Origin of the sequence: Paenibacillus sp. MER 99-2, assembly GCF_023714095.1 — a bacterium.
Lineage (GTDB): Bacteria > Bacillota > Bacilli > Paenibacillales > Paenibacillaceae > Paenibacillus.
On record NZ_JAMAUZ010000005.1, the window covers coordinates 57672 to 173014 of the forward strand.

Below are 115343 nucleotides of genomic sequence, written 5' to 3' on the forward strand. Positions count from 1 at the left end.
CGACACAGCTGAGCCAGGATGGCGAATATGTAAGTTTTAACTTTCCCGAGAAGCTACTCGCGTTCCACGCAGACAGCACCATGGAAGAGAAGTATGTGCTCCCCTACACTCGTTCTTCTTTCGTTTCGATCGTGATTGCTGATAATGCCGAGTGGGAAAAGCAAGCTCTGGACATGCTTTGGAACATGAGACGAGTATTCATTAGAAACAAAAATTGGGGTTGGGAGTATGAGATTTCGATCATGACCGTACAGCTCTGGTTCAGCCTGATATCCAACCTTTCGCTATCGCAAGAGGATGTGCCAAAACATGCCAAACGGCAGCAGGAAAGGCTGCAGCTTATGCTGAGTTTTATCCATCAGAACTACTCGAGTCCGATTACGCTACGGGAAATTGCCGATACAGCGCATTTGAGCATTTCGGAGTGTACACGAAGTTTCAAAAAGACAGTTCACATGACGCCATATGAGTACCTTATCAAATATAGGATTAAGAAAAGCTGCGAACTACTCGTGACCTCAGATGATACGATTACCGAAATCGCTGGCAAAGTAGGCTTCAATCATGTGAATCACTTCATCCAATCCTTCAAAAAGGATCAAGGAAGAACCCCTAAAGGTTTCAGGGAATTCAGAAGTGAACTGGAGAAAACGAAATAATAGACGCAACTCCATTAGAGCAGCGCCTATCCCTTCATTCATCTCTTATTTCTTGCTACCAGCCATCCAGAGACCTACAGCTGCGATAATAGCTCCAGCCCCCATCATCGCCCCTTGAACGGCATCCTTCACTACAGAACCTTCTCCACCTATGACTGATGCTGAGAGTAGAACAACTTAGCGACTCATGTTTGATGCCTTCCTGCTTTTATTGAGCTATTGCTTCCCGTTAACTAAATCATTTCATTGATCTTGCCAACGCGATCATTTCCTCCTTAGTTAATTCTCCGCTATCCATTTGAATGAAAGTATCATTATGTACCCATCGTAAGTATCCACCTGGTACATGGTTAACCCATGCTTCAAAATGCCCTTTAATTCCATTGATGTTAATTTTATCTCCACGTTCACTAAATTTAAAGTCTTCGACTACAGTTCTTGTTGTACTTGTTTGGTTACGAACATCGATCTAATTTTATTAAATCCCAGTTACTTGCTACAATTTGCGGTTATGTACAACTCGAGAATTAAGCATTAGCCACTTCATTTTTTTAGGTTTAAATCTATCACAATGCTTCATGTGGCCCCCTTAGTAAGAAAATAACTGACTACTATCACTAAATCATTAATTTAACACATTTATAATTAACCTGACTTATAAAAATTGTTTGATAGTAATAAACTATAAATGCATCAGCCCCTTACTAAATTTCCTGTTCCCTTCTTGGACATGGGTGCGATTTTTATCCTTCGCAAGATTAAAAATCGGAGCTTTAATTAGCACATTGAATACAGACTCCTTGAGCCAATCTATTTCCAGTTCTCTGTTCTTTTTGTATTTTTTTGATGTTAGAACAGCCGTCACTGAAAACTGAAAATCAATTATATTTGTAAGCTACTTCTTCGCAGAATACTAATTGAACGAATGGTTTTCAAAGTACCCTTTCACTTTCAGTGACTTTTATAGAACATGTATGTCCTACTAGAGCATAGTACATAAAATTTTCTAATCCGTGATTAAGTGTAAAAAATAGAAAATATGGAACTAATTACATTGAATGCAATATTAGTAGTGTTAAAATATAAGAACACTTGTTCTTTTAATTGGAAATGGGTTGTAAACAACCAACCTTATTTCTCTTTATTAGGTAGGAGTAATTCCTTCATAAAGGAGGGGGTTTATATTGAAAACAAATGACCAATTGAATCGACGTTTCATCACGTATATGGCCAATCTTATCTACTACAACTCTATAAACTATGACAAGAAAAGAAGAATGAAAAATAACCGATTCCCACTGACGATAGACAACGATGAAAACCTAGAATCCAGCTTACTTATTACTTACGATTCAGAATCTGTCCCACTAAATTTAAAAGACCATATTTCCAATCATTCACTTTATCGAGCTTATGAATCCCTTCCAAAGCAACAACAAAAAATATTATCGCTTGCTTATGTCCAAGGACTTAATGACAAAGAAATTTCTAAACTATTGGGTGGTTCACAACAAAACATCTCAAAACACCGTTTAAAAGCTCTAGCAAAGTTAAGAAAGTTATTGGAGGAATGAGGAAAGATGTCGGAAATTGATTTTGCTACCCTAATTGCAAACCTCGGTTTTCCCATTTCAATTACGCTGTATCTTCTTATCCGTTTTGAAAAAAAATTATCCGATCTAAGCGAAGCTATTAATGGTCTAAAGAACGAATTACAAAAAAACGAAAAGAAGTGATTTGATGATGATCGCAGATTGGCTACTACAAGCCCAGCAATACCAAGATTCAGACGCAATGTTACATATCTTGGAATCTTTCACACCAAAGATAAAATCATCCTTGTTACAAGTGCCCGTCGAACATCGAGAAGACCTGCAGCAAGAACTCTATGTCAAAATGATTGAGGTTATTAAAACTTTTCATACTAGTGAATGAATAAAATTAGAGAAGTGGTTGTAGAATTTAACTTTCATCTCTCTTTATATAAGGAGACGCCGGTGATCTACTAAAAAACTTAACTTATTGGAGGTAATATTTATGGCAATCGGTGATGCACTAACTTCAAAATCACAACTTAACGGACGGGACAGTGTAGATTTGTTGGCACGTACTCTTTATGGGGAAGCTCGAGGGGATTCAGAATCCCGTGTAGGGGTTGCTTATGTGATTATTAACCGTAAAAATGATACCACTCAGAACCCATTTAAAAGCCTCAAGACCATTGAAGATGTTGTACTTTATCCTAATGCGTTTAGCTGCTTTCTTACCAGCGATCCTAACTTTAAGCACGTATTGGCACCAGATACAAGCAGTGCAGCTTGGAAAAACTGTGTATCTCTTGCTTCCAATGTGACCGCCCACAAAAATCCCATTGGAGACAAGTTATACTACACCGCCACATCACTATTCAACAATTTATCCTACACTGAAAATGGTAAGCTGTACTACAAAATGCCGGGAACAGGCACTTTCCAGGTCTCTTCTAAAATCGCTATCGGTGGTCACATGTTCTTTAACATCATTCCTTAAAAATTAAGCAAGATGTTATGTCGCCTAAGACAAAAGATAGCTGAACCTTTTATGGTTCAGCTATCTTTTTTATTCATTTATTGGAGAAAATTCAATCATATCCGCAGTAAACATTTTGGTAGCACTGTCATATTTATAATTCACCGTTAAGGAACAAACATATTCACCTATCCCAACACTTCCATCCACTTTAGCAACAATTTTGTTATTGACTACGTTATAGTCAACAACACCACCAAAATTCAGTTCTTTCTTGTACTCAAAATCTGAGTCGCCTTCGTGAACTAACTCATGTTGCTTGTCACCAATCTTAACTGTCACATTTAATGAACCCTCATTGTTCTGAACACTGGTCTCAACAGATTTTGTTATAATCTCTAAGGGGTTTTCAATATTAATTTCAGACAAATCATCCGACTTTACAACATGGATCTCTTCGAGGTAAACTCCTGGACTTCTATTTTTGAAAACTGTTATAACTGCTTCCTCTGTTCCATCATCTGTAACATCAGCAAAGTAGACTTGAGGTTTATATTCTTCTGCAGCTGGAAAAGTCCAATTAAAGTCTTTCGTTTTGCCATTGAGTTCTAATGTAGTGCCTTGAACTTCATTATCTTTTTCATTAATTGCAAACAATTTAACTTTATTATCATCCGAACTCTGAATTAGTTTTTTATTTAAGTCAGATCCTTGTTCCGGTTGTGTCGTTACTTGTGTACTCGAAGAATCCCCAGCACCCTGCGTATCTGTTTCGGGCTTATCTGACCCACAACCTGAAAGCAAAACAGCACTCAACAGCATTACTACACCAAGCTCTTTTTTCAACACTATATTCCCCTTTCATCTAGTACCTAGGAGAAATTATATCAGTGCTACTGAGCTTATGAGTTACACAAAATTAACATCATTTACGAATTAAGTTAAAATTATGTTATATAGTATCTTTAAAAATCATCTTATTCCATAACTGTACTACCTCTGATAGAGTCAATGATACACACACCAGCATGCTTTGCTCTTGAACTTGGCTCCCACAAGTAGAGCGCCGTGCCAAGGGCTTTGATCCCAGCTTAGGCGCTATAGTAATGGATCTGAGCAGCACTGCAGCTGAACGTAGCGACCCAACCCAATAAGTAGCCGATCTTGTCGCTTTAGAGCCACTAGCATCAGCCCTAACGTTTAGTTTTTCCTTATTCTTCTTAATAGGTGTGAGCACCTTAGGTGCAAAACCTTCGATCCTACTTCAGAAGCAGAAGCTCTTCTCATATCAATACTGCTATATTATGGTCTCTCCTACCTTTCTCAACACTAAAGATATACAAGAATAGAAGGATTGAATATAATTAAACAAATTTACGACTATGGCATCTTCCACTCATCCAAATGGTACCCCATAGATCCCTCATCTGTTTTTCCTCAGCCATTTAATATACTGATATTTTAATGTTAAAAGAAAAATAAATTAAAATAAGTGCAGTATCACTACTATGTGATACGGCACTTTTTTTGTCTCGACCCGCCTTTCTTAAAAGCAAGAGAGTTAAACAATGATAAAGATGTAAAAATCATATTCTCAAGACTTTAATGAGAAAATGTAATTATTATTTTCGTTCTATGTAAGAAGGCGCCCCCCATTTAAGAGTACCTTCATTAATTCTTGCTACCAGCCATCCAGAGACCAACAGCTGCGAAAACAGCTCCAGCTCCCATCATTACCCCTTGAACGGCATCCTTCACTACAGAGCCTTCTCCACTGATGACTGATGCTAATAATAGAACAACTACTCCTGCACTCATTAACTTATAGGCCTTTGTATTTAATTGATTAATCATATTAATTACCTCCATAGTGTATTGGAATTGTTTTTAATTTTATGTTGTAGTGGGTGTTTAACTCACCCACTACAACATTATTTAGCTCAGAGTTATATTACGCTGTTTCGGGTGAATAACTATGCATAAACATACATTTCTCATTTATTCTGAAAAAGCTTTGTCATAAATTATGAAAACATTATCACTAATTATGACAGCGCACACTTGTTTTTTTTTGCAATTTATTTAGATCTTATATGCTTTCATTGCTTTAAAGAGCTCTTTAAAGGTTGGGCGTTTACCGTACATCAGTACACCCGTGCGATAGATTTTAGCTGCGAGCCAGCCAAAGACCAGAATAGATACAGCGAGAATTACAAGTGACGTCAGAATCTCCCACGTTGGGGCAACGCCAGCACCGATCCGTACAAGGATTGCAGTTGGCGACGTGAACGGAATGAAGCTAGCCACTTTCAACAACAAAATGTTTGGTGTAGCGATACTGAAGATGGCGATGTAGAACGAGACGAGCGACAGCATCGTAATTGGCAGAACTGCCTGACCAAGTTCCTCTGTACGGCTTACCATTGAGCCAATCGCAGCAAACATTACTGCATACAAGAAGTAACCTAAGATGTAGAAGATAAGTCCATACACAATGACAGCCGTATTGATGTCACTCAGATTCATATTGAAATCACCTAGTACATCAACGTTATGAGGAAGCAACATATTAGCAGCAACCACCGCTCCGAAGATTCCAATCTGCAGGATACCTACTAAGAAAATACCAATGATTTTACCGAACATCTGACTCAGCGGAGACACACTCGTGATTAGAATCTCCATGATGCGGGAACTCTTCTCTGCTGTAATTTCAGAAGCGATCATATTGCCTGTCATCATCGTTGACGTGAACAGCAGGATGATCAGGAGATACACAACAATGTAGTTAATAGGGCTCATGCCATTATCCGATTCCGCACCAGCTGCCCCTTCTTCTGTGCTCAGACTTTCCTGGGTAAGTTTCACAGGTGTTGTGATCAGTTCTTTTTGTTCAGCTGTGAGCACGTCTTTTACAACTACATCAAGCTTCACACTTTGCAGAGCAGCTTCAATGGAAGCAATGATCTGCGGTGATACCTCGTCGGATGAGTACAGGATCGGCTGCGGGAACTCCTGTCCAGCTACAGCCTCAAACTTCAAGTAACCATCCGTAAGCCCTGCTTCTGTATCGGCTTTTAGAGCCGCTTCATCCTTGTCACCACCCGCGATGAAACGGTATGCTTGATCCCCTTGTGCCGAAGAGAAGCTCTCCAATTTCTCCGAAACTTCCGGCTGTCCTGATGTGAGAAGCCCGATGTTTACCGGGTTATTACCTGAAGCTCCGCCACCAATTGGGCCACCATTGAATAAAGTAATGAAATATGGCACATTGAGTCCAATCGTAATCAGAATTGCAAGTACAATCGTCGTTACCATGAATGATTTGGTTTTAACTTTGTTTTTAAACGTAAATCCCGTAATCGTTCCCATTTTATTCATTCGACTCACCTACCTCACGAATAAAGATTTGGTTAAGCGTTGGTTCCTTAATCTCAAAATGCTCGACAGTTGTCTGTGACATCGCATGTTTCAGAATCTCTTGAGCTGCATCCACATGGCTGATATGGATCGTGTAACCACGCTCATTTTGATCTACCTTCGTTACACCTGTTAACAATTCCAGACCATCCACTTGACCTACAGTGCTTAGAGCAACCTGCTCACGTGGATAGCGACTCTTAATCTCCTTGATCTCACCTTGCACTACAGTGTTAGAGCGATGAAGGATGGTGATCTGACGACATAACTCTTCAACATGTTCCATACGGTGTGTGGAGAAAAGAATAGCTGTACCTTCATCCCGTAATTCCTTAACGGTTGATTTGAGCAACTCCACGTTCACCGGATCCAGTCCACTGAAGGCTTCATCTAGAATAAGAATTTGAGGGCGATGCACGACAGCTGCGATAAAGCCCATCTTCTGCTGGTTACCTTTGGACAGCTCCTCAATCTTTTTGTCATAATATTCAGGAACCTCGAAACGCTCAAGCCAGTACTTCAGGCTCTTATCTGCATCCTTGGCACTCATGCCACGAAGCCTAGCCAGATAATTAATCTGCTCACTAACCTTCACCTTCGGATAAAGTCCGCGTTCTTCCGGAAGATAACCCATAATTTGTTGCAGCTCCGTATTGTACGGCTTGCCGTTGTATAGAATGTTTCCACCATCCGGGTGGATCAAGCCAAGTACCATTCGCATCGTTGTTGTTTTACCTGCACCATTGGCTCCGAGCAGTCCGTAAATCTCCCCTTCTTTTACATTGAGCGTGACTCCATTAACAGCTGTTTTGTCTGCATATTGCTTAACGACTTGCGTCAATTCCAATCGGTTCATCATTTATCGTCTCCCTTCGGTTATTTCCATTGTATGGGTGCATATCCGGCAATCCAGAATGCTAGTACTTCATCAAGCTCCAAGTTGCGAATTTTCAGCACCCGGTTACTGGACAGCTCCAGTCTTTCCTGTGCTTCACTGATCCGGGTTGTCACAATACGCACCAGACCATTCTCATCTGTAGAAGATTCCACCACGCCAGGAATACTCTCTGGACGAAGATCTCCTTCATACCAGACCTCTCTCCACTGATCGAGCACGCTGTCTTTCTCCGCCATGCCCAGGGATTGACCACGGTGCATCAGTACGATGTAATCCGCAAGCCGCTTGACCTCATCTGCGATATGCGTAGCAATCAGTATCGTGGTATCTCCCCCTGCCATGAAGTTTCGGAACTGCTCAACCATCACTTTCCAGGCAAAAGGGTCAAGTCCAGAGGACGGTTCATCCAGCAGAAGAAGTCTGGGACGCGCTGCGAGTGCAGCTGCAATCTCGTACTTCCGCCGTTCTCCCTTGGACATCTTGATCAGCTTCACGTCCCGCGGCACGTCCATCTCTTTCATCAGCTGGTCAAACAGCTTCATATCCCAGCGCGGATACCAGTAAGCGCGAAATCGGACTGCTTCCTCCGCCGTAAGCTGGTTCTCTTCAAGCCCGCTGTTATCTGCCACAAAACCAATCTGTTGTCTCAGCTCTATCGGTAGCGGTCCATTGTGCTCTTCTCCAAACCATATGATCTGTCCACTATCTGGCAGTACAATTTGTTGCAGCATATTCAATAGTGTGCTTTTGCCAGAACCGTTATGACCGAGGATTGCAATGACATACCCTTCCGGGATGGTCAGATCAATCGGGCCAATCACTCTGCGTTTTCGCATTTTGGATACGCCGTTCAGTTGAATAGCCACAGGCTCCATCATGGTAATCCCTCCCCTACTTCGGATAAATAACTCTTAGGGCTTCTCGGAACAAACTTTCCATCTCTTCTTCTGTACATCCGACCGATTTGCCAGACTGCACCGCAGCTTGCATCGCTTCCTGCGCAGCCTTCAATCTATAATTTTCTCTATCATCCGCTTCAACTTGGGCTACAAATGTACCTGTCCCCTGCTTCGTACGAAGCAGACCTTCATTCTCCAGATCCTGATAGACCCGTCTGACCGTAATCACGCTACAGTTCAGTGCTCCGGCGAATTCACGAATGGACGGCAAATGCGTTCCCTCCCCTAATTGACCCGTAATGATTAATGATCTTAATTGATTTTCAATCTGGTGGTATAGAGGTTCAGCGCTATTTTCATTGATTTGAATCGGTATCTTCACATTTTGCACCTCGCCCTCCGGTACATCTCGCCCAGTTACAAGCTGGTACCGCCGGTTCCTTCTTTATTCTCAAGTGACATCTTTCTCTCATACGATTAACTTAAATCCCGACATGCCAGCTTCTTCAATGTCAGACGACTGAATAGCCATAGTGTGGTTAAACCACCCACCAGAGCAATCCACATGATCGGGGATAACAAGCTCCATTTTTTACTGTGATCCATGACAATCCATAATCCGTAGCTGCCTGACAATCGAATTAATAACGATAAACCGATGGTAAGTGGCAAGAGCAGCGCACTGAGAAGTAAGTATTTTTTGCCACTGAAGAGAAACTCTCCGTAGATGTACAAGCCTGTCATAAAAAGTCCATATCCTGTACATGTCATGGCAAACGCCAGATATTGATCCCATCGGAAGGCTTCCTCATGTAATCTGACCACATACAACGATCCGTAGAAGAAGATACCATTATAAGCAAACGTCAGAATCGACTGCTGAAGTCTTGACCACATCACCGTTTCATTCGGAATTGGGAGTCTGCGGTAAAAGGCCAGCATCTGTGTATAGGAATCCTCCTGTATGTAACGGAATGAACGTCTGCTGAACAGGAATCCCTGAAAGGGCACCATGATTAGAAAAAAGGTATCTACAACAGGGTTAATGAAGCTAACCTCATGTTGCTGAATCAACATCACACCGCTCATGCTGCCCGTGTAAATCATAAAAATTGCACTCCATAACCACTGGAATCGATCCTTACTCATCTCACTGCGGGTCAACCACAACGCTTGCTTCCATGCGTTCATATGCACGCCTGCCTTTCAACTTTCATTCATTTACTGTGTTCTGTGTGCTCACTGTGCTCACTGTGTTTACTGTATATATCAATATACACAGTATACAGACCTAACACTTTTCCCGTCAACACTTTTTTTCCTGAATCAGGAAGCCGTGGAGGTTGAACACATGACTTAAACTGCAATAAACAGCGTCACTACGGGAAAAACGGCATATTTTGGACTTGAATAACTTTATGTTTGATGGGGTTGTATTCCAGAATTTTGGGCACAAAAAAAGGCCGTATCCATAGTGTGTATATACACAGCACAGATACAGCTTGTTCAATTTACCCGTCGCCTGATTGCAGAAGAGGTCAAACCATTTACACGAGGTCGTAGCCGCTAGGCAAACTACGGTTACTGCGAATTGCACGAATCTCAGCTAGTGTTAAGCGTTCATTCGTAGAGATTAAGGACTCCACATCGTTGCCACGGATCAAGTCATCCAAGTCTCTCAAGCTGGTGTTCCCGCGGTAAACACGGAATCCACCCTGGAAGTTAGGTCTTGTGAACACAACGAGTGTTGCATTGGAGCTTGTCGAGAAGAAACGCAGACTCTCAACGCCTCCAAGGATGTTCTCCAAGTTACGCAGACCCGTGTTGCCACGGTAAATCCGGCTTCTTCCTGTGAAGTTCTCATCCGAGTACACGGTGAGACGTGGATACGTTTGACTGACATGGACTGTTTTTTTCATTTATTGTATCCCCCTCTCAAACTCATTCTATGAATGTGTTCAAGAGAGAGCTTGGACGAATCTTCCACTAGATTCGTCCAATTTCATAGATTTGCAGTTTACACCGTACGTTTAGACCCCAAGAATAACTTCCCACACAGGTCGCGTGTGCCCACCTGGATACAGGATATACAGTAGAACATACACGATCACACCCGTCATGGCACTACTGAACCAGATCATAGATGTGAACCGCCCCCAACGACGGTGTGTTTTGAACTTCTTTTTGAACCCAAGTACAAGTGTTGAGATACCGAAAACCGCAGCCACAGTTGCGAGAATAATATGAAAGATCAGAAAGATTCGGTAGAAGATCTCCATATCCGGTTCTCCGCCCCATGCCGTGTTACCCACAAAGATCGTTCGAGACATATAAATAACAAAAAATATTAATGCTGCTACCGCACCTGCCACCATCATGGACTGATGCGCTTCCCGTTTACCGCGAATAATAAGTATCCAGCCAATTCCCACCAGCACGGCACTAATCACAATGAAAGACGTGCTGATCGTAGGCAGAAGAAAATACATATCCATCATGTATCCCCCTTTATTCATATCGTGTGAGTTCGAATAAGTTACTCCTCTTAGGAGACTCTTGAACAATACTGTATAGCACTATTTATTATTTTGTAGCAGGGTTAAATGGCATCACTGGTGGCTCCTTTGGGTGGGAATCATCCTCGTCATCTTCCTGCTTCTCCTTGCGATACCACTGGAAGAAAACAAGTGCCAGCATGGACACGAAGATGCCCTCCTGAATGAATTTCATAATGATGCCGCCAACCTGCTGATCCTCTTTGGCAGATGACAGAAAGTTGAAGAACGCAGGCCCTCCGAAGGATCGCAGCAATGCCGATGTATCTCCTGATACACAATATCGCATGGCCTCAGCCCATACAGCAGGATTACTGTAGGTTGCATATAGAGGCTCTGAGGCGAAAATAATCAAACCACAGGCAGGCGTAAGCAACACCATATTGAGAAAAATAAACCCAACTTTGGATAGTCCCGACGCCTGTCTGCCTTCCGGTAACGGATTAAGGAGCGTCCACCACATCAGCATCGAAGTGATGAACAGCGCAATGTAATACAGACGATGAACCGTGAAATTGAGCATGACATAATCATGCACTACCGGCAGATGATAGATGGAGAACAACCCATTAAACAATAGGGCTGCCACGATCGGATGAGCTAGAAAAGATAACTGCTTTGTTGGCAGATAACTTACGATTTTACGCCATACCCAGTTAGGTAGCCCTTTCATAAGCAGTGGTGGTGCTACCAAGTAAGATAGAGCCATGCTGACCATATGAAAGCTAAACATGACGTGTCCCAACAGGTTGAAAGGCCCCGCTTGAGCTAAATAAAAAACGAGAAGTCCGGTAATAAACAAAACTCGCTGTCCTGCAGTTGCTGGTTCTGCTCCACTGACTTTCTCACTGACGGGTCCTACCAGCACGAGGTAACCTGCTCCGATAAGTAGAAATAATGCCAGAATGGCAGGGCTCCACAGATCATTAAAACTAAAATATTGCAACCCGAGCATACGGGAAACCTCCCCGTGAACTAATTTGGTTGGTACTTGTAACGCCTATTCCGATGGTTCGCCAAAAAGGGGAAAAGACGGCGACAATAAGCCGCCGCCATCTTCTCTTACCACCAAACCCAATAGAGTGACATAATAATGCACGTAAATGCTACGAAGAATCCAAATGCCATGAACAGAATTGGCATTAAATGACCTTTGTCTTTCAAGTGCATCCAATAACCAAGCTGTACAAACACCTGTAAAATCGCCATGACGACCAGCAAGATGATCGTAAACGTTGCATTAACACCACCGGCCTTAACAGCTGCGAATGCGATCAGTGTCAGTATGATGGAGAAGATAAACACCACGACGTGTTTCTGTGGCCCTTCTGTCCGGTGACGGTGTTTCACTGGTTCCTGATCTACTTTATCCTGTACCGACATGTGTTACCCCACCTTTCCGAGCAAGTACACGACCGTGAAGATAAACACCCAGACAACGTCGATAAAGTGCCAGTACATTGCAGAGACGTACACTTTAGGTGCAGTTACGACCGTCAGTCCTTTTTTGAACAATTGTCCAATAATGAGACCGATCCAGAGAATACCGAAGGCTACGTGAGCTCCGTGGAATCCGACTAGTGTATAAAATGCCGAGCTGAATGCACTCGTTGTCATACCGAACTCTTTGTGCTTCACGTATTCATAAAACTCATAGATTTCGAGCCCTAAGAACCCGAGCCCTAGCAAAACGGTAATACCGAGCCATAACCTGAGTGCCTTCACCTTACCTTTATGCATCGCCTGAATGGCGAACACACTCGTCAAACTGCTGACTAGGAGGATAAAGGTTGCTGCCGCCACCAGCGGTAGATGGAATAACTCATTCGCCGTCGGCCCTTCATTCGTCTGGTTCCTGAGCGCTAGGAAAGTAGCGAAAAGGGTACCGAACAACACGGTCTCGCCGCCGAGGAACAACCAGAAGCCAATGAGCTTATTACGTCCCTCCAGCGTTGCCTTCTCCGGTTCATGCGGTAAATTACCGTTCACAGGTTCAGCATGTGATGTTGTCATGTTCTCGCCCCCTTCTCGTCCTGATCCTCTGGCTCAATATGCCAGCCATGATCATCATAGAGTGAACGGAGCATCATGGCTCCAAATGTAATGACAAGTCCTATAATAAGCACAATGTAATTGTTAAACAGTCCATTCATGAACGCATTGCCGAAGTCATCCTTACTGAACATCAGCCCAAGCCCAGCAATGAATATACCAACAGACATGACAAACGGTAACGGTGTTGCAGATGGCATATGAATTGACCCTACCGGCTCGGCCGGTGTCATTTCTGTGTTCCCAGCCATCTTTTCTTTCCAATATGCATCAATACCGCGTACAAGCGGCGTTTGCTTGAAATTGTACTCTGGCGGTGGAGATGGAATCGTCCATTCTAACGTACGCCCATCTTCCCACGGATCATTCGGTGCATCCACCGGTTTCTTCGTCGTAATGACGATGTTGACGAGGAAAATGATAACACCAACGCCCATCAGGAACGCCCCGATTGTACTCACCAGGTTAAGCAGGTCAAAATCCTGATTCGGCAAGTAGGACACGATCCGGCGCTGCATCCCCATCAGTCCAAGGAAATGCTGCACGAAGAATGTGAGCTGGAAACCAATCATAAATGTCCAGAACGTCCATTTTCCTAACGTTTCACTAAGAATACGTCCAAACATTTTGGGCCACCAATAGTGAAGACCTGAGAATATACCAAGCACCAAGCCACCTACGATGACATAGTGAAAGTGAGCTACAACAAAATATGTATCATGGAATTGGAAGTCAGCCGGAGCAGACGCCAACATGACACCCGTTACGCCCCCCATAACAAAGGTCGGAATAAATCCGACTGCGAACAGGTTCGCCGCTGTAAATCGGATTCGCCCTCCCCACATGGTGAAGAGCCAGTTGAAGATTTTGATCCCTGTTGGTACAGCAATCAGCATGGTGGAGATAGAGAACAATGCGTTCGCAATCGTTCCGAGACCTGTCGTAAACATATGATGCGCCCAGACCATGAAGCCCAGGAACGCAATCAGGATCGTTGCAAACACCATGGAGCTGTAACCAAACAATCTTTTGCGTGCAAACGTTGGGATAACCTCTGAGATAATCCCGAATGCTGGCAAAATGAGAATGTATACTTCGGGATGACCAAAGATCCAGAAGATATGCTGCCATAACACGGGATTTCCTCCGCCTGCGACATCGAAGAAGTTGGCATCCAATATCCGGTCAAAGGTCAACAACACCAAACCAACTGTAATTGCAGGAAATGCAAATAGGATAATAGCAGAAGTAATAAATGTGGTCCATGTAAACATCGGCATCCGCATGTATGACATGCCTGGTGCACGCATCGTTATAATCGTGGCGAGAAAGTTAATGCCCCCGATGAGTGTTCCTAGACCTGCGATCTGGAGCCCGATCGTATAGAAATCGACACCGTGGGTTCCGCTGTATTCACTGCCTGATAGTGGTGTATACGATGTCCATCCGGCATCAGGCGCTCCGCCCATGATCCAGCTCAGATTAAGCAACAGACCACCGAACAGAAATGTCCAGAAGCCCAGCGCGTTAACGAACGGGAAAGCTACATCCCGTGCTCCAATCTGCAATGGTACAACCGCATTCATAATCGCAAATATAATTGGCATTACACCTAGAAAGATCATTGTGGTTCCATGCATCGTAATCAATTCATTGAAGACCTGTGCCGAGACAAAATCATTCATCGGCTTCATCAGCTGAATCCGAATCAAAATGGCTTCAATCCCACCGATGCCGAAAAACAATCCGCCCGCAGCTAAGTAAAGAACGGCGATTTTTTTGTGATCGACGGTAGTGATCCAATCCATCAAGCCACGGTAACGCTTGACGCTATGAGCTTGAGCCAAGGTTGTGTACCCCCTTTATCGTCCTTGCTGTTCTATTCATAGTCCAATTTATAATTGGCCAAATATTCGGCAATTCCGTCGATCTCTTCATCTGTAAGTCCGAGGTCTTTGGGACTCGGCATCGTATTGCCTGGCTTCACGGATTGTGGATCATGCAGCCATTCTTTCATGTTATCCAAGACAGGGTTACCCTCTTCTTGTCCTTCACGCTGATTAAGCAGGATACCTGCGACGGATTCCTTGCCACCGATTCCCGTGAGATTTGGCGCGACTGGGCCACCTTGATCACCTACAGCATGACAAGAAAGGCAATTTGTTTTGAATTTTTCAGCCAATTGCGTATCTTCCGGAAGAACAGCAGGTGCTTTCATTTCAGCAACCCATCTGTCAAAAGCTTCAGGGCTGACTGCTTTTACTTTAAACTCCATGTAAGCATGAGACCTGCCGCATAATTCGGCACACTTCCCGCGGTAAACGCCTTCATTCGGTGCTGAGAAGCTAAACTTATTCAGTGTTCCATCTGGGTTGGTGTCCATTTTACCCGCAAGTGACGGCACCCAGAAGGAATGAATCACGTCAGCGGTTTTCAATTCGAATGCGATCTTCTTGTCGGTAGGAATAATGAGGTCTTGAGCGGTGGTTACGTCATATTGAGGATAAGTAAATTCCCACCAGTACTGATGCGAGGTGACTTTGACCTGTACTGCATTAGGATCATTGGACAGATCTGCGCCTTGAGCAAAGATCTCCTTAACCGTTGGTACAGCTAGTACAATAACAAGCAGTAACGGAATGGCTGTCCATATGACTTCGAGCTTGAAACTTCCTTCGACCTGTTCGGGTATGTCATTCTGTCCAGACCGTCTGCGAAAACGGATCAATACATAGGCCGCAATGGCAAATACAATGATGAGTACCACGATCATAATCGCGATGGACAGCTTCATCAGATCATATTGACCTTGCGCCACAGGACCCTGAGGTTTCATTACAGACAAGTCTTCCCGCCCGCATGCGGATAGCAGCAAAGAGAACACCGCCAGCAAGGGGAGAATTCGCTTTGCAACCTGCCACTGTTTCATCATTGATCTACCCCACTTTTTTACGTTTTCGTAGATTACCGCCATTGTCCCAAAAGAGTTTTGCTCACTACGTTCGGACACAATACGTATAATCCTCTTCGTCACATAGAACGTTTCCAGAAATAACGCTTCCATTGACCCCTTAATTTCCTTCAAAGGGCATGTCTACGCATTCTTCCAATTCATTCTATATGGTTCAATCACATATTAAATATAAGTTGAGGGTATGATTTTGTCAATCTTTGGACACATGTTCACAATTTGTTCACTTTATGTAGAAAACCGCACCACAACTAGATTTGCAAGCGATTTCAGTTAAAAAACCATTAATATAAATTTGAAAATTTTTGCCATATTTCGGTGATTGAGCGTATTTTTCACCAGACTTTTATCACACACAAAACATGCGAAATTATGCAAAAGGAAATCCATCTCTTCCTGGCAAGATAGCTTCCAGTTGTACAGCAGGGAAATTTCACTCCACACCGTTCTTTTGGCCATTCGAAGCGGCATGGAGTTGCGCTCCTCCCTTTCTGAATCCAACGTTGCTTTCAGCTATCCTGTACATGACATGACCTGGCGCAAATCACAATCACCACATTATGTTCCATCGGTTAAGATCCGTGGGCCATTGCTCGTGATTGCGATGGTGTGCTCGTATTGGACTCCCCAGCTGCCATCCACCGTTCGCACAGTCCATCCATCTTCGTCCCATACCACGACTCCTGAGCTGCCCTTCGTGAATATTGGCTCAATCGTAATGACCATGCCTTCAGTCAACATCTGCCCCGTACCACGTTTACCGTAAGGTAATACATTGGGTGGTTCATGAATGTATTGACCAATCCCATGACCAATGAGTGGCTTCACAATGCCGTATCGATATAATCTTGCTGTGCGTTCAATAGCACTGCCGATATCCCCCAGCGTATTCCCAGGTACAGCTTGGGCAATAGCCCGATGTAGTGCCTTCTCTGTACGCTTCATCAACTTACGAATTGTCCGCCGCTGTTCTCCGATCCCATATGTCCAGGCAGAGTCAGCAAGCCAGCCATCCTTATTCACGACCATATCAATGGTCACGACATCACCTTCGGCCAATTCCTGTTCACTAGGAAAACCGTGACATACCACCTCATTGACAGATGCGCAGGTCGCATAGGGATATCCCTTATACCCTTTTTGTTCAGGCGTTGCACCATTCTTCGCCAGAAATTCTTCCACTAATTCATCCATGTCCCGTGTGGTTACACCCGGGGCTAGCCGCTGTTCAATAAGCTTGTGACAGTTGTGCAGGATTCGCCCTGCCTCCTGCATGTAGCCAATCTCTTCTTTTGTTTTCAAAATAGGATCCACATGCATACATCCTTCCTGGAAGTTGTGTACTTCCATATATATGCAAGCTAGACGCAACAAAGCCCGAAAAGTGCTGGTAAACTCTTCAGGCGGAATAACAAGGCTCTATTTACTCAGATACCGTTGTGATCCTAAGGCTGAAAATATGTAGCTGTGCGAAGCAAAAAAAACCGTCTACCGGAGCTTAACGCCCGGAAGACGGTTCTATTCATATCGGAACAGTAAAATTCTAAGTTGAGTGCTTCAGGATACGGAAGAATCCATCTTGACAAGCTCATGCTCGACCACAGAAGTCAGTTCTTCTTCATACCCACCCGTAATCCGGTATTTTCTCACGTACTCCTTCACGAATTTTTTTGGATCCTTAGGACGGAAAATCCGAGTCATTTCCCTCAAACTTTCTTTGACCTCATTGTGACCTTTCGTTGCCATTGTAATTCCCTCCCAAAACGTTGAAAGTGAATGCTCCGTTTAGAGAACGCCGAATAAGTCTTAAATGCCATTCATGAAGTTGTGTGCGCGGCTTAAAGCAAGCTTTAGGTCGGGAACCTCGCTAAACGCAAGTACCTGACACTATAAATACCCGATATGATTCAAATTGAATCATGATCTTATTGTAGCATATTCGGAAGTATGTTACGACTTGACGATTTTTCCTTAATATTTATAACGGTTTTTATACCGAAAAAGTTTAATCCCGAATCATATTTAATGCAAAAGCCTATTGTATACGGAATTAATGTATCCAGCATAACGCGTAACTATTCGGGGGATATTATCACGGACAACCATTTCAGTTAAATTTCTGGATTTTAAGGAGGCGCCGTTTCATGGAACGAAAAGAACAGGACATGTTGCCCCTTTCGCATGAAGTCGTGGAAGTGGACGGAATCTACATCAACGAAGCGGGACGCGAAGAGCATCTGCATCGAGGTCAGCACTTTCCCGCCGATCCCATTCTTGGCAAGACGGAATGGAAATTGACGGAGTTTGCCTTTGAGAACCATCACGATGGTCGTACGGACGAACGCCTGGTACCTAAAGAGAATGATACTGACAAAATCGGTAAAGTGACAAATCCGCGTAGACAGCTTGAGCAAGGGGATAATTAATCTTGTAGGTAAACAGATTATAGATGCTTGATCGTAGCTCTGGGGGCAGACGCAACACATAACAATAAATGGTCTGTTCCTCCTTAGCTACACCACACCAAACCACATTATAAAAAAATTCGATTTATTCAATTTTGTACACCACCAAAATTCACCTCACTCCCTTCTTAATACACCCCTCTGTTTAAATATAGTATTTTTAATAATCCACTCTCTCTCAATACCAATAGTGCAATTCACATTCATTACCAGCTCGATAGATTTTTTCAATTTGGTAATTGATATTATCTATATTCTAATCAATTGACTATCCGAAACTGACCCTGTAATGTCTTCATCAAGTCAATTTCACACTATTCCTATCAGATTTAATTTTTACCATTTTAGTTAGCGGGGAGAGAATTCATCTTATGTTTCGCATCCAACCACGAGTCCAAGGCGTTACTCCTGAATTACTGGAACTATATCAGGATATTAGTCCATCAACTATCGGACATTTAACCGACTTCGGTTTTCTCCATGACTTACAGCCACTCTTTCGCCCTATTCGCTTGTTAGGAAATGCCCTCACCGTACGAATTCCCCATCTCGATGCCTCAGCCATTCGCCACGCTTTTGAGATTGCCCAGCCAAACGATATTATCGTCGTGGATATGTCTGGCGATGACCAACGCGCTTGCTGGGGTGAATTTGTTACCTATGCAGCACTGGACAAAAAAATCGCCGGAGCCATCATTTCCGGATGTGTGACAGACGTTCGTCCAATTACCCAGCTCCGATTCCCCATTTATTCCAAAGGAATCAGCGCGCTAACTACGCGTTCCCTTCAACTTGAAGGCGAGGTTAACACTCCAGTCAGCGTCAGCGGTGTGAGTATCCAGCCCGGCGATCTGATTGTCGGTGATGATGATGGTGTTTTTGTTATTAATCCACTGCATGCGAAGGAAATCGGAATTATTGCGAAGGAAAAACAGCAAAAAGAAGAGCAACGCCGCAAAGAACTTGGATATGGGGAGCTGCTTGCAACTCATTCCACTACTCATGGCACAACCGATAATTAAGGGGGATGCAACACGATGAAAAAGAGACCTTTAATCTACAAGTTTAGTAGTATCCTTATTGCTCTTGCACTATTTGCCGTTGGATGTGGCAATGCGAATGACTCCAATTCGAGTGGCACTTCGGCTGCAAGCAGTTCAGGGGGCTCTGCGGAGACTGCTTCGCTCAAAAACCTCACCATTGCCTTAACCGGCGATCCCATTGGCTTCGATCCGCAGAATTCCACCGACTCGATCTCTAACTTTATCAATTATCAGATCTATGACCGCCTCGTTACATTCAATGACAAGCTAGAGATTGTTCCACAGCTAGCAGAGAGCTGGGAGACATCCGAAGATGGTAAAACGTGGACATTCCAACTGCGCCAAGGTGTGACGTTCCAGGATGGAACACCTTTTAATGCAGAGGCTGTGAAGACAAACTTTGATCGTTTAATCGATCCGGACAAAAAGCTATCCCAATACGCAACGCTAGGACAGTTCATTGAGTCGGTTACTGCAAAGAGTGAATCTGAGGTTGTCTTTGCGTTGAAGGAGCCGCAGGGTGCTTTTCTGAACAATATCGCAGTAACGTCTGGCAGTATTATAAGCCCCAAATCTATTCAGGAAGATGAAGATGGCATTGCCAAAACGCCTGTCGGCACTGGTCCTTTCAAACTCAAAAGCTGGAGTTCTGGCAATGAACTTGTGCTTGAATCGAATCAGGACTACTGGGGCGGTAAGCCTAACGTAAGTGGTATTACCTTCAAAACGGTAACTGAAAATGCCGCTCGTGTCATCATGCTGGAGTCCGGCGAAGCCGACATCATCGACAAGGTTCCGGGCACAGATATTGAGCGTCTGTCCAATAACAGCAATTTCACCATTAATACTCGTTCTACCAACCGTGTTGGCTACATCGGAATTAACACAAAGCATGCTCCGTTTGACAATGTGAAGGTGCGCAATGCACTTAATCTCGCCATCGACCGTGCAACCTTAGTAAACAAACTTTATGAAGGACGGGTTGAGGTAGCTACTTCGTTTATTTCCAAAAATTCGTTTGGTTACGCAGATGTTGGAGCTTACGCCTATGATGTTGAAGCCGCGAAGAAGCTGTTGCAAGAAGCAGGGGTTCAAGCTGGTACACCGCTTCGAATCATTCTCGCAGCCAACACCGTTCAAGATCGTCCTGCTGCCGAATTTGTACAGAATAGCCTCCAGCAGTTAGGGTTCAAAGCTGAGTTACAAGTACTGGAACTTGCCTCATATCTCGATGCACTGAAAAATCCGGATAGCTACGATTTATTCGTTCGAGGTGCCTCTTCTCTTACGGGAGACGGAGATGCTCTATTGCGGGACAGCTTCCTCTCTACAAGCAAATCCAATTATGCCTTCTACAACAATCCAAAGGTAGATGAGCTTATTGTTACTGGTGGACAGGCACTGGACAGAGAAGAGCGCCAAACCATATACAACGAAGCGTTACAGCTGATCAAAGCTGATGCGCCATGGATTCCTTTGTACGAAGATAGTGTTCAGGTCGGTTATTCCAGTCAGGTTGAAGGAATTACATTTTTACCTTCCTTGTTATGGGATCTGCGCGGTGTGAAGTTCAAATAACCATAAGGGTGCCGTGCAGACGGCACCTTTAACATATGTGAAGCACCCTCATCCCCCTTCCTCAATAAGATGATTCTCAACAATCCAATCATAGGAGTGAAATTATCAATGGCCTTCCAACTCGTTATGGCTCAATTCGGTTCTTCTAGCACCAAGCAAGAGAATCTGGACAAAGCAGAAAAAGCACTTGAAGAAGCGACTCGTATTCATCACGCAGATATCGTTGTTTTCCCTGAAGCCTTCATGAGCTTCTATCAGATTGGCACACCCCGAGAAAGGAAGCTGGAAGATGCAGAGCCGCTGGATGGGCACTTTGTCACTACCATGCGTGCTCTTGCCAAGCAATATGGCGTATGGGTTGTGTTCGGCACACGGGAGACAACAGAAGATGTGAACGATGATCGGGTCTATAACTCGTCGGTCATCCTCAATTCAGATGGGGAGATTGTGAGCAGTTATCGCAAAACACACCTGTACGATGCCTTCGGGGCTCAGGAGTCGCGTGATATTAAACCAGGCACATCATTGTTTGAGCCGATCGATACACCTTTTGGCAAGTTAGGGCTGTTCGTATGTTATGAGCTGAGATTCCCAGAGATTGCCCGTTATCAAGCTTTGCACGGTGCAGATATCCTTCTTGTTCCTTCCGGCTGGGTACGTGGTCACGTCAAAGAGCAACATTGGGAAAGTCTAGTCACTACACGCGCACTCGAAAATACAGCATATGTCGTTGCCGTTAACCAAATTAACGAATTTTATATCGGACAAAGTCTCATTGTTGACCCAATGGGTGTTGTCGTTGCACGTGGAGCTGAGACGGAGACCCTCATCCCCCATCGCATAGATCTCGAGCGTGTACGTGAAGTACGTTCTAAGCTGCCTTCCCATCTACACAGACAGGCTCATCTATACGGTTAACCTTTCCTTTCAGAACAGAGTAGCCTAATCCCGGCAAAAAGCCAGGAAGGAGTATCACGTGTTCAACTATATTCTGAAGCGGTTGCTTCAAATGATTCCAACCTTAATCGGTGTATCTCTGCTCTCTTTCATTATTCTCCAGCTCGTTCCGGGTGACCCGGCTGAATTGATTGCAGGGCTAGATGCCAGCCCTGAGGAAGTGCAGATTATTCGGGAGCGACTCGGAACCGATAAGCCGCTATATGAGCAGTATTTTCAATACAACGTTCAGCTACTTCAGGGAGATCTAGGTACGTCCATGCGCTCGGATAATCCAGTGCTCCAGGAAATTCTTGAACGTTTTCCAAACACGGTGATATTGACGATATTGGCAACAATCGTGACCGTCGTCATTGGATTAATCACAGGGGTTATAGCGGCAACGAAGCCAGGGAGCGCCCGTGATCATGCTTCGATGGCCTTTTCATTATTTGGCATATCCATGCCAGTGTTCTGGCTAGGTATTATCCTCATTCTTGTGTTCGCCTACTATATTCCGATTCTGCCTTCAGGAGGTAGTAGCGAATTGAAGCATTTTATATTGCCTGCTCTCGTGCTGGGCATCTCCTCTGCCGCTGTCCTTGCCCGTCTAACGCGATCCAGTATTCTTGAGGTAATCAATCAGGACTACATTCGGACAGCCAAAGCCAAGGGGGTACGCGAGTGGCTCATCATCTACAAGCATGCACTCAAAAATGCCTTCGTTCCAATTATTACGGTCATTGGCATGGAGATTGGCAATCTGCTGGGAGGAGCAGTGCTGACTGAAACTGTATTTTCAATGAACGGACTGGGCAGATACATTATTCAATCCATTCAATTTCGGGATTACTCCGCTGTGCAGGGAAGCATCTTATTTGTTGCTTTTATCTTTGTCATCATCAACCTGCTTGTTGATCTATGTTACGCCGCAGTAGATCCGAGAATTCGCTATGACCGGAAGGAGGCATGACCATGAATGAACCAAAGGCTGTGCCTATATCTGTCCAGATCAGTTCATCCACTGCACCTGCTAGACGACGTTCACTAAGCCAGATGATAAAAAAAGTGGGCAGCAATAAACGCTCCATGATCGGTCTATGGATCGTCACACTGTTTATATTGATTGCGATTCTCGCGCCATGGATTTCTCCGTATGACCCACTGGAGCAAAATATGGACAAGCTGCTGCAATCCCCTTCCCTCAGCCATCCATTTGGAACCGATGAGTATGGACGGGATATCCTCTCTCGTATCTTTTACGGTGCACGTATTTCGTTGATGGTTGGTATTGTTGGCGTAATCATCTCTGTCTTCTTCGGTGTAGCACTCGGAACAATCGCTGGTTATTTCGGGGGCAAGATCGAATCACTTATTATGCGGATTACCGATATCTTTATGGCTTTCCCTGGATTTTTGCTCGCCCTTGCGATCGTAAGTGTGCTTGGCCCAGGGATGATGAATCTGATGATTGCCATAGGCATATTCTCCATTCCATCATTCACTTGGATCTCCCGCAGCGCGGTTCTCTCCATTAAGAATAAAGAGTACATTGAAGCTTCGAGGTCTATGGGCTCGAAGCATAGTCGCATTATTTTCAAGCATATTATCCCGAACAGTATTGCTCCTATCATCGTTTTGTCCACGTTACGAATTGCAACAGCAATCCTATCTGCGTCAGGGTTAAGCTTTCTCGGTATGGGTGCTCAACCACCGTCACCCGAATGGGGAACGATGCTAAGCACAGGCAGGGAGTTCCTTCGAACTGCCCCTCATATCTCCATCGTACCAGGCGTGGCCATTATGCTCGTTGTTCTGGGATTCAATATGCTGGGTGACGGACTGCGTGATGCCCTTGATCCCAAAATGAAGCTATAGCTTGCTCCCGTTCATCGTAAAGTTGGGGATAACAAGAGCGCAGCATATGGTGGTACCAGAAATGACAAGGAGGGCTCGCGTTGAAACGCAAATTACTTGAAATGAAGTCGCTCAAAACCTATTTTCACACGAGTGAAGGTGTCATTCCGGCTGTAGACGGTCTGGACATTACGATCTATGAAGGTGAAACCGTCGGCATCGTTGGTGAATCTGGCTCTGGCAAAAGTGTCACCTCCCTAACCGCCATGAGGTTAACCCAAGGAAAGGTCGAAGGCTCCATTACTTTTGATGACAGAGATATTCTTGGCCTCTCGGAGAAAGAAATGCGAACGGTACGAGGCAATGACATGGCGATGATCTTTCAGGAACCCATGACCTCACTCAATCCAGTGTTCACGATTGGTGACCAGATTCGAGAAGCCATTCGTAATCATCGGAAAGCGAGCCGAGCCCAAACCAAAGAGAGAGCGATTGAATTATTGCGCCTTGTCGGTATTCCACGACCTGAGCAAATTCTGTATGAATACCCCCATCGGTTATCCGGTGGCATGAGGCAACGGGTTATGATCGCCATGGCCATGGCATGCAGCCCCAAGTTACTCATTGCCGATGAACCAACAACCGCACTAGACGTTACGATTCAAGCCCAGATTTTGGAGCTTATGCAGCAGCTAAAAGCTAGTGAGGGAACTTCCATTTTGCTAATTACGCATGACTTGGGTGTCGTTGCTGAGATGTGTGACCGTGTAGCTGTAATGTACGGTGGTCAGATTGTCGAAGAGTGCGATGTGCTGACACTGTTCACTAATCCTAAGCACCCCTATACCCAAGGGCTAATCAAATCGATGCCCACACTAGATACAAACGAGCGCAGGCTGTATTCCATTAAAGGTAGCGTTCCACCACCAGGCAGTTTAAGACAAGGCTGTCGCTTCAGTCCTCGCTGCGAATATGCACAAAATATTTGCCTTGAACAGCTACCGCAACTAGAGACTGTAGAGGCTGGACACACAGCCAGATGCTGGCTCCATACAGTCGCTAAGGAGGTAATCCAATGAATGAACCGCTGCTTAAGGTAAACAATCTGAAGAAATATTTTCCGATTAAAAAAGGCATCTTCAATCGCACGGTTGGACATGTGAAAGCTGTAGATGGTCTGAAATTTACGATTTTCAGAGGCGAGACACTTGGACTTGTTGGCGAGAGCGGATGTGGCAAATCAACGACAGGTCGGACACTATTACAGCTCCTTCGTCCAACAGAAGGGGAAATTATATATGAGGGTCGTAACATGGTGGGATTACCCGCAGAAGAGCTGCGCAAGATGCGCAAAGACATGCAGATGGTATTCCAAGATCCTTATGCCTCACTCGATCCTCGCATGACCGTAGGTGAGTTAATCGCCGAACCTCTTGATATCCATCAGGTCGTTACAGGGCAAGAACGAGCAAGACGGATCGATGAGTTATTGGAGATTGTCGGGTTAAACAGCCGGCATGCCGAACGTTACGGTCATGAATTCAGTGGAGGACAGCGCCAACGGATTGGCATTGCAAGAGCACTTGCTTTGAACCCTAGGCTGATCGTTGCTGACGAGCCCGTCTCTGCGTTGGATGTGTCTATTCAATCCCAAATCATTAATCTACTTCAGGATTTGCAAGAGCAGTTCAAGCTAACGTACTTATTCATCGCCCATGATCTGAGTGTTGTGAAACATATCAGCAGTCGTATTGGTGTCATGTACCTCGGCGGTATCGTTGAGCTTGCCAATAAGCATGACTTATTCGAAAACCCTTTGCATCCTTACACACAGGCATTGCTGTCTGCTGTCCCTAGCCCGAATCCCTTAATTAAAAAAGACCGAATTGTATTACAGGGTGATGTGCCTAGTCCATCAAACCCTCCTTCTGGATGCAGCTTCCATACACGCTGTCACGCTTGCATGGACATCTGCCGAACAGATAAACCCGAATTACAGGATGTAGGTGGTCGTTACGTCGCATGTCATTTATACACTAACGCTTCACAACATTATCCTACTTAAACTACAACTCAACTGACAGGAGAGATCATCATGACACAGAGCCGTAAACTGAAAGAAATGAGCTGGACAGTATTCGAGGAATATAAAAAGCATACCAACCTTGTAATCATCCCTGTTGGTGCCATTGAAGTGTATGGCCCTCATCTGCCGCTTGGTTCGGATGGTCTACTCGCAGATCAGCTTGCTAAACGTGTAGCTGACCGTGTTGGTGCGATAATCGGGCCAACCGTGGAAGCTGGCGATTCCAATGTGCTTAATGATTTTCCAGGAACCATCACAATTCGTCCTGAGAGCCTAAAAGCGTATCTTGGCGATATCGTTCATAGTCTGCTTACTTGGGGCTTCACACGCATTCTATTTATAAATGGTCATGCTGGCAATGTCCCCATTATCAATCAGATTGTTCATCAGCTACGAGGACAGCATAGTGATGTACAGGCAGCGCAGATTGATTGCTGGCGATTCATCAAAGCACAGGATCACGGTATTTCTGAAACTGGCAAATTGGCAAACGGTCATGCTGGAGAGATTGGCACCTCCGTTCTGCTACATCTACACCCCGAACTTGTTCATCAGGATAAGATTGCAGACGAAGTGCCTGATTATGAAGATGCATACCCCGAAATCGTGAAATACGGCCGCCTTTCTTCAATCTCCAAGTCTGGTGTGGTCGGTTCTCCATCATTCGCTACGGTGGAAAAAGGAGAATTACTTGTACAGCATTCGGTGGATCGCATCGTTCAGTTTCTCCATGACGTCTGGGATATCAAACCGCTATAATTCTATATCCTGCATTCCTTCATCATTCCGGTTCAGTTCTGTCCCTTCTCCTCATAGCCTATATAAAAAGGACAAAGGAGGCTTGACCGGATGTCCCCCATTAAATCATCGAGCGGTCTAGATGAAAATATTGCAGGTATGCTCTGTTATCTATTCACCATTGTTGGTGGAATCGTGTTTCTCGCCGTAGAAAAGCGTAGCCGATTCGTTATGTTCCACGCGCTCCAATCGGTAACCGTATTTGGCCTTATCATGGTCGGTCATGTGTTATGCACATTTCTCCCCTTATTTGGCCCATTGGTCGCCTCACTGTTATCCCTGCTTGGTGTGGTTGTATGGCTCCTGATGGTTGTAACCAGTCTACAGGGGAAATGGCTAAAGCTGCCTTGGATCGGCGATTTTGCGGAAAAACAGATGCGGCATTTGTAATTGCTTACGGCTCATAACCAAAAAAACATCCGTTTCCCTGCAATGCAGAGAATCGGATGTTTTGTGTTGTTGTTCATGCTATATAGATCATTCATCACGTGAATAACTCATGCCATTAAACCATTTATTCATGATATAAGTATTTCATCACACGAGTTAACATATGATGCATGACGGAAACCACTTACTGGTATTCTTAACATCTACTTACGCAGGCTGTTTAGACTCGCCAATAATATCGTCCGCTTGTTTCTCCGCCATTCTAGCTGCTTCAGCCTTCGTTCCAATGCCGTTGAACAAGAGATTCATAAATATCGCTGTAAAACTACCTGCAATGATGCCGTTACCTAACATAATTTGTGCCCAGGCCGGTGTATTCGCAAACAGCTCAGGAACAACCGTTACCCCTAGACCCATACCTACAGAACAAGCGATAATGAACAAATTCTCATGACGGTTCAGATCCACTTGGCTTCCCAGAATGCGAATACCTGACGATACCACCATGCCGAACAGAGCAACCATGGCTCCACCTAAAACCGAGCTCGGAATAAGCTGTGCCAGCGCAGCAATCTTTGGTACGAATCCAATCACGACAAGCAATCCACCTGCTACAACAATAACATCACGCGTTTTCACCCGCGTCATCTGTACAAGCCCTACATTTTGCGAATAGGTTGTATATGGGAAGGAGTTGAAGATACCACCCAGTACAATCGCCAGACCTTCTGCGCGGTAACCGCGAGCCAGATCTTTGGAAGTCAGGTCTTTATCTAAAATTTTGCCCAAAGCCATAAATACACCCGTTGATTCAGCAACACTCACAATAGCGACCAGAATCATCGTCAGGATCGGTACAATCTCAAACGTTGGCGTACCGAAGTAGAACGGCTGCACCATATGGAACCAGCTTGCTTCACGTAAAGGTGCAAGGTTAACCCCACCCATGAAGCCTGCTGCGATTGTACCTGCGAGAAGACCAATTAGAACCGAAATCGAACGGATAAATCCAGTTGTAAAACGCGTCAACAAAATGATGAACAGCAGTACACCAAAACCGAGCATCAGATTTTCAGCACTACCAAAATTCGTACTACCACCCAAGTCGTTGAACGCCACGGGGATCAGAGTCAGACCAATAATCGTTACGACTGAGCCTGTAACCACTGGTGGGAATAGTCGAATCAATTTACCGAATAGACCGGAGAAAATAAGAACAAATAGTCCGGAAGCAATAATCGCACCATAAATAGCCGATACACCGCTGCTCTGACCGATGATAATCATCGGAGATACCGCTTGGAAAGCACAACCAAGCATAACAGGGAGCCCCACTCCGAAATAACGGTTGCCCCACACTTGAAGCAATGTCGCCACGCCACAGGCAAGCAGATCAATTGCAATCAAATACGTCAGTTGCTCCATCGTAAAACCTAAAGCTTCACTTACGATCAGAGGCACAATCACGGCACCTGCATACATCGCTAATACATGCTGGAGACCTAAGGAGAATGTTTGGACAGGATGCCGATGCCGCTGAAAAATACGTTCGCGTGCCATATCAGTTCGTGCCCTCCTCATCCGCAAATGTAACCTGTCCGTTCGACAGAGCTCCAATGCGAACTAGTGATTCAACCCGATATCCTGCTTCTTGAAGCAAGCGTCCGCCTGGCTGGAAGGCTTTCTCGATTACGATTCCGATACCAACGACTTCGGCTCCAACCTGCTCTACGATGCGTGCCAGTCCAAATGCCGCCTCACCATTCGCCAAGAAATCATCGATAATAAGTACGCGATCACCTGGCTGCATGAACTTTTTGGCAACGGTAATCTCATTGGTCTCCTGCTTCGTGAATGAATACACCTTCTCGACCAGGATATCTTCTGTAAGTGTAAGTGACTTCTGCTTCCGTGCAAAAATCAGCGGTACATTAAGTTCTAACGCAGTCATAATACCTGGGGCTATACCCGAGGATTCGATCGTAAGCACACGTGTGATATTCTCTCCTTCGAAGCGGCGAATAAATTCCTTACCTACTTCCTTCATGAGAACCGGGTCCATCTGATGGTTCAAAAATGAGTCCACTTTCAGGACTTGTTCAGACAGCACAATGCCTTCCTGTCTTACCTTATCTTTTAGCAATTGCATGTTGTTCTCTCCTTGTGCCTCTCGCACAGCCGGTTCTACATGCTCTTCCCTTGTGGCTGCAAAAAACAAAAAGCCCGCCTTCCACCGCTGCGGTTGAACCGGAGACAGGAAAGACAGACTTGTACATATATGACAAGCCATTGGAACTGAAATTTCGAATGATATTGCGGATGGAGTCCCACGCTTATTGCGTGCCTTTTCAAATATGCATATTGAGCTAGAGCACAAAGAACAAGTTAATGACTCACACGGACGCTCGCGATGAGCGCTATGCTTTGCCTATTTTGGATTTCCATCATTCATAACACTAACGATATATCAGATCTTTCCCGTAGTCCGATCATTACGGTGATCGGGTAGAGACATGCAGGCCTATTCCTGCACATATACGAGTAACGGCGTATTAAATTTTTGAACCGATAATTCCCATGATTCTGAACGATGTATGATCGTGAATCTGTAAATAAATATAGTTAAACTTCACTGACAATGTTAGAAGTATACCGAATTGCTCGCGTGAAATAAAGAAGTATTTTCATGGAAGTTGCGGAAAGTTGTATTAATTTGCATTACAGGGGTGATTGAAACGGCGTTTTTATGTACAATATGAAAACGGAAGAGCGGGTTCAAAACAACTTTTGCAACGACACTATCTGTCAAAGGAGACATGCAACTATGAAAGGCGTTCTTAAAGAATTCAAGGAATTTGCTGTACGTGGCAACGTCATTGATCTGGCGGTCGGGGTTATTATCGGGGCTGCTTTTGGCAAAATTGTGACTTCCCTCGTGAATGATATCATCATGCCACCGGTTGGCAAACTAATGGGGGGCATCGATTTCAGCCAGAAGATTATCAATCTTGATCCAGATGTAAAAACGGCAAATGGACAAGATATCACAACACTCGCTCAAGCGAATGAAGCTGGCGCTACCGTGATTGCGTATGGTCAATTCATTAACGTTATGATTGATTTTCTTATTGTGGCATTCTGTATCTTCATGCTGGTCAAAGGTATTAATTACCTCAAAAGCAAAGAACACAAAAAGCCTGAGCCGAAGAAAACGACCAAGGCTTGCAAATACTGCCTATCCGAAATTCCAGCAGCAGCTACTCGTTGCTCCCACTGTACATCAGAGTTAGAAGCTGAAGGCAGCGGGAGTCCTGCTTAAGGAAACACAAGTAGGCTCGCCATAACGAAGTAACTTCATCATGACGAGCCTTTTCGCACCTCAGAGGAATGTTCTACTCTGGTTCTTCAGAGGCGGATATTCAGGTGGGCTATTCAAGTAATCTCTGCTCGACTGCCATCGTTCGGATAAATTCTATGGTGCAACGGTTATGTAAAAAAATTCAGCTTGTCTGTCCGTATCAATTCCCCACCCACGTTAATTCCTTAGGTATGATGACAGATGGGGCGGAGCAGAACGGCTCCTTGTTACTTCTCAGAAAGGTCTCACCGGATCGGTGGGGCCTTTTTTTAGAAGCGGCGGGGTAACAGGTGTTCCAGAATCGATTTTAGATCCTTATCTTCCTTATAGACTTCTTCTCCGGTATCAAGCTCAGTTACACGAATATACTCAAAGTTGGCCGAAGCATCCACCGGTTTGAACAATAGCTGTGCTTCATCTTCCAAACGTACATTGAATCCCATGTCTTTGAACATCGTCGTTAACTGATTGTTTGCCGGCTCCTGTCCCTGTCCTACAAAGATGAGTCCTCTAAGGCTTTTACGTTCTTGAGGTTGCGGATAAATGACTTGAAAGTGTACAATGCATTCCATGTGGTGGTTCCCCTTTCTTAATAAAACTTTGTGAAATTTTGAACTTTAAAACTTGCTATATAAGGAGATACGTTTCATGACCCCAGAACGTTTCGATTTTTATGACAATCAGCAAAATTGGTTAGGCACGGCACCTCGAACTGAAGTTCATGCCAAAGGATATTGGCATCGTTCATTCCATTGTTGGATCGTACGTGACGAAGGTGCTCAACGAATGGTTCTTTTTCAACGAAGACGTGATATCAAGGATACATTCCCCCTCTACTACGACATTACAGCCGCAGGTCACCTCACTGCTGGTGAACAGCTTCATGAAGCAAGTCGAGAATTAGAAGAAGAACTAGGCGTTCAGGCTGCATTCGAAACTCTGACTTATCTACTCACGGCGAAGCAGGAGCTTCAAGGAGAAGTTCGCGGGGTGCCATTTATAGATCGGGAATTCAGCGCTGTGTATGGTCTCTGTCTGAATCAGCCGCTTGAAGATTACATCTTACAGCCAAGCGAAGTACATGGCTTATATGAGGTTGCTTTGGATGATCTACTCGCTCTAATTCGCGGTGAACGTGAAGCTATTGAGGCTACCGGAATCCGTATGGAGACAGAGTTGCTGGCTTCATCCACGAATCAAAACACAGATGAACTTACCGAACTAAGGGCAAGCGACGATGTACCTTCATCCCCATCCGCTGTTCGAGAGACTGTTACGGTGTATGCTCATGAGTTTGTGCCTCATGGGGCGGACTATTATATCCGAGTACTTGAAGCACTGTATGACGTACCCCCTAGCAAACCGAACACCTTGTGAGGTAGGCATCCTCTTTCCTATTTTCATTCTCCCAAGAACAGCATAACTTCATACCACTGATTTCTAATTCATAAGGTATACGAAGATTAACCAGATAAGCAAACAGGCGTCTGCCGTGTGGCAGCGCCTGCTTTGCTTATCTGGTATTTATAAAGCTATGACTCGTGAGCGATTAACTGCACAGACTCGGATCACGTTGATCCATTATCTTCCGGCTTAGACCAGTATCGTGCTGAGAGATGCTCATAACGACGCCCGTAACGAGCCTCCAGCGTTTCTCCCATATCCTGTTCCAGCTCGAATAATACCAGATCTTGTGCAAAATGATTCAGCAGCAGTCCTGTCATCACAGGATGCTCTGTGACAACTGCTTGCGTAACACTCCCTTTACCACGCATACCGAGCATGCACCAGCAGCGATCCACCACAAGTGAGAACTTCCGCCCCTCACCATCGGCATAGATCGGCATTCCAGGCCAAGGCAGCGGCTGTTCCAGCATACCTTCCCCTTCTTCACATGACCACAACAGACGTACACCACGATTTTCAGCTTGCTGCAGATCCTCATGGAGCAACTCTATTTCTTCGCGCCAAACATCAATTACAATTTCATGCTTCGCCTCAGCTAATTGCCGTTTCAGGGTCTCAAACACTTTCTTATCCCCTTCAATATTGTAAAAGGCTGGCTTCTCTGGTTCATGCTGCGGCATGCTGCTCTGTACATAGTCAAGGGAATCTCGCATCTGCCCAGAGATCATCCGAGTCATTTCCTCCGGCTTAAGCACACTGTACTTGGCTGGCTCGCCTGCACTACAACGCAGGAATCCACGCTGCTCTAAACGTTGCAGGGTCGCATACACATTGGAACGGGACACGCCCAGTCGCTTCGCTACCTCATAACCTGAGGCTGAGCCTTGACGGGCGAGTTCCACCATAATTTTTGATTCCATCTCCGTAAATCCCAGATGACGCAAATGATGCAGCAGTTGGTCCATATTCCCGTCCCCCCATGCTGTCAGCAACCTGCACTGCTACCCACTCATGATGTGGCAGCGCTTCTACTGCATCAGATCTGTTCTGCTCCGCAGCGCGGGCACCATTTGGAACCTTTGGGCAGCTCTGATGCACAGATCTGACAATTCACCATTTCGCGCGGCACTTCGGTCTGTACTTCCACGGTGTCTACAATTGGGTTATTCTCTTTCCAGTATCGAATGCGTTCATCCAGTTCCTGCTGGCGTTCACGCTCACGCAGCATTTCTTCTTCCCGGCGACGTTCCCACTCTGCGTCGAACGCTTCCTTCTCTTCCTGGGTGAATTCCGTGCTGTTGTACTCGGTATCCGTCTCCAGGTCAGCAATGGATGGAATGACGGTATGGTATGGCTCATTTTCTTCCAGCTCTTCTTCAACAGGTGCGTGATAGACCGGTTCTCCTACCTGCTGTTGTGCAACAGCAGCCTCTTGTCTGGCAGAAGGAGGTGCTGCTGCGGCAGCAGCTGGTTTAAAATCCCCAAGCTTACGTCCACATTTAGGACAAAAGTTCGCATCCAGTGAAGCGACGTGTCCACACTCGCATAACCGTTCATTTTTGAGCTCGGCAATTTTACTGCGCAAGCTATCGATCTCATCTTGCAATTCGTCACACAGATGCGACAAATCGACCATATCTTTCTCCGCACGTGTCATATCTTGGGCGCGATAGCCCTCGTAGAAAATTCGACCCATATCTGTAAAATGGACTTCCTGTTCCTGTTGCAAGCCCACGATCTGATTGTTTAATTTTCCAATCTCCACGGCATGCTGAGCACGTTCTGTTGCTTTGTTCGCTCCATTCTTAATTCGCTGAAGCAGTTTCATGACATCTCCTCCTCTATTCCCGTCAGGCGCAAATTTGTTTCATTCAAGTGAATCTCTTCGTTGCGCATACATGTTATGTTCATTTCATTCTCATAGAGCAGCTTGCTTACTATATAAAATGTACTAAAGAATATTACACTTGCTACTCCGATGACAGAATAACTTTCCGATCGCTCTTATCCCCAGATTTTTTTTGATTCCCTTTTCCAAGGAAAACATCCGGGGACAAAGGCGAACGCTTCGCTTCTTCAACGTTATTTCTGTCCTCTCCGTTCCCGTGTAATGAACAAGTTCATTCTATAAAATCTATGCAAATTGCTCGGTATATAACTTATACGATAAGTAGCCAAAAAGTTGCGAAATCCTACGCGAATGCCCGTATTATGCCGATGCTGGATGAATTCGGGGGCTTTCGTTAGGACCATATGTTCGGGTATAATGAAACTTTGTCCCGGCATATCGCCGACACTGATGCGATTAACCCTATCATACCAATTTACAATGTGATTGTGAAAAGGGCAAATGGATTACTTTTGAACCGGGATAGACGATCCCTGAATGTATACAGAGGTGGATGAATGATGTTAAGTCCGAACTCAACGTTTTACCCCCGTCCGCTCGGGGTTACCCCGGCGGCATCCCTGCCCCAGTCACCTTCAGCTCCGCTGGAGACCAGCCGGCAGCTTGTAAGCAAGGATGAACTGGATGCGCCTTATTTCCGTTCTCTGGAGGAAGCTGGCATCCGTCTGAACGGCCCTCAAATCTCCGCAGTTCGTCACGGCAGAGGTCCATTATTGACCTTAGCTGGAGCCGGCTGTGGCAAAACGACTGTGCTCGCAGCACGAGCGGGCTACTTAATGGAAGTCAGCGGCGTTCACGCAGGCAGCATCCTGCTCGTGACTTTCACGAACAAAGCAGCGGCCGAGATGAAGGATCGTATTGCCGCCTTGCCAGGTATTCGTCCTGCTGCCGCAAGAGCGGTACAGGCGCGTACGTTTCACTCCTTTGCCTTGACGCTACTGCGTCATTACGGCGTTCAGGAGGAGATTTTTGGCGAAACTCGTGCCCAACATACCGTCATCAAAATGTTACTACGACAGTACGGCATGAGCGAAGCCTTCCAGCCCGAGAGCCTACTCGCCATGCTATCTGCATGGAAGATGCAAGGATCGCAGACCGCTGATCTACCCGACAAGTCGCAGGAAGAACGTGATGCGAAGCGTGTGCTTCTCGGGTACGAGAACTGGAAGAAGGAACGTAACAAGATCGATTTTGACGATATTTTACTGCGCGCTGCTGAATTATTACGTGACCCTGCTGTACTGGGACCACTCCAGCGACGTTTTCAATACATTATGGTGGATGAATTCCAGGATACGAATCATTTGCAATATGAGATTGTGCAGAAGCTCGCCTCGGCTCATCGTAACTTGATGGTCGTTGGAGACGACGATCAGACGATCTATACATTTAATGGTGCACGGCAGGAGTCCATATTAGAATTCGATAAAGTATACCCAGGCGCACGCATTGTGACGCTAGATATTAACTATCGCAGTGATGCACGCATCCTTGGGCTTGGCAGCGAACTCGTAGCGAAGAACAAACGTCGACGCGACAAACGTCTGCGTGCCGCTGGACATCGAGGCGACGCTCCAAGGTTCGCCACACCGTCCAATACCGAGGAAGAAGCCGCATGGGTCGTGAACCAGATCTGTGAGCAGGTAGAGGAAGGGCTGCATACGTACCGTGATATCGCAATTCTGCACCGGACAGCCAGCAGCAGCCGGGCCGTATTCGAGCAGCTTGTGCTGAAGGATATCCCTTTTGTCCAGCACGGTGCTTCCCCGGTATTCTATGACCAATCGCTAATTAGACCGTTGATGGATCATATGCGTCTGTCTCTCGATCCACGGTCTGCAGATGCTCTACCAAGCGCACTCGGCCCGCTCTACGTGTCCCGTGATGCTGGATTAGATTGGATTCAACGCAGTGAACAACAACAAGCGAAGAAGTATCCATTGATCCATCTGGCGAAATGGGACAAGCTGAAGCCATTTCAGCAGGAGCAGGTCAAGGAACGTATCAAATTAATTAAATCACTGCAGAAACTGAAACCTGTCATTGCCATTCAGGAGATGCGCCGTCAATTCTATGACAAATATATGGAAAGTGGTGATCCTAGCATCTTCACCCACTATCGGGAAACGATGCTGGAGACACTCGATGAATTCGAAGCAGCCGCCAAAAAATTCGAAACAGTAGAAGAATTCATTCAATTCGCAGACGAGCTCTCGCGCAGACATCGGGAGATGGAATCTCTACGCCGAGCACAGGACAGTGATGCGGTTCAATTAATGACCATCCATCGTGCGAAAGGTCTTGAATTCCCATGTGTCTACTGGATTGGTGCAAGTGAAGGTATCGTTCCTCACAGCTCTTCATTGCGACAAGATCTGCCTGAGGATCAGAAGGCCGCTCTTACTGTACAACAAACGGAGAGCGAGCTGGATATGGCTTTGGAAGAGGAACGGCGGCTTGCCTATGTTGCCATCACACGTGCCAAACAGTTCTTATACGTTACTTCTCCAGCCAGCCACCATGGTAAACCTGCCGATGTATCCCGATTTTTGCTGGAAGCATTCGGCATGGAGGTTCCGGATAAACGTAAAAATAGTGAGGGTAATCGAACGGAGAATTCGCGTTCTTATGGCAAGAACCAAGGTCAGAGCTACCGATCCGGTTCACGCAATGAAGATCGTGATGTGCTTCATCGTCGCCCAATTCACTCTAATGGGCATGATGAGCGTCGCCACCGGGAAGATGAACTTCACCCACGTAAAGAACGGCTTGGCAGCGGCGAAGTTCGTAACCATAAAGCGTTCAGCACGGCAGGTGTTAAGCAAGCTCAGAGCTCATCCTCTTCAAGTACAGGATCGCATACCTCAGGTCACTCGGAACGTATGGAAACTGTGGCGATCTGGAAATGTAGCTCATCGACATGTAAAGCCTGGCTACGTCAGAAACCAGCAGTACCTTCTGCCAAGGCATCCAAAAATACCAAATCCGGCCCGCCGCCATGCCCCTTGTGTTCGGGAGCCATGGAGGCGAGTACTCGCCAGGTTCCTATGACAGGAAGATACGGGCGATAGATAACAGCCGTTGAACTATATATGACAAGCAAAAGAAAGCAGACCCACTAGGAGCCGCTTTCTTTTGCTTTATGCATTATTTTCGCGGAGAAAAGGTAGTAAGAAAATATCCTTAACGTAAGTTGGATTTAAGACACACCCTAACTGAAATGTGCTTTTAAAATCTTCACTAGACGTTGCTTATATGCATCTAAATCATACGAAGAGTTATTAACTTTTTCCTTGGCGATACTTAGGTCGTTATATATGGTTTCTTCCAGTTCCCTTCTAGCCTTAAGAACCTGAAGCGCCCCTTCTACCCCATGATACCCGTGATTCAAGCCAAAACCCTGGTTTGTGTAATATTCAATAAAACCTTCTGACCATGCTGCTGGTCTCTCCTTGACTGCCTTTCTGAAAGAATGATCAAGATCATCCTGATCTACGTAAAGTAACAACGGATTCAGTTGTTCTACAATGGAGGCTAGCTGCTTCACATAACTGATTACCTCTTCATTGGTTGCTCCGTACTTAATCATCCCGATGGTCACAGGGTTCTGTATAAAACAGCAATCAAAAATATACGTGTCTGTGCCGTTCATACTATGCTTAGCAAACTGCTCCCATTTTTCCGTAATCCGCTCTCTATTCTGCGCTAACGGCAATTCATAAATGTCATATTTAAAGATGTTATCGATGAGTTCCTTTGGAATAGTTGCTCCAACGTCATTCATTAATTTGCGATATGTCAAAAAATAATGGTTACCTTGCTTCATGAGATGTGTACGCAATAAGTCGCTAAACTCCGCATGATCAAGTAATAATTCCTGGTACTCATAATCGTTAAAACAAGCAACACCATCATAATCCGCAGGATGATCCAAATTCCCTTCCAAAAATAACTGCGTATTGATGTTCATATCGATAAGAATGTCATGAACGAGCTGAGCCGTTGTTGTTTTGCCAAAGCCGGGTAAACCCTCTATGAGAACTAATTTTGGTTGCATACGATGTTCCTCCGTTTCATATTAAGGAGGATCGGCAGGTAAGATTCCAATGGAGATGCATTTATCCATATAACTAAAAACGGATACCCAAAGGTATCCGCAGTATGGTTTATGACATACCTTACCTGCATACCCTGTAAGATGATTAGAAAAGATACCAAATAAAACGTTGTACAGCGAGCTTTTTCAACAAACGTTTATCGGCATATTTTCAAATAATTTATCTTTACAGAGTAGTCCACATGATCAGGTATATGCTCCTTTGTATGCATCTCATGACTAATATTACCATCATGAATAGAATCCTACAATCGCATTCGAATCATAGAGATTTCGTAGCGATAGAAGTTTCAGCTCTGCTCCTTTTCGTGAACAGTACAGTAGCAAGAAGCAAGGCTATACCTACAGAGGCGAAACCCAGCCAATTCAAATACAGGACAGAGGTACGGCTGATGACAAGCCCGCCTAATCCAGATCCAAGTGCAAAGCCAAATTGAATGAACGATGTATTTACGCTCAGGGCAATATCCGGATTGCGAGGTGCTAGTTTAACCAGATATAGTTGCTGCGCTGGAGAAATGCTCCACGTTGCCAACATAAAGATCATTAAGACCAAGATTAATACGATTAGATTAACTCCAGCTAGAGCAAATAAAAGCAGCGTAACGCCTTGTAAAATCAGCCCCAGGAAAACAGTGAATTTCACACCTCTGGCATCAGCCAATTGCCCGCCTATTTTAGAACCGACAAAGCTGCAAATGCCCGCCAGGAAGAGAACCCCGCTAATCTCGGCCATGGAAAGTGACGATGTCGCCTGCAAGAAAGGTGTAATATACGTAAATAGTGTAGCGTAGCCGCCGACGTACAATAATGTAACAAGCAAAGCGGTCAGAATAGTCGGATTTTTTATAATAGAAAGCTGCATGCTAAGGCTAGCCTTCTCTTCTTCTTTAATTGACGGAACCTTCTTATAGATGATCAGCAACGGAATAATACTTAATACACCAATTAGAATAAACAGAACTCTCCATCCAAACATCTCACTAAAAAATGTACCGATTGGCACACCCAGCACTAGCGAGCTGCTAAGCCCCATCAGAATGATTCCGATCGCATTGCCTCTTCGCTCTTGTTCAACGAGTCGTGTCGCCACCGCCATCGCTACCACGGTAGCCATGCCACCACTTGCCCCTTGTACAATTCGTATCCATAGTACAGCTTCATAAGTAAGATCTATGAACATAAGTCCGTTACTCGCAATAAACACACCAAGGGTCGTCATTAGCAATTTCTTACGATCAACATTGATCGTAAGTGTGATCATAATCGGAGCAACAATAGCTGCGGCCAGAGCAAATACCGTTACCAGTAACCCAGCTTCGGAGGTTGGTACGCCCAAGTCTGCAGCAATCATTTCAATGACGCCTGTAATAATATATTCAATCGTTCCGATTAGAAAAACAGCCAGTGCCAGAATATAAATAATCCCTTTGTTCTTCAACTCACTTCACCTTCTTCTGTTATCTCGTTCGAATTGGAATCTGTATCTCTATACACTGAGCATCTTGTTCTGGTGATAACGGTAAATATAGCTCTCTGCCCGCTTCATTCTCATTGATCTGATAGTTGTTGGCTTCAATCCATTTCGCTAAATGAACACAGGCGGCACCATCAAACGTTGAATCCGAATGAAAAACCATCGTAGCCATCATTGGCTCAGCAGGAAGGGCTCGTAGCTCGAATGGCTCGGGGGATGTACGCAGCTCGCAGGTCAAAAAGTAACCCACTTCAAATTCAAACTCATCCTCTTGGCCTTCGATTTCTCTCCACAGGACAACCTGAGGACCTTGAATACATCCACGAATGTCCTTGGTGATGGATTGATCCATGTGACGAATCAGGTTCGGGATATCCTCTTCCCGCCCACATGCCTTCTGATAAAGGAATGATTGGGCACCTTCCGCCCTAATTCTAATCTCTTGCTCTGTTTCCAATTGCCCCTCTTGTTCAATTAGCTTCATACGTTCCTCAATTCGAAGGAGTTTAGCCTGCTCTGTATCGATCATTTGTTGAATCTCACTTCGCTTCAGCTTAAACATGCCTTGAATATTCTCCAATGTAATATCTTCTTGAAGCAACTGTGAGATCTGTGGCAGTGTGAAACCTAGTTCCTTATACATCAAGATTCGGTTAAGCTCAAGAAGCTGATCCGCCGAATAATAACGATAACCTGTATCGTGATCTACCTTTCGTGGCTTAAGTATGCCAATCTGGTCGTAATAACGCAGTGTTTTTAAGGAGACCTTACTGAGCCTGGAAAATGCACTGATTTTGAACAAAAAATATCACCTCCATTCCACAACATAATGTGAGTATACAGTCTCCCGTATAGGGGAAAGTCAAGGGTTGCGAATTAAAGTAATCTTTCGCTTATAGCGCCAACAAATATAGAAGTATAGTTCAATCGTTCTGGCACAACCTTTGGTAAAATAGTAAAAGTAAAATTGAGATCGGAGAGTGTCATGATTATGAAAAACAAAGCGTTACTGTTCCTGTCCATTCTAATGATTCTGCTATTTACAGCTTGTAGCAACAACACCAAAGTGTATAGTTTAGACAACATTACTCAACGATTTGAAGATGCCGAGCTCCACCTTAAGCCTCAAGCTGATGACAACTATCCGGAGATCTTAAACGTTAAGCCGAGTGTCTATGAATTATTGGATGATAGCCTCTATATTTACGTTTATGAATCGGAGGAACAACGTATTGAAGCTTCTAAAGAGTTAAATGTAGAGCAACTATTCAATGCGCCCTCCTACGTTTATCAAACGGGAAACGTATTACTGATATACATATCCTTATCTGCTCCCGAAGACAATTATAATAAACAAATAGAAGATATCGTACATGCAAGATATACAACGTAATCACTATTATGAAGCTCACAATCTGTATGTACACTGCTGCTATCGGTTGCCATAGATACATCTCCTTATCCATTTAGTTGGGCAAGATAAGTCCAATCTCTAGTTCACTTATTTCCCCTTCATAACATAGGGAGATTTCAAAGCATCCTTTACAACTAAAGAATGACCTTGTTATCAGAAATTTCGGATGAAGATATAGAGCTATGAATGCAGAGATTCTTTAACCATTGTTAGGGATCTGGGTTGTACTTTCCTTGATATTTCTTCCCTATATACAAAGCCATTAGAGAGGAGGGAAGAGCGGATGCAAACAACCGACATCATCTCGCTGGTCACTAACATAGGATTTCCTGTGACGTTATGTTTTATATTAATCCGCTATGTGCTGCAAACGATTGGTGACAAGCTGGATCGTTTGGATCATTCCTTATCACAACTCGTGCAAGTAATTCAATCCAACCAGAATAAAAGTAAACGAGGACAACCCTAACGAGATGGATGGTTCGTATCCAGGGGTATAATGATCAAGGCAGACCTTGGTTAAAGGGATCTGACGATGCGTTTGATATTCGTTTCAGGATAGAACCTGCTGTTTATTAACAGTAGAAGGATGATATTTCCATTTTGGAATGGAGGTTAAACAAATGCAGGAAGGCAAACATCATTATTATGTCTCGGTAAGTCACAATCTGATTGAACGCGAACGTCATGAATCAACACCTTTTGAAGTCGTGGTGGACGATGAAGAGCTTGTTCAGTTAAAAGATCTGATGAAGGTACTAGAGGAGGATGATGCATACACACTGCAGCGAGCTCCGGTGCCTTATAAATCCGCAGATCACGATGAAGCGACAGCGCAATTTTCGGATGGGATGACCTTGTTATACACATTTCTATATGACCACGGCACGTCGGACACTCGGCAATCCATAGAGAGCATGAATGTGCTGTCCCGGCTGCAGGATACGGATTATGAAGATCCCGGGTATGAGGATTCACCGTTAAATAAATAATAGCAGCCGAATGAACGAACCGACACCTAAAAAGCATGCATCTCCCGCACGCGATGGGGATGTGGCATGCTTTTTGGCGTTGCATTCTGCGCCCTTAGTCCAGACGAATCTCATGCCCCTTCTCTGCGGACTCATAAATTGCGCATAACATCCGGGTGGAGGCGACCCCATCGGCGATTGGGCTGATTGGCTCGGTTCCATTCAGGCAACAATCTACAAAGTGATCAATCTGATTCTGAAAAGCGGTATGCATATGCAGACCTGGATTATCGGCTTGCGGCTCTATGTTAAGGATCGTATTATTTTTCTCTGTAACAATCAGCGTTTCCGGCTCCAGCTCGAATCCACCACGCTCCCCGTATAATTTAACGGATGATTCATCGCTGCGCGCATGTAGAGTGAAACTCACATCCACTGCCAGTGATGCGCCATTCTCAAAACGAATTAAGGCATTCGCCATATCCTCCACATTGTTCACGGCAGAGCTATAATCAGCGGCTTTATAAAAGGACAGATGTTCAATATTAGCCCGATTCCCCAGCTTATAATACGTATTGCCACTGACTGATACAGGCTTCGGACGCCCCATCAGATACCAGCACTGATCAATAATATGTACACCCAGATCAATAAGTGGGCCACCACCGGATCTATTTTTGTCGGCAAACCAGCCTCCAGGATTACCTAAACGCCGCAGAATAGAAGCCTTCGCATAGTACAGTTCGCCAAACTCTCCAGCCTGAATGAATTGATGAAGCATTTGCATGTTGTTATCATACCGCCTGACAAACCCCACAACGAAGGTACATCCACTGCTCTTCACCGCTTCTTCAATCCGTAACGCATCTTCCACATTGGTCGCCACGGGCTTCTCCAACAAGACGTGTTTACCTGCCTTAAGGGCGGCGATGGCAAAATCAGCATGTGTATTATTCCACGTACAGATACTTACGGCGTCTACATGTGGGTCTTTCAACATTTCACGATAATCGGTATACACCGACTGTGCCTCATACTTCTGGGCTGCCGCTGTTGCACGCTGTTCATTCAAATCACAGATGGCATAGATCACCGCGTTAGGATTCTTGGCATAACACCTCATATGCAGATCTGAAATGGAGCCTGTTCCGATCATACCGATGTGCAGCATTTGTTTGGTGCTCATCTTCATCCTCCCTTCCTTTTCCAAACCTGTAGTCACTATTGTGCCCGCAGTTGGGCTGGATCAATACGCTACGTCCAACCAGACCGTGCGACAAACTAGCTCTCGCAGAAATTTCCACTTACTTGAATTTAACCTGATCTGGTTCGGCGTAACCTGATAGTTGAGTAAACTTTCCATTTATTCTGGATAACATTGGATTCAACTAACAGACGTTTTGACACTATATTGAACAGATATCGCCCGCTAATGCGTCCTAAAGTGCAACACTGGAGCAACATATCCCGTCTAGAACATGAAAGCTGGTTTGAAAATAATACTTAATGCGAATCAATCTAGAATAGAAGGGAAGATCAACTATGAACAACAACACGAAAAAAATAAGTGCCCTTATGGCACTCTCCTTAGCTTTGGGTGGAGGATCGGCGTTGGCAGCCACTCCAAACACAACACAGCCCGCTCCCCTCATTACAGCAGCAGATCAAGCGAATCAGTCCTCTACGATTAAAGTACTTGTTAACGGTGTATCTATAGCTGATGGCTATAAGGCTACAGCGGATAAAGAGCCAATGCTGGCACTACGGAGCCTTACCGAAGCTTTAGGCTATGAGCTCGATTGGAACAAAGCAGACAAGTCTGCTGAATTAACGCAAGGTAACTCATGGACACGTGTAGTCACAGGGCAGGATCAATATTCCGTGAATAAGATGCTACTCACACTAGGGGCAGCACCGGAAATCATCAATGGCATATTGTATGTTCCTGCTTCATTTGCCGAGAAGGTTCTCCATGCTCAGGTGACGACCAGCGGAAACACGGTAACGATTGTGTCGGAGGAAGCAGTGAAAAATGTGACCGAACGTGGCGTTATTACGAGAATTCATAAGGACGGTAGCTATCCATCTGTGCAAATTGGTGGTGCTGGTCAAGACGGAATCGTTCTTAACCTCAATGATGATACCGTATTCAAATCCGCTGAAGGTAAGGAGATTTCACTGGGCGATCTCACTCTAGGGATGAATGTAGAAGCTGTACATTCCACGATTACTACGCGCAGCTTACCACCACAAACACCAACCTATCAAATCACGGTATTGGATGTAGCTGGGTCAGAAGCTGAGACACCACCCCTAGAGGTTCTGGGTACAGCAGGTACAGTTGAACGCGTTCAAACTACAGCGGGTAATACACAGATCGAAATATCCGGCACACGACTGACAGAGACAGGTCCGGATCATGTTATTTTGAATATTACGGAAGAGACACAGCTTGTAGATCACGAAGGGAACCCTGTGGAGCTAACCGAGCTGACAGAGGGTGCTAAAGTCATTGGATTTTACAGCCCTGTACTGACGCGTAGTCTCCCACCGATCGGAACAGCCTGGAAAGTGGTGTTAGAGATATCCGACGTTCAGCCTCAAACAGATGGACAAGCGGACGCTGAGCAAGCAAAATAATAAGATTTTGCACGCTCACCTGAAGGTAGACTACTTCTAGCATACCTTTTAGTAATGGTAAGAAAGCAAAATAACCTTACCCGCTTGTCCTTTTGGGGACAGGGTAAGGTTATTTTCTATTTTTTCACGCTTTCTCAGACTCGATTACAGCCTCAACCTCGATCTCTACCATAAGCAAAGGATCAATAAGAGCACTAACTTCAACCATGGTGGCAACAGGCTGGATCTGTCCAAAAAACTCCCCGTGCGCCTTACCTACTTCTTCCCATCGAGAGATATCCGTGACAAACATTCGAGTTCGCACAACATTGGTGAGATTAGCACCCAATTCTTGCAATGCCTTCTCAATCGTCTGCAAAATAAATCTGGTCTGCGCATAAGGATCACCCGCGCCAACCACAACACCATCCTGCATCGCCGTTGTGCCTGCCACTTCAATCCGGTTGCCTACTCTAATCGCCCGGCAATAACCGACAAGCGGCTCCCAAGGAGAACCCGTAAACACCTGCTGTCTGCTCATGCTCTATTTCCCTCGCTTTATCATCATATTTATTTTCCTAACTATACCAACTTTCGTCGTTCTAGACCATTCATTTCAAGCTTCACTACTCCGCACTGCACGAACACAAAATGTATGTAAAAATTTAAAACCTCTATGAAAAAAACAAAAAAGCCCTGCACAAACAGGAACGATTGGATCATTCCATGTTTGTATAAGTTCGTGTTCAAAAAGGATGGTTTTCGGCTTTTTGAACAACCTCTATAAGGGCTTACATAAGTTATCTAGATTAGACGGGCTACACCATTACAACTTGATATTTGCTTCATCAAAGTATTCTTCGAGGGTTAATCCACTCTTCACGATGTCTTGCGCCAGTTCCTTACCTACGTAGCGAATGTGCCATGGTTCATAAACATAACCCGTCACATCCTCCTCGCCTTCGGGATAACGAATCACATAACCGTATTCAGCGGCATGCTCATCCAGCCATTGACCTTCTTTCGATGATCCAAATACTTCTTCAAGCACATTGCCCACACTTGGACTGGACACATCAATGGCAAGGCCAGTCTGATGCTCGCTTCGACCTGGCACGGCACTTACACGCGAAGCATATGCTTCACCTTTGGTTTTGACATTATTGTTGTAGATCGATACTTGGCGTTGATACGAACGATAGCCAGACACGGCACGAAGTTCAATACCGTCCGCTTTGGCACCTGCAAACAGCTCCTCCAATGCCCCCGCAGCTTCCTTACGCATGTGCCGCTTCTCGTGTGGCTCGTCAAAAGAAAACTTCACATTCGGTTCAACGAGGTCACTCGGCTCATAACCTTCCGGCAAGCTACGCTGTTTGTTGACAATCACAGTCATCGCCTCCGCATTGGTCACAACCGATTGACTATCAATTGTATTTTGTAATGCACTGACACTACGCTCTTGCATCACAGGATCATCCGCTGTCGCTTCATTGCCATCGGCCGAGGAACCTTGGTTCTCGCCTTCTGACGCTGCATCTGAACCGCTATCTGTTTCCTCATTGCTGTCTGTAGCTGGGGTATCCTGCCCCTCATTAGGAGTGCTACCATCTGTTTCCGTATCATCTGTAAAATGAATGGTTGTGCCATCCGATTCCTGCTGTGTGTTGCCTGCTGTGCTTGGATTCTGGCTCTCATTCGCACTCGAACCGTCCTGACAAGCTGATAGCAACATGCCGCATAATATAAATGAGGACAGCATCACAGTGATGCTCCGTTGTCTGCCTGTACGTGATTTCATGTAAAAACTCCTATCGCCATCCAAATTATAGTGCGTGTTCAAAGTAATCAAAAGCGGATTTTTTGAACAACCTCATATATTGCAAACTGTTAAGTTTAGGGGAATCCGCAGCAAAGCATTCTTCCCCTGCGACAGTATACCTTATATGCGGGCGAAGCTCCACCGCCAAAGACTCCCTTCACCCGAACTCATTATTACCCCAGATGGGATGATCTGCATATTAGGCTGTTTTTCAGCCTTTTATAGCCCAATCCCAGTTGCTGTCGTTCCAAGCGCCTCATTGGAAATTCCCGCTAAATGTCAAATGGGAGCCTAGGTGCTGACCATGACAAATAAGCAGGGATGATCTACGATCTCCCCGCTTAACGCCTTGCATCACTTGGTCGTCTTGCTGTCCTTGTTCTTCTTCTGGACAGCCTGCCAGATCCGCGCTGCCACACGCTCGCGGATCAGCGTAAGCCCCGCAACGGCCGGCACACCTGGCAGCAGCGCCGTTAGCTCCGGCGTTGCCGGCGGCTTGCCCGGCTGCGCCAGCTGCACCTGCACGGCGCCGAAGCCCGGCCCCGGCTGGTGCATGGCGCCTTCGGCGGCAGCCTCGGCGATCCACTCGCCGACGGCAGCGCCGCCTTCGCCGCCCCGCGCCTGCGGGCGGCCAGCCGTCTCGGCTGCGCGGCCAGAGCCGCCGGGTTCATGGGCGAGTTCCTCCGCCCATGAACCGAGCACGCCAGCGAGCAGCGCTTCGCGCGGCAAGCCGGCGTGCGCAAGCTGCAGCAGCGGCTCGGCTGCGTAGCGCGCGGCTGCGGCCTGCACGGCGGCTGCGACATGCGCGCAGCCCGGGCTGCCGCAGCTGCACGTGGCGGCAGCACCGAGCGTGGCCTGCGCGGCAGGCTCCGCAGCCAGCGTGAACTCCGCTGCGGCAGGCAACAGCGCTGCAAGCTCCGCTGGAACCGGAGCTTGGGCTTTAGCCGCGCCGCTGCGCAGCAGTGCATACAGCGCGAGTGGACGTTCGCGCAGCTCCGCAAGAATCGCCTCACGCGCTGCTTCGCCAAGCTGTGGCAGCGTGCAGGTTACGGTAAACTTACCTTCACCTGCGGCGGCGGGTTTTACACCCTTCTCCGTGGCAACAGATGCAGCGCTCCTTGCATCTATTGCATTCGAATCTAGCGCAGCCTTTTTCGGCTTCGAAGTCGTTGATGCATGAACCTCTTCCTTCACTTCTGCTGTCCATCCAGCGGGGGACATATGCAGCTCGACATTCCATTTTTCGCTCACAACAATCCCCCTTTACTTATTCCTATAACCAAGTCTCGCCTTGAAGCGAGATCAGTCCACGCAGCTCATCGTCTGACATTTCAGTTAACCAGTTCTCACCGGAACCTACGACCTGCTCGGAGAGTGCCTTCTTACTTTCGATCAGTTCATCAATCCGTTCTTCTAACGTCCCCTGACAGATCAGCTTATGCACCTGTACGTTGCGATTTTGTCCGATACGGAATACCCGATCCGTAGCCTGGTTCTCCACCGCAGGGTTCCACCAGCGATCATAATGAATGACATGACTTGCACGCGTCAAATTCAGACCTACACCGCCCGCACGAAGAGATAATACAAATAACGAAGGCCCTTCCCCTTTTTGGAATGTCTCGACCATTTCGTCCCGTTGCATTTTGGATACACCACCATGCAGGAAATACGGCTCTTCTTCATAGCGCTGTGTTAATCGTGATACTAACAATTCTCCCATAGCCACATACTGCGTGAAGATCAATGCAGACTCTCCATTGTCTCGAATCGCGTCGACAAGCTCCAGTAGGCGTTCCATCTTGCCAGATGCCTCCACCTTGGCATTCTCTTTGCGATTACTGTCCGCTAGCACCGGATGGTCACAGATCTGCTTCAGTTTGGTCAATGATGACAGCACAATTCCTTTGCGGGCAATGCCATTTCTGCCATCCAATCCACCCATCAGATCATCCACGACACGTTGATACAGCACCGTCTGCTCTGGTGTCAGGGAACAGTACGATTTCAGTTCCAGCTTCTCTGGCAGATCCTTACGGATGTCTGGATCACTTTTGAGCCTGCGCAGCATGAATGGAGACACGAGTCGGTGAAGCTCCCGCAAAGAAGCGCCATTTTCCTCGGAGGTTCCTGTACCTGTATAGCGCTGACGGAACGACGAAGCCGTGCCCAAGTACCCTGGATTCAAGAATTGGAAAATGGACCACAGCTCGCTGAGCCGATTCTCTACCGGCGTACCCGTCATTGCAATCCGGTGGGGAGCAGACAGACGCATCACGCTCTGCGCCTGTTTTGTACGATAATTTTTAATATACTGCGCTTCATCAAGCACCACAGTGGACCATTGCAGTGAAGCCAGATCAGGCCCATCCCGTCCAGCTAGATGGTATGTCGTTAACACAATATCATGCGCCTGTGCTTCTGCCTGGAATGCAGCACCGTGCAGTCGCTGTCCTCCATGATGAATATAGAGGGTTAGGTCAGGAGCGAACCGTTTCAGTTCCCGTTGCCAGTTTCCCAGAAGGGAGGTTGGACACACAATCAATGCAGGCAGATGAATTCCCTGCGAATACGCAGCGGCATTCCATTCCGATGTGCCATCTGCTCGTGCCACCAATGTCTCCCCATCATTCTCTTCCGCTTCCTGCGCGGCGATCTGTTGCTCCTCGTGCTTCAGGTCGAGCAGACAGGTTATCACCTGAATGGTCTTACCAAGACCCATATCGTCCGCCAGACATACACCGAACCCTAGCTCTCGCATAGCCGATAACCACTGATATCCCCGTTCCTGATACGGACGAAGCTCGCCATGCAGCTCTCCTGGCACTTGGCGCGGTTCTATACTGCGTAGCACCTGTCCATCCAGTAAGAAGGATAGTAGACCTTCCGATTCTGCGCCAAAGACCGACAGACCTTTCCAAGCGGCATCTTCCCCTTCTTCTGCAGCCAAATGCAGCCATTCCGATAGAGGCATGTATTGTTCTTCTTCTTTTTTCATATAACGGAGAACTTGGCGAATTTCCTTCGTATCCACTTCAATCCACTCACCGCGGAACATGACATACGGAACCGTCGCTTCGGCCAGTGCAGCCAGCTCCTCCGGTGTCACAGGTTTACCGTCGATCATCGGTTCAGCCTTAAACGCCACAAGCTGTTCCATACCCAGTGCAGATGGAGTGCTCGGCGTCTGTTCAGTGTTACGATTCAGCATCTGCAAGCGTAGTCCAGCACGACGCTTGCCAGCTCGACTCCAGCGAGAAGGCATGAGCACCGTCGTTCCAGACTTCTGTAAACGAGGTACGGCATGTGTTAAAAATTCGAAGAAGGCTTGCTGTGAAAGTTGGATTCCTTCAGGACGCGGCTCCAGCAATGCTGTCTCCAGCTCTGGAGCCAGCTCCGTTGCGTACCCTAGCGCCATCAGCAGCTGTTCTGCAATAGAGGCATAATGAACCTTGCCCCGGTCTAGATCACGCTCTGGATGAGCCCAGATTGTACGAGCGGGCAGTCTCAGCCCTGGCTCCTGTACACTGTCCACCCAGAACGTAATGCCCCATAATGTTTCCAGCTCTCCAAGGGGTGGCTCGAGCCGTAATACAAGTTTAATTTCACCTTCTGTAGGAGCAATCTCTTCCGTTCTCATCAAGGGCATGGACGTGCCCCCTGCTTCCTGAATGATCTCCATGAATTCAGTCAGTTCCTCCGTCGCCCCCTGAACGGTGACAGGACGGAACATCGATATTAAACTGTTCCACCACAGCTCTGATACCGGAGAAGATCCACGCCGGAACTGAGTTCGATACCGTGACATGTCACTATCCATGCTCTCCAGTTCACCTGTGACAACAGCATGAACCATACCACTCATAAATGAAAATAATACAGCCGCGCCTGCCTCTTCTCGTGATTCCGGTTCCGAAGATGCGTATGCCCCCGGCGCAGATAGACCAATTGGCGGCATAGCCTCAGCTAATTCACGGAATCGCTCTACGTCCGCCTCATGTAATAAGCGTGGGCGCCATACACCCGTTAACGTTTCTTGACCCGTACGCCGACGCGCCCCCGTCTTCGCAGCAAATTCAGCCGCTGGCGCAATCTCTCCACGCAGCAACAATTCTTGTGTAAACTCGGCTGCCTTTACCCAATATTTAATCTCTTCTCCAGCTTGAATGCCCGCCGCATTCAGTATGCTGTCGTCCCAATGAAGCAGCAGCTTAAATGTATCTTTGGGCGACATCGCCAGTCCCTCGAGCGTCCTTCCAAGTAATTGCCGACGCTTTGTTCCCTTAGCTTCAGCAGCATTACGCATCGGATTCGGCCAGCGCAACTCCGCAAGGCGCAGAGCGGCAGGCTGAAATAAACGACCCCCGTCGCCAAAATTTAGCCGTCTTACCACGTGACTCCATGCATCTACACGTGGTTCCGATGTTTCACCGGAAAAACAAAAAAACACGTCACCAAGCCATACACCATACAGCGATTGCATCATTACAGTCTCCCGTCATCCCTTCGCATTGTTACTCTCCATCATATACGAAAACGAGTCGATTTAAAAACCTTTACCCATAAAAATTGCTTATTTTCATGGTTTAGCATGCAAAAAATGCCCCTCATTCCCCCGAAAGGGGTTAAGGAGCATTTAGGGAAATTTATAATATAGCCTTGGAAAAATTACGAGTGAGTCAAGCTGCCCAGCAACACTTCAAGGTTCAAAATGCCCGCCGTATGGTCTTCACCGTATCCAATTTCATTGAAGATTCCACTCATGAAGCTTTTGTGCTCTTCCGCAGGTTTTTCAAATCGCTCGTATGTTACAACGGAATCAACCGTATCCACAATAAGAGGGACAAACCCGTCTTTGTACGGTACAACAATAATACGTGTGGAAGAAGTGTCCTCCTGATCCGGCATACCCAACAACACACGCAAACTCACAACAGAGACAACTTTACCGTATAGCGAAGTGAATCCTCTAATTTCCGGACTTCCAAAAGGAACCGTTGTAACCGGCACCATTCTAATGATCTCCTGAACTTCATCAATCCGAAGTGCAAAGAACTGTTCTCCTACCGAGAAATTAATATATTGAATGTTCTCATCCATAGATCCCTCAGACCCTTCTCATTTCCATTTTTAGAAACTTACATCATCACGCTTCATCTGCACATAAATAAATTAATTTCACTTGGCTTCGTGATTCGGCATAACTAGGGCGTGTCTGAAAACTCCGAAGGACGCAGATTTTGACGAATTTTCGTTCCAAGCAAGAAAGTTTTCCGCAGGCGTGCCGGGGCACGTCAAGGGAAAGTGACGCAGCAGGGGGCGAAAAGACGGTAAAAGATGCACTTCAGCGAGTTTTGAGACACGCCCTAATCTTCATTCATATTATATCGGTCTAGGTCGGGTGAAATTTTACCCTGAGATATGAATCTGAGATTCTAGCTTTTGCCCCGAAATCCTCTCCTCCCCTTCGAACAGAGAGAACGAAACCACGCTGATGTATTCGATAGCCTTCATGGTTCATATTACCTATTCCACATCTGTAACATTACAGCAAAACATTGACGATATACATAGTATATTTAAACATTCGTTCAAGGACTAAAGTCCCAGGGTGTTATTTCAGAAACGAGGTAAGCATTATGACACTAAAAACCAAAGTGATTTTCATCGTCACCGCCATCTGTATCCTGCTAGCAGCACCGATCGGATACCTCTCTCTCTACGTGATAGAGAAGCAGGCTACAGAATCGGTAGATAATGAGCTACAAAGCACCGTTCAAACAGCAGTAACCGAGGTCAGCGGCTGGGCAATGGCGCAAGCCAAAGTTATTGAAACCGTCGGAAAGGTCATCAATGACACCGTTCCTCTTCAAGAAATTAGCATGGAACACCTTCAGGCATTCCAATTGCCAAGTAATAAGGAAGATATCGCTACGATTTATTTCGGGCTAGAGGATGGCACATATCTGGATGGCGCAGGTTTTCAGCCTGACGCATCCTTTGATGCACGTCAGCGTCCGTGGTACCTTGCTATCAAGGCCTCTAATCAGCTTACTTTCAGTGATGCTTATGTAACCCAAGCGGGTGTACAGTCTATTTTTATCGGGGTACCTCTACATGACGAGAACGGAAACTTTCAAGGAGCCATTTCAGAAAATATCTCTTTGGATTCAATCAAAGATGAGATTAGCTCGATTAAAACAGAACATGGCTTCACCTTTTTGCTAGACCGAACTGGTGTAGTACTCTCTCACCCTAATCAAGAACTGCTGAATACGCCGCTTGCCGAACAGAGTGACTATACCGAAATCGTAGGTAAAATGCTTGCAGAGCCAAGTGGATTGTCAGAGTATACATACAACAATGATCGCCAGCTTATCTATTACGAGAAAATTCCGAACACCAATTGGATTGCAGCTACATCCATCTCCAAGGCATCTGCTTTAGCTGAATTTACGAATACGAGACAACTGTTTATTGCATTTATCGTGATTTTCACTCTGATTTTGGCTGCTCTTGCTTATTTCTTAGCCCTAAAAACGATTAAGCCTTTGATTGCTATGAAAAATAGTGCACAACAATTGGCTGCAGGTGACCTCACTGTGCAGGTTTCCGTTAAAGGCAAAGATGAGATTGCTCAGCTCGGGACCTCTTTCAATGAGATGTCATCTTCACTTCGCAGTCTGATTCAACAGGTCGATCAATCTGCACAACAAGTGCAATCTTCCTCTCAGACCATGCTTAAGGATGCATCGGGTAGTAATGAAATTGCGGGACAGATCTCAACCGTCATTGATGAAATTGCCAAAGGTGCAGGCGAACAAGCCGAATCCATTCAAGCTGGAGCTGAGATGGTATCAGGCATCAATAAAGTCATTGATCAAATTACAGACGAAGCACGCCAAGCATCCGAAACCATTTTAGACGTAAATCATGCCATGGAGAGCGGAAACGATGCGATTGCAAGGCAGAATGATCTCTCTCAAGCAGGACATGAATCAACCAATCGAGTGGAAACGTCCAATCAATTGTTATTAAGTAAGCTTAGTGAAATCTCAGTCATTACGAATAGTATTCAGAACATCGCAGCCCAAACCAACCTATTGGCGCTAAATGCCTCCATTGAGGCTGCACGCGCTGGAGAGCATGGCAAAGGCTTCGCTGTTGTCGCTGGTGAAGTGCGTAAGCTTGCGGAGCAATCCTCTCAGTCTGTAGCTGGAATTGATCAATTGTTGAATGATCTACATGCCGCAGGTCAACAGAGTGCGACCGAACTGGAGCAATTCCGCCTGAATAGTGCGGAGCAATCCGATTCTATGGCAGATACCTCAGCATCCTTTGAGCGTATACGCCAATCTATTGATGAAATTATTCACAAAATCAACTCCATAACGACAGGTATGAACGAGATCAAATCAGGTGCCGCTCAAGTGTCTGACGTCATGACAGGGCTGGCAGCCGTTGCCGAGGAAAGTGCCGCCTCTACCGAGGAAGCTGCTTCTTCCACAACGGAACAATCCCAATCCATTGGCAACATATCCGTTGCTGCCAAAGCATTGTCTGACCATGCGGATCAGTTACTACGTGAGGTTAGCCGTTTTAATACAGAATCTAAATAAATTCGTGTCTTATCTCCGTTCCGCAAATGGAAGAAACCTCTGTCAACAGTGGCTTCCACTTGTCGAACGGAGGTTTTTGTTATTTCTTCATTTGAATACTTATTCATCTGTGGATATCTGCACGTAATGGATTGAAAAGACGAAAATTCGGCTGTAACATATTGTCTTTCAACAGATTGTGGATATTTTGTGCATAAGTTACCCACAGACTGTGTATAGTTACCCACAATTCTGTGGGTAACTTATAGTATGTTGTGCATATGTTGTGTATTTGTAGGATAAACTATCGTAGGATTTTACACTGCCTTTGGAAGGGGTGCGGATTGTGGATAGCTTGTGTATACGATTCCATATGGTTCAGGCATATATCTACAAGTTCTGTTCCACTTGCCAATCAGCAAGCAGCCTTGCCGTTTCTTGTGGATGAAACATTGGAAACTGGTGTCCATAAGGAAGTTCTGCACACTTTAAGGAAGTTGGAAGCCCCTGCGGGCGCATATATCCGATGTCTGTCCTGCCCCACACCAATAGTGTTCTTGCCGCTTCATCAAAGGTTGGCACGACAGCTCGATCAGGACGCTGAATCCAGCGAAGAAGATCGGCATTGGCTCCAGCAATCCGAGGAGATCGCAAGCTAGTAGAGACTCTATCGGCATAAGCTAGAAGTGCCTTTTCGTCTATTATTGTGGAATCTGCACGTTTGAATTGCTTTACCAGGCGCCTTGAGCTCATTCGGGAAAGTTGCTTTTGCAGCATTCGTCTAGGAAGCTTAGACGCCAACCGTTGAACTTGATCCTCAGAAGCTGTCCACACCGGTTGTAGCACAGCCAGTTGAACATCCGTTCGTTTACATTCTGGCAGGACTGCTCCAGCTATAGTGGCTCCAATAGAGTGCCCCACTAGTTTGAATGAACCAGTTATCTCATTTACCGCCCCTACGATCGCCTTCACCTGACCGTTAAAGCCCACCTCATCTTGCTGTGCTCCCAAAGCTGGAGAACGGCCAAATCCTGCAAGATCCACTAGCCAGATTGGATTCCCCGTTAAACGTTGTAACGCCTGCCCCAGAGGTAACATTTCATCTGCACTGCTCATTAATCCATGGACGATTACCCACGGCTCACCTTGACCTTCGTGGACAAGCACCGCTAGATCGCCTTTTCGTGTCCTCATCCACCCCTTAGGTAAAGCCTTTCCTGCGACGACTGGGCTTGTCAAACGATAGTCTAGATCAGCAATGACATGTGGTAGTAACGGAACGACATTAGGTATACTTTGCCCCATCCGCAGAAATAACTGCTTCGTCTGTTCCACGTCAAAACGCTGCTTCGTAATAAACGAGATAGATTCTGGCGGGATACCACTAATTCGTTCTCCACCAGCCTTCATCGCTGCATGAATGATTGGAAGAGGAGCCGACCACCGGGGTGAAGGTACATCCAATGTCGTCGCCATAAGTTGAATGAGTTCCTTCATATTAGGACTGTCTTCCTTTGGCAGTAATACGGGGTATGTACCTCCGCTCGGCTCTACTTCTCTGGATAGATAAACAATCGTCTGTGCAACCACATCATTAGATATGAGCGGCAACCAGTGAGATGCTCCCCCAGGAATGATTGGCATTCTTCCCTTGCTCATCGCTTGTACAAGCATGCCGATACCACCCGTTTGTTCTGTTTCCCCCGTTGGATACGCACCCACAACTGTACTTGGATTCACAACGGATAGAGGATAGGCACACCGCTCCGCGTGCTTACGAATATACGCGTCTGCTTCGAATTTCATATGTTCATAGGCGCTCTCGGTATGCAACATTTTAAGGCTCGCTGTACGCAAATCACCTGGATTATGGGTAGTTCCTCCAGTAGAACCCTCACCAATAGAACCCTCTACTTCTGTAGCATTTTTCCCATAAGGACTCATAAAACCAACAACGTGGATCAAATGTCTGAGTCCGCGTGCACGATGAATCTGCTCAGCAAGTGCCGCTATCTCCTTAGCCCCATTCATAAAAATGCCCTCCGCTAACGTTCGTTCCAGTGTCACATCCATCGTTCCGCCCGCATGAATGATGATATCTGCTCCAAGTGCTAGCTTATAATCCTCTGTACTAAGCCCAAGTCCCGAAACGGACAGATCGCCTTGAACAAACGTTATTCGGCTAAAGTCCGTTATTCCATATGCTTGTAGTGTCGCTTGGGCTTTTAATTTGGATCTTACAAGCAGGATCAGATCCGAATTTTCATCCATGAGTTGTTTGACTGCCTCCTTACCGATGAACCCAGTGCTGCCTGTAAGTAGGGTGGTTGTTGCTTCATGATCATTCTTGCTCATTTCTGTTGTGTATGTATGATACTCCATTATCGTTATTCCGCCTCTCATTTAGTACTATATAGTACTAATTATATTCAAAAAAAGAGCTTCGTTTAACGAAGCATCTGACAAAACGTCCGTACGGAATGCTCTATCACCGATGTGTCCCGAGCGGTCTCCGCAAGGACTAGCGAGCCCTCTAGTGCTGCAATAAATAGCGCGGATGCGGATTGCGGTTCAATTTCCTTGCGGAATTCGCCGCGATCAAGCCCTTGCTGCAGTAACTTTTCGACCATGGGCTGCATCTCACGAAAGAAGCGGGATATACTTTCTTTTACCCCCGGCGCACTCGCTGGCGTCTGCATATATAGGGTAATAAAGGGGCAGCTCCCCTCATAATTACGCGCTTCAATGCCTGCGGACAACATGGAGATAAACGAATATATTCGTTCCTCTACTCCCCTTTCATGCTGGCTAAGCAGCAGATATAGCTGTGACTCATACTGTGTGATCCAATACTGTACTACCGCTTGCAGCAGTTCCTCCTTGTTTTTGAAATGATAATAGATGTTAGATTTCGATACTCCACTTGTTCGTACAACCTCATCCATGCTGACATAGCTATAGCCCTGGCGCAAAAACAGCTCTGCGGCGACTTCCACCGCTTTTGTTCGATTCAATGGACTTGAACTCTTGGATCGGGTAGACTGTATATTCTGGGTTTTGGGTTGTTCTTCTTTCATATTTAGAACTATATAGTACTAATCAATAAAATGCAATATGGTTAACAGTAAAACGATAACATCTCGTTAGACATATCCACATCTAGTCGATTCTAGTCACAGGATATCCACATGTGGTGGATGAACTGGATAACATGTGCCTATTCGTATGAATCTTTTACTGAGATTATCCACATTCCTAAATATAATTTGATGTATTGTCTGTTCTAGATAGATATTTTTCTATTTATCTGGCAGATCACAAGAAAAAGCCAACCAGAAACAATGTTCTGGCTGGCTTTACTCGTGTTTTGTGCATTCTTTTACTTTTTTCACTTCGTTAAAGGGTGTGGATAACCTTTTTCTGTGGATAATGTCTTATTTTTAGCAAAATCGTACATGTATTGTCATGAGGATAGCTAGTTTACTTTTTCAGACTATCCCAGTTTTGCTGCAAAGCATCAAGCAAGCCGTCTTTATCTGATTTGCCTGCCACATAGGCTTGAATCGTGCTGCCATATTCTTGTGGAACACCTTCAGGGAAACGGTTGAAGTTCCAGCTTAATGTTTTGTTCTCCTGACTGTATTTCATAATATCTGTAGCCAGATCGCCCAGATCCTCTTCAGATGCTTCAATCGTACTGAATGCTGGGATGAATTTGAATTCTTTGGTCATGTACTGTTTACCCACATCAGAAGTTACGAGCCACTCCAGGAATTGCTTAGCTTCGTCTTTTACTTGCGAATTCTTATTCACAACCCAGTAGTTTGGCACACCTACAAACAATTTGTCATTCGGTTCGTTCGTAATTGGCATCGGCAAGATACCCAGATTCAGATCAGGATCAATGCCGTCAATCTGCACTTGCGTCCAGTTCCCTTGTTGCATCATCGCAGCTTCACCGCTAGCAAATAGAGTTACTTGCGTATTGTAATCCGTGGTCAACGGGTTCTTGTTACTATACTTCAGCGTTAAATCGAGCAAGTTGATCCAATCTGCGAATACTTGATTGCCCGGAATTTTCTCTGTTCCTTCATTAAGACCTGCAATGAATTTTACCGGATCCGTTTGGTTGGCAAATGCTACGTTCACGTTATGATTACCAAGCACCCACCATTCTTGATATCCGTTAGAAAAAGGCGTAATTCCTGCTGCTTGTAACTTCTGTGCAGCTTGATCCAATTGCTCCAGTGTCGTTGGAATTTCGGTAATGCCTGCTTGGGCAAACAGATCCTTGTTATAAATGAAGCCATATCCTTCTAATGCCAGTGGCTGCCCATAGAGCTTGCCATCTTTCATCATAGGCTCCTTCGCTACTTCCAATGCATCCTTCGCCCATGACTCATCGGACAGGTCTTCCAAGTATTCCAGCCAAGTATCCAGCTCACGATATCCACCTACGTTGAAAATATCCGGCTGCTCACCCGCGGCAAACTTCGCTTTCAGTGCTGCACCGTAGTCACTACCACCGCCCACGGTTTGAATATCCAATTTGACGCCAGGATGGGCTGATTCGTACTCGGCTTTGAGTCGGTTAAGCGCTTCCGCAATTTCGACTTTGAATTGAAAGATTTTAATCGTTTTGTCGCCTGTCGCGGCTTCCCCGTTCCCTTGCGGATCTGTGTTAATTGGACTACCGCTCTTGTCACCATTACCACAGCCTGCAAGCATAACGGAAAACGCAATGAGCATGAGCAGCGTAAACTTCGTCATTTTTTTCATACATACACTCTCCCTAATGTAGTTTAAATGATGTGTCCCTCGCATAGCGTGCCTTGCCTTATTCTTCCCCAGGGTTATGCCCAAGACTGGCGGGCATACCCCCTTCTACTTCCTCCGTGCGAGTTAGGAGCGGAGGGATCTGGTTGCGCTGGAGAAGCGAAGCGCTCGCCTTTGATACTCGGTGGCTTCCTTGGCAGCTATTCGTTCAGGCCACCGAGGAGCAACAGCGATCAGATGCGCACCTGATCCCGGAGCGACCATCCCTCAGACAGCCGCTTTTGACCTTCTCTTTCCGAGGGTTATGCCCAAGGATTGCGGGCATAACCCTTTCTACTTCCTCCGTGCGAGGCAGGAGCGGAGAGATCTGGATGCGCTGGAGAAGCGAAGCGCTCGCCTTTGATACTCGGTGGCTTCCTTGCATTCAACCATTCAGGCCACCGAGGAGCAACAGCGATCAGAAGCGCACCTGATCCCGGAGCGACCTATCTCGTGCACTGCTTTTGACCTTCTCTTTCCCAGGGTTATGCCCAAGACTGGCGGGCATACCCCCTTCTACTTCCTCCGTGCGAGTTAGGAGCGGAGGGATCAGGTTGCGCTGGAGAAGCGAAGCGCTCGCCTTTGATACTCGGTGGCTTCCTTGCATTCAACCATTCAGGCCACCGAGGAGCAACAGCGATCGAAAGCGCACCTGATCCCGGAGCGACCTATCTCGCACCTACCCCTTAACTGAGCCAGCAGTAATCCCCTGAATAATGTATTTCTGCATCAACAGGAAGAAAATAATGATTGGCATGATGCCCAAGACTAGAGCGGGTAATGCCAGATCCCATTGCTTCGTATATTGACCGAAGAGCGCAAAGGTCGCAATCGGGATTGTACGTAGGTTCGAGCTCTGTAGAATCAGGGATGGCAACAGATAGTCATTCCAGATCCAGAGGGTGTTCAAGATAATGACGGTTACATACATCGGCTTCATGAGTGGGAATACAATGCGGAAGAATACGCCATATGCGGAGCTTCCATCCACGCGTGCTGCCTCTTCTATCTCAAGCGGAACTGATTTAACGAACCCATGGAATAGGAATACGGACATCGGTGCGCCAAATCCGAGATAACAGATGATTAAGCCACCTAGACTGTCGATCAGTCCCAGATTACTTGTAACGGTAACCAGCGGAATCATGATAGACTGAAACGGAATTACCATCGCAGCGATAAACATCCCGAATAGGATGCGGTTAAACAGGGTGTTGCTGCGAACCATTCGGTACGCTGCCATCGAGCTGATTAGGACGAGCAGCAGATTACTCACGATGGTCACGATAAGCGAGTTCATCAGCGCAGAAGGGAAATTTATTTTCTCCCATGCGTTAGCATAGTTACTCCACTGGAACACTTCCGGCCATGCCGCTGAGTTCGTAAGCAGGTCACCAAATGTTTTGACCGAATTGACGAACAAGAAGTAGAACGGAACCAGAAACAGAATTCCAAGCAACACCATAATAATCTCGGTAGCAATGGTACTTAACCGGTAGTTACTCTTCGTTTCCATCTAAGCCTCGACCTCCTTGCTCTTCGTCAGGCGTACCTGAATCATCGTGATGATGGCGACGATCACGAAGAATATAAGTGCTTTTGCTGTCCCGATTCCGTACCGATTGTTCACGAAGGCCTCATTGTAAATGTTCAAGGCTACGGACTCGGTTGAACCGAACGGTCCACCTTTGGTTAAGGACAGATTCAGATCGAACATTTTGAATGACCACGAAATGGCAAGGAACAGACAGATCGTGACACCAGGCATCACGAGCGGTAAAATAATGCTGCGCAGTACCTGCCACCGGCTAGCGCCATCAATTTCAGCCGCTTCCAGCAGGTCGGGGGATACATTGGTCAGGGATGAGATATAGATGACCATCAGATATCCTGCAGTCTGCCAGACAAATACAATGACAATACCCCAGAAGGCGGTCGGCTCATCTCCCAACCAAGGAAGGTTGAAGAAGGACCATCCAGTCACGTCGCCAACTGCTGAAAACCCTTTCACAAATATGAATTGCCAGATAAAGCCGAGTAACAACCCACCGATCACGTTAGGCATGAAGAAGATGGTGCGAAGGATGTTTCTCGTCTTAAGTGGTTTGGTCAGGAAGTACGCTAGGAAAAAACCAATCACATTGGTCAGAATGACACCAACCACCGTAAAGCGCACTGTGAACCAGAACGCAGTTTGGAACTTCGGATCATTCGCAAAGATATGCACGAAATTGTCAAACCCAACCCAATTAATGCTTGTGGATACCCCATTCCAGTCCGTAAAGGAATAGTACATTCCCAGCAGGAAAGGAACTACGATGATGAGAATAAAAAAGACGATGGAGGGACCCACGAACACAAGCTGCTGTAACAGCTGGGATGAATGCCGATGCTTCATATCGTTCTCCCCTTCTAATGGATGAAATTGGTCTCTTCGTCTATTAAACCCCAATGAAGCTCAAGGAAACACCGATGCTTGTGAACAGTTGGGGGGAAAATATTGTCCTTTCCTAACATGCAACCAGAAGGGGTGCAACGATGAAAAAATACTATAGTATCCGTACCAAACTGATCGCTTTTATGCTGATTGCCACGACTTTGCCTCTGCTCGCGTCCATCAGCATGACATTTATTCAGACCAAGACAGCCTTGCGAGAGCAGGCCGTTGGCGAGAACAAACGCCTGATCTATCAGGCATCGACTAACCTGAATAACTACATCGATAATGTAGCAAGGGCTTCGCTCGCGGTATATAACGATCCCCATTTTCTACGCAATTTAGCCAAGATCCCTGGGGATTATCGCGCTGTAGCAGAGGTATATACCACGCTACAGACGATTCGTTCGGCTGTTCCGGATGTATTCCAGCTCTACTTGCACTCCTTTGTAGCGAATCAGTCTACACTCATCACGAACCCTTTCCCGAAACGGGAAGAACGTAAACAAGCATATTCCGATTCACTTCATGGACAGTCAAATGCAAACCGTCAGGATATATGGATTGAATCGGCTCACGCCAGCCACACATATGGATTCAAACCAGCCTCTGCGGATGACCCTTCAAGAACAGTGATTACGCTACATCGCGTTATCATGGACATCCCTTCAACCGAACGTCTGGGCGTCCTGTCGATTGATCTAAATATGGACAGCATTGCGGCGATCAGTAGCCGGCTATATGACCCAGCGAAGGAACAGGTTTATATCGTGGATCGCAATAATCAGATCATCTATCAAGGGCATTCACAGGTTAGCGATAACCTTGTATTGAACAAGCAGGTTGCCGCCGAATTACATGATATTCGTGCGGGGAAGGTACATTTTCAGAAGAGCTCAGGTCATTTCGAGCAGGAGCATTCCATGTATGTCTATCAACAATTAGGCAGTTCATTTGCAGACTGGACCATCATTAAGCAGATCCCCAATGAGACTTTATATGCACGAGCGAACACGCTAACGTGGAACAATGCCCTGATCGCCATCGCTGCACTAGTCATGGTCATTGTGGCTACACTGTTTATCTCCATTCGAATTACAGGTCCGCTCAAACAATTGATGCGTTATATGAATCAGATTCAGGCAGGCAGGCTACATGTGGATATCCGCTTAACAAGTCGGGACGAGATCGGCGTTCTTGCGCGTCATTTTCGAGATATGATGGATACGGTGAATAACTTGATTTTGAGAGAGTATCGACTTGAACTTGCCAATAAAACGAATCAGCTCAGAGCCTTACAAGCTCAAATTCATCCACATTTTCTATACAATACGCTTCAATCCATCGGTACACTTGCCCTGCAACAGCAAGGACAACGAGCTTATGCACTGCTCTCTTCCTTATCGAAAATGTTGCGCTACAGTATGCGAGATCAGACTTGTGTAACTTTGCGGGAAGAAGCCGAGCATGCGCGATTATATCTGGAGCTGCAGCAGGAGCGTTTTGGTGAACGCCTAGAGGTGAATTTGGATTTTGCCGAGGATACATTATCTGTGGAGATGCCACGCATGACGCTTCAGCCGCTCATTGAAAATTATTTCAAACATGGAGCCGATGTTCAGCCTGGCAAGGGATATATCAGCATCCATAGTCACCTGACAACAGACCATTGGGTTGAAATTCATCTGGAGAACAACGGTCCGTCGATTCCAGAGGAGAAACTTATGGAGATCAGGGAATGGTTCCGCGAGGAATTAAGTACATCGGAGATCGTAGGAAAAGAGACAGACGAGAACGAGTCCATTGGGCTGCGTAACGTCGGTCAAAGACTGCGGCTCAACTCCTCTACAGAACACCCGGCAATCATAGATATCAGTAATAAGGAGCCACATGGCGTGCAGATCATCGTTAAAATTTACGCGGGAGAGTGAGCAGCATGAAAGTACTAATTGTCGATGATGAAAAACACGTCCGCGACGCAATTAAACTACTGGGGCAGTGGGATGTTGTGGGAATAGATACGTTATTGGAAGCAGCGGATGGGCATGAAGCGATTGAACTCATCACTGAACACGAGCCGCAAATTATATTGAGCGATATGCGTATGCCGGGCAAAGACGGCATGGAATTACTGGAGTGGATCTCTGTCCATACCCCACACAGCAAGGTGTTAGTTATCAGTGGGTATGATGATTTCCAGCTCGTTAGACACGCCATTCGTTATGGTGGGATGGACTATCTATTGAAACCTGTCGAAACGGAGGAACTCAATGCTTCCTTGTTAAAAGCGATTAAGGCTTGGCAGGAAGATGAGACCCTTCGCGTGCAGACGATGCAACAATCTATGGTCATGAATACGATGCGCCCGCATTATCATGACCGCTTGCTTACGGAATTAGTCGTTGGGCGTGGCAATAGCACTACTCAACTGGAGAGAATTCGTAATGAGCTGAACCTCTCCCAGCTCGTGAGTACATGCAACATCGCCGTCACGAGTCTCTCTCAACTCGATGCTGGTTGTCAGGCGAAATATCGCAGTCAGCCCGATCTGCTCGTTTTCTCCGTGCTCAATATCTGTGCAGAGATGTTAAGTACTCCTAACGAAGGGGTTGTATTCCGCCAGCTCGATCAGCCAGACCAGGTTGTTATGCTACATTGGGGTTCGCCAGCCTCTTTGCAGGCCGTTCTGGAACGTGTAAACACCGGACTGGAACAGACAATTCAGCGTCGTCTTCACTATGGTATTGCTTCTTGTGATGTATTTCCATCTGGCATTCCCAACGCGTATCAGGAAGCGAGCCAGCGACTATGGCGGAGAAACGCATTACAAACTCACCATAGATTCCATGCCGCATTGGACTCGTCCACAGCAACGAAAGGTCTTCGGTTATTCACAATGGAAGAACCCTTGCGATTAGCAGCGATAAGTGGTCGTGACGCTAATGTATCTACGGCTGTAGGCGAGTGGATCGATCCACTTACCCGGCTTGATACAGTTACACCGGAGCAAGTGCTCCAGTGGATTCAAGAGATGGATTGGATGCTGGGACGCTGGCTTGACGATACTGTAGGTATGTCTTCCACAGAGGAAGATGAGCAGGATAAGCTGGATGAACCATTCTTACCTTTTGCTGAGCTGCCGTTTGATCGTGAAGGCATGTTGTCTCTTCCACACCTTCGCTCTTTGTTGGAACAGCGACTCATCGCTGCTGGAAAGGCTTTAGCAGCACAGCACCATACGAGCCATGACCCGATGAAAGAGATTGCACGTTATATGGATGCTCATTATCAGGAGGACTTGTCCCTGCAACAGATCTCTGCCCGTTTCTATCTCAGCCGCGAATATATCTCTCGCAAATTCAAACAGCAGTTCGGTCTGAACTGGTCGGAATATCTCGGGAAGCTGCGGATTAATAATGCCAAATTATTGCTCCAAAATCCTTCACTACGCATTGCCAAAATCTCAGAGATGGTTGGGTTCCAGGACGAGAAATATTTCAGTAAAGTATTTAAGAAAATAGTAGGACTGACACCTGGGGATTATCGAAAATCTCTAGATCAATAACGACTCAATCCTTTATTATCACGGCAGGCACCACACGAATATAGATCAATTCTCCCGCCAGCTCAACAATCGTCTGCGTAACAATTACAGCAGCCGTTATGGCAGCCCACTCCGCTGGCAGCGCGAGTGCCAAAGGAAGAACAACAAGGGAATTGCGTGTGGAGGCGCTGAAGATCAGTGCCCTGCCTGCACCCACATCAAGTCGGAACATACGCGCAACCATACGCGAGAATACTGGCATTACGATCATAAAGGCGACGTATATAGGAAGAACGTTAACAATAACAGCCCACTCCTCATACACCTGCCCGATCTGAGAGGCAACCACGACAATCAGCGCAAGAGCCATCAATGGGACGGGTAGCCAAGCCGTGGCATTTAATATGGCCTCGCCTTTAGGTCTGCCTTTAGATACGACCTGAGTACAGATCGCCAGCAGCAGCGGAATGACTATCAGGAACAGAAACGCCTCGGCAAATGGCCCAAGCTGCATAATCTGCGCTGCTTCTGCACCCATGAACAACCATAGATACACCGGTAACATGATCATCTGCACCACGAACAGCATGGGGGTGGAAGCAAGCACGAGTTTCTCATTTCCCCTCCCAAGTTGAGTGAATACAATAACGTAGTCAATACACGGAGTTAGCAATACTAGATAGACTCCTAATGAGACAGCAGATGTCTGTGGAAATACGAGGACAAGCAGCCATACAAGCACAGGAACGACAACAAAGTTAGCAACCAGTAATGATCCTATAAATCGAAGATTCGAAATCGATTCTCTAAGCTGTAGAAAAGGAATCTGCGCAAACATGCTGTATAACAAACATGCGAGCACAGGTGAAACGGTATACACCAGAGCAGATCCCCAATCGGGCATGCCCAGCCCAATTCCTGCCCCCACAAGCAGAGCAGCTACATAAAACCACGTCTGTTGCTTCTCCATCATCTCTCTTGTAAACAATTTTTCTTTCCCCCGATCAATTTCTATTCATTTGAAAGGTTATGCCGTCATTGGAGTGGCAAGTGTAATAGTCATTCGTTCATTTTATACAAGAAGTCCATTATATCGGACATATTATGGATTCAACTTGCGTACATTGGGACAGACTGGGAGTGAATGTGTCAACATGAGTGACTTTTTCTAAAATTACATGATGTCTTGGATATTTTTTGCGCGCTCCTTATTAAAATGTGGGAGAACTGGGTATATTCATTGTAGACTGACCCGTGGTTCATTCATTTCTGTTCAACCAAGGAGGAAATACCATGTCACGTAATAATCCGTACAAGTGGTTAAACGCAATTGGTTTTATCGCTGTTATCATTGTGAACTATCTTTCGAATGCTCTACCCATCGGTGGCAGAACGAACAAAGAAGTATCGGATATGTACCCTGTTCTACTAACCCCTGCGGGATACGCGTTCGCCATCTGGGGATTGATCTATCTCTTGCTCGCCGGTTTCGTCATTTACCAGTTTGTTCCGGCATCCTGGAAGCGAGATTCAATCACCCGGCTCGGATATTGGTTTCTGGCCAGCTGTGCCTTTAACGTGGCGTGGATCTTTGCTTTTCAGAACCTACAGACAGGTCTCGCTCTACTAATTATCGTACTGCTCCTACTATCCCTGATTGTGCTATATGTCAAAACACGTGCCATCACACTACCGACAACTGCCGAAATGTGGCTTGTAAAGCTGCCATTTAGCATCTATCTCGGATGGGTGAGTGTAGCTACCATTATCAACGTTGCGGTGTTATTGTACAAAATCGGTTGGGATGGCTTCGGCATCAGCGAACCGACTTGGACAATTATTATGCTTATCGTAGGTCTTGTTCTCGCTGTACTGGTGAGTTTCCCTTATCGCGATAGCGTATATCCACTCGTCTTCACATGGGCATACATTGCCATTGCATTGAAGCAAAAAGACGTCACTTCCGTCTATTATACAGCGATTGCCTTGGCGATCGTGATTGCTCTCTACGCGGTATGGCTGTTCTTCGCCCGTAATCAGGATCGGGATTAACATATATTATGACTTACCATTAGGATGAGCTCTCTAAAATCATCCAACACGAATGCTTGATTCCCCCAAACATATCATTTCAGAGTACATTGTAACTCAAAAAGCCGACTCCCTGGTCGATCAAGACCAGAGAATCGGCTTTTTATGTATTTCTTTACTCTATAATCCGTTCTTACCAAGCTACTAAGCTAAGCCTAAGCTTGTCCTATTTACGGGCAATAACTTCAATCTCAACAAGTGCATCCTTCGGCAGACGAGCAACCTCAACGGCACTACGTGCTGGGTATGGCTGTGTGAAGAATGTGCTATACACTTCGTTTACAGGAACGAAATCGTTCATGTCTTTCAGGAATACGGTTGTTTTCACAACGTTGTCCATTGTCGTACCTGCGGCTTCGAGGATCGCCTTCACATTGCTCAGGGAAAGACGAGTCTGCTCTTGTACATCTGCGCCGAATTCTCCCGTTTGTGGGTTGAGCCCCAGTTGACCAGACGTATAGATAAAGTCACCTGCATCGACAGCTTGGCTGTATGGACCAATAGCGCCTGGCGCCTGATCCGTAGAAATTGGTTTTTTCATGGATTAACTCTCCTTTATGTTCGTTCTCATGCCACCATAGGGTAGCAAGTTGATGAACTCATTTTGATGCTTATTATACCACGGAAGCTTCCGTTCCAAGCACATGAATAACTTCATTGGAATAAACGTGATGACCTTTCGTCCCCACAAGCGCAATATTGATCATCGCCTGGGCAATGGTTGCCGCAGGGATCGCCCGATATTTAGCAGCCTTACCTGTCATCCACCGATCCAGCAGCTTCATGGCATACGCACCCAACTGCTCGCCAATTCTAGTCTCCTTCCGATCCCCCAGAATAAGAGAGGGGCGGAAGATTTGCAATGAATTGAAGCCAAGAGCGGTTAAAGCATCCTCCATTTCCCCTTTGGTTCGGCTGTAGAACACCCGCGAATCCGCATTCGCACCCATCGACGAGATGACCAGCATCTGAGAAACGCCGTGCTGCTTCGCAAGTTTTCCTGCTTCCACAACATAGTCATAATCTACTTTACGGAAACTTTCCTGACTGCCAGCTTTCTTGATCGTTGTTCCAAGACAACAATACAGATCCGATACACCTGTGAACCACTGCGCTGCCTCATGAAGTTGATCCCAGTCCACAATGTGTTGCTTCAGCTTGGGATGCTCTAGCGTCAATGGACGCCTGACAAATACATGAACCTCGCGGTAGGATGAATGCTTAAGCAAACGATCTACTAATAGACCGCCGACAAGACCGGTAGCTCCGATCACTACGGCTTTCTTTTCAATATGCTCCATAATCATCCCTCCCTTTGGTATATTAAATGAACTAACGCACATTACACAGACCACACCGATAACCGAACAACCTTCTGATCATTCCTTTTTCAGTAACACCTGACGCCCCAACGTAAACGTTAAGATTAACATCGCTGCACCTACACCCATCTGGAAGCCATAGGTCGAAAACCATGTCATCGTTTCAGGCCACTTCTCCATTTTCTCATACAGCGAGCCCCCGATTAATGGCCCAAGAAAAGAAGTTACCCCAGTTAATGCCGAATATACAGCCACAAACATCGGTCGTTCGCTTTTGGGCGTATCGCCAATGGTGAAGTTAAAGGCAAGCTGGTTGAAGCCCCCCACACCAATGCCAAGAAAGATATGAGAGCAAAATAGCGCTACCAAAACTGGCATAAACGACATCAATCCCCACGATAGACAGGAGAGTGCAATAATAGGCAACGTCCAGAACAACAACGTTTTGTTGCTGAATCTCGCATTGAGATTACCCCACAGGTAAAATCCCATCATCATAACCAAGGTCTGCACTACCGTAATGATGGACACCGTCTGGTAGTTCACGTTAAGCAAATCCAGCATGACATAGGAATACAGCGGAACAATGAGAGTTTGAATGAGCAACCAAGCTGCTAAGAACAGCGTTGCCTTCAGGAACGACTGATCTTGAAATGGCTTTTTGAACATACGCCAAAAACCTTTTTCCGTGGAACGCTCGAAAGGCATATCTGGATAAAATAAATAGATGACGGTATTCGCAATCGCACAGATCCATACGGGAATGAACAAAATAAGGAAACCCGTCCCGCCTGGAAAACGATCCAGAACCATACCTCCAACAAATAAGCATACGCTTCCAAGAGCGTTCAGAATGGTGTTTCGTATTCCGAAATAACGCCCTCTGACCTTGGCAGGTACAATGTCTCCAATGAGCGATGTCCAGATCATACCGCCAATGGTATTGGCAATAAACGCTACAGTATACATCCCGATAAAAATAGATACCCACCATTCCTGCGGGAAAAGAAATGGGATAAGCCCTGTTGCACTCCACAGGATACGGTGCGCCCCAACGAATAACAGAAGCATACGCTTTCGACTGCGAATGCGCTGCATCCAATAGGCTGCACCAATCTGTGCAATGTTTACAAACGTCGTAATTGCGAGCACAAAACCAATTTGTCTTGACCCGGCTCCAAGGTACAGCAGAAATCCCGTTAAAAATGGGCCACCCAGCAAAGTCTGTAAAATGATTGCTGGTACACCCTCCCACGTTGCAATTGCTAAATTGGTACGTTGCTTCGAACCCTTACGCCGTAGTTTGCTTGCAAACGAGGGAGGGTTTACTTTGACCATCTTCTGTATGGGGATACACTCCTTAGACCAGGCTTCTATCGCCGGCCAATGCTAGTTGTCACCCCAAATTCTACTCACAGTCCAATCATTGTCAACCCATTTTTTCACGATTAAGCGGAAGGTATAACCGGAATGTACTTCCCTTGCCCTCCACGCTCTCCAACTGGATGTTTCCGTCCAGCAAACGTGCCAAATCTCGGCTGATGGACAGACCCAATCCCGTACCGCCAAATTTACGACTAATGGAGCCATCCGCTTGTTGAAATGCTTCAAATATAGACTCAAATTGATCTGCCGAGATGCCAATCCCTGTATCTTTGACCGCGAATACGAGCCAGCGTCCTGGTCTTGAGAGCTTGTTCGATTGTTCAGTACTCACCGTCAACTGCACCGTACCCTGAGGGGTGAATTTGATGGCATTCGACATCAGGTTTCGCAAGATCTGCTGAACACGCTGGGGATCTGACCATAATGTCTCGGGTACACCTTTTTTGCGCTCCATCACAAGCTCGACGCCTTTTTTCTCCGCGACCAATTGAAAGTGACTCATAACATCCTCCGTCAATTGGGCGATACTGATATCCTCCAATACGATGTCGAGTCTACCCGCCTCTACTTTGGATAGATCCAATATATCGTTGATTAACGTTAATAACTCTTGACCAGAATGATCGATCATCGTTGCAAAACGTACGATATCCTCCTGATCCATCGTATCCGCATTCTCACTGATCATCTGAGCAAAGTTAATGACACTGTTCAATGGCGTACGCAATTCATGAGACATATTAGCGAGGAATTCAGACTTGTATTGCGAGGCGATCATCAATTGTTTGGCTCGATCCTCCAGCACGATCTGCGCTTTCTGCAATTCTTCTTTTTGCACGGATAACAACCGGTTCGTACTCTGTATAAGTAAAATGCGACTCTGTTCGTTCTGGAAATCCCGTAAGATGAAGGCAAAAATAAGGCTTAGCACGATACCTGTAGGAAGTGTATACGGCATGATATGTGAGAAAAAGTATGCCGCAGGAATCACGCCTACAATCGCGATATTGATACTGTTGACCACATTAACGATGAGCGTGACAATAATGCCTTTAACAATCAGTCTGTAGCTGCTGCGTCTCATCCATATATTTAAACCCGCACACATTACACCCAGCATGGACATGTTAATAACGGCTGCCATCGTAGCATCTGTAATGCCAAACGTTAGTCTCGATAACCCGATTCCCACACCAATGAGGATGACGCTATAGGGTTGCCTATACGTCAGAACGGCAACAATGAGAGGAACATACCGAAGATCAAAGACCACTTCTTCTGTGAGCTGGAAGCCAAAAACCGTACTGATCCAACCTGCAAAAATGAGAAGCAGCACCGAACTGATCTGTTTCACCCGAGAGGAAGCACGTATTACGATGTATTTATAGAAAACACTAGCGAGATATGCAATCGTAATCAGCATTCCCATATTCAGTACGAACATTTTTGAAAATTGCATTCACTCACTCCTGTTGTCCCGACTTTACTGGCTCTACCGCCTCGTGTTCGTATGTATCTCTATCATATCATGCCCACTTCCGCTTCCGCATTTCTTATTCGTCAAAAGAATACACAAATATACACAAATCAGGATTCAATTTGTGGTCTGGACGTAGTAGAATATATTGTTGTTCAAATTTGAACTAGTTACATTGTGTGATCATGTTCGTGCCCGAACATGAATGAAAGGAGAAAGCCTGCTGTGCAATTATTAAAAAGTAAATCCTACTGGCTGTCGCTAAGCTTGATGTTATCCTTGGCTGTCATGGGAATGTTCTACGATATCCTGAATAGCCCAGAACGCGGATTCGTTGTACTGAACTCCCCGATCGACCGCATGATTCCCTTCGTGCCCGCGATGTCCATTCCTTATTTGGGTTGGTATCCGTTTGTATTCGGAGTATTGGCGTATCTGTGTGCCAAGGATCGACTCATGTATTACCGCGTCTTGTTGTCCATGAACATTTGTGTCTGGATCTGTTATCTCATTTATTTTAACTTTCAGACCACGGTTCCGCGCCCAGAGCTAACGGGTACAGGTCTCGGTGCATCTGTTCTCGGATGGCTCTACAGCCAGGATCGTCCATATAATTGTTTCCCGAGCATTCATGCGCTTCATTCTTATCTTGTCATGCGCGCTGTACTCTCTGTCCCGAGTATCCGCAAATCTATTAAACGATGGGTAGCTGGAGGGGCTGCGCTCATTATCGTATCCACACTGTTGATCAAACAACATGTCATCTATGATGCATTGGGTGCAATCATTCTCGGCGAATGCATTTTCACAATCATCACTGGCCTGGCTCTCCATCGCCGGCGCAGAAAAGAATCGAAATGGACGCAAGGGATCAGCTGATCCCCTGCTCCGACGGTTTCTGAAGATGCTGTTGCCTTCTCCACTCGTCAATAAATAAACCTGCGAAATAGGGATCCCATTGGGATCCTTTTCCTTCTTCTAGAATCATTAACGCTTTCTCATAGCTCATCCCGTTCCGATAAGGACGATCCGAGGTCATCGCATCAAATGCATCTGCTACTGCAATAATGCGGCCAAAGAGGGGGATATCGAGTCCTGCCTTACCATCCGGATAACCTTTGCCATCGTACCGTTCATGGTGGGATCTGACGCCAGGTAGAAAGTCCGCCATGGCATCAATTGGTTCGATCTGTAGCAAAATATTCTCTCCCAGCACAGGATGGGTTTTAATAATTGCGAATTCCTCTTCACTAAGTTTGCCATCCTTCAACAGAACTTCATCAGGTATACCAATCTTACCGATATCATGCAGCAATGCGGATTTGTACAATAGGTCAGCCTGCTCTTCATTCATTCCACTAAGCTTCCCGATCAGAATTGAATATTCTGCGACCCGCATGGAATGACCAGCCGTGTATTTATCCCGTGCATCCAAGGCAGCAGCTAGCGTTGAGAAATAACTCTGAAGCAGCTGTCTATTACGCTCCTGTCTCATCTCCAGCCGGTTAATCATCATATTAAATCCAGATATCAACGCAGAAAATTCATCTGCATACAAATCAGGAGCCCTTCTCCCCAGATCGCCTTCCTGGATTCGATTCATCTCTTTGGTTAGATCAGCAACAGGATCCCGTACGTCGCGGATAAGCAGCCAACTGCCCACAAGGGCGAATCCCGCCCCTAACACAACAACGAGCACCCCCCAAATGATGTACTCTTTGGCAAATTCGGGGTCCATGTACTGTAACCGGATAAACGTTGCCAAAAAAAATAAAAACAATGGGAATAGCCCAATCAGTGCCGTACTTAGCTGGAACTTACGCTGAATCGACACAAGTACACGTCCCTCAAGCGAGGGCTCAACCCCATATTGTCGTTTGCCTCGACGGCGAATTTCCAGCAAGAGCGGCCTTACCGCCCGAACCGTAAGAAAATATTCGATCAGCGCATGCATCACTGCAATCAAAATAGCACATGCTGCTGCAAGCGAAACATAAAAGTAAGGGAACTCCACCCAGCCCTTGTCAAGCATCCATAGTGTTAACCCCGCAGCTGGCAGTGAAAATCCTAATAGATGCGGAAGCATGATTCGATAGATAGTCCGCCCTGGAAAACGGTGTATTTTCTCATACATGCTATCCATCTGTTCCTTCGAATGGCGCTCAGTTGTAACAAAAAAACGCCGGATTGGCATAAGCTGCACACGAAAAGCAAGCCATTCCGCACTCAGCATAAACACAAGCGAAATCAACACAATCGCTAGTAAACGTATAAATTGAATATTTGGTATTTGCAAAGTGGATACCATAACGACAGTACCCACGACAAAAACAGCCCCTAATGAACCGATGAGGTAATTTCGTAGCAAACGTAAGATAAAGGAACGGTAAACTTCCACCCAAACCCCTCACTCTCTCTGTGCAACCCACGCTACCTCGATAAGCTTGAGGCAGATTAAGGATATAGCTCATAGGATATTATCGGTTATTTGAGTCCAAAAACTTAATGATTTTAATACAATCCAAAGCGAGTCAATATTACAATATTTCCATAATCATAATTTGAAGAATCAGAGCCTATGCACATCAAAAAGACTGCTTCCTGAGAAGCAGCCTTTTGTATATCCAGAGGGAGCGTTATCCTTTTATTTTAGCAGCTAAAATCATCGTACCTCGCGGCTGATCACCCAGTGCATCCGGCTCTAGCGTAATCGCTACGGTATCATAATCATTCCCTGATTCTAGGGTGTAATACACGGCTCCTGTGCCATCGTGACTTAGGAAGGTTCCGGCATTCTGCGGGGTATCTCCCTTGATCAACCATACTTGAAATGCCTCTTTCCCCTCCAGCTCAGGCAAGTTCTCCGCCTGCACGACGAGATGAGTACCCTTGCTGTCGATGACAATTGTTGCGAGGCCCTGCGCTACAATGTCCTGTGTTGCAGGGCTAAGCTTGACGGCTTCGCCCGTCTGCATACTCTGGGCAGGCGCTAACGCTGACGCCAGCTGCTCTTGCAGCTGCGCATTCTGCGCCTGCGCCTCGGCGAGCTGTGCTTGCGCTGTTGCTGACCCAGCAGCTTGCTGCGTCAGCTGGCTGAGCTGGCTCTGCAGCTGCGCTGCATAGATCGCCAGCACCAGCGCCGCCGCCGCGAGGCCGGCGCTCGCCACGCGCCATGCGCGGCTGCCGCGCGGACGCGCGCGCCCTCCAGGCTGCAACGGCTGTGCCTGTGCAGCCTCTTCCGCCCGAGCCGCAGGCACCGCCGTTACCGGCGGCAGGCCTGGCTCGGGTTGCGCCGCCTCCCCGCGGGGCGGCGCAAGATCTGCCTGAAGCACAGCAGGTGCTTCAGGCTGCGCAGGAGCGGTGGCCGGCTTCGCCTCGGCTCCGTCCTGCGATTGTCCGAGCACGTTGCCTAGCACACGTGCTCTCATGCCTGGCGGCGGTGCCACAGGTTCCGCCGCGAGTGGCAGGAAGCCTGTTACTTCCTGCAATTCCTTCACCTCTTGGCGGCAGATATCACATTCCTTCAAATGGGCTTCGAATGCCTCCACTTCCTCCGCTTCCAGTCCACCTAGCACATACATCGGTGCCAGATCAGACCACTCCTCATGTCGTTCTATCATGGATGTATGCCCTCCCTTCCCGTGTCTGAATGCAATTCAGCATCAGCGAGCAGCTTCTGTAGCTGTCTCATCGCAAGCCTGACACGGCTCTTCACGGTACCCAGCGGAATCCCGAACCTGCTGGATACCTCCTGTTGCGTCAATCCGGCATAGTAGATCGATTCGATCACCTGTTGCTGATCATCGTTCAGCTGAGATAGAGCCTCTTTAATTCGAGTGCCTTCCCATTTGCGCTCTACTTCTGCTTCTGTATTCGTATATTCATCGGCATACGCCGTCAGTGTCTCTTGCTCCACCGTCGTTGTGGCTGCCCCTTTGGACTTACGCCTCAGCATGTCCACTGCAATGTTGCGTGTGATCGCAAACATCCATGTGGTCAGCTTCCCCTGTGAGGCCTCGTATCGTTCAGCGTTATTCCAGACTCGCAAGAACAGCTCTTGAACCGTTTCCTCTGCCGTCATGGGATCACCCACGATCCGATAGGCAAAGGAATATACAGCCCGCTCGTAGCGGTCATATAAAAGCTCCAGCGCCGAAGCATCCCGCTCTGCAATCTGCCACATTAATCTGCTGTCATCCATCGATTCTGTCATCCGAGGGCCCCTTTCATTATGCTCCCTCATATTATAACCTACGTAGAAACATTTGAAGAGGATTACTCTTTTGAAGAGAAAACCTGAAATTTTCTGAATTTTTTCATAAGTGAATCAATTTCATAATACATTTAGCTGCTTCAATCCAGACGACATACCATGTCTAATTAGATCATCATATCTACACGATATAATGGCTATAGAACAAGCTCTCTTTCCTTTATCTTGCAAAAACTTACAGGGTGTGGTATACTCTAAGAGTTGGTTTTAAACCTCAAATGATTTTCTGTCTTCTTTTAACCCCGGAATATTTTCTTCATGCTGCGACCGCAGCGAATTGTTCACTAACCTATGGAGATTGAAGAACCTGATTCACATGACCCGGTATAACAGAGTTTCACAAGATTTTCCCATTCACACTGGCGCGGTCATCGGAGCCGCAAGGACAAAAGAGAGGTAGGGCTTTTGTTGTTTTGGAAGTCACTTATTCTTGAGAAGATTGAAAACATACACACACAAAGCACCCGGAATTGGGTTCCGGGTGTTTTTCCATGTCCATTAATATTGGGATCACCAATGCCTTGTTAATGGGCAGAACGTAAGTATGGCGAAAATCCTCTTCCTTGGAGTTGTGCTATAAGGTAGGGTTGTAATACGACATGTCTGTTGGCAAAGAGGCAAAAGAAAAACAGGCGCCGATCTGCTCGGCACCTGCATTACATCGTTTCAACTTTATTCCATCTCTATTAGAGCCTATATATTCGTTGATTAGATTAGACAAACATCGTTTTGGAGATGATAACCAGCAGGATAAACAATACAAGTATTGTTCCCATCGAACCCCAGCTTCCGCCACCATGCTTACAAGGAGCATAGCCGTAATGGTGCCCTTGCATTACAGGAGCTTGGTTAGGCTGATGACCATAACCATAGCCGTATCCCATAGGTACGCCACATCCATAACCATATCCTTCATGACCTGTGTATTGGTATCCGTACATATGCTCATGACCTCCCATTTGTCCATATACGTGTCCCTGTCCGTTCGGTGAGTTTGGTTTTACTTCGCTCATCGTTCATTCCTCCTTAGCATTTGCCTACACCCCTAAGCTATGTATTTAGCCTACCTCTGGACCGGGCGAAAGCCTTGTTTTTGACAAAATGGGCACTTTGTTTGGTCATATTCGATTTCATTTTTCACGTCATTTATCGAAAGCTCGTCCACTAAAAAAACTCCACCGGTTACCCGGCAGAGTTCTTCATCATTATACCCAGAAGGATTTAGTGATGATTACGAGGAGAATGAACAAAACCAGGATCGCACCAGTGGATGTCCAGCCGCCGTATCCTACGCCTCCAACTACTTCGCTCATTGTGAATCCTCCCTTATTATTAGAATATTAAGATCATGGAAATGTTTTAAACGAGGAATGCCTTAGTGATGATAACCAACAGAATGAACAAAACCAGAATCGCACCAGTAGACGTCCAGCCGCCGTATCCACCTACAACTCCACTCATGTAAAACCCCTCCTTCGATTTGAGGTACAGTTCACTATATGCAACAGTGCCTCTCTAGACCGGGCTCTATGTAAAAATGGGCTGATCCCTACAGAGGGTTATCCGATATACGTAATCACTTCATGCCTTCTGGAATGGGCTGACCTCAAGTCAGTTCAAAATAGCAAAAAGGCAAGCTCCGGTTTCGCCTGCCAGTTGAATACGTATTCGCTTTACTCTATATTCTCAATCCAGACTATTTATATTTTTTTACAAACTAAAGAGCGAATCCGCAGGATCAGGAGCACCCGGCAACATTCGCTCTGTAAACATCAATATACATAAACACGTATCTAGGTCGTCGTTTCTAATTAATTCGGGCGTTGTGGCATAGATGCGAGCTTGTCATTCACCGACTGCAGCTTCTGTATGCTTGAGGCATCTGGCTTATCACGACGATCATCAATCTTGACGGAAGTGGAGACGCGCTGGGCGCCTGATAGAAACGGAGCTTCGTGCAGAGCTGCAATCGCCGTGAAGACTTCGTTAAGCGGCCCTTCGATAATGGTGCTCATTGAGGTAAGTTGATATGTAATGCCCCGCTGATGTTCCAACACCTTCTGCATGTCTGCGACATAACTGCTCAGACTCGTCGTGCCTGTTCCAATTGGAATGACTGTTACCTCTGCTATGGCCATGCTGCTTCGCCTCCTCTGGGCATCCGTGAACAACCGTTGCCGCTGAATTTAGTCTATTGGAATCAATTGAGGGTTTATGAAATTGATTCGTTTTTGACTGATTTTATTCTACCAGTTGAATACGTAATAATTCAAACTGACGTGTTCACGTCATTCAATTTCGGCGAAATTTTTTTTTGAAGAATCTTCAAATCTTCCAGTCCTTTTCCTTTGCGGAATCTCGGCATTTTTGGTATACTCGGAATTACGTTTCACGGTGTCTACCCTGTTTACAAACACTATATGTTGGGTTACAGTATTCTAACAGCAACAAAATGTAGTGAAACTGGATTACCCCGCTTCGATTAGTCATCTTCTGCCTTCTCGTGAAAAACAGGATGAAATCACCTTCAAATGCACGTCCCTGTAGGTGTAAATCGCTTTCTCGAAACAGAGTTGACGTAGAGGTTAACGGGGCTGTTTGGACTGCACCCGGCACCTCAAATTACAGGCACGTCTCTATCAGACCAAAGCTTACATACAGCACCCTGTTATGTCGAATTAGGAAAAATGTGACAAGCAGGAAGTCAGAGCATCCATGGGCATTTTCAGCCGCAAGGCAGGGAGAATGCTTTTTATATGACCATGGTTTGCATTTGTGCTGCATTTTGACTCTGTTTTGACCACTTTACGCCTTGACCTGTTACCGCCGTTCAGTCCACAGTATGTATTGATATGTTCTATCACCGCAAGAAAACACTCAATTCTTTATATAAAGAATTTCTCCAATTTATCTCTTAAACATGCGAAAGCGAGGAATATTCATGCCACAAGTTGTGACCAAGCCGAACAACCGCCAGCTTGCCTTTGACGATATGCGTATCTCTGTATACGCCGACCGTATTCTGGGTGGACTAGACATGCTGGACAAGGAACGTCTGGTAAAAGGAGTGACGAGCAAGCTCCGCCGTGATGAAGTTACCGGGGACGAGATCAGTAATGCTTTTATGATGAGCGCACTGGAGCTCGTAACCAAAGAGGAGCCAAACTGGAAGTTTGCAGCTGCACGCTCCCTACTTACTTCTCTATACAAAAAAGCGGCAACCAACCGTAGATATAAATCTTATCCGGACGAGCCTTACGGTGCATTCCACCCTCTCCTCGTAGATCTTGTGAAGAAAGGGATCTATCGCGAAGAACTGCTCGAATGCTATAGCAAAGAACAGATTGACGAGTTGGCGGAATGCATTGACTACCGCAACGATCTGTTGTTCGACTACATCGGCTTGCTCACATTGGCAGAACGTTACCTCGCTCACGATTTTGATGGAAAAGTGATGGAATTGCCTCAAGAACGTTACATGGTTATTGCGATGTACCTGATGCACCAAGAGCCTGCAGACAAACGGATGGATCTGGTTAAAGAAGCCTACTGGGCAATGAGCAACATGTACATGACGGCTGCTACACCAACGATGTCCAATGCAGGTAAAAAGGTAGCCGGGCAACTGTCCAGTTGCTTCATCGACACGGTGGATGACTCCCTTGAAGGAATTTTCGATTCCAACACAGATGTTGCACGTCTAAGCAAAATGGGTGGCGGCATCGGCGTGTACCTCGGTAAAGTCAGAGCACGCGGTTCGGACATCCGTGGTCACAAAAACACAAGTTCAGGCGTTATCCCTTGGATTCGCCAATTGAACAACACAGCAGTTAGCGTAGACCAACTCGGAACTCGTAAAGGTGCGATTGCCGTATATCTGGATGTCTTCCATAAAGACATTCTGGCATTCCTTGACCTGAAGCTGAATAATGGTGACGAGCGGATGCGTGCGCATGACGTATTCCACGGTGTATGTCTGCCTGACCTGTTCATGGAACGTGTAGCAAGCCGCGGAGAATGGAATCTGTTCTGCCCACACGAAACGAAGAAAGTTATGGGCTGGAAAGACGAGAATGGTCGTGCTCTCGGACTTGAAGACTTCTATGACGAGTCCTTCGGCGAAGGAACATTCCGTCAGAAGTACGAAGAGGCTGTTAATCACCCACTCTTGTCCCGGATTACGGTTCAAGCGATTGACATCATGAAGCGTGTAATGAAATCCCAGCTGGAAACAGGCACACCATACATGTTCTACCGTGATACGGTTAACCGTTCTAACCCGAACAGCGCTCATGGCATGGTTTACTCTTCCAACCTCTGTACTGAAATTATGCAGAACCAATCTGCTACTGTAGTAGAAAAGGAAGAACTGGTTACGAAAGATGGACAAACACGTATCGTTATTTCTAAAGTACCTGGCGACTTCGTTGTCTGCAACCTGAACTCCATCCACTTGGCACGTGCCGTGCCTCATAATGTGTTGGAGCGTCTGGTACCCATCCAGGTTCGTATGCTGGACAACGTCATCGATATTAACAATATTGAAGTACTGCAAGCCCAATACACGAACAGTCAATACCGTGCAGTCGGTCTGGGAACATTCGGACTCCATCACTTGCTTGCGCTTGAAGGCATCCGTTGGGAGTCTGAAGAGGCTGTTACGTATAACGATAATCTGTATGAGAAAATTAACTACCTTCTGGTTAAAGCCAGCATGGAGTTGTCCAAAGAAAAAGGACATTATCCGAAATTCAAAGGCTCTGACTGGGAAAGTGGTAAATACTTCGACCAACGCGAGTACACTTCCGGTGAGCGCGTAGGTGAATTCGTAACGACAGAACAATGGAAAGACCTGCAAGCTGAAGTACAACAAAACGGGGTACGTAACGCTTGGATGTTCGCCATCGCACCAAACGGATCGACTTCTATTATTGCCGGCTCTACAGCCAGCATCGATCCATTGTACGAACTGTTGTCTTATGAAGAGAAAACAACATACAAAATTGCGAACCCGGCACCGGATCTGTCCGACAAAACGATCTGGTACTACAAAACAGCCTTCCTGGTGGATCAGCATGCTTCCATTAATATGGCTTCTGCTCGCCAACGTCACGTTGACCAAGGCCAAAGCTTCAACCTGTACGTTCGTCCAGACATCAAAGCGACGGAGTTCCTGGAACTGCATTTGCACGCTTGGAGAGCTGGCTTGAAATCTACGTATTATGTGCGTAGCCGTGCATTAACGATTGAAGAATGTGATTCTTGCGCAAGCTGATTAACTAAAGGAACTATTTACACTGACCACTCCGATGACAGAACAACCTTCCGATCACTGTTATCCCCAGATTTCTTCTGATCCCTTTTGCTAAAAGGGGGAAATCCGGGGATAAAGGCGAACGCTCCGCTTCTTCAGGTTTTTTCTGTCCTCTCCGTTCTCGTGTAAATGTTTAGTTAAAACTGTCTTCGCAAATATTTACCAGACATACGATGACCACCAGGGCATCCTGTTTTGAATGCAAAATAGCGTTGCCCTGGTACTTTTTTTGCCTAAAACCGATCACAACATCACTTGCGATGTTGATATAGATGTTTTACTACAATAATTATTTAAAATTTTCACATCAACGAAGAAGAGAGAATATAGAAATCAGAAGGTTGTTCTGTCAGCGTAGTTAACAGTGAATATTTCTAAGGAGTGAACGGATTATGCAAGTACAGAAAATTTTCAATACCGAAGCCCCTAACCAATCGACACGTATCATTGAAGGCGAATGCTCAGGGATCTTGAACTGGAACGACATTCGTATGCCTCACATGTACAAATTGTACAAAGTGTTATTGCTCAACCACTGGATCGCGGACGAAATTCCGATGTCCAAAGATGCTTCCCAATTTGCTCAATTGGAAGAGGAAGAGAAACGTACATTCAAAATTAACATTTCCCTACTCGCTGTTCTTGATTCCATGCAAACGATGTTTGTTGGTGATGTTAAACGTTACTTTACCGACTCTTCACTTGAAGCAATCTCTGCAATCATTGGACAACAAGAGGTTGTTCACAACCAATCGTATTCTTACGTTCTGTCTTCCATCGTATCTGACCAGGAGCAAAAAGAAATCTTCGAATACTGGAAGCATGATCCAGTATTGCTGGATCGCAACCGGTTTATCGCAGACATCTATCAAAGCTTCCGGGATGAGCCGTCTCCACAAACGTTCTTCCAAGCGATGGTTGCCGATCTGATCCTTGAAGGTATCTTCTTCTATAGTACATTCGCCTTCTTCTACAATCTGGCCCGTGACCAGAAAATGATGGCGACAAGCCAAATGATCTCTTATATTCAGCGTGATGAGAACCAACACTGCTACTTCTTCGCAGAAGTGTACAAGCAACTGTTGATCGACTTCCCAGAACTGAACACACCAGAGAACATGGAATACGTCTACAAAACGATTGACCGTGCGGTTGAGCTCGAAACGAACTGGGCACACTACACGCTCAGCAACGTTCGCGGTATTGACCTGAATGAGCTGGAAGATTACATCAAGTACATCGCTAACAAACGCCTGCGCCTGATGGGCATGGAAAAAGCGTACGAAGGCGTTGATGTGAACTGCATGCCTTGGATCAAACCATTCTCCGATGAAGCGCTGAATGCAACCAAAACAGACTTCTTCGAAGCTAAATCGCGGAATTACGGTAAAGTCGGCGACGACAACGGATTCGACGATCTGTAAAAGGTAGTTTAAAAAGCTCGATTTTGATTACGAATCATGCCTAGCGGCATGATCAGCATCGAATATGGAATTCACCCGAAATGTCCGTTGCTCACGTAGCTCTATCTACGCTCCGCTACTCCATTTCTAGCTTCATTCCATCTTCTCGGTACTGAAAACCGATCTTTTTAAACATGATCTAATATGAGGTAGTTTAAAAAGCTCGATTTTGATTACGACACATGCCTAACGGCATGATCAGCATCGAATATGGAACTCACCCGAATATGCCTAACGGCATTACCAAAACACTCTCTTAGTGGAAGCCTTCACGGCTGTCTGCTGACGGGAGTGTTTTTTTGACTTTAGACCTTGTACAATATACATATACAAATTAAGGAAGACTCCGCATTTATAGAAATGAGGTGTAATGATGGAAAGAGAATTGCTAGAACAACTGAATGCTTGGCATGAACAGGATGAGTACAAGCGCATTATAGAGCATATTCATAACATCCCGGAATCTGATCGTAGTTACGAGCTAGTTGGTCAACTGGCGAGAGCTTATAACAATACGGGACGATACCGGGAGGCAATTGAGCAGTTACTATCTGTTCATGAGCGAGGAACCAATGATCCGCTCTGGCAATACCGTTTAGGGTACGCATATGCCTACATTGCGAGTTATGAAAAGGCATTATTGGCTTTTGAGCGAGCGAACGAGCTTTTGCCACATGACGATTCTACGCTGGAGTTCCTCGAATTGCTCAGGCCCAAAGCAGCAAAGATGCAACAAGACCTGCAACGATATGAAGCGGAACGAGATGAATGGGAACGTCGTGGGACATTGAATCACCTAAGAGCCGCCTCTGGAACCTACGCTCCTGCATCGTTCTGGGAGCAGAGCGATTATGCGTTAGATAACCATGTCTCCGAGCCTTTTGACGAGGAAATGATTGGTTCGATTGAGCGGGAATTAGGATACAAGCTGCCTGCTTCCTACATTCAGCTGATGAATACCCAAAATGGTGGCGTTCCAACGCTCACTGCATTCCCTACTCAAGGAGCAACTTCCTGGGCCGAGGATCACATTGCGATTACAAGCATCCTGGGCATCGGGCGGGATAAAATGTACTCCCTAGGCGGAGAATTCGGAAGCCGGTTCATGATTGAAGATTGGGGATACCCTGATCTCGGAATCGTGATCTGTGATTGTCCATCAGCAGGTCACGATGTTGTAATGCTGGATTATCGGTTCTGTGGCCCGGAAGGTGAGCCTTGTGTAGTTCATGTCGATCAAGAAGATGACTACGAGATTACATACCTGGCTGCTAATTTTGAAGCATTTGTACGTGGGCTGGTTGATCCCGACACCTTCGAAATATTTGATGAAGACGAACAAGAGAATTAACACATATCTAAGGAGGATCAAATAATGACAACAATATCAAATGAAGAAATAGCTCCATTTAAGTTTATCGATGCGCAGTCCGGTTCCTATTCCGTTATTTTAAATGTAGGTACGTACAAGCAAGAGGTCTTCGAATCACGTGCCGACGAAGGCTTCGAAGGCAACGGTTACGACTGGGCCTCCCTTGCAGCCGTGTTTCTCGAAGAAAAAATGCCCGAGTTAGTAGCCGTAATTCATTTCGATCCCGAAGGTAGTATGTTCTGTGCCTACACAGACAACAAGGATGCACTTATAAAGTTCACCCGAGGGTTCAAACAGGCCTGTGAACAGCATGATCTCATTCATGACCTGTTCTCGAGAGCTGAATTGGACTAAGGAGTAGTCAGGAGGTTTCTATGACAACTCGTATTTATTTTGCCACCAATTTACTTGGAGAAATAGCAGAGAAGGATTTACAGAAGGCGCTAGACCACCTCAACCTCGGCACACTCATCCATTATCGCCGAACGGCTGAAGGGGTTATGGGACAGACATTGCATATCCACACTTCTCAGGGTGAATACATCCTCAAAGGCAATCCGTTATATAACGGACAGCTTCAGGAAGAACAGTTTTTCGTAGAGCAACTAGCAGAGCACACCACCATTCCTGTCCCTATCCCCTATCAGATTCATGAGGAGACGGAACTTCTCGGTTGGAGTTATGCCATTATGCCAGAATTACCGGGACAGCATCTGCATGATCCTGCCTTGCAAGCATCATTGAACCCAGACGAGGAACAGCAGATTGCCAGGATGCTGGCACACACACTCGCCGAACTTCACCACTGGAAGGTGCCCAATGCTGGGGAGTATGATCCGGTAGCTGAGCGAATTGTACCGTTTGCAGGAACGTATTCGGACTGGCTATATGGCGCGATTGATTACTGGTTACAGGATGCTACCCAATATTCTAGAATTACTGATGAGGATATACACTGGGTGGACGAGCAGCTCAGTCAGGCTAGGTCTGCTTTTGAAGCCATGTCGGTCTATAGTTTTGTCATGGGTGATTATAAGTCCGAGAATTTGGTCATGGAGAAGCAGCAGGAGGCTCCTTATGCATGGCAGATTAGTGGTTTATTCGATTTTACGACTTCGTATTTTGGAGATGGCACCGCCGATCTGACCAAAATAACGGCTATGTATCTTCGCCATCGTAAGCCTGAGCTAGCTCAAAGCTTTCTATGTACTTACCGACAGCTGATCTGTGCTGAGGATGTGAAACGGTGTCAGCATTTTGCTGAACGCCTGCGAATCCATCTTCTATATCAGCGCATATTGGTATGGGGTGAAGCCAAAGCGACTCAACAAGTCACTTGGGATGCAGATCTACCTTTTGCCACATGGGCACAACAGTATATTGACTCGGTTATTGCCCTGCTGGACTAATTGAAAATATAGTATATATACCAGAAGAATAAGGTTAGTAATACGTCTGGAAAAATAAATGTAAAAAACCGGAAGAACGTTGAGAGACTCTCACGTTCTGCCGGTTTTTTAAATGGATCTATTTTGCTAGGAGCTTAAAGTTAGAAGTGCTGCTCCTGTCTCTACTTTCTCTTGTACTCTTACTTGTACTGTTACGTTTACTTGCCAATGTACAAGTCCGTCCAGAATTACACTTGCTGTACCGGGGCTTCCTGATGTTTCTGTAAGAATTCCAGCATGCGCCGATACACGAGAATCTCATTCTCTTTACGAGAGAAGCCATGCCCCTCATCATCCAACACCAGATACTCGACGTCTAGACCCTTCTGCTGCAGCGCCTCCACGATCTGATCTGACTCTGCCTTCACGACTCTAGGATCATTAGCTCCCTGGATAACCAGCATTGGGTTCACCATCTGATCCAGATAGGTAATTGGCGAATCTTTCGTTAACCGTTCGCGGTCACGCTCGGCATCACCTAACCATTTCTCCATCACGGGTTTCCAATCCTCAGGGACGGATTCCAGGAATGTGAACAGATTACTTGGACCAAAAATATCAACGGCTGCTCGGAACAGCTCCGGATGGCGACCTGCGAGAAGCAACGTCATGTAACCCCCGTAACTACCACCTACAACAAACAGGCGATCTGGTGAGGAGATGTTCTGGTCGAACAACCACTGAATCCCAGCAACACAATCCAGTCTTGGTCCTTCGCCCCAATCACGTTCCACCATCTTGATGAATTCAGCTCCATAACCGGAACTTCCCCGGAAATTAGGTGCAAAAATATGGTAGCCCTGAGCTAACATCATCTGGAACATCGGACGGAAAAACTTCGACTCCGAGGCTTGAGGCCCTCCGTGCGGCCAAAATACCGTATATCCATTTGCCAGCTCTGGCTTGGATTTAAACAACAGGGCTTCAATCTCCAGCCCATCATACGAGTTATAGCGGATCACGTCTGGATATACCAGATCATCAGGACTCAGCCCAGTCACCCGATTATTCGTCAGGGGTTCCCATGAGTCGCTGCCCGCAGGCAATCGATAAATGTTATGTGGCTGAATAGCTCCACGTCCAAGGATATACAGATTACCTGATTGGCTCACGGTCGCCTGCGCAATCGTATCTAAAGGCATGTCCACCCGCCGAGGCGTAGCATCTTGTTTGCCCAGGATGTACATCCGGTTCTCCGTGCCCGTAAGTGTCCATAGGTATAACGTTTCGGTTTCTTTGTGCCAACGAAATCTCTCAACATCCTCACCTTCGATCTTAACTACCGAACGGAATACACGCGTATCTAGATCATACTCCGCAACATAGGAATACGCCTCGTTATCATTGGTGAGCATCAATAGGCGTTTATCATCCACATAGATGACAAAAGGTACCTGACTCTGCCGCTCTGACACAGGTAAAATGTCCTCGATCTCACCATCTCGATGCAGATGCGCTGTCTGATATGTATTCGAGTACATTTTCACAATGACAAAGCTCTTCTCGTCTGGGCTCACCGCAGCCAAGCTGTTAGACACCTCTTCCCCGCGATGGAGCAATACATCCTCACCCGTAGCAAGATCCAGACGATGAGAATTCAGATAATTCGGATTGCCGGCACTCGTAAAATAGTACAGACGCTCCCCATCTTCGGACAGATGAGCGAAGTAACAGCGGTCATTCGGCTCTGCCGGTACAATCGGCTTCGGTACCCCGCCCTCTGGCGGAATAGCATATAAGTGATAACTCTCGTTGCCATCACGATCAAATGCAGTTAAGATATAACGCCCCAGTGGGTCGGGCTTAATAAACATGCTGCTCTGATTCAAGTATGTCAGCGGATAAGGAAACCCTCCCGGCAGATCCATCGCCCAAATATTGGGCTGACCATTCAAGTTGCTATCAAAAAACAAACGTGTCTCATCACTCGATACGGCAAAATGACTGATCCGGTAGGATTGAAAATACTGCTCTACATCTGGTTTAGGAAATTCAATCATGAGAAACCTCCTTGAGAATGTTTACACATTGAGATTGAGATCGGACATTGACATGGCAACTCGTTTATTGTGGAATGGAAAATATCTAACAGTGGTAAAATAAGGTGGTTAAATCCATATTATAGGTGACCCATGACTTACACAAGAGATGTGTAAGCTATTTTCAATCCAACTTTTCTACACGTAATCTTTATATGTCTTTACCAAGTTATAAATGAGATCCTACTTGAATGTTGGAACTTAAGTGTTGGACGTTCAATTATTCCGTATAAAAGGTCATGTGTGGTTTGTCCTCACGGTAATATTCCAGCCTACGCTGCAGGTTCCCGGTGTGCAGTTCGAACAGGTGCCCATCGAGATCAGTAAAATAAACGGACAATGCGTCCTTCGTATCCCTCGGTCTGCCTGGTAAAATGTTCGCACCCGCTTCCCGCAACTGTTGTACAGATGCATCAAAATCCTCTTCTGTAACGGTAAAAGCAATATGTGTATACGTTTGTTCCGTATAATTGCGAATGACATCTTCCTGATTCAAAGCGATCCACAAACCTGCCAGCTCAAAATAGGCTAGCTTACGTCCCTTCACCTGAATGCGAGCACCAAGCGCCCGCTCATAGAATGTGATGGACTTTTCGAGATTGGATACAGAAAAGCACAGATGGTTAATCCCTTGAATGTTCATTGACACCTGACACCTCCATCGTATGATCAACATCTCATCTTACACTTCATTTACGGAGCTACATGGAATAATTGTATATCCTTATTATGGTATATTCCGCATGCAAAAAACAAATGATTCCTGATGAATACCGCACCTTCTTCTGGGCGAATGCATAGGTTATCCGTATCAATGAACGTTCGAGGAGGATGTGCTTTCATGAATCCCGTCTATCCTTTTTATGGTGAGAAAACGGTGTGCAAGGAACAAAAGCTAGCTTTTCCACCCCAGCATCAGGATCAACAGCCCGGTCTCGAAACCTTAATGGTACCCGAACCGATCAGCGAAGATCCCGCTTATATTGGCAGCTGCAAATTAGAAGGCAAGGTGGCTATTATTACGGGGGGCGATAGTGGGATTGGAAGAGCGGCAGCTATTGCTTTTGCCAAAGAAGGTGCAGACATAGCCATTGCTTATCTATATGAACGAACCGACGCCGAGAGGACCCGTGTACGAATTGAGGAATTGGGACAGCGGTGTCTGCTGATTGAGATTGATCTCAGGCTAAAAAAGAACTGCGAAGCGGTTATTCGCACAACGATGGAAACGTTCGGAAAAATTGATATTTTGGTCAATAACCATGGGGTGCAGTATGTACAGCCTAGCATTGTCGATATTACAGAAGAACAGCTCTACCACACATTTCAAACGAATGTGTTTGCCTATTTCTTTCTGATCCAAGCAGCTCTCCCCCATCTATGTAAAGGCGCATCGATCATTAATACAGCTTCCATCACAGCGTACAAAGGTAACGTGCAGTTAATTGACTACTCTTCCACCAAAGGTGCTGTCGTCTCGCTGACCCGTGTACTCTCTCAATCGCTCGCCGCGCAGGGGATTCGGGTAAACTCAGTTGCCCCGGGGCCAATCTGGACACCACTCATTCCTGCCAGCTTCTCTGCTGAGGATGTGCAGGTATTTGGGACAGATACACCGCTGGGTCGGGCTGGTCAGCCCTACGAGCTTGCGGCTGCCTATGTCTACCTTGCATCCCGGGATTCCTCCTATGTTACAGGCGAGTGCATTCATGTGAACGGCGGCGATATGGTAACCACATAGCTGAACGAGGTGTGACAATAGAATAAAGTGAGATCAATTTATTACGAGCGAGGCAAATTGGATTGACCGTATGTAGCTAATTCATATGATAAGGATATATGCTGTGTAATGCGTGATGGGAGCTATGCGCGTTGCACATCTTTTGGTTGTGTGCATCGAACAGGCTACAGCTGTACTTCTGGCACGCTGTAACGTTGATGTCAGAGTGAATTTGGCTCCATTAGCAGGATATCCCATGTTCCGTTGCGAAGAGGGTTAGGAGTGATTATTCGGTTAACCCGGAACCTGACATCTTGTGACAAGGAGCTGACGTCTGATGCATTTTGATCCACTCTATCAACCGTTTCCCTCTTACCGTGTACCTGTCTATGCCAAACAAGGCATGGTTGCCACATCACAGCCCCTCGCGGCACAGGCTGGTCTTGAGATATTGAAAAAAGGCGGCAATGCCATTGATGCCGCCATAGCAACTGCGGCAGCACTCACCGTGCTGGAGCCAACCTCCAATGGCATTGGAGGCGATGCCTTTGCCCTCGTCTGGACAGAGGGCAAGCTGCACGGCCTGAATGCCAGTGGCCCTGCGCCTCAGAGCATTTCGATTGAGGCGCTTCAAGCGGCAGGCCATACGGAGATGCCGAAGCTGGGCGTTATTCCGGTGACGGTGCCTGGCGCACCGGCGGGTTGGGCTGAGCTAAGCCGTCGTTTCGGACGGCTCACGCTGGCGGAAGCGCTGGAACCTGCCATCCGCTATGCGGAGGAAGGTTATCCGCTTGCGCCAGGGCTGGCCCGCCACTGGGCACGGGCAGCCGACATTTATGCACGCCAAGGGGATGCCGAGGCAGGGCGTGCGTGGTTTGAGACATTTGCACCGGATGGGCGCGTGCCCGCCGCTGGCGAATTGTGGCGCTCGCCGGATCATGCGGCAACGTTGCGCCGAATTGGCGAGAGCGAAGCGCGAGACTTTTATGAAGGAGAACTGGCGGAGCACATCCATAACTTTATAGCAGAGCATGGTGGCTATCTGACAAAAGAGGATCTCGCGGCGTTCAAGCCAGAGTGGGTTGATCCAATCTCGGTCTCCTATCGGGGATATGATGTATGGGAGATTCCACCGAATGGTCAGGGATTGATTGCCCTCGCTGCGCTCAATCTGTTGAAGGGTTATGATTTTGACGAGAAGGAATCCGTTCTCGGTTATCATCGACAGCTCGAAGCGATGAAGCTGGCTTTTGCCGATGGGGAGAAGTACATTACGGAAGAACGTAAAATGGGCATGACGGTGGATGAGCTGTTATCTGAAGCCTATGCGGAAGAACGGCGCAAGCTCATTGGTGATACAGCACGTGCACCAGAAGCAGGTGATCCACGCGCAAGCGGAACGGTATACCTCGCGACAGCCGATGGTGAAGGCAATATGGTTTCCTTTATTCAGAGTAACTATATGGGTTTTGGCTCCGGACTCGTTGTACCGGGTACAGGCATTGCGCTGCAAAATCGCGGACATAATTTCTCGCTGGATGCGAGCCATGCCAATGCACTGGAGCCTGGCAAACGAACGTATCACACGATTATTCCTGGCTTTCTCACGCGGGGCAACGAAGCGGTTGGGCCATTTGGGGTCATGGGTGGGTTCATGCAGCCGCAGGGTCATGTGCAGGTCGTGATGAACACAGTCGATTATCATCTGAATCCGCAGGCCGCACTCGATTCCCCTCGCTGGCAGTGGACCAAGGGCAAAACCATTCTTGTAGAACCAGACTTCCCGCAGCATATTGCACAGGCACTCGCCCGTAAAGGGCATGATATCCAGGTGCAGGTCGATCCGTCCCAGTTCGGTCGTGGTCAGATCATCTGGCGTAACCCTGACAATGGGGTATTATGCGGAGGAACGGAAAGTCGAGCAGATGGCACCATTGCCGCATGGTAGTAAACTTGCGTCGATCATTCGGTGTGTTCGTGATGCAGGATAGAATAATATGAGTAATGAACTGGCACATCATATTCATAAGGCAAACTGTCAATCAGAGCCAAGTAGAGATGATTCATATGATCTCTGCTTGGTTTTTTTCGTTTTCCTGTGGTGTCTCTTATCACTCCGAAAGGAGCATATTTTGTCTGAATTACGTTACAGGTAAGAAACTATTTTGCAAGCGTATCGGGTTAAGTCTAGAGAACGTGACACAGCAAGCAGCCAACTGGTGGCGGAAGATATCCTTAAATAAGATGTAAGACACTTCCTAGTTTTACATCAGCAAACAACTTGTATAAGCGTATAACCATATGGTTACGTCAAGAAATGTAAATTGAATGTATAATTCATGAAATTAGGTTATATTTTCGTAAATTTTCAGTACATACCATAAAACACAGTGCATCTCTATCCGATATAGATAAGGGGAAATACTCCCTATCCATATTATTTTTTTGCAATATCTATCGGTTAGATGTTTCTCCTATGTGTTCAAGAAGACATTACAATCAAACTTTGTCATGACAGAAATGAGGGTATCACACATGAAAACAAACCATACCACCCGCGTAGGGCTCACCATGATTCTAATCCTAATGGTGTTCATTCTGGGAGCATGCTCAGCAAACCCTACATCAACGGCAACGGAAACCAGAACGAAGGTTGGCATCGTGATGACGGAAGTTGGTCTGGGAGATCGCTCCTTCAATGATGCTGCCTTTGATGGGCTTGTTCGAGCGAGGGATGAGAATAGCATTGTCTTTGACTATCGTGAACCTAATGAGAAGCTGACTGCTGAAGCTTCCTTTGAACAATTTGCCGAATCCAATTTCGACCTGATTATCGGTCTTAGCGATACCGTTCAAGCCGATATGGAGAAAGTAGCGACGAAGTACCCTGATCGGCAATTCCTGCTGATTGACAGTAAGTCCGAACTGCCCAACATCGCCTCCATCTCGTTCCGGGCAGAAGAAGGTAGTTATCTCGCAGGCATTATTGCCGGGATGGCGACCACGGAAGATCATGTTGGCTTCTTAGGCGGCATGGAGATTCCTGTGCTTCGCAATTTTGAGCAGGGATTCGAGCAAGGCGTACTCGCTGCCAACCCGGATGCGAAGGTAGATATTATTTACGCTGGAGACTTTGGAAATGCCAAACTGGGTGAGGAACTTGCTGCACAACTGATCCAGGAGAATGGTGCTGATGTGATCTATGTGGCTGCTGGCTTAACAGGGGTCGGCGCACTCACGGAGATTCAGAAATTGGGGAAATACGCGATTGGCGTAGATACCGATCAATTCTTTTTGGCGGAAAAAGCGATTCTGACATCGATGTTGAAAAATGTGGATGTATCCATCTACAATGCCGTTCACACGTTCATTCAAAATAAACACGCCTTCCCTCAAAAGCAAATTGTCGAGGGGCTGGCTGAGAACGCCGTAGGCCTGACCGCTCTACATAATATCACGCTCAGTGATGAAGAGCAGCAAACCTTCGAGGATCTGAAAACTCAGATCTCATCCGGTCAAATCAAAATTAAGCTGGATCAATAACTCAAGCGGATTCGAGGAGGTACGCACATATGAAATTACAGGGAAAACTATTACTTAACGCTCTAATCTCGCTACTTCTATGCCTTGCGCTGGTAGCTTATATCATTATGGAATTGCTTGGCATGAATGCTAAAAATCAAAATTTAGTACCTGCCATGCTCAAGGTTAGTGAACTAAATGCCAATCAGATTCAGATCCAACAGGCGCTTGATGTCTATTCGTTCTCTATGACGGCAGGTAATCAGGATGCGGTCAACCGTTTGCTTGAAGATGGTCAAACGATGATTCAGGAGCTTACGGACGGATTGCTAGAAACGGATCGGCAGCTTGAACTCATTCAGACGATCCAAACAAAATTAGCAACACTTAGTCAAGGTGCCACTGAAGCGATGAGCAGTATGAATAGTGCGGAAGCCAAACGCTACAGTACACGGGTTCGAGGTATACAGAATGACATCTATATGTTGGATGAGATAACCCGAGAACGGTACGATCAATATACTGTTGAACTGGAACGTAACATTCAGCAAACGTGGCAGGTTGCTCTCGGCGGTGCCATCGTATTGCTCGTTGCGGTCATGCTGTTCAATATGTACACTTCACGTCAGATCGCTAGGCGTATCGGTACGTTAAAAGTCGCCGCAGGGCAAATTGCCGACGGCGACCTGACCGGTCAATTACCCGAAGCCAAAGGCAAAGACGAGCTTGATGACCTCAGTCGCTCCTTCCGCCTAATGACCAGCAATATCCGCGGAATCATTCAATCTATTGGTACAGCCGGGAACCGTGTTGATCAAATGGCGCAGGATATCGATCGTGGCAATGATACGTCACAGGCGATTGTGCAGCAAGTCTCTCGTACCACCGAAGAGCTGTCGATTGGCAGCCAGAAAATTGCAGAGGACTTGAGCGAAACCGTGATGGTCGTAGACAAGATGCAGCACACCTTCAATAGCAACCTGGAGGCCACTTCCCAATCAGCTATAGATGGCCGTGAGGTATTGAATACCGTTGAGGAAGGCAATAAGGCGATCGCCGAACAACTTCGTCTCGCCGAAGTGAATCGTCTGGCGATGTCTGAGGTGGAACAAACGGTACTGGAACTAGAGGAAAGCGCCGAGCGCATCACCACCATGACTGGATACGTCTCGGAAATCGCGAAGCAGACGACGCTTCTATCGTTGAATGCCTCCATTGAGGCGGCTCGGGCAGGTGAAGCTGGACGTGGATTTGCTGTTGTCGCCAATGAGGTGAACAAGCTCGCCGAGCAGTCCGCCCAGTCGGTGAAACAGATCTATGCGGCTGTGGATGAGATTACGACATCTATGGAGAAGGTTAAGGGCTCTGTAGCACAAAGCATGCAGCTCTTTGCTCAGCAGGAAGAGGCCACTGGACAAACGCGGGAATCCTTCACTGCGATTCGCCAAAGTGCAGAGCGTATCAGTACAGGTATCCACCAGCTTGCCGAGGAGATGCAGCATTCGAATGAACTTAGTTCCCAAGTGCAGCATGCCATCGAAAACATCAGTGCCATCACCGAGCAATCGGCTGCGAGCAGTGAAGAGATTACAGCCTCTACGACGGAGCAACAGCGCTCCTTCGCTGAAGCAAGTCTTAAGGTGAAATCACTCCGTGAGATCAGTGCAGAGATGCATGAGGAGTTGCAGAGGTTTCGTTTATAGGTAGGCGTCGATAGATAGGCTTCGATAGGTAGGCGCTACATTAGACGTTCGTAAAGTAAGTGTATTTGGTACAGCTGGGTAGATAGCTTGGTAGTTTAAAGCGTACCTTTCGGATTGGTTCCGTGTATGGGGTTAAACATTAAGATTGAAGATTAGGGTGAACGAGCAGGTTGAATGTAAAGTTGATGACAAGCTTGTTTAAGTTAGGTTCTTCTGGTCGTAGTTTGGTTTGGCTTGATTTAGTTTAGCTGGATAAGCTGTGTTCATTAGAAGGATTTGCGTATACATGATGGAATAATGGAAAACCTCCCGTTTCTCTTGATGAGAGAGACGGGAGGTTTTCCAGTTTTATATGCGTTTGTTTGCGGTTTGTTGATGGTGATTGGTCGTGTATCCGGTTGGTTGCTGGTGTGATGCCCGTACGATAGGGGATATTATCCCACCCAGCGTGTGTTTGTGCCTGACCTCCCTTGTCTATGAAGCAGGGCAACGTGTGCTGGGAAATCGACATCACAGTGCGTCGATAATATCTCCCGCGAGCAGAGACGCTGGATCACCGCGGAGCAAGGCAGCTCGTTCGGCGGCTGCACCATGCAGATATACGCCGAACGCGGCAGCCTGCTCCGCGCTAAGCCCTTGGGCGAGTAGACCGGCGATCATGCCGGTCAATACGTCGCCGGCACCGCCAGTCGCCATGCCGGCGTGTCCGGTGGTGTTAATGTACGCCTCGCCGGATGGCGTTGCGATGACCGTTCGTGCTCCCTTGAGCACAAGGGTCACGCCCTGCTCGCGGGCGTACCGTGCAGCGTGTTCAATTCGATCACGCTGCACCTCAGGGGTCGATATGCCCAGCAATCGACCCATCTCGCCAGGGTGCGGCGTCAGTATTGTCGCCGCACTTCGCTTGCCCCAGTCGCGAGGCCCATGTGGGCCAGCGTCTGCCAGCATGTTGAGGGCGTCCGCGTCAATGACGAGCGGGCGATCCGTCTGTTGCCACAGACGGCGTAGCCAGTCTGTGTCGCCCTTGAAGCGGCCGAGCCCGGGGCCGGTCGCGAGCACGTCGCGGCTCTCCGCCAGGCGCAGCACAGCGTCTGCGGAAGCCGCGTTCCATTCGCCGCTGTCGCCATCGGCAGCGGCGGCGAGCATGAGCTCTGGCACGGTGCCGATGACATGCGGCAGCAGTGCCGCGGGCAGCGCCCATGTGGCGAGCCCGCAGCCTGCGCGCAGCGCGGCCTTCGCCGAGAGCAGGCCAGCGCCGCTCATCGGCAGACTTCCTGCGGCCAACAGTACGTGGCCGTAGGTGCCCTTGTGGCCGTCCGGTGCCCGGAGACGGCTAGTGTCCACGCGCAGCGCACCGCGCAGCACCTCGTCCGTCAACAGACGGACCGTGGTGCCATACTCTGGCGCAAGCCGCGTGGGAATGCCGATGGCGCGCACCACAATGCGCCCCGCGGCAGAAGCGCCCGGGTACTGCACCAGCCCACGCTTGAGCAGCGCGAGGCATACGGTCACCCGGGCTTGAATGCAGGGCTCGTATACCTCCCCGGTGTCGGCATTCAGCCCACTTGGCACATCGGCGGACACGACAGGCTTACCGCTGTCGTTCGCCGCCTCGATCAGCGCCGCGTAAGCTTCGCGCGGCGCCCCCCGCGAGCCGGTGCCCAGCAGTGCATCTACGATGCCTGTGCACCGGCTGAAGTCCACGGCTTCGCGCCCGTGGACAAGAGCAGGGATGCCGAGCTGCGCGGCGGCATCCCGTTGCACTGCGGCTTCGCCCCGCAGTGTCTCCGGTGCATCGGCGTAGACCACAGTCACGCCGAGCCCCGCTTCAACCAAATGGCGCGCCGCCACCAGCCCGTCGCCGCCATTATTGCCCTTGCCGATCAGCATGTACCACTGCTGATCACCGGGTTGCTCCATCACCAGCGCCGAATCGGCGGTGATGTCACCACCTCGTCCAGGCCAATCCCCGGGCCCTGTGTGCGCCCGGGTCTGTCCTCTTTTGGACTCATCCATACGCCCTGCTCTACCATGTATTTGCTCTTCCCGGCACAGCCGAATGACTTCTTCCGCAATAGCTCTTCCCGCATTCTCCATCAGACTTGCCGCAGGAATGCCTAGCGTATGAATCGTATGCTCGTCGATATTTCTCATCTGTTCAGCCGTAACGATAAACAACAACTCATCCCTCCCCAACCGCATTTCAAGGAATTCGTACCCTGTAATTAGGTCATGTCTCAAAACCCGCTGAAGTGCATCTTTTATCACCTTTTCGCACCCTACTTAGTCACTTTCCTTGCTTGGAACGAAGATTCGATTCAATCTGCGTCCTTCTGAGTTTTCAGACACGCCCTAGTAAGCTACCGTAAAGCGGGATTGAATAAATTGTGGATCATCCAGCTCGTCCACCAGAGCCGCTGCAAAGTCACCAACCGATATCGTGCTCTCGCCAAGATCGTCCGTTACAACACGATTCATCCCGATTCGGAACTGACCAGTTCGCTGTCCTGTCGTGATCGTCGCCGCCGGGCTCATATAGGTCCAGTTAATATCCGATTCCGCAAGGATCTCATATGCATCTGCATGAGCCTTCGCCAGCGGTTTGACTTCTTCAGGGAACCCTGGTGTGTCCATCAGCATTTCATTTGAATCCGTCAGCAAACTCCCGGCTCCACCTACGACAACAAGACGAGAAGCTTTACCACGTCGAACACCCTCAATAAGGGAACGTGTAACTTCAAGCAACTCTTCCTCGGAACCAAATTTCGGGCCATAAGCACTCACTACCGCTTCCTGACCTGCTGTAAAATCAGCCACCTGATCCGGGTTAAGCAAATCTCCTTGTTCAACACGTAGACGCTCATGCTTCATCTCAACCTTTGATGGATCACGCACAATCGCAGTCACTTCATGCCCACGATCCATCAACTCCCACAAGATTGTCTTTCCAATTGCTCCGGTTGCTCCAAAAATAGCTACTTTCATATCTAATCCCTCTTTTCTATATATTTCATTATGCGAATGTACCGTTATTGTGATACCCATTCCTACTATTATAACCTTAAACGGCTCACGCCATCTTAAACCGAACAGGCTCGCTTGTAAACGGGGAATACCGATGAATTCATCCAGCCCTCTATTATTGCCCCTTCAAGCACCGACAACCTGGAACATTCCATGGGTGTTAGCTAAGGTAATTCGCACAAACCGCAATAACTCAATGAAGTATACATTCGGTAATGACAAAAAAAGCCGCAAATGCGGCCTCCTATAGCCTATCGATTAATTTGGCGATCGTTCATTTCAAAAAATCAAACCAGCCCATGCTGAATCACACCATACACCAACTCAATTTTAATGCAATCCTGCAAGTAAACAGCGGTTCTCTATTCTGTATCTGGAATACCCTAGACAGTTTTCCCATGGTCATCTTGTAACCTCACTCATTATGTATGTACGGTTTAGAACAAACTATCCTTCTTGTCTCCACCACATACCTTCTGATTGCGGGCTTGTATACTCGAAGCCAAACTGAGCATACAACTGATCCGCTGGAACATCTGCAAGTAAGCTCACCAGGGCGCGGGCAGGTACATTCTCTTTTAGATACTTCATGATCTCGTTCATGATCAGCTTGCCATACCCTTTTCCCTGCTCATCTGGATGTACAACGATATCGACCACTTGATAGAAACAACCATCGTCTCCCACTACTCGTCCCATACCAATAAGTACATCATCTTGGCGCAAACACACAGCAAATAGACTATTCGGCAATCCTCGCTCAGCGCCTTCACGGCTTCTTGGACTCATCCCTGCGATCTCTCGCAACGATAAATACTCGGCTACGGCAGGTGGTGCGTGTTCAACGATAACGTGATCCATGAAATAACCCCTCCCCAATATACTTAATTACAATTGTACTCTTGTTACCTTATGCCATGATTTTAACAATAACACAGGTGGAATATAAGTAGGCATCATCCATTGATACGATAGGTCTATCAGTAACTGACCGAGCCACAACCTCCCTTGATCATCCACCTGCATCTTCCACGATCCACTAGCCACGGTCTTCCCCTGATCTACAAGTTCGCGTGCATCGTCGTAACAATATTCTTCTCCCTTGTTCCGTTCAATCTCTTCAAGAGCTGTACCATATAAACGCTGCTGCCCTTCTTCCATTCCATCTTTCTGCTTGAACTCAACTACTTCCTGTGTAATAGTGAGAGAAGCTTATATTACCGGGATTTATGCTACGCCCAACTTTCGTACAAAGGAGGAACAACGGTGCTACAACGTTGGATGCTTTTTCTGTTCTCATATCCAGGCTTCGTAGCCTTATTGCTCGGAATTATTGCCATCTTCCTAGGCATATACATATGGTCTGCCACCGAAATTAGACGAAGTCGAGAACGACGAACACAAGCGATACGAGATACATTATACATAACGACACCACTGCTCGGGCAACTCACTTTTATTGAAAATACACAATCTACACGCACGAAAGCCGAACAGCACGAATTGCTTAACGCCATGCTGGCGTGCAGAACAGCCGTTAGCCTATCACCACAGCTTCAGGATCAGATTCATAGCTGCATTCAAGACCCCGATCCTGCGCGGCTAACCTTGATGCACAGAGCCTTGGAGCGAGAAAGCTCCAGCCTATCGGAAGAACTTCGCAGCCAGGCACACTCGGTGCATTGGTGGGAAGCCGTCTGGAATGTGATTCGACCTGCGGTCGAGCCTCTAGCTGTAGCAGCATTGCTGTATCTGATCGCTGATTTCATCATTGTTCAGCAAGGACTGAATCAACCATTCTGGCATGGCTGGGTCAACGCATTGTTCTGGATTCGCTTCATCTCTCTATGTATTACAGTGCTCTATGGTTATCTGCTCTTGGCTAGTCCTCGCCGCAGGACACCAGGTGCATCCGGCACGATGACCAAGGTGTTATATGCGCTCATTGCACTCTGCTCTCTCCTGCACCTCATTGGACCCGTGGCCGCTCCTTATACACTAGGCTTGCAGCTCATATTGTTCGTGTCTGGTTTCCGTCTGACAGGTACAAGTTCTCGCAGTGAACGTCCTTACGCCGGGCATACAGAGCTAGAACCGGCAAAGGAGGCTTCTACGGAGACCGAAGTGAACACAACGCGCAAGTCTGGTGCCAAAGTAGACGACTAGTACAGGCTCGCTGGACTACATTCGCAGTGATCTATCAAACATCACGGCACAACAATAGACCGATCTGTAAGGCCGGTTAATCCACAGTATCCACTATACAAAACAAAGAGAAGCTCGCAACCTGCGGCTTCTCTTTGTTTTACCCGTCATCCAAACTCTTTGCGCGAAACAGTTCTGCTGGAGACATCCTAAACAATCTAGTGATACATCTTCTCATGCGTCACCCTTGCCCCGCAACACTCCATCTCAATGCATCATACTATCCCTTCGCACCGCTGGCATTGGAGCCGCGCAATGAACGAGGCGTGTTGTTCCGTGCAGCACCGCCGGATTTGGAGGCGCTACTTGTCGGTGTATTTTCAAAACGCTTACGTTCTGTTCGCTCCATCTGTACAATCTGACCCTCGTGTACCACGATGTGCAGCGACCCAAACTCCATGTCATTGAGCTGTCCAGCGATTCTGTCCATCCATACCTCATCCACTTTCAACGGCTTAGCCATAGAGCCGCCTCCTCTTCTCGGGCTGTGCCCGCAATATTACTTGAACACGCACTTATATCCATCCGACTTATAAAACATTCTTATCCAACCTATATACTTGGATTATACAATATCAGGGCTTCCAGTAGCTGTCAATCGGTATTTTCCGTTAACCGGTTAAGGATTCTTTTTTACCGTACTTAGCCTTCACTCATCGTTCGCTCACATTCTTATGCCCGAGCCAGCTCTTAACCAATAATGTCGCCAGAGCAAGTATCAGCAGCAATGAAGCGACGGCGAAAGACGCCGAGAATTGATATTCGTTATACAAAATCTCGACATGCAGCGGCAGTGTGTTGGTCTCACCACGAATATGTCCAGATACAACGGATACCGCCCCGAACTCGCCCATCGCGCGAGCATTACACAGAATAATCCCGTAGAGCAGTCCCCACTTAATATTGGGTAACGTCACGTTCCAGAAGATCCGCCATCCTGAGGCTCCGAGCGTCACTGCCGCTTCCTCTTCGCGGGTTCCCTGATCCTCCATGAGGGGGATTAATTCCCTGGCGACGAAGGGAAATGTGATGAACAGCGTCGCCAGCACGATGCCTGGCAGTGCAAAAATTATTTTGATATCATGCTCAGCCAGCCATGGGCCGAACCAACCATTAGAGCCAAACACCAATACAAAGATCAACCCGCCGACAACGGGAGAAATGGAGAAAGGAAGGTCGATTAACGTGATCATGATTCCTTTACCCCGGAACTGGAACTTCGTAATGACCCAAGCTGCTGCCACACCAAATATCGTATTGAGTGGCACCGTAATTGCTGCAACGAGCAGCGTCAGCTTCAGAGCAGACATCGCATCAGGCTCAGTCAGAGCGGCGATATAGACTCCCCATCCTTGCTTCAATGCCTCCATTAAGACGATGACCAGTGGCAAAATAAGCAACCACAACAATACTAGACCTGCCAATCCAATTAACAGCCATTTGACCCAAGGAGCCTCCGTGGTTGCACGGTTTGGCCCAGGGCCACTTGGTATGCGCGAAGCAGGACTCAGCGGAACAGAACCCGCCATACGCTGCACCTCCTTCAGTGTGGTAAGTGAAAAGCTACCATCAGATAACAACCTATTGAATGCCTAGATATTCCCGCGGCTCTTGCACACGGTGGATATAGCATTCGTTAGGGCGCACCGATTCGAATCTGTTACGCCCTGCCTGCCTTCCGGCTCCATCGTTGCAAGGAGTTAATGACCAGCAACAGGATAAATGAAACCAGCAACAGCAGCAAAGCGACAGCCGTAGCTCCTGCGTAATCAAACTGTTCAAGCTTCGCCATAATGAGCAGCGGCGCAATCTCCGTTTTCATCGGCATATTGCCTGAAATAAACACGACCGAGCCAAATTCTCCAATACCTCGGGCAAACGCCAACGCGAAGCCTGTCAGCAGTGGGGGAATAAGATCAGGAAGTAGAATGGTACGGAATATCCGCCATCTTCCTGCCCCTAACGTTGCAGCCGCCTCTTCAACCTCGGCCTCCAGCTCTTCTAATACCGGTTGCACCGTTCGAACGACAAATGGAATACCGATAAACATCAGAGCTAGCGTAATGCCTGCTTGAGAGTAGGCCAATTTGATGCCCAGAGGCTCCATAAACTGCCCAATCCAGCCGTTGCCGGCGTACAGTGCCGTAAGAGCAACCCCTGCCACCGCTGTTGGCAACGCAAAAGGTAGATCAATCACGGCATCAAAGAGCCGTTTACCCGGAAATTCATACCGCACCAATACCCATGCCAAGAGCAGCCCTAATCCCAGATTGATTAGAGCCGCCACACCTGCGGTCAGGAAGCTGACCTTAAATGAAGCGAGCACTCGGGGATTCGTGGCTGTCTCCACCAGCATAGACCAGGTCAAACCTGTGGAGTTAAACACCAGGGCTGTCAGCGGGATCAATACAACAAGGCTGAGGTAAAATACGCTGTATCCCATCGTTAACCCGAATCCCGGAAGCGTGCGCCTCCGGGTTGCTATTACCTTGCTCATGAACGTCATCCTCTCTTGCCTTCAGCCGGTCAGGCTGGTTGGCTCCTTGCCATAGGATCGAGTACAGATTACCCAAACTTAACTGCCTGGAACGTAAATTTGGTCAAAGACCCCGCCATCATTGAAATGTTTAGCCTGTGTATCACGCCATGTACCGAATACATCGTTCAGCGTGAATAGCTCCAGGTCAGGGAACTGATCCTTGAACTTCTCGGCCACGGTATCCAGTGTTGGACGGTAATAGTTTTCGGCCGCGATCGTCTGTCCTTCCTCACTGTACAGATATTTCAGGTAAGCATCAGCAACTTCACGGCTTCCTTTTTTGTCGACGTTTTTATCCACGACAGCTACCGGAGGCTCAGCCAGAATACTCACGGAAGGAACGACAATATCGAATTTATCCGGACCCAGCTCCTTCACGGACAAGAACGCTTCATTCTCCCAAGCCAGCAGAACATCCCCAAGTCCACGTTCTACAAACGTTGTTGTAGCTCCGCGGGCACCTGAATCCAGTACAGGTGCATGCTTGAACAGCTCACTGACAAAAGCTTTTGCTGCCTCCTCGTCATTGTTATTCTTCTTGAGCGCATACCCCCAAGCTGCGAGATAGTTCCAGCGGGCTCCGCCAGATGTTTTTGGATTCGGTGTAATGACCTGAGTATCACCCTTAATTAGATCATCCCAGTCTTTGATGCCTTTTGGATTGCCTTTCCTTACCAGGAATACAATCGTGGATGTATATGGGGAGCTGTTATGCTCATATTTATCTTGCCAGCCTTCGTTAATGAGACCTTTGTCTTCAATTGCATCAATGTCATAGCCCAGTGCCAGTGTAACCACGTCTGCGTCCAAGCCATCAATGACGGAGCGGCTCTGTTTACCCGAACCACCATGAGACTGTTTAATGGTCACGTCCTGACCCTTTTCCTTCTGCCAGTACGCCGCAAACGCCTTGTTATATTGCTCGTAGAGCTCACGTGTTGGATCATAAGATACATTCAGCAATTCAATGGCCTTCGGGCTATCGCCACCACTATCCTGCCCTCCAGATGTTCCAGTTGCACTAGAATCGCCGCCATTTGCTCCGCAACCTGCCAGCACGCCTGTCAACACCAGTGCCAGACCAAATAGAATACCTTTTTGAACTCTCTTTTTCATCAATAACACTCCCCCTGTGGATCTGCGTGACTACATGAACAGGCTGAACAGCTTGGAACCACCGAAAAACAAATAACGGAGGGACACCTGTACACACCTCTCCCTCACAAAGTCATGCCGGCTCGCTGCCGTGTATGCTTTATCTCGGTCGATGTGCTGCGGTGTTCCTCCGTCGATACGGTGAGAACGTTATTCTGTTCAGAAGACATTCTGTGCTGCTGGACTGAATCATGAAGAAGTTCATCATGTTACACAGTCTTTTTAATTATTCCTACCTGTTTAGTAAGTTATATGTATCATAAGGGTAGCCCTTATACCTGTCAAACGTTTTTTCCGATTTTTGCCCAATTCATTTTACAACTGGAAAAAAGCCAAAAAAGGAATAGGGTTCGTATACCCTATTCCTTCCAACGATCTCTGAGCCATATTCGATACGTTACTAACGTTACTGATATAACTGAATTATGAGAATCTCAGACAGAATACAATGCGCCGAGAGGCTTGTCACCTATTGTCCTGCAATGCGAATATTCGGCATCGGAGGTGGATTCATGCCTTCTCCCAAATAGAAGCCCGTATGTGGCGGCTGATTATAGGCTACATTTTGCCAAGCTACGCCCAGACGGTACACTGGATCATGCATCAACGTGTGGATTCGTTTGTCCGTGAGTGCGGTTGTCGTATAAATACGGAGTGCCGAGCTATCGTTGGTTCGCCATACCACTTCCTCTCTCCAGTCGCCCAACAGATCCGCTTGAAGGTTCGGCGTAGACTTCGTTCCGTTGTTGGAGGAAACTCCTGAGGCAGTTAGCAGATTCATCGTCCGTCCATTCGCATAATCCCATTTGTCGATACGGTTACTGTCTAATAGTTCGCGAAGCAGATCACCATCCCACCAGATGCCAAAATTCGTAGACGAAGGTACGGTTGTCCCGATTCTCTGCCCTTTCGCTGTATACAGCGCACCGTTCGCCCATACTTCAGCTCCTCTATACCTTGGATCGATATCTGCAGCCATGCCGCGTCCAATATCCTTCGTTGTTGGTATACCCCAGATCAACTGACCTGTTCCTGCATCGCGGAATTCAATGCCTGCATTAGACGGTGTCTCATGAACCTGGAATACCTCCATCCCTGGGCGATCTGGATCCAGATCACTCAGATGCATGGCATCGCCATGATGCAGCCCAGTGGTATACAAACCTTTTCCATCATGATCGACTGCCATCGCACCATAGATAATCTCGTCTTTCCCGTCGTTATCCACATCCGCCACACTTAGATTATGATTCCCCTGTCCAGCGTAGCCTGAGTTGCCTGGAGTGTTCGAATCAAACGTCCATTGCTTCGTCAATTGTCCGTTCCGCCAATTATATGCCACGAGCACTGTCCGGGTGTAGTAGCCTCGTGCCATAACTAGACTTGGTCGCTCTCCATCCAAATAAGCAATCGTAGCTAGAAAACGATCCACGCGGTTACCATAATTATCTCCCCAACTCGATACAGTGCCGCGTGCAGGCTCATAATTGACCGTGGTGAGCGCTTTACCTGTCTGTCCATTGAAGACCGTTAGAAACTCTGGCCCTGACAACACATATCCGCTGCTGTTCCGATAATCCTTACTCGCATCTCCGATTACTGTACCTACACCATCTTTGGTGCCATCCGCGGTTTTCATCGCCACCTCAGCCTTGCCGTCTCCATCCAGGTCATAGACCATGAACTGTGTGTAATGTGCGCCTGCTCGGATGTTTTTGCCGAGACTGATCCGCCATAGTCGGGTTCCATTCAATTTGTAGGCATCGATAAATACTTCCCCTGTGTAACCACTCTGCGAGTTATCCTTGGAATTGGAAGGATCCCACTTCACGATGAGCTCATACTCGCCGTCCCCATCCAGATCACCTGCACTGGCATCGTTGGCACTGTAGGTATATGCAACTCCATCCGGGGTTGTCCCACCAGCGGGAACACTAAGAGGAACGTTCAGATAATTATTTCCCCACACACTTGCTACCTTGGAAGCCGCTTGCTCTGTCCCGCCTACGACTGCTCGAACCGTGTATTTGGAGTTGTTCGTTCCACTGGCATCCTGAAGGTTAGTACTGTTCGTGATCGGTGAAGCGTTCACCTTCGTGCCATCCCGATATACATTAAAAGAAACATTCGAACCTTCCGTACCGAGTAACCGCCAGCTCACAAAGACCCCATTCCCCGTCTTCACCGCCACAACTCCGCGGTCTAGAAATTCCATCTGACGTGCTCCTGCTGCATGAGTCACCGACGGAGCTGATAGACCTAGAGATGTAACAAGCAATGCTGAACTTAGTAGAGTAATGCCTGCCGTTCGCAACGTGCGCTTCCATGACGATCGATTGACCATACCATTAGCCTCCCCAAATGTGTTGGTAAGCCCGATGCTCTGTAGCGCATCTGTATTGTAAGCGCTTTAATGTATACCATTTTAAATTAAACATTTAATTCCATCTATAGGACTTAATTAGTAACTTTCATTTGTTGTGCCGGGGAAATGGTTTGTTGTATTTATGCGATCTATGTATGTGTGTTACAATTTATATTAAACTCCTATTATTATCCATTCTATATTTGAAGGAAGGAGAGCCTCTATGAAGATCTACTATCAGGTGATGATGTCATTAAACGTAGTGTTAATGCTCGTATGTGGATTGTTATACCCTTACTATGCGATTCAAGAGGATAAGAAGCAGTATTTTCTTTATGCTGTTCTATTCGTAATTATTCTAATGCTTGATTATAGAAGAAATCGAAGAAAACTCAGCCAAATTGCATCTGTTGTCAGATAGCTATATAAATAACAAAGCTGTAAAATCACGTGCGTACACATGATCTCACAGCTTATATGTGTTGTTCAGTATTCGTCGATTGTAGCAGAGAATATCTTAATCTACAGGCACAATACATACCGGACGTGGAACTTCCAGCTTGAAGCCGGTGTGTGTGAGTCTTCCATCCTCGCGATCCATCTGGAATGCAACGATATTGTTGCTGTCCTGGTTGGTTACGAGCAGTATTCCCCCTGGCAGCACATTGAAGTTTCGCGGAGTCTGTCCCAGTGTGGAAGTCCAATCCACCGCTTCAAGCTCACCGGATTCCTGATCAATATGATAGAGAACAATACTATCATCTCCACGGTTGGAGGCGTATAGGAAACGTCCACAAGGGGAGATTCGGATATCCGCAGCCGTGCCTTCTCCCGTATGTCCTTCAGGAAGAGTGGATATATGCTGCACTGTGTTAAACTCCCCCCTGCGCGCATCGTACATAAATGCAGTCACCGTATTATTGAGCTCATTAATGACATAGGCCCATTTGCCATTCTCGTGAAACACGAGATGTCTTGGCCCTGAACCCGGAGGTTGATTCGTCTCCCGGTGTGTTACCAATCGACCTTCTTCCAGACGGTAGACAATGATCTGATCTAATCCCAGATCGCATACAACTGCATATTGTCCGGATGGATCTGGCTGAATGGAATGTGCATGAGGCCCTTCCTGACGGTCGTCGTTCAGCCCTCTTCCGGTATGCTCAATTAACGCACTCGTCTCATCTAACGTATCTTGATCCCCTACGGGAAATACGCTGACACTCCCACTACTGTAATTGGATGCGAGTACCCATTTGCCATCTGCCGTGACTGACACATAACAAGGCGAGGCTCCTTTGGTGCTTTTGCGATCCATAAGGTGCAACTCACCCGTGGAGATGTCCCGGCGGTAGACCAATACCTCTCCCTCATCCGTTTCACTTGCAACATATAGAGAGTCTTTACCCGGGCTTAAAGCCAAGTAAGATGGATTGTCCACCCCTGCCATATCATGTGCAATCCGCATCTCACCTGTATCCGAATTCAGCGCACCTACATAAATACCTGGTTGATCCGCTGATGCATAAGTTCCGATATAGAAAAACGTATCCTTGTTCACCACTTGTTCCATTCCTCCATCGCTCCTTATATGCTAAAATAAGTGCCTACATGCTAGGTCGTGCCTGAAAAATCCTTAACTTCAACGTTAATGTCTAACTTCAAAACTAAAATTCATATTGCTTCTCTGTTATGTACTTAACCAATTCTCTTTGTTGTCCTTCAGTTTCTAAGCTCAAGTTATTCTACCAAAGCTCATTTTGATAACGCTTGCGCAAATATCATTGACTCGTTTATTCTACCTCACCATAATACAAGTATGAAACCATATAACAGCTCATCTACCTTACGCAAATCCGACGGATTCCGTATGCAGAAACTAATCGTATTACCTGACCCGCTACTAGAGGAAGCCGCGGCTTATCCCGTAACGTCCGGTTTGTACGTTACTGACATTGGATACTTCCATGAGGCAGAGAACCATTACCGGGATCGACCGAAGGGCTGCCCCTCCCATATTTTAATGTATTGTACCGAAGGCACAGGATGGTACGCCACGGACGGTGGCAAAAGGCAGGATGTTAAAGCAGGCAGTCTCGTTGTTCTTCCTGCCCATGTCGCACATATCTATGGCGCATACTCAGCTGATCCCTGGAGTATCTATTGGATTCACTTACGTGGTGAACATGCCGCTGCCTATATGGAGCCACTGCTGGCTGAAAGTGTGTTAACTATGGCTCCGGCGAAAGCTCAGAAGTGGCTGGAACTATATCATGAATGTTATGGAGCATTGGAGACGGGTTATTCTTTACAAACGATGACGTACACCTCACAGATTGTTGGATATATGTTAGGCATGCTCGCTTACGGACATGGTACGGAGGGCAATATGATCAGCAGCAAACGAGCTGCCGAACAGTCTGTGCAATACATGCTAGAGCATTTGGAAAGCGGGGTCACACTCAAAGAATTGGCTGCACAAGCCAGCTTATCTGCCCCGCATTATTCACAACTGTTCAAGCAAGCGACAGGACATTCTCCAATTGATTATTTTCTAAGGCTTAAGATCCAACATTCCTGTCGTTACCTTGACTTTACCGATTGGACGGTGAAGCAGATTAGCTCGAAGCTTGGCTTCAAAGACCCGTATTATTTCTCACGGCTGTTCCGTAAAATGATTGGTCAATCACCCACCGACTATCGGAATAAGTCCAAAGGGTAGCTCAATTTTATATATCATAAAATATATATGGAAAATGCAGCAACCTTTTGCATGGAAGGGTCGTCTATAGGGGCAAATGACTTTAATACAAAGGGATACCCTTCCTAGAAAAGTGAGGCGACTTGATATGAAAAAAAATATAATTGCTTTGATGACTGCGGGAGCATTACTTACCTTATCTCTTGGTGCTACACCTATTCATGCTGCGCAAGGCGGATTCACAGATCTTCAGGGAGTTGCGGGAGCAGATAAAATCGAAGCATTGCATCAAGATGGTCTGATTAAAGGCGTGAGCGACAACCTGTTCAAACCAGAACAACAATTGAACACGGCTCAAGGCATACAGTTGCTTGCAGATGGACTGGATCTGAATCTGGATACGATCCGTTTTGTTAAAGAACCTCTCCCAAGTGATTCCTTCTCCAAGGTGCTTGATCATGTGTGGTACAGCAATGCCTTCATTCGTGCAAAATATAATGGCATCCAGATGGCTGATGATATCGATCCATCCAAACCGATGACTCGTGAGCAATTTACACTATTCATCATGCAAGGCATCGAAGCCAAAGGCGGCCTACCGATGATCAAGCTTCAACCTGTAGATATTACAGATGAGCAAGAGCTTACGCCTGAGTATCAAGGAGCAGTTCAACGTTCGTTAGCGTTCAAGATTAACACATTGGATGCCGAAGGCAATTTCCATCCCAAAGAGGCTATTACTCGCGCAGAAGCTGCTGTGATGATGTTCAATGCGATTGAACATATGGATAACTTTCACGCACCAGTAGTCCCCGAAACACCTGAAAAATAATTCAGCAGTAATCCCAATAACGGTAATGGGGTAACAGGCGCATTAAGCTAAATACAAAACAGCCGCATGTTCCCTCATTCGAGGAACATGCGGCTGTTTTTGTACACACCGTATACTGGTGCTTATAGTAGCTCTATCTTAGAAAGAACCTTTAACTACAGTTTCAGACAATGGGAAACGACCTGCTGGGCGAGCTGGCTCTGCAGCTTTACCTACAGTAATCAACAATGTTGGGATGTAACGTGCAGGAATGTTGAACGTTTCAACCAATTGTTGTGGATTGTAACCACCCATTGGGCAAGTATCATATCCCAAAGAACGTGCAGCGAGCATAATGTTTTGTGAAGCAAATGACGCGTTACGGATCGCTTCATCACGAGCAGTTTGCGCGCTTTGGTAAGCACCGTTGATTTGTCCAACCAACGCATCACGAACCTCACCAGGCAATGCACCAGCTTCAACAGCTTGATCGTAGATGAAGGTGTTACGGTTAGCTTCCAGGTCACCCAGAACAGCAATTGTAACCGAGCTGTCTACGATTTGACTTTGGCCATAAGCGATTGGCAACAATTTAGCTTTGTCCGCTTCGGATTCAATAACGAGGAATTTCCAGTGTTGCAGATTCCAAGAAGATGGTGCTTCGGAAGCTGCAGTCAAGATTGCATTCAGGTCAGCCTCAGGCAATACAAAACCTTTTTCGTATTTTTTGACAGCGTGACGTTCGCTAATTACGCGAAGTGTTTCATTGTTAGACATGTTCTCCACTCCTATTTCTATTGATTATTGTAAATATCATTGCTGTTATATCGCTTTTAATTTCGCAAGGCTTTGATCCAACAACCATGATAAGTGGTGTAATGACATACCCACCTTCCGAAAATAACATCAGCGCAGAAGATTAACTCTATCTGTGTTCACGTTATGCCCGGAATAATCTTGAAGCCTTCATGAATCGCGAAACCGGGGCAACGCTTGTTAAGTTCTATAAGCAGTCTACAGTGTCCCCGTAATCACAGGGTATCTGAACTGAGCCTAAATATGAAATGTATACATATAAACTGTAGCCACATCAATTCTGTAGCCAGAATTAATTCTTATCTTGTCTCAGTAACTCATTCATGGACTTGGATAGCCCTTCACTTTTCCCGATCCGATGCTTCACATCCTCGATGGAAATGCGATCAAAATAAATACTCAGCGCTTCCTCGCCTCCGTCATATATGCCTCCCATGACATCCCTCATGTTAGAGGACACAACGCATGGCGAACCTGATTCGCCAGAACACCAATTGGGTCCAAGTGAACCTCCGGCAACCAGTCTGTACAATTCCCCAAGCTTGATCTCATCACTTGCACGATTAAGCAGGTACCCTCCGTGAGCGCCTTCTTTGGTTGTCAAATACCCATGCTTCCGCAGCACACTCAGCACCTTACGAACTCTTGCAGGGTGTGTACCTACACTCTGAGATAAATCTTCACTATTGGCCATACAGTCTTCCTTCATGGATAGAAACACAAGACAATGGACGGCAATGGTAAACTCGCTGTTCATGACTTACTCCCTTCCCGGCAAAAAACACCGATGGACTTCAATCCAAGGTAAGTATAACTGTTATTATATGAATGACAGTTATGTTTGTCAACTTCTTCTCTCGCAGTGCCTGAACACAGGATATCCCTTGATGTGTCTATATATACAGCCTCACATCCAAGCCCACCCTTTACTTGATCACTATGTATTTAACCTATTAAAGAAAACAAAAAAGTGAGCCCTCCGCTTCGCGAAAGGCTCCAATAAGATAGACATATGAAAGGGCTTACTTGATCATTATAATCGGTAATCTTTATTTTGAAAACGCTTTTTTTGTTAAAATAATCTTTTCGTATCTTTGTTTATTTTTGCAAAAGGTATTGCAAAAACTAATGCCATTAGTTATATTACTAATACCATTAGTTTTAAGGAGGAATTACGATGCGTATTACGCGTGAATATAATGTCATTCAGGTTTCATTCCTACCTCGACTCTTCCCTGTGAATGTTTATCTTGTTGAAGAGGACGCTGAATTAACTCTTATTGATGCAGGGATGCCGTTCAGCCTCAAGGGTATCCTGGCCACTGCTCAATCTCTTAACAAACCTATCACCAAAGTGATTCTAACTCACGCCCATGGCGACCATGTTGGCGCATTAGACGGCCTCAAGAATGCACTCCCTGATGTAGAGGTGATCATCTCTAGACGGGACGCTGCACTACTCACTGGAGATGCTTCGTTATTACCTGATGAACCGCAGACTCCGGTACGTGGCAGTGTACCCAAGAACATTCACACCCGCCCCGATCGCCTGCTCGAAGATGGGGATCGCATTGGATCGTTACTGGCCATTGCTACCCCAGGTCATACACCAGGGCATATGGCGTTTATGGATACGCGCAGCGGCGTCCTCATCGCCGGCGATGCCTATCAACTGCATGGCGGCTTGGCCGTTGCCGGTCAGCTACGCCCACTCTTTCCATTCCCCGCGCTAGCCACATGGCACCGCGAGACTGCTCTTGCCAGCGCCAAGCGCTTGGCTGAGCTGGAGCCGTCCGTGCTGGCTGTAGGCCACGGACGAATGTTACGTCAGCCGGCAGCGGCGATGCGCGCAGCAATGGCTGACGCCGAGCAACGGCTGCGCCCTGCCGGAGGGCTTCGATGAGCCCGCGGCAAGGGCTGGATCGCGGCATGCTGCTGAATGCCGCGGCCCAGCTTGCTGACAGCGACGGATTTCATGCGCTGACGCTGGCCGCATTGGCCCAGCGGCTCGATGTGCGCTCCCCGTCGCTTTATAACCACATCAGCGGTTTACCCGGGCTTCGCCAGGAACTTGCGCTGACGTCCGTAGAGCAGCTCGGCCAGGCTTTAACCGTGGCCGCCGCAGGACGTGTCGGTAGCGAAGCCATTCAGGATATCGCTACCGCCTATATTCATTTTGTACGCCAGCACCCTGGGCTTTACGAGGCTTCATTCCATGCCCCTGATCGGGATGAGCCACAGCTCGCTGCGGCCAGCACCGTAGCGCTACAGTTGTTGCTAGACTCTTTACAGCCGTATGGACTGTCCGAATCCGATGCGCTTCATGCGGTGCGTGGACTACGAAGTCTGTGTCATGGCTTTGCCTCCATTGGTGCACAAGGTGGGTTCGCCATGAATTTTGAAGCAAGCGAGAGCCTACATCTTACCATTTCAGCCTTCCTTGACGGCTTAAAGCATCGTCGTACAGACAATTAGTTAACTGTCTCCTACCATATCCCGCGAGTAACTCCATAAACACGCAAGAGGGCTGCAGCATCATCCCTGCAACCCTCTTGTTTTATATGATTGTGTCCTAGACATCGCCTCTTATCCTGTCCCACACAATAAAGTTTAATTCAATTATAGAGGTTGTTCAAAAAGTCCGCTTTTGATTACGAAGGATGCGCGAGCGGCATCTCAGCATCGAATATGGGATTCAGCCGAAATATCCGTTGCTCACGTAGCTCCATCTACGCTCCGCTACTCCATTTCTATCTTCATCCCATCTTCTTGGTACTGAAAACCGCCCTTTTTGAACACGCACTTATACTGTGAAACTACCAGCACTTTTACTTATCTGCCCGAAGCCCCGAATAAGCCGACCTTCCTGAGTCTCCATGCTCTCTCAGACTCCAAAGAGCTTTGATGAGTCCATGAATACGGAAGATGTTATTCATCGGTCTGAACCAGAACGATTCGGATAACGCGTACAAGAACAGACGTGTGATTTCACGTGCCGTATACCTTCTACGCGCCAGCCAAACTTCAAATAGAATGACTGCCGCAGATAGGAGTGAACCGTAGAGCAGTAAGAGCATACCCAGCACAACTAATAGACTGTTCTCCACAAACGGCAGCAGCAGACCTATGAATAATAGCAAAAGCGTCCCTATTTCCAAAACAGGCCCAATCAATTCAACCATAATAAAATAAGGGATCGTCACCATGCCCATCCAACCGTACTTCGGATTGCCTGCCATCTCCCGTTGCTCCCACATGGTGTTGGTCAACTGACGATGCCAGCGTATTCGCTGCTGGTGCAGCCCAGCACATGACTCAGGTACTTTTGTGCTGCATACGGGATCATCTATATACACGATTCGCCCCCTGCCCTTGATCTGTTTCATGTGCTTGTGAAGACGCATGATCAGCTCTAGGTGTGCCATTCTCGGATCAGTATTATATCCTCCGACTTCCATAACATAACTTTTTTTGAACAATCCAAAAGCTTCTGACGTGAACAATAACGTATTGATATTATATCTAACCAAGCCCAATCCACTGATGAGAAATGCACGAATATACTCAATCCTCTGCATCATAAGCAGTGGACTTCTTGGAAGAGCTGCGACTGGCTTCTCGCCTTGAATATGGAATCTGGAGCAGGATACCCTCTGCGAATTCGCAAACTCTAACCGTCCACCACAAGCGATAATCTCTTCACCCGGCAGTGCAGCCATAATAGGCTTCATTATTTTCACAAATGCATATTTGTCCAGCATGGTTGTAGGGCCAATGGATGCAAAATATGGATACTGTGAGACACGTATTCCTGCATTCAAAGCATCGGAGTGCCCCCCATGCTGCTTGTCGACCACGATGAGATTGTCGTATCGCAGTGAACGATATGCACCTCTAATCTCTCCAACCGCCTGCCCAATACTGGAATAATGGATCTTGCTCTTCACCGTAGACAGCTCATACACTTCCATTAAACGTTCCATCGTACCGTCTGTTGATCCATCATTAATCACAATCACTTCATAGCATCCATAGTGGATATCAAGAAGGTGGGATACGTCCGCAATAATCGTCTTCTCTCGATTATGTACGGGAAAAAGTACAGACACCGGGGGAGCAAGTGCTTCATTGAGCACTTCATCATAGTGGAGCAGATCCAGATCCTTTTTTCGCACCATCGTACGAACGGCCGCTAGAAATAACCAAATACATGCGATGATCACAACAACGAGGTAGATCCATATGCCTTTATAACATAACAGAATTAAACTCTGCAGCAGTTCAAGCCATCTTTCGTTCATACTGCTTCCTTTCCAGCGTTTCTTCCGCTATCTGCCTCGCATATTTGTCCGGATGTACTCTTGCTACGCAGCGTAATTTCTCGATTCCTTGATCATATTGAGCGAGAGAGTTAGCAGCTTCCTGCCTTATTTCGTAAGCGGGATCACCCATAAGTCCATTCAGATGCTCAATAAATCCCTCTGTGTGAACACGTCCCAACAACCTAGCGTACATGAGTCGTTCTAGACGTGATCGAATACCTCTCTCTTCATGCCAAGCAAGTAATAGCTTATCCTTGGTTCCATCACTCATCCTGCCGATCTGGGCTAAGGCACGCAGCGAAAAGATGCGCTGCTCTACATGATCTTCAAATAGCAGTCGTTCTAATAACGCCAGCTCCCTCGTCGTTTGCACATTTCGAATACGCATGGCATCCACGACGCTACACTTTGCCTGCACAGGAAGCTCCGCATAGTGGTCAATGACCTTCTCCCAGATCTCATCCGTAAGTAATAGCATGATCTGCAAATATTGCGAATCGGACATGGCTGTGTTTCTCTTAAGCAGCTCTTTCACTAATCGTACATAGCCTGATCTAGCGTAAATTCTCAAAATAATAAAACGTTCCTGGATCGAACATAACGAAGAACGCATCATCTCTTCCAGCCTAGGTAGAAGTTCCGTGATCTGAAACTGCTCTATGTAGAGCAATGTATTAATACGTTCACTCCATTTTATCGAACCAAGCTGTGTCCGGTACAACGTACCAAAGGCCTGTCCTGCGAGGAAGCGAATCCGTTCCCTTTGGAGATCATCCGTACTTTCCTCCAGTTGTTGCAGTAACACTTCCTGTAGCGCTTTTTGCTGAACTTTCCTCACATCCAGCAGCTTTGGTGTGATCTCTCCTCCTGCAAGGTAGTGACGAAGTGCAGATTCATCAGCCATTAGATCGCGAAAGGCCTTTTTTTGGAGTTTTAGCGTTCGTTGCTTCAGCCGATTTCTCCACAACAAAACGAGATAGATGGCCAGGAGAGTCACCAACACGCCTCCACAGATTAAACCGGTCACCTGAACCAAATAACTACTTCCCGTTTCTGTCCATCCCGACATGGATTTCCCAAACCACTGCACTCTGTTTCTCATATATTCACTCATGACTTGTCCCCTCAATCGAATAAACCGCCTACCATTGGTTACACTAGTAACCATTTCCAGAGAACAATGTTCGTCTTGCATTCGGTGCGATATACGTATGATCTGCTGATTATTAGCCGTCCTTAGATACGGTCAAAATGCTTACTAAGCATTCTATCGGCAAACTACGTTTGTGATATAATAGGGAAAGAAAATTCTGAGACTTCACATGATGATCCGAAAGGCTTCAGTAATATATTATTCCAGAAAGAGGGATATCTTCGTGGCTCAAATTAGTCCATTTTACCTTCAGATCGGTGCAACTCTAGGTATGCTCATCATGGCGCTGCTCGCCATCTTCATTCGCATGAAAGCCAGTCATCGCCCTGTCACTATTCGTAAAATTCTGATTCCACCACTCGGTATGAGCACAGGGTTTCTCATGTTTGTCGTTCCTGAAACGCATGTCCCACTGCTGTGGGCAGCAATTGCACTGCTTGTGGGTTGGTTTATTTTCTCGTATCCGCTTATCCGCAGTACTCGCTTCGAACGCATTAACGGCGAAATATTCGCAACGCG

General features: G+C 46.7%; 109 protein-coding genes, 1 pseudogene and 1 riboswitch (2 of these 111 cut by a window edge). Of the genes and pseudogenes, 45 read left to right on the forward strand and 65 right to left on the reverse strand.

What is annotated here, in order from left to right; genetic code table 11:
* Positions 1-659, forward strand: partial view of an AraC family transcriptional regulator gene (locus tag M3636_RS20340; RefSeq protein WP_128100138.1) — the 3' portion only. Its footprint begins 241 nt before the window's first position; the window shows 659 of its 900 coding nt (coding positions 242-900); its start codon lies beyond the left edge, outside the window; the stop codon is at positions 657-659.
* A 238-nt stretch (positions 660-897) separates the two neighbouring features.
* Here M3636_RS20340 and M3636_RS29795 read toward each other — a convergent pair whose 3' ends face one another.
* Positions 898-1128: a DUF4367 domain-containing protein gene (locus M3636_RS29795; protein ID WP_353056307.1), complete on the reverse strand. Its 231-nt coding sequence runs from the start codon at positions 1126-1128 to the stop codon at positions 898-900.
* Positions 1129-1843: 715 nt separating this feature from the next.
* Here M3636_RS29795 and M3636_RS20345 point away from each other — a divergent pair.
* From M3636_RS20345 to M3636_RS20360, 4 genes are all read left to right on the forward strand, one after another.
* Positions 1844-2233, forward strand: coding sequence for a sigma-70 family RNA polymerase sigma factor (locus tag M3636_RS20345; RefSeq protein WP_251383813.1), 390 nt, complete (start codon positions 1844-1846; stop codon positions 2231-2233).
* Between the two features lie 6 nt (positions 2234-2239).
* Positions 2240-2395: a YvrJ family protein gene (locus M3636_RS20350; RefSeq protein ID WP_251383814.1), complete on the forward strand. Its 156-nt coding sequence runs from the start codon at positions 2240-2242 to the stop codon at positions 2393-2395.
* A 7-nt stretch (positions 2396-2402) separates the two neighbouring features.
* Positions 2403-2594: a helix-turn-helix domain-containing protein gene (locus M3636_RS20355; RefSeq protein WP_285859113.1), complete on the forward strand. Its 192-nt coding sequence runs from the start codon at positions 2403-2405 to the stop codon at positions 2592-2594.
* Positions 2595-2696: 102 nt separating this feature from the next.
* Complete coding sequence (locus tag M3636_RS20360) at positions 2697-3188, forward strand: cell wall hydrolase (RefSeq protein ID WP_251383815.1); 492 nt, start codon at positions 2697-2699, stop codon at positions 3186-3188.
* 69 nt (positions 3189-3257) lie between these two features.
* Here the strand turns inward: M3636_RS20360 and M3636_RS20365 are convergent, their stop codons facing one another.
* From M3636_RS20365 to M3636_RS20440, 16 genes are all read right to left on the reverse strand, one after another.
* Positions 3258-4013: a hypothetical protein gene (locus M3636_RS20365; protein WP_251383816.1), complete on the reverse strand. Its 756-nt coding sequence runs from the start codon at positions 4011-4013 to the stop codon at positions 3258-3260.
* Between the two features lie 825 nt (positions 4014-4838).
* Complete coding sequence (locus M3636_RS20370) at positions 4839-5021, reverse strand: hypothetical protein (protein WP_128100131.1); 183 nt, start codon at positions 5019-5021, stop codon at positions 4839-4841.
* A 228-nt stretch (positions 5022-5249) separates the two neighbouring features.
* Positions 5250-6548, reverse strand: coding sequence for an ABC transporter permease (locus M3636_RS20375; RefSeq protein WP_251383817.1), 1299 nt, complete (start codon positions 6546-6548; stop codon positions 5250-5252).
* The gene (locus M3636_RS20380) at positions 6541-7443 is read right to left on the reverse strand and encodes an ABC transporter ATP-binding protein (protein WP_128104284.1); all 903 of its coding nucleotides are present in this window, start codon (positions 7441-7443) and stop codon (positions 6541-6543) included. The genes M3636_RS20375 and M3636_RS20380 overlap by 8 nt, the downstream gene beginning before the upstream one ends.
* A gap of 20 nt (positions 7444-7463) precedes the next feature.
* Complete coding sequence (locus M3636_RS20385) at positions 7464-8360, reverse strand: ATP-binding cassette domain-containing protein (RefSeq protein WP_145408121.1); 897 nt, start codon at positions 8358-8360, stop codon at positions 7464-7466.
* A 16-nt stretch (positions 8361-8376) separates the two neighbouring features.
* On the reverse strand, positions 8377-8766 hold the full coding sequence (locus tag M3636_RS20390; protein ID WP_145408122.1) for a GntR family transcriptional regulator: 390 nt from the start codon (positions 8764-8766) through the stop codon (positions 8377-8379).
* A gap of 95 nt (positions 8767-8861) precedes the next feature.
* Entirely contained in the window at positions 8862-9575 is a 714-nt protein-coding gene (locus tag M3636_RS20395; RefSeq protein ID WP_128100129.1) for a hypothetical protein, read from the reverse strand.
* A gap of 356 nt (positions 9576-9931) precedes the next feature.
* Positions 9932-10303 carry a hypothetical protein gene (locus M3636_RS20400; RefSeq protein ID WP_128100128.1) on the reverse strand — a complete coding sequence of 124 codons (372 nt, stop codon included), beginning with the start codon at positions 10301-10303 and terminating at the stop codon, positions 9932-9934.
* A 111-nt stretch (positions 10304-10414) separates the two neighbouring features.
* Complete coding sequence (locus M3636_RS20405; protein WP_128104282.1) at positions 10415-10879, reverse strand: DUF420 domain-containing protein; 465 nt, start codon at positions 10877-10879, stop codon at positions 10415-10417.
* An 88-nt stretch (positions 10880-10967) separates the two neighbouring features.
* Positions 10968-11894 carry a cytochrome c oxidase assembly factor CtaG gene (ctaG, locus tag M3636_RS20410; RefSeq protein ID WP_251383818.1) on the reverse strand — a complete coding sequence of 309 codons (927 nt, stop codon included), beginning with the start codon at positions 11892-11894 and terminating at the stop codon, positions 10968-10970.
* Between the two features lie 107 nt (positions 11895-12001).
* Positions 12002-12322 carry a cytochrome C oxidase subunit IV family protein gene (locus M3636_RS20415; protein ID WP_128100126.1) on the reverse strand — a complete coding sequence of 107 codons (321 nt, stop codon included), beginning with the start codon at positions 12320-12322 and terminating at the stop codon, positions 12002-12004.
* 3 nt (positions 12323-12325) lie between these two features.
* Positions 12326-12952, reverse strand: a complete 627-nt coding sequence (locus M3636_RS20420) for a cytochrome c oxidase subunit 3 (protein ID WP_145407877.1) — start codon at positions 12950-12952, stop codon at positions 12326-12328.
* Positions 12949-14799, reverse strand: a complete 1851-nt coding sequence (gene ctaD / locus M3636_RS20425; protein WP_251383962.1) for a cytochrome c oxidase subunit I — start codon at positions 14797-14799, stop codon at positions 12949-12951. Before ctaD ends, M3636_RS20420 begins: the two co-directional genes overlap by 4 nt.
* A gap of 71 nt (positions 14800-14870) precedes the next feature.
* A complete protein-coding gene (gene coxB / locus M3636_RS20430) occupies positions 14871-15923 on the reverse strand; it encodes a cytochrome c oxidase subunit II (protein WP_145408123.1) in 1053 nt (350 codons plus the stop codon).
* A gap of 597 nt (positions 15924-16520) precedes the next feature.
* Complete coding sequence (gene map, locus M3636_RS20435) at positions 16521-17282, reverse strand: type I methionyl aminopeptidase (protein WP_128100124.1); 762 nt, start codon at positions 17280-17282, stop codon at positions 16521-16523.
* 237 nt (positions 17283-17519) lie between these two features.
* Complete coding sequence (locus M3636_RS20440) at positions 17520-17708, reverse strand: hypothetical protein (RefSeq protein ID WP_017690840.1); 189 nt, start codon at positions 17706-17708, stop codon at positions 17520-17522.
* Between the two features lie 398 nt (positions 17709-18106).
* On the opposite strand from M3636_RS20440, the gene M3636_RS20445 reads away from it, so the two are divergent.
* The 10 genes from M3636_RS20445 to M3636_RS20490 all read left to right on the forward strand — a co-directional run bounded on the left by M3636_RS20445 (position 18107) and on the right by M3636_RS20490 (position 27115).
* Positions 18107-18388 carry a transposase gene (locus M3636_RS20445; protein ID WP_128100123.1) on the forward strand — a complete coding sequence of 94 codons (282 nt, stop codon included), beginning with the start codon at positions 18107-18109 and terminating at the stop codon, positions 18386-18388.
* A gap of 410 nt (positions 18389-18798) precedes the next feature.
* The gene (locus M3636_RS20450; protein ID WP_128100122.1) at positions 18799-19449 is read left to right on the forward strand and encodes an RraA family protein; all 651 of its coding nucleotides are present in this window, start codon (positions 18799-18801) and stop codon (positions 19447-19449) included.
* Positions 19450-19464: 15 nt separating this feature from the next.
* Positions 19465-21048, forward strand: coding sequence for an ABC transporter substrate-binding protein (locus M3636_RS20455; RefSeq protein WP_251383819.1), 1584 nt, complete (start codon positions 19465-19467; stop codon positions 21046-21048).
* 108 nt (positions 21049-21156) lie between these two features.
* The gene (locus M3636_RS20460; RefSeq protein WP_128100120.1) at positions 21157-21966 is read left to right on the forward strand and encodes a carbon-nitrogen hydrolase family protein; all 810 of its coding nucleotides are present in this window, start codon (positions 21157-21159) and stop codon (positions 21964-21966) included.
* A gap of 58 nt (positions 21967-22024) precedes the next feature.
* On the forward strand, positions 22025-22957 hold the full coding sequence (gene nikB, locus M3636_RS20465) for a nickel ABC transporter permease (protein WP_128100119.1): 933 nt from the start codon (positions 22025-22027) through the stop codon (positions 22955-22957).
* Positions 22958-22959: 2 nt separating this feature from the next.
* Positions 22960-23862, forward strand: a complete 903-nt coding sequence (gene nikC, locus M3636_RS20470; protein ID WP_145407888.1) for a nickel transporter permease — start codon at positions 22960-22962, stop codon at positions 23860-23862.
* Between the two features lie 80 nt (positions 23863-23942).
* Entirely contained in the window at positions 23943-24920 is a 978-nt protein-coding gene (locus M3636_RS20475; protein ID WP_285859092.1) for an ABC transporter ATP-binding protein, read from the forward strand.
* Positions 24917-25906: an ABC transporter ATP-binding protein gene (locus tag M3636_RS20480; RefSeq protein WP_128100116.1), complete on the forward strand. Its 990-nt coding sequence runs from the start codon at positions 24917-24919 to the stop codon at positions 25904-25906. Before M3636_RS20475 ends, M3636_RS20480 begins: the two co-directional genes overlap by 4 nt.
* Positions 25907-25936: 30 nt before the next feature.
* A complete protein-coding gene (locus M3636_RS20485) occupies positions 25937-26686 on the forward strand; it encodes a creatininase family protein (protein WP_251383820.1) in 750 nt (249 codons plus the stop codon).
* 90 nt (positions 26687-26776) lie between these two features.
* On the forward strand, positions 26777-27115 hold the full coding sequence (locus tag M3636_RS20490; RefSeq protein ID WP_128100114.1) for a DUF4870 domain-containing protein: 339 nt from the start codon (positions 26777-26779) through the stop codon (positions 27113-27115).
* Positions 27116-27322: 207 nt separating this feature from the next.
* Here M3636_RS20490 and M3636_RS20495 read toward each other — a convergent pair whose 3' ends face one another.
* Together M3636_RS20495 and M3636_RS20500 are read right to left on the reverse strand one after the other, a co-directional pair.
* On the reverse strand, positions 27323-28675 hold the full coding sequence (locus M3636_RS20495; RefSeq protein WP_251383821.1) for a nucleobase:cation symporter-2 family protein: 1353 nt from the start codon (positions 28673-28675) through the stop codon (positions 27323-27325).
* Between the two features lies 1 nt (position 28676).
* Positions 28677-29264 carry a xanthine phosphoribosyltransferase gene (locus M3636_RS20500; protein WP_128100112.1) on the reverse strand — a complete coding sequence of 196 codons (588 nt, stop codon included), beginning with the start codon at positions 29262-29264 and terminating at the stop codon, positions 28677-28679.
* Between the two features lie 312 nt (positions 29265-29576).
* Positions 29577-29676: riboswitch (purine riboswitch) on the reverse strand.
* Positions 29677-29939: 263 nt separating this feature from the next.
* Between M3636_RS20500 and mscL the strand changes: the two genes are divergently transcribed.
* A complete protein-coding gene (gene mscL, locus M3636_RS20505) occupies positions 29940-30434 on the forward strand; it encodes a large conductance mechanosensitive channel protein MscL (protein WP_145407898.1) in 495 nt (164 codons plus the stop codon).
* Between the two features lie 308 nt (positions 30435-30742).
* On the opposite strand, the gene M3636_RS20510 is transcribed toward mscL, so the two are convergent.
* Positions 30743-31045, reverse strand: coding sequence for a hypothetical protein (locus tag M3636_RS20510; RefSeq protein ID WP_095291879.1), 303 nt, complete (start codon positions 31043-31045; stop codon positions 30743-30745).
* Positions 31046-31121: 76 nt separating this feature from the next.
* On the opposite strand from M3636_RS20510, the gene M3636_RS20515 reads away from it, so the two are divergent.
* On the forward strand, positions 31122-31850 hold the full coding sequence (locus tag M3636_RS20515) for an NUDIX hydrolase (protein WP_251383822.1): 729 nt from the start codon (positions 31122-31124) through the stop codon (positions 31848-31850).
* Positions 31851-32041: 191 nt separating this feature from the next.
* On the opposite strand, the gene M3636_RS20520 is transcribed toward M3636_RS20515, so the two are convergent.
* Both M3636_RS20520 and M3636_RS20525 read right to left on the reverse strand, forming a co-directional pair.
* Entirely contained in the window at positions 32042-32845 is an 804-nt protein-coding gene (locus M3636_RS20520; RefSeq protein ID WP_128104280.1) for a TrmB family transcriptional regulator, read from the reverse strand.
* A 71-nt stretch (positions 32846-32916) separates the two neighbouring features.
* The gene (locus tag M3636_RS20525) at positions 32917-33708 is read right to left on the reverse strand and encodes a zinc ribbon domain-containing protein (protein WP_251383823.1); all 792 of its coding nucleotides are present in this window, start codon (positions 33706-33708) and stop codon (positions 32917-32919) included.
* A gap of 581 nt (positions 33709-34289) precedes the next feature.
* On the opposite strand from M3636_RS20525, the gene M3636_RS20530 reads away from it, so the two are divergent.
* Positions 34290-36860: a UvrD-helicase domain-containing protein gene (locus M3636_RS20530; RefSeq protein ID WP_251383824.1), complete on the forward strand. Its 2571-nt coding sequence runs from the start codon at positions 34290-34292 to the stop codon at positions 36858-36860.
* Between the two features lie 140 nt (positions 36861-37000).
* Here M3636_RS20530 and M3636_RS20535 read toward each other — a convergent pair whose 3' ends face one another.
* The 3 genes from M3636_RS20535 to M3636_RS20545 all read right to left on the reverse strand — a co-directional run bounded on the left by M3636_RS20535 (position 37001) and on the right by M3636_RS20545 (position 40185).
* Complete coding sequence (locus M3636_RS20535) at positions 37001-37846, reverse strand: P-loop NTPase family protein (protein WP_251383825.1); 846 nt, start codon at positions 37844-37846, stop codon at positions 37001-37003.
* 322 nt (positions 37847-38168) lie between these two features.
* The gene (locus M3636_RS20540; RefSeq protein ID WP_251383826.1) at positions 38169-39347 is read right to left on the reverse strand and encodes an MFS transporter; all 1179 of its coding nucleotides are present in this window, start codon (positions 39345-39347) and stop codon (positions 38169-38171) included.
* 19 nt (positions 39348-39366) lie between these two features.
* Entirely contained in the window at positions 39367-40185 is an 819-nt protein-coding gene (locus M3636_RS20545) for a MerR family transcriptional regulator (protein WP_251383827.1), read from the reverse strand.
* Between the two features lie 189 nt (positions 40186-40374).
* Here M3636_RS20545 and M3636_RS20550 point away from each other — a divergent pair, with 189 nt between their 5' ends.
* The 3 genes from M3636_RS20550 to M3636_RS20560 all read left to right on the forward strand — a co-directional run bounded on the left by M3636_RS20550 (position 40375) and on the right by M3636_RS20560 (position 41789).
* Positions 40375-40776 carry a hypothetical protein gene (locus tag M3636_RS20550; protein WP_251383828.1) on the forward strand — a complete coding sequence of 134 codons (402 nt, stop codon included), beginning with the start codon at positions 40375-40377 and terminating at the stop codon, positions 40774-40776.
* A gap of 304 nt (positions 40777-41080) precedes the next feature.
* Positions 41081-41266, forward strand: a complete 186-nt coding sequence (locus M3636_RS20555) for a hypothetical protein (RefSeq protein ID WP_251383829.1) — start codon at positions 41081-41083, stop codon at positions 41264-41266.
* A 154-nt stretch (positions 41267-41420) separates the two neighbouring features.
* Complete coding sequence (locus tag M3636_RS20560; protein ID WP_251383830.1) at positions 41421-41789, forward strand: hypothetical protein; 369 nt, start codon at positions 41421-41423, stop codon at positions 41787-41789.
* Between the two features lie 94 nt (positions 41790-41883).
* On the opposite strand, the gene M3636_RS20565 is transcribed toward M3636_RS20560, so the two are convergent.
* Entirely contained in the window at positions 41884-42954 is a 1071-nt protein-coding gene (locus tag M3636_RS20565) for a Gfo/Idh/MocA family protein (protein WP_251383831.1), read from the reverse strand.
* 356 nt (positions 42955-43310) lie between these two features.
* On the opposite strand from M3636_RS20565, the gene M3636_RS20570 reads away from it, so the two are divergent.
* The gene (locus M3636_RS20570) at positions 43311-44408 is read left to right on the forward strand and encodes a copper amine oxidase N-terminal domain-containing protein (RefSeq protein WP_251383832.1); all 1098 of its coding nucleotides are present in this window, start codon (positions 43311-43313) and stop codon (positions 44406-44408) included.
* 124 nt (positions 44409-44532) lie between these two features.
* Here M3636_RS20570 and M3636_RS20575 read toward each other — a convergent pair whose 3' ends face one another.
* From M3636_RS20575 to M3636_RS20585, 3 genes are all read right to left on the reverse strand, one after another.
* Positions 44533-44928 (reverse strand): RidA family protein, encoded by a 396-nt coding sequence (locus M3636_RS20575; RefSeq protein ID WP_251383833.1) that lies wholly within the window; start codon positions 44926-44928, stop codon positions 44533-44535.
* Between the two features lie 285 nt (positions 44929-45213).
* The gene (locus M3636_RS20580; protein ID WP_251383834.1) at positions 45214-46188 is read right to left on the reverse strand and encodes a M15 family metallopeptidase; all 975 of its coding nucleotides are present in this window, start codon (positions 46186-46188) and stop codon (positions 45214-45216) included.
* A gap of 375 nt (positions 46189-46563) precedes the next feature.
* The gene (locus M3636_RS20585) at positions 46564-47112 is read right to left on the reverse strand and encodes a hypothetical protein (protein WP_128100100.1); all 549 of its coding nucleotides are present in this window, start codon (positions 47110-47112) and stop codon (positions 46564-46566) included.
* Between M3636_RS20585 and M3636_RS20590 the strand changes: the two genes are divergently transcribed.
* Positions 47090-47389, forward strand: a complete 300-nt coding sequence (locus M3636_RS20590; RefSeq protein WP_251383835.1) for a hypothetical protein — start codon at positions 47090-47092, stop codon at positions 47387-47389. The two genes, M3636_RS20585 and M3636_RS20590, sit on opposite strands and share 23 nt — an antisense overlap.
* Positions 47390-47482: 93 nt before the next feature.
* Here the strand turns inward: M3636_RS20590 and M3636_RS20595 are convergent, their stop codons facing one another.
* Together M3636_RS20595 and M3636_RS20600 are read right to left on the reverse strand one after the other, a co-directional pair.
* Positions 47483-50695, reverse strand: coding sequence for a DEAD/DEAH box helicase (locus M3636_RS20595; RefSeq protein ID WP_251383836.1), 3213 nt, complete (start codon positions 50693-50695; stop codon positions 47483-47485).
* A 182-nt stretch (positions 50696-50877) separates the two neighbouring features.
* Positions 50878-51309 (reverse strand): chemotaxis protein CheW, encoded by a 432-nt coding sequence (locus M3636_RS20600; protein ID WP_128100098.1) that lies wholly within the window; start codon positions 51307-51309, stop codon positions 50878-50880.
* 539 nt (positions 51310-51848) lie between these two features.
* Here M3636_RS20600 and M3636_RS20605 point away from each other — a divergent pair.
* Positions 51849-53828: a methyl-accepting chemotaxis protein gene (locus M3636_RS20605; protein WP_128100097.1), complete on the forward strand. Its 1980-nt coding sequence runs from the start codon at positions 51849-51851 to the stop codon at positions 53826-53828.
* 369 nt (positions 53829-54197) lie between these two features.
* Here M3636_RS20605 and M3636_RS20610 read toward each other — a convergent pair whose 3' ends face one another.
* From M3636_RS20610 to M3636_RS20620, 3 genes are all read right to left on the reverse strand, one after another.
* Positions 54198-56189: an alpha/beta fold hydrolase gene (locus M3636_RS20610; protein WP_251383837.1), complete on the reverse strand. Its 1992-nt coding sequence runs from the start codon at positions 56187-56189 to the stop codon at positions 54198-54200.
* 65 nt (positions 56190-56254) lie between these two features.
* A complete protein-coding gene (locus M3636_RS20615; protein WP_251383838.1) occupies positions 56255-56821 on the reverse strand; it encodes a TetR/AcrR family transcriptional regulator in 567 nt (188 codons plus the stop codon).
* 466 nt (positions 56822-57287) lie between these two features.
* A complete protein-coding gene (locus M3636_RS20620; RefSeq protein WP_251383839.1) occupies positions 57288-58586 on the reverse strand; it encodes an ABC transporter substrate-binding protein in 1299 nt (432 codons plus the stop codon).
* 190 nt (positions 58587-58776) lie between these two features.
* On the opposite strand from M3636_RS20620, the gene M3636_RS20625 reads away from it, so the two are divergent.
* Positions 58777-58986: a hypothetical protein gene (locus tag M3636_RS20625; protein WP_251383840.1), complete on the forward strand. Its 210-nt coding sequence runs from the start codon at positions 58777-58779 to the stop codon at positions 58984-58986.
* A 315-nt stretch (positions 58987-59301) separates the two neighbouring features.
* On the opposite strand, the gene M3636_RS20630 is transcribed toward M3636_RS20625, so the two are convergent.
* Both M3636_RS20630 and M3636_RS20635 read right to left on the reverse strand, forming a co-directional pair.
* Positions 59302-60138 (reverse strand): carbohydrate ABC transporter permease, encoded by an 837-nt coding sequence (locus tag M3636_RS20630; protein ID WP_145407935.1) that lies wholly within the window; start codon positions 60136-60138, stop codon positions 59302-59304.
* Positions 60139-61020, reverse strand: a complete 882-nt coding sequence (locus tag M3636_RS20635) for a carbohydrate ABC transporter permease (RefSeq protein WP_128100092.1) — start codon at positions 61018-61020, stop codon at positions 60139-60141.
* Positions 61021-61160: 140 nt separating this feature from the next.
* Here M3636_RS20635 and M3636_RS20640 point away from each other — a divergent pair, with 140 nt between their 5' ends.
* Together M3636_RS20640 and M3636_RS20645 are read left to right on the forward strand one after the other, a co-directional pair.
* The gene (locus M3636_RS20640) at positions 61161-62990 is read left to right on the forward strand and encodes a cache domain-containing sensor histidine kinase (protein ID WP_251383841.1); all 1830 of its coding nucleotides are present in this window, start codon (positions 61161-61163) and stop codon (positions 62988-62990) included.
* Between the two features lie 5 nt (positions 62991-62995).
* Positions 62996-64624: a response regulator transcription factor gene (locus M3636_RS20645; RefSeq protein ID WP_251383843.1), complete on the forward strand. Its 1629-nt coding sequence runs from the start codon at positions 62996-62998 to the stop codon at positions 64622-64624.
* A 4-nt stretch (positions 64625-64628) separates the two neighbouring features.
* On the opposite strand, the gene M3636_RS20650 is transcribed toward M3636_RS20645, so the two are convergent.
* A complete protein-coding gene (locus M3636_RS20650) occupies positions 64629-65576 on the reverse strand; it encodes an arsenic resistance protein (RefSeq protein WP_251383964.1) in 948 nt (315 codons plus the stop codon).
* 320 nt (positions 65577-65896) lie between these two features.
* Between M3636_RS20650 and M3636_RS20655 the strand changes: the two genes are divergently transcribed.
* A complete protein-coding gene (locus M3636_RS20655; protein ID WP_145407940.1) occupies positions 65897-66655 on the forward strand; it encodes a tryptophan-rich sensory protein in 759 nt (252 codons plus the stop codon).
* Positions 66656-66860: 205 nt separating this feature from the next.
* Here the strand turns inward: M3636_RS20655 and M3636_RS20660 are convergent, their stop codons facing one another.
* From M3636_RS20660 to M3636_RS20675, 4 genes are all read right to left on the reverse strand, one after another.
* Positions 66861-67235, reverse strand: coding sequence for a RidA family protein (locus tag M3636_RS20660; protein ID WP_128100087.1), 375 nt, complete (start codon positions 67233-67235; stop codon positions 66861-66863).
* A gap of 73 nt (positions 67236-67308) precedes the next feature.
* Complete coding sequence (locus M3636_RS20665; RefSeq protein ID WP_251383965.1) at positions 67309-67986, reverse strand: oxidoreductase; 678 nt, start codon at positions 67984-67986, stop codon at positions 67309-67311.
* 87 nt (positions 67987-68073) lie between these two features.
* Complete coding sequence (locus M3636_RS20670; protein ID WP_128100086.1) at positions 68074-69354, reverse strand: MFS transporter; 1281 nt, start codon at positions 69352-69354, stop codon at positions 68074-68076.
* Positions 69355-69445: 91 nt separating this feature from the next.
* Positions 69446-70861 carry an ATP-binding protein gene (locus M3636_RS20675; protein WP_128100085.1) on the reverse strand — a complete coding sequence of 472 codons (1416 nt, stop codon included), beginning with the start codon at positions 70859-70861 and terminating at the stop codon, positions 69446-69448.
* Positions 70862-71104: 243 nt separating this feature from the next.
* Between M3636_RS20675 and M3636_RS29800 the strand changes: the two genes are divergently transcribed.
* A complete protein-coding gene (locus M3636_RS29800; protein WP_251383844.1) occupies positions 71105-71758 on the forward strand; it encodes a phosphatase PAP2 family protein in 654 nt (217 codons plus the stop codon).
* Here M3636_RS29800 and M3636_RS20685 read toward each other — a convergent pair.
* The 8 genes and pseudogenes from M3636_RS20685 to M3636_RS20715 form a co-directional block, all read right to left on the reverse strand.
* A complete protein-coding gene (locus M3636_RS20685; RefSeq protein WP_251383845.1) occupies positions 71751-73277 on the reverse strand; it encodes an HD domain-containing phosphohydrolase in 1527 nt (508 codons plus the stop codon). The two genes, M3636_RS29800 and M3636_RS20685, sit on opposite strands and share 8 nt — an antisense overlap.
* Positions 73278-73515: 238 nt before the next feature.
* Positions 73516-74046, reverse strand: coding sequence for an anti-sigma factor (locus M3636_RS29970; protein WP_440131354.1), 531 nt, complete (start codon positions 74044-74046; stop codon positions 73516-73518).
* A gap of 384 nt (positions 74047-74430) precedes the next feature.
* Positions 74431-74499, reverse strand: a pseudogene (locus M3636_RS29975) (hypothetical protein); the annotation flags it as partial.
* Positions 74496-75092 carry an RNA polymerase sigma factor gene (locus M3636_RS20695; RefSeq protein ID WP_251383846.1) on the reverse strand — a complete coding sequence of 199 codons (597 nt, stop codon included), beginning with the start codon at positions 75090-75092 and terminating at the stop codon, positions 74496-74498. The pseudogene M3636_RS29975 and the gene M3636_RS20695, both read right to left, overlap by 4 nt.
* Positions 75093-75865: 773 nt before the next feature.
* Positions 75866-76165 (reverse strand): hypothetical protein, encoded by a 300-nt coding sequence (locus M3636_RS20700; RefSeq protein WP_251383848.1) that lies wholly within the window; start codon positions 76163-76165, stop codon positions 75866-75868.
* A gap of 192 nt (positions 76166-76357) precedes the next feature.
* A complete protein-coding gene (locus M3636_RS20705; protein WP_217363767.1) occupies positions 76358-76465 on the reverse strand; it encodes a YjcZ family sporulation protein in 108 nt (35 codons plus the stop codon).
* A gap of 46 nt (positions 76466-76511) precedes the next feature.
* Positions 76512-76613, reverse strand: coding sequence for a dihydroorotate dehydrogenase (locus M3636_RS20710; protein ID WP_200956226.1), 102 nt, complete (start codon positions 76611-76613; stop codon positions 76512-76514).
* A gap of 350 nt (positions 76614-76963) precedes the next feature.
* Positions 76964-77290, reverse strand: a complete 327-nt coding sequence (locus tag M3636_RS20715; RefSeq protein WP_056704065.1) for an MTH1187 family thiamine-binding protein — start codon at positions 77288-77290, stop codon at positions 76964-76966.
* Between the two features lie 803 nt (positions 77291-78093).
* Between M3636_RS20715 and M3636_RS20720 the strand changes: the two genes are divergently transcribed.
* From M3636_RS20720 to M3636_RS20740, 5 genes are all read left to right on the forward strand, one after another.
* Positions 78094-80427: a ribonucleoside-diphosphate reductase subunit alpha gene (locus tag M3636_RS20720; RefSeq protein ID WP_128100080.1), complete on the forward strand. Its 2334-nt coding sequence runs from the start codon at positions 78094-78096 to the stop codon at positions 80425-80427.
* 431 nt (positions 80428-80858) lie between these two features.
* On the forward strand, positions 80859-81890 hold the full coding sequence (locus M3636_RS20725) for a ribonucleotide-diphosphate reductase subunit beta (RefSeq protein ID WP_128100079.1): 1032 nt from the start codon (positions 80859-80861) through the stop codon (positions 81888-81890).
* Positions 81891-82302: 412 nt separating this feature from the next.
* Positions 82303-83280, forward strand: coding sequence for an SMI1/KNR4 family protein (locus tag M3636_RS20730; protein WP_251383849.1), 978 nt, complete (start codon positions 82303-82305; stop codon positions 83278-83280).
* A gap of 24 nt (positions 83281-83304) precedes the next feature.
* On the forward strand, positions 83305-83655 hold the full coding sequence (locus M3636_RS20735) for an immunity 51 family protein (protein WP_251383850.1): 351 nt from the start codon (positions 83305-83307) through the stop codon (positions 83653-83655).
* 20 nt (positions 83656-83675) lie between these two features.
* Positions 83676-84710, forward strand: coding sequence for a phosphotransferase family protein (locus M3636_RS20740; protein ID WP_251383851.1), 1035 nt, complete (start codon positions 83676-83678; stop codon positions 84708-84710).
* A 227-nt stretch (positions 84711-84937) separates the two neighbouring features.
* Here M3636_RS20740 and M3636_RS20745 read toward each other — a convergent pair whose 3' ends face one another.
* Complete coding sequence (locus tag M3636_RS20745; protein WP_251383852.1) at positions 84938-86749, reverse strand: S9 family peptidase; 1812 nt, start codon at positions 86747-86749, stop codon at positions 84938-84940.
* Between the two features lie 259 nt (positions 86750-87008).
* Positions 87009-87431 (reverse strand): metallothiol transferase FosB, encoded by a 423-nt coding sequence (fosB, locus tag M3636_RS20750; protein WP_128104276.1) that lies wholly within the window; start codon positions 87429-87431, stop codon positions 87009-87011.
* A gap of 198 nt (positions 87432-87629) precedes the next feature.
* On the opposite strand from fosB, the gene M3636_RS20755 reads away from it, so the two are divergent.
* The 4 genes from M3636_RS20755 (at position 87630) to M3636_RS20770 (ending at position 93733) form a co-directional block, all read left to right on the forward strand.
* Entirely contained in the window at positions 87630-88529 is a 900-nt protein-coding gene (locus M3636_RS20755) for an SDR family oxidoreductase (RefSeq protein WP_128100077.1), read from the forward strand.
* A 316-nt stretch (positions 88530-88845) separates the two neighbouring features.
* On the forward strand, positions 88846-90456 hold the full coding sequence (locus M3636_RS20760; protein WP_251383853.1) for a gamma-glutamyltransferase family protein: 1611 nt from the start codon (positions 88846-88848) through the stop codon (positions 90454-90456).
* 587 nt (positions 90457-91043) lie between these two features.
* Positions 91044-92051, forward strand: coding sequence for a BMP family lipoprotein (locus tag M3636_RS20765; RefSeq protein WP_251383854.1), 1008 nt, complete (start codon positions 91044-91046; stop codon positions 92049-92051).
* Positions 92052-92080: 29 nt separating this feature from the next.
* Positions 92081-93733 (forward strand): methyl-accepting chemotaxis protein, encoded by a 1653-nt coding sequence (locus tag M3636_RS20770; protein ID WP_251383855.1) that lies wholly within the window; start codon positions 92081-92083, stop codon positions 93731-93733.
* Between the two features lie 510 nt (positions 93734-94243).
* Here M3636_RS20770 and M3636_RS20775 read toward each other — a convergent pair.
* The 4 genes from M3636_RS20775 to M3636_RS20790 all read right to left on the reverse strand — a co-directional run bounded on the left by M3636_RS20775 (position 94244) and on the right by M3636_RS20790 (position 97918).
* On the reverse strand, positions 94244-95911 hold the full coding sequence (locus M3636_RS20775) for an NAD(P)H-hydrate dehydratase (RefSeq protein ID WP_251383856.1): 1668 nt from the start codon (positions 95909-95911) through the stop codon (positions 94244-94246).
* A gap of 174 nt (positions 95912-96085) precedes the next feature.
* Positions 96086-96718, reverse strand: a complete 633-nt coding sequence (locus M3636_RS20780) for an NAD(P)-dependent oxidoreductase (RefSeq protein WP_251383857.1) — start codon at positions 96716-96718, stop codon at positions 96086-96088.
* Positions 96719-97204: 486 nt separating this feature from the next.
* Entirely contained in the window at positions 97205-97618 is a 414-nt protein-coding gene (locus M3636_RS20785; RefSeq protein WP_145407964.1) for a GNAT family N-acetyltransferase, read from the reverse strand.
* Between the two features lie 27 nt (positions 97619-97645).
* Positions 97646-97918 carry a hypothetical protein gene (locus M3636_RS20790; RefSeq protein ID WP_251383858.1) on the reverse strand — a complete coding sequence of 91 codons (273 nt, stop codon included), beginning with the start codon at positions 97916-97918 and terminating at the stop codon, positions 97646-97648.
* Positions 97919-98023: 105 nt separating this feature from the next.
* On the opposite strand from M3636_RS20790, the gene M3636_RS20795 reads away from it, so the two are divergent.
* Positions 98024-98923 carry a hypothetical protein gene (locus M3636_RS20795; protein WP_251383859.1) on the forward strand — a complete coding sequence of 300 codons (900 nt, stop codon included), beginning with the start codon at positions 98024-98026 and terminating at the stop codon, positions 98921-98923.
* A gap of 259 nt (positions 98924-99182) precedes the next feature.
* On the opposite strand, the gene M3636_RS20800 is transcribed toward M3636_RS20795, so the two are convergent.
* From M3636_RS20800 to M3636_RS20820, 5 genes are all read right to left on the reverse strand, one after another.
* The gene (locus M3636_RS20800; protein WP_056704017.1) at positions 99183-99425 is read right to left on the reverse strand and encodes a YezD family protein; all 243 of its coding nucleotides are present in this window, start codon (positions 99423-99425) and stop codon (positions 99183-99185) included.
* A gap of 190 nt (positions 99426-99615) precedes the next feature.
* Complete coding sequence (cysW, locus tag M3636_RS20805) at positions 99616-100491, reverse strand: sulfate ABC transporter permease subunit CysW (RefSeq protein WP_056704014.1); 876 nt, start codon at positions 100489-100491, stop codon at positions 99616-99618.
* Positions 100492-100622: 131 nt separating this feature from the next.
* Positions 100623-101459 (reverse strand): sulfate ABC transporter permease subunit CysT, encoded by an 837-nt coding sequence (gene cysT / locus M3636_RS20810; protein ID WP_128100070.1) that lies wholly within the window; start codon positions 101457-101459, stop codon positions 100623-100625.
* Positions 101460-101537: 78 nt separating this feature from the next.
* On the reverse strand, positions 101538-102617 hold the full coding sequence (locus M3636_RS20815; protein WP_128100069.1) for a sulfate ABC transporter substrate-binding protein: 1080 nt from the start codon (positions 102615-102617) through the stop codon (positions 101538-101540).
* Between the two features lie 508 nt (positions 102618-103125).
* Entirely contained in the window at positions 103126-105000 is a 1875-nt protein-coding gene (locus tag M3636_RS20820; protein WP_251383860.1) for a rhamnogalacturonan lyase, read from the reverse strand.
* 244 nt (positions 105001-105244) lie between these two features.
* Between M3636_RS20820 and M3636_RS20825 the strand changes: the two genes are divergently transcribed.
* Positions 105245-105442 carry a hypothetical protein gene (locus M3636_RS20825; RefSeq protein WP_128100067.1) on the forward strand — a complete coding sequence of 66 codons (198 nt, stop codon included), beginning with the start codon at positions 105245-105247 and terminating at the stop codon, positions 105440-105442.
* Positions 105443-105538: 96 nt separating this feature from the next.
* On the opposite strand, the gene M3636_RS20830 is transcribed toward M3636_RS20825, so the two are convergent.
* Positions 105539-106594 carry a lactonase family protein gene (locus M3636_RS20830; RefSeq protein WP_251383861.1) on the reverse strand — a complete coding sequence of 352 codons (1056 nt, stop codon included), beginning with the start codon at positions 106592-106594 and terminating at the stop codon, positions 105539-105541.
* 297 nt (positions 106595-106891) lie between these two features.
* Between M3636_RS20830 and M3636_RS20835 the strand changes: the two genes are divergently transcribed.
* Together M3636_RS20835 and M3636_RS20840 are read left to right on the forward strand one after the other, a co-directional pair.
* Positions 106892-107743 (forward strand): AraC family transcriptional regulator, encoded by an 852-nt coding sequence (locus tag M3636_RS20835; RefSeq protein ID WP_251383862.1) that lies wholly within the window; start codon positions 106892-106894, stop codon positions 107741-107743.
* 127 nt (positions 107744-107870) lie between these two features.
* Positions 107871-108554, forward strand: a complete 684-nt coding sequence (locus tag M3636_RS20840) for an S-layer homology domain-containing protein (RefSeq protein ID WP_128100064.1) — start codon at positions 107871-107873, stop codon at positions 108552-108554.
* Between the two features lie 138 nt (positions 108555-108692).
* Here the strand turns inward: M3636_RS20840 and M3636_RS20845 are convergent, their stop codons facing one another.
* Both M3636_RS20845 and M3636_RS20850 read right to left on the reverse strand, forming a co-directional pair.
* Positions 108693-109310, reverse strand: coding sequence for a nitroreductase family protein (locus M3636_RS20845; RefSeq protein WP_285859095.1), 618 nt, complete (start codon positions 109308-109310; stop codon positions 108693-108695).
* Between the two features lie 331 nt (positions 109311-109641).
* Positions 109642-110106: an RrF2 family transcriptional regulator gene (locus M3636_RS20850; RefSeq protein WP_128100061.1), complete on the reverse strand. Its 465-nt coding sequence runs from the start codon at positions 110104-110106 to the stop codon at positions 109642-109644.
* A 420-nt stretch (positions 110107-110526) separates the two neighbouring features.
* Here M3636_RS20850 and M3636_RS20855 point away from each other — a divergent pair, with 420 nt between their 5' ends.
* Positions 110527-111252 (forward strand): MBL fold metallo-hydrolase, encoded by a 726-nt coding sequence (locus M3636_RS20855; RefSeq protein ID WP_251383863.1) that lies wholly within the window; start codon positions 110527-110529, stop codon positions 111250-111252.
* Between the two features lie 26 nt (positions 111253-111278).
* Positions 111279-111824 carry a TetR/AcrR family transcriptional regulator gene (locus M3636_RS20860; protein ID WP_251383967.1) on the forward strand — a complete coding sequence of 182 codons (546 nt, stop codon included), beginning with the start codon at positions 111279-111281 and terminating at the stop codon, positions 111822-111824.
* Between the two features lie 353 nt (positions 111825-112177).
* On the opposite strand, the gene M3636_RS20865 is transcribed toward M3636_RS20860, so the two are convergent.
* Together M3636_RS20865 and M3636_RS20870 are read right to left on the reverse strand one after the other, a co-directional pair.
* Positions 112178-113650: a glycosyltransferase family 2 protein gene (locus tag M3636_RS20865; RefSeq protein WP_251383864.1), complete on the reverse strand. Its 1473-nt coding sequence runs from the start codon at positions 113648-113650 to the stop codon at positions 112178-112180.
* Entirely contained in the window at positions 113631-114785 is a 1155-nt protein-coding gene (locus M3636_RS20870) for a HEAT repeat domain-containing protein (RefSeq protein ID WP_251383865.1), read from the reverse strand. Before M3636_RS20870 ends, M3636_RS20865 begins: the two co-directional genes overlap by 20 nt.
* A gap of 262 nt (positions 114786-115047) precedes the next feature.
* Here M3636_RS20870 and M3636_RS20875 point away from each other — a divergent pair, with 262 nt between their 5' ends.
* A protein-coding gene (locus tag M3636_RS20875) for a CcdC family protein (protein WP_174715264.1) crosses the window boundary here: on the forward strand, positions 115048-115343 show its 5' portion. The gene runs 193 nt beyond the window's last position; only the first 296 of its 489 coding nucleotides appear in the window; the start codon lies at positions 115048-115050; the stop codon falls past the right edge of the window.

What these genes read in the sequence shown, in the direction of transcription:
- M3636_RS20350 (WP_251383814.1), top strand. Translation starts at nt 2,240, where the DNA reads ATGTCGGAAATTGATTTTGCTACCCTAATTGCAAACCTCGGTTTTCCC.
- M3636_RS20355 (WP_285859113.1), top strand. Translation starts at nt 2,403, where the DNA reads ATGATCGCAGATTGGCTACTACAAGCCCAGCAATACCAAGATTCAGAC.
- M3636_RS20360 (WP_251383815.1), top strand. Translation starts at nt 2,697, where the DNA reads ATGGCAATCGGTGATGCACTAACTTCAAAATCACAACTTAACGGACGG.
- M3636_RS20370 (WP_128100131.1), bottom strand. Translation starts at nt 5,021, where the DNA reads ATGATTAATCAATTAAATACAAAGGCCTATAAGTTAATGAGTGCAGGA.
- M3636_RS20375 (WP_251383817.1), bottom strand. Translation starts at nt 6,548, where the DNA reads ATGAATAAAATGGGAACGATTACGGGATTTACGTTTAAAAACAAAGTT.
- M3636_RS20380 (WP_128104284.1), bottom strand. Translation starts at nt 7,443, where the DNA reads ATGAACCGATTGGAATTGACGCAAGTCGTTAAGCAATATGCAGACAAA.
- M3636_RS20385 (WP_145408121.1), bottom strand. Translation starts at nt 8,360, where the DNA reads ATGGAGCCTGTGGCTATTCAACTGAACGGCGTATCCAAAATGCGAAAA.
- M3636_RS20395 (WP_128100129.1), bottom strand. Translation starts at nt 9,575, where the DNA reads ATGAACGCATGGAAGCAAGCGTTGTGGTTGACCCGCAGTGAGATGAGT.
- M3636_RS20400 (WP_128100128.1), bottom strand. Translation starts at nt 10,303, where the DNA reads ATGAAAAAAACAGTCCATGTCAGTCAAACGTATCCACGTCTCACCGTG.
- M3636_RS20405 (WP_128104282.1), bottom strand. Translation starts at nt 10,879, where the DNA reads ATGGATATGTATTTTCTTCTGCCTACGATCAGCACGTCTTTCATTGTG.
- ctaG (WP_251383818.1), bottom strand. Translation starts at nt 11,894, where the DNA reads ATGCTCGGGTTGCAATATTTTAGTTTTAATGATCTGTGGAGCCCTGCC.
- M3636_RS20415 (WP_128100126.1), bottom strand. Translation starts at nt 12,322, where the DNA reads ATGTCGGTACAGGATAAAGTAGATCAGGAACCAGTGAAACACCGTCAC.
- M3636_RS20420 (WP_145407877.1), bottom strand. Translation starts at nt 12,952, where the DNA reads ATGACAACATCACATGCTGAACCTGTGAACGGTAATTTACCGCATGAA.
- ctaD (WP_251383962.1), bottom strand. Translation starts at nt 14,799, where the DNA reads ATGGATTGGATCACTACCGTCGATCACAAAAAAATCGCCGTTCTTTAC.
- coxB (WP_145408123.1), bottom strand. Translation starts at nt 15,923, where the DNA reads ATGATGAAACAGTGGCAGGTTGCAAAGCGAATTCTCCCCTTGCTGGCG.
- map (WP_128100124.1), bottom strand. Translation starts at nt 17,282, where the DNA reads ATGCATGTGGATCCTATTTTGAAAACAAAAGAAGAGATTGGCTACATG.
- M3636_RS20440 (WP_017690840.1), bottom strand. Translation starts at nt 17,708, where the DNA reads ATGGCAACGAAAGGTCACAATGAGGTCAAAGAAAGTTTGAGGGAAATG.
- M3636_RS20445 (WP_128100123.1), top strand. Translation starts at nt 18,107, where the DNA reads ATGGAACGAAAAGAACAGGACATGTTGCCCCTTTCGCATGAAGTCGTG.
- M3636_RS20450 (WP_128100122.1), top strand. Translation starts at nt 18,799, where the DNA reads ATGTTTCGCATCCAACCACGAGTCCAAGGCGTTACTCCTGAATTACTG.
- M3636_RS20455 (WP_251383819.1), top strand. Translation starts at nt 19,465, where the DNA reads ATGAAAAAGAGACCTTTAATCTACAAGTTTAGTAGTATCCTTATTGCT.
- M3636_RS20460 (WP_128100120.1), top strand. Translation starts at nt 21,157, where the DNA reads ATGGCCTTCCAACTCGTTATGGCTCAATTCGGTTCTTCTAGCACCAAG.
- nikC (WP_145407888.1), top strand. Translation starts at nt 22,960, where the DNA reads ATGAATGAACCAAAGGCTGTGCCTATATCTGTCCAGATCAGTTCATCC.
- M3636_RS20480 (WP_128100116.1), top strand. Translation starts at nt 24,917, where the DNA reads ATGAATGAACCGCTGCTTAAGGTAAACAATCTGAAGAAATATTTTCCG.
- M3636_RS20485 (WP_251383820.1), top strand. Translation starts at nt 25,937, where the DNA reads ATGACACAGAGCCGTAAACTGAAAGAAATGAGCTGGACAGTATTCGAG.
- M3636_RS20490 (WP_128100114.1), top strand. Translation starts at nt 26,777, where the DNA reads ATGTCCCCCATTAAATCATCGAGCGGTCTAGATGAAAATATTGCAGGT.
- M3636_RS20495 (WP_251383821.1), bottom strand. Translation starts at nt 28,675, where the DNA reads ATGGCACGCGAACGTATTTTTCAGCGGCATCGGCATCCTGTCCAAACA.
- M3636_RS20500 (WP_128100112.1), bottom strand. Translation starts at nt 29,264, where the DNA reads ATGCAATTGCTAAAAGATAAGGTAAGACAGGAAGGCATTGTGCTGTCT.
- mscL (WP_145407898.1), top strand. Translation starts at nt 29,940, where the DNA reads ATGAAAGGCGTTCTTAAAGAATTCAAGGAATTTGCTGTACGTGGCAAC.
- M3636_RS20510 (WP_095291879.1), bottom strand. Translation starts at nt 31,045, where the DNA reads ATGGAATGCATTGTACACTTTCAAGTCATTTATCCGCAACCTCAAGAA.
- M3636_RS20515 (WP_251383822.1), top strand. Translation starts at nt 31,122, where the DNA reads ATGACCCCAGAACGTTTCGATTTTTATGACAATCAGCAAAATTGGTTA.
- M3636_RS20520 (WP_128104280.1), bottom strand. Translation starts at nt 32,845, where the DNA reads ATGGACCAACTGCTGCATCATTTGCGTCATCTGGGATTTACGGAGATG.
- M3636_RS20525 (WP_251383823.1), bottom strand. Translation starts at nt 33,708, where the DNA reads ATGAAACTGCTTCAGCGAATTAAGAATGGAGCGAACAAAGCAACAGAA.
- M3636_RS20530 (WP_251383824.1), top strand. Translation starts at nt 34,290, where the DNA reads ATGTTAAGTCCGAACTCAACGTTTTACCCCCGTCCGCTCGGGGTTACC.
- M3636_RS20535 (WP_251383825.1), bottom strand. Translation starts at nt 37,846, where the DNA reads ATGCAACCAAAATTAGTTCTCATAGAGGGTTTACCCGGCTTTGGCAAA.
- M3636_RS20550 (WP_251383828.1), top strand. Translation starts at nt 40,375, where the DNA reads ATGAAAAACAAAGCGTTACTGTTCCTGTCCATTCTAATGATTCTGCTA.
- M3636_RS20555 (WP_251383829.1), top strand. Translation starts at nt 41,081, where the DNA reads ATGCAAACAACCGACATCATCTCGCTGGTCACTAACATAGGATTTCCT.
- M3636_RS20560 (WP_251383830.1), top strand. Translation starts at nt 41,421, where the DNA reads ATGCAGGAAGGCAAACATCATTATTATGTCTCGGTAAGTCACAATCTG.
- M3636_RS20565 (WP_251383831.1), bottom strand. Translation starts at nt 42,954, where the DNA reads ATGAGCACCAAACAAATGCTGCACATCGGTATGATCGGAACAGGCTCC.
- M3636_RS20570 (WP_251383832.1), top strand. Translation starts at nt 43,311, where the DNA reads ATGAACAACAACACGAAAAAAATAAGTGCCCTTATGGCACTCTCCTTA.
- M3636_RS20575 (WP_251383833.1), bottom strand. Translation starts at nt 44,928, where the DNA reads ATGAGCAGACAGCAGGTGTTTACGGGTTCTCCTTGGGAGCCGCTTGTC.
- M3636_RS20580 (WP_251383834.1), bottom strand. Translation starts at nt 46,188, where the DNA reads ATGAAATCACGTACAGGCAGACAACGGAGCATCACTGTGATGCTGTCC.
- M3636_RS20595 (WP_251383836.1), bottom strand. Translation starts at nt 50,695, where the DNA reads ATGATGCAATCGCTGTATGGTGTATGGCTTGGTGACGTGTTTTTTTGT.
- M3636_RS20600 (WP_128100098.1), bottom strand. Translation starts at nt 51,309, where the DNA reads ATGGATGAGAACATTCAATATATTAATTTCTCGGTAGGAGAACAGTTC.
- M3636_RS20605 (WP_128100097.1), top strand. Translation starts at nt 51,849, where the DNA reads ATGACACTAAAAACCAAAGTGATTTTCATCGTCACCGCCATCTGTATC.
- M3636_RS20610 (WP_251383837.1), bottom strand. Translation starts at nt 56,189, where the DNA reads ATGGAGTATCATACATACACAACAGAAATGAGCAAGAATGATCATGAA.
- M3636_RS20620 (WP_251383839.1), bottom strand. Translation starts at nt 58,586, where the DNA reads ATGAAAAAAATGACGAAGTTTACGCTGCTCATGCTCATTGCGTTTTCC.
- M3636_RS20630 (WP_145407935.1), bottom strand. Translation starts at nt 60,138, where the DNA reads ATGGAAACGAAGAGTAACTACCGGTTAAGTACCATTGCTACCGAGATT.
- M3636_RS20635 (WP_128100092.1), bottom strand. Translation starts at nt 61,020, where the DNA reads ATGAAGCATCGGCATTCATCCCAGCTGTTACAGCAGCTTGTGTTCGTG.
- M3636_RS20640 (WP_251383841.1), top strand. Translation starts at nt 61,161, where the DNA reads ATGAAAAAATACTATAGTATCCGTACCAAACTGATCGCTTTTATGCTG.
- M3636_RS20645 (WP_251383843.1), top strand. Translation starts at nt 62,996, where the DNA reads ATGAAAGTACTAATTGTCGATGATGAAAAACACGTCCGCGACGCAATT.
- M3636_RS20650 (WP_251383964.1), bottom strand. Translation starts at nt 65,576, where the DNA reads ATGATGGAGAAGCAACAGACGTGGTTTTATGTAGCTGCTCTGCTTGTG.
- M3636_RS20655 (WP_145407940.1), top strand. Translation starts at nt 65,897, where the DNA reads ATGTCACGTAATAATCCGTACAAGTGGTTAAACGCAATTGGTTTTATC.
- M3636_RS20660 (WP_128100087.1), bottom strand. Translation starts at nt 67,235, where the DNA reads ATGAAAAAACCAATTTCTACGGATCAGGCGCCAGGCGCTATTGGTCCA.
- M3636_RS20670 (WP_128100086.1), bottom strand. Translation starts at nt 69,354, where the DNA reads ATGGTCAAAGTAAACCCTCCCTCGTTTGCAAGCAAACTACGGCGTAAG.
- M3636_RS20675 (WP_128100085.1), bottom strand. Translation starts at nt 70,861, where the DNA reads ATGCAATTTTCAAAAATGTTCGTACTGAATATGGGAATGCTGATTACG.
- M3636_RS20695 (WP_251383846.1), bottom strand. Translation starts at nt 75,092, where the DNA reads ATGACAGAATCGATGGATGACAGCAGATTAATGTGGCAGATTGCAGAG.
- M3636_RS20700 (WP_251383848.1), bottom strand. Translation starts at nt 76,165, where the DNA reads ATGAGCGAAGTAAAACCAAACTCACCGAACGGACAGGGACACGTATAT.
- M3636_RS20705 (WP_217363767.1), bottom strand. Translation starts at nt 76,465, where the DNA reads ATGAGCGAAGTAGTTGGAGGCGTAGGATACGGCGGCTGGACATCCACT.
- M3636_RS20710 (WP_200956226.1), bottom strand. Translation starts at nt 76,613, where the DNA reads ATGAGTGGAGTTGTAGGTGGATACGGCGGCTGGACGTCTACTGGTGCG.
- M3636_RS20715 (WP_056704065.1), bottom strand. Translation starts at nt 77,290, where the DNA reads ATGGCCATAGCAGAGGTAACAGTCATTCCAATTGGAACAGGCACGACG.
- M3636_RS20720 (WP_128100080.1), top strand. Translation starts at nt 78,094, where the DNA reads ATGCCACAAGTTGTGACCAAGCCGAACAACCGCCAGCTTGCCTTTGAC.
- M3636_RS20725 (WP_128100079.1), top strand. Translation starts at nt 80,859, where the DNA reads ATGCAAGTACAGAAAATTTTCAATACCGAAGCCCCTAACCAATCGACA.
- M3636_RS20730 (WP_251383849.1), top strand. Translation starts at nt 82,303, where the DNA reads ATGGAAAGAGAATTGCTAGAACAACTGAATGCTTGGCATGAACAGGAT.
- M3636_RS20735 (WP_251383850.1), top strand. Translation starts at nt 83,305, where the DNA reads ATGACAACAATATCAAATGAAGAAATAGCTCCATTTAAGTTTATCGAT.
- M3636_RS20740 (WP_251383851.1), top strand. Translation starts at nt 83,676, where the DNA reads ATGACAACTCGTATTTATTTTGCCACCAATTTACTTGGAGAAATAGCA.
- M3636_RS20745 (WP_251383852.1), bottom strand. Translation starts at nt 86,749, where the DNA reads ATGATTGAATTTCCTAAACCAGATGTAGAGCAGTATTTTCAATCCTAC.
- fosB (WP_128104276.1), bottom strand. Translation starts at nt 87,431, where the DNA reads ATGAACATTCAAGGGATTAACCATCTGTGCTTTTCTGTATCCAATCTC.
- M3636_RS20755 (WP_128100077.1), top strand. Translation starts at nt 87,630, where the DNA reads ATGAATCCCGTCTATCCTTTTTATGGTGAGAAAACGGTGTGCAAGGAA.
- M3636_RS20760 (WP_251383853.1), top strand. Translation starts at nt 88,846, where the DNA reads ATGCATTTTGATCCACTCTATCAACCGTTTCCCTCTTACCGTGTACCT.
- M3636_RS20765 (WP_251383854.1), top strand. Translation starts at nt 91,044, where the DNA reads ATGAAAACAAACCATACCACCCGCGTAGGGCTCACCATGATTCTAATC.
- M3636_RS20770 (WP_251383855.1), top strand. Translation starts at nt 92,081, where the DNA reads ATGAAATTACAGGGAAAACTATTACTTAACGCTCTAATCTCGCTACTT.
- M3636_RS20780 (WP_251383857.1), bottom strand. Translation starts at nt 96,718, where the DNA reads ATGAAAGTAGCTATTTTTGGAGCAACCGGAGCAATTGGAAAGACAATC.
- M3636_RS20785 (WP_145407964.1), bottom strand. Translation starts at nt 97,618, where the DNA reads ATGGATCACGTTATCGTTGAACACGCACCACCTGCCGTAGCCGAGTAT.
- M3636_RS20790 (WP_251383858.1), bottom strand. Translation starts at nt 97,918, where the DNA reads ATGGAAGAAGGGCAGCAGCGTTTATATGGTACAGCTCTTGAAGAGATT.
- M3636_RS20800 (WP_056704017.1), bottom strand. Translation starts at nt 99,425, where the DNA reads ATGGCTAAGCCGTTGAAAGTGGATGAGGTATGGATGGACAGAATCGCT.
- cysW (WP_056704014.1), bottom strand. Translation starts at nt 100,491, where the DNA reads ATGGCGGGTTCTGTTCCGCTGAGTCCTGCTTCGCGCATACCAAGTGGC.
- cysT (WP_128100070.1), bottom strand. Translation starts at nt 101,459, where the DNA reads ATGAGCAAGGTAATAGCAACCCGGAGGCGCACGCTTCCGGGATTCGGG.
- M3636_RS20815 (WP_128100069.1), bottom strand. Translation starts at nt 102,617, where the DNA reads ATGAAAAAGAGAGTTCAAAAAGGTATTCTATTTGGTCTGGCACTGGTG.
- M3636_RS20820 (WP_251383860.1), bottom strand. Translation starts at nt 105,000, where the DNA reads ATGGTCAATCGATCGTCATGGAAGCGCACGTTGCGAACGGCAGGCATT.
- M3636_RS20825 (WP_128100067.1), top strand. Translation starts at nt 105,245, where the DNA reads ATGAAGATCTACTATCAGGTGATGATGTCATTAAACGTAGTGTTAATG.
- M3636_RS20830 (WP_251383861.1), bottom strand. Translation starts at nt 106,594, where the DNA reads ATGGAACAAGTGGTGAACAAGGATACGTTTTTCTATATCGGAACTTAT.
- M3636_RS20835 (WP_251383862.1), top strand. Translation starts at nt 106,892, where the DNA reads ATGCAGAAACTAATCGTATTACCTGACCCGCTACTAGAGGAAGCCGCG.
- M3636_RS20840 (WP_128100064.1), top strand. Translation starts at nt 107,871, where the DNA reads ATGAAAAAAAATATAATTGCTTTGATGACTGCGGGAGCATTACTTACC.
- M3636_RS20845 (WP_285859095.1), bottom strand. Translation starts at nt 109,310, where the DNA reads ATGTCTAACAATGAAACACTTCGCGTAATTAGCGAACGTCACGCTGTC.
- M3636_RS20850 (WP_128100061.1), bottom strand. Translation starts at nt 110,106, where the DNA reads ATGAACAGCGAGTTTACCATTGCCGTCCATTGTCTTGTGTTTCTATCC.
- M3636_RS20855 (WP_251383863.1), top strand. Translation starts at nt 110,527, where the DNA reads ATGCGTATTACGCGTGAATATAATGTCATTCAGGTTTCATTCCTACCT.
- M3636_RS20860 (WP_251383967.1), top strand. Translation starts at nt 111,279, where the DNA reads ATGCTGCTGAATGCCGCGGCCCAGCTTGCTGACAGCGACGGATTTCAT.
- M3636_RS20865 (WP_251383864.1), bottom strand. Translation starts at nt 113,650, where the DNA reads ATGAACGAAAGATGGCTTGAACTGCTGCAGAGTTTAATTCTGTTATGT.
- M3636_RS20870 (WP_251383865.1), bottom strand. Translation starts at nt 114,785, where the DNA reads ATGAGTGAATATATGAGAAACAGAGTGCAGTGGTTTGGGAAATCCATG.